This is a genomic window from Photorhabdus laumondii subsp. laumondii, assembly GCF_003343245.1.
Classification (GTDB): Bacteria; Pseudomonadota; Gammaproteobacteria; order Enterobacterales; family Enterobacteriaceae; genus Photorhabdus; species Photorhabdus laumondii.
Map to the genome: position 1 here is coordinate 4,151,655 of NZ_CP024901.1, position 115,343 is coordinate 4,266,997.

A 115,343-nucleotide genomic window follows, 5' to 3' on the forward strand; every position below is an offset into this window, starting at 1 on the left:
CAGATCCGTTGTTGAGCATAAGATTGCGGTAATAAATTGGTCTTGCGTTCAATAATAGGAATTGTCTGATAACGCTTATCCCATGCCGCATAAGGCACTCTCTCTGCAAGTAAAGCTACTGTTGCAGCTTCAAAGATATCTCTTACCTGTAAACGGCATTCAAACTGCTCATTAATCTTTGTGATTACCTTAGTCGCAATTAATGAGTGGCCACCAACCATAAAAAAGTTGTCATCCCGGCCTATTCGCTCAATATCTAGCATTTCGCACCAAATAGCTGCCAGTGCTGCTTCTGTCTCACCGATAGGTGGCGTACTGGCTTTAACAGCAATATCGCTGTCTTGCGGTGTTGGAAGCGCTTTGCGATCAATCTTGTTATTTAGTGTAAGTGGCAATGTTTCGAGCTGAATAATTGCCCGAGGCAACATATAGGCTGGTAACTTCTGTTCAAGGTGTTGACGTAGCGCATCAATATCAATTTGCTGCTCGGCGACCACATAACCCGCTAGATACTGTTGTGTTTGCTGATCGTTTAGCGCAACCACCACAGAACGGGTTATTTGTGGAAACAGGTTAATAACCTGTTCAATTTCACCAAGTTCAATTCGGTGGCCTCGTAATTTCACTTGGTAATCATTTCTGCCCAAATAGACCAGTGAACCCTCGGTAGTGTAACGGGCAAGATCGCCCGTTTTATAAACCTTAGCGGTTAAACCGTCAGAAAATGTCAGGTTAATCAATCGCTCAGTAGTCAGATCTTCTCGTTTAAAATAGCCTTCAGCAAGCCCATCACCGCCGATGTATAACTCTCCCACTGCCCCAAAAGGCACCGGTTTTAATTGTTCATCAAGTAAATAAATTGTGGTGTTGTTTAACGGTAACCCAATAGTAACAAGTTGCTGCTCAAGCAGTTGTACGTCCAGTTTCGCAATGGTTGACCAAACCGTGGTTTCCGTCGGTCCGTACATATTCCAGAGCGCGCTGCCTTTGCTCAATAATGCCGTTGCTGTCGCTAATGGCAACGCCTCGCCACCACTGATCATTTTTAACGACGAGCGCCCCTGCCAGCCGGATTCAAGCAACATATTCCAGGTCGTTGGCGTGGCTTGTAACAACGAAATACTATGTTGTTCGAGTAGTGCAACTAGCCTGGCAGGATCAGTCACGTCCTGCTGCGCCGCTACGACGCAGGTAGCACCAGACAGCCAAGGCAGATAGAGCTCTAACACTGCAATATCAAAGGAAATCGTCGTGATGGCTAAAATATTGTCCTGTGCCACACACTGCAAGTTATCTTGCATTGAGATCAAGAAGTTATTAACCGCCGAGTGGCTGACCATAACACCTTTGGGCTTGCCCGTAGAACCCGAAGTGTAAATCACGTAGGCCAGAGCAGATGCAGCTAAACCGATCGACTGTTTAGGAATATTTGTGGTGGGTGATTGGCTAAGGTCAATGTGATCCAGTAAGCAGGTTAATTCCGCAAAACCAACTGATCGTGATGCATATTCGCGGTTGCTTATAATACATTGTGGCTCTGCATCGTTCAGCATGTACTGCACTCTGTCGACAGGAAAGCTGGGATCAACCGGTACATACGCAGCTCCTGCTTTCATCACGGCCAATAGTGCGGTGATCATGTCGATGCTTCTTTGCAACAACACAGCAACTCGCCCACTCGTTGAAACTCCCTGAGCTCTTAATTGATGTGCTAACTGATTGGCTCTGGCATTAAGTTGCGCATAAGTCAGCTTTTGGTCACCAAAGACCAACGCAATAGCATCCGGCGTTTGTTCAGCAAACGCCTCTATCCACTCATGAATACATCGGCTACGGTCATACTCTACCGCTGTCTGGTTCAAATGGTGCAACAGGTAATCCTGCTCTTCCGGCGGCAACAGGGCCAAATCGCCAAGCTTTTCAGACGGAGAGGCCACTATGCCCATCAGCAAGGTTGTAAAACGCGCCGCCAGCCGCTTTATTGTCTCCTCTGCAAACAAATCCGTGTTGTACTCGAAACTAAAAATCAGACCTTCCTCTGTCTGCTGGGCCTCTAACGTCAATTCATACATCGCATTGCGGGTCTGTTCCGGCCGTGGCCGCAAACTTATCCCTTCCAGTTGCAACTCCACGCTGTCATTCGTATTCATAGAAAACATGATTTGGAATAACGGTGAATAACGGGTGCTGCGTTCCGGCTGCAACCGCTCCACCAACAACTCAAACGGGACATTTTGATGCCGCTGGGCAGCCAGATTTATCTCCCGAACCGAGCTCAAGTAATCAATAAACGATTGCTCCAGCCCACACTCGCTGCGCAACACCAGCGTATTCATGAAACAGCCTATCAACGGCGTTAATGATATCTGCAAACGGTTAGCTACCGGGGTTCCCACCACAATATCTCGTTGCCCGCTATGACGACTGAGTAACACCGTAAACGCCGCATGTAACACCATAAAAAGAGTACAGCCCTGCGTCAGTGCCAGTTGCTGCAACCTCTTACTAACCTCATTGTTCAGACTAAATTCATAACTGCGGCCATGACTGGTTTGGTTAGCTGGTCGCCCGTAATCCAGAGGCAAGCCGTGTACCGGGGGTAAATCCGACAACTGTTGCTGCCAATAGGCTAACCCTGCCGCTAGCTGAGCCTGTCTCTCTGGGCTACTCTGCCAGACCGCATAATCGGCATACTGAATCTCCAAAGCCGATAATGGGTTAGCCTGCCCCTGACGATAAGCCTGATACAAGCTTACAAATTCCTTAACCAATACCCCTATCGACCAACCATCCGAGGCGATATGATGCATGTTAAATAACAGCACCCCCTGCTCCGCCGAGATGCTGATGTAACGGCAACGCACCATCATATCTTTTGACAAATCAAACTGGCAGGCCATTTCATCCTGAATGGCCTGCTCAATCCACGCTTCCTGCTGGGCTTGCTCTATATCACTGATATCTGATTGGACTATCTCGAACGACCACTCCGGTTTGATAACCTGCCGGGTTCCATTTTCATCGCTGAGGTAAACTGTACGCAGCACTTCGTGTCGATCGATAATGGTTTGCAGAGCCAGATTCGCTGCCGCCAGTTCAAATTTGCCGCTTACCGTATAAGCTGACACCATGTTGTAGGCAGTGCTGTCACCACCAAACTGGTCGATAAACCAAATACGCTGCTGAGAGGAACTTAAAGGTAATGGTTGGGTTCTAGGCGCTGGTTTAATCGCGATTTTATTGCCAGAAGCATCCACCTTACCTTCATCGAGAAACGTAATCAGTGCCGCTTTATGTGCCTGAATCTTGGCTTTCAGTTCATCTGGGAAGTGAGTGCCCTTAAGTTTGAACCCTAACTTACCATCTTTACTAAACAGCAATACTCCCTGCTCGTAAGCATCTTGGACTAATTTCAGCATATCCATCATAACCACCCCTCTTCTCCTGCTGTGACTAACTCTCTTTTGATTTTTTCTTGTAATTGCTGGTTGCAGATTAATTCTGCAAGCTCACACAGGCTGGGTGTATGAAAAACCTGCATAACACTGAGTTCAATGACGAATACGCTATTGATTTCAGAGATTAATTTGATTGCCAATAATGAATGACCGCCTATTGCGAAAAAGTTATCGTTACGCGATACCTGGCTAATGTTCAGTACTTCCTGCCAAATTTCAGCTAATAAGGTTTCTGTTTCACCAATCGGTTCAACAAAATCATCATTCTTACCATGTTCAATATTAAGTTCAGACAATACCTTGCGATCGATCTTACCATTGGAGGGCAGAGACCATTCTTCAGCCATAACAATGACTGACGGCATCATGTAGTCCGGCAAAGATTTAGCCAGTGTGGATTTGATGTCCTGAATAAATTGGGTTTGAGCCCGCTGCTTTTCCGCATCATTCATTTCAGACATCAATTTTAATTTTCCCAACACCGGTTTGACATAGGCAACTAATTGCTTATCACCCGTTGATGTTGCCTCAGCCAATACCAGAGACGAACTCACCCCTGTTTGTCGGTTGAGTTGATACTCAATTTCACCCAGTTCTATCCTGAAACCACGAATTTTCACCTGAACATCAATACGGCCAATAAACTCCAGATTGCCGTCTGGCAGATAACGCACTAAATCGCCGGTTCTGAATAACCGCTCACTACTGTTGGGGGTGTTGGGATCATGAAATGGGTTTGTAACAAAGCGTTCCTTTGTCAATTCTATGCGATTGAAATAACCGCGAGCTAGACTAGCACCGCCGACATAAAGCTCCCCAATTGAACCATAAGGTACCAGTTGATGCTCTTTGTCCAGAATATAAGCCTGGCTATTATTAATTATTCGACCAATAGTCGGTGTAGCATTTATGGAGGAATCCAACTTCGCCCAAGTAGAATAAGTCGTATCCTCTGGTAGTCCATATAAGTTATAGACCACTACATCTTTATTTTTTTCATATATTTCATTGACCAGATTTGCAGATAAAGCTTCACCCACCAAATTAATTACCCGGGTGCTACTCGGTATCGCATTTTGATCAACCAGATAGCTCATTGTTGAAGGTACTGTATTTATTAAAGTGACTTCATGGTCAATTCCTTCATATAAAGCGATTATGTTCTCAACAATACATACACGTGTACCCGAAACTAAAGGTAAAAATAGTTCAAATACTGATAAATCAAAGTTAAGGGAGGTCGACGCGAGAACACAGGCTATGTCTTCTTTTGTGTATTGTGATTGAGCCCAACTGAGCATGGCAACTGTATTACCATGCTCAATCATTACCCCTTTAGGTCTACCCTTCGATCCCGCGGTGTAAATCACATAAGCCAAATGGTTGGCAGTCAATCCCAGTGAATGTCTATTCGGATTGGCAATAGGATAGTGGCTGTATACCGTGCTGGTTTGACCGTCTATATTGCTGAGATTATCCAATATGACCCGTTGACCGCTGAAATCTGGCAGTACTTGCTGCAAACATGACTGGAGTAGAACCACATTAAGCTGTGTATCCTCCAAAATGCAGACCAGACGTTCTTCAAGACATTCTGGAGACAACGGCACATAAGCACCACCAGCCTTAAGAATCGCCAGCATACCTATAACCATCTCCAAAGAACGTTCCACACATAGCCCCACGGGTGTATCAGGCTGGATAGCATGGTGCTCCAGCAAGTAATACGCCAACTGATTGGCTTTTTCATTGAGCTGCTGGTAGGTCAACTGGCTGTCGCCAAATTCTAACGCAATGTTATTGGGGTTTTCCTCGGCCTGCTGTTCAAACAATTCGTGGATACACTTGTTCTTAGGATAATTTGCATGAGTATCATTGAGGGTATGCAGCAAGTATTCGGTTTCTGTGTCTGACAATATGGGCAGATTAGCAAGTGAGATAGAGGTAAAATCATCCGTCTCCGCCACATTCTCCGCCACATTAACCAGTCCACTCAGTAAACGCGACAAATGGTCATTTAGCTGTTCAATATGTTCATGGCTAAATAAACTGGTGTCATAAGTCCAGTGCATAAGCAACCCTTGATCACTGATACTCAGCTCAAGATCGAGATCAAACTGAGCCAGGATATGGTTTGGTGCTATTGCACTCAGTTCTACTTCTGGCAGGTTAAAAGCTGTTGTACTAATGTCATGATTCAGACCATAGTCCGTATTCATCGTCAACATGATTTGGAACAATGGCGTATACGCCGTGCTTCTGGTTACCAACAACCGCTCAACCAACTGCTCAAATGGCACATCCTGATTATCCTGAGCATCCAGATGCACTTGCTTGACGTGGGTAAGATAATCACTCAATGCACTATGTCTGGTATCTACCCGTAGTATCAAGGTATTGACAAAGAAGCCAATAAGCGTCTCCAGCTCTGCCTGCAAACGGTTCGCTACCGGTGTACCTATCACAATATCATGGCTACTACTATGACGAGACAGCACTAATGCCAATGCGGCGTGAAATAGCATGAACGGCGTCATTTGGTGCCGTCTAGCCAAACTAACAAGCGCACGCGTAGTCTCTTCCGGCAATATGCTTGTTACCACGGCCCCTTGATACTGCCTGACCTTAGGTCTTGGCTTGTCCAGCGGTACACCATGTACCGGCGGGAGTTCACTCAATTGCTGTTTCCAATAGCAGATTTGGGACTCTAAATATTCACCTTGCAATCTGTTACGCTGCCAAATTGCAAAATCAGCATATTGAATATCAAGTTCTTCTATTTCGAAATGGTTCCCGTTGCGTATAGCCTCATAACGGGCAACAAACTCACGGATAAGAATATCCTCAGACCAGCCGTCAGACGCAATATGATGAGCATTAAACAGTAATACTCCGTTATTGACTTGACACTGAATAAAAGTAGCGCGGATCATTAAATCGCTACTTAAGTCAAAGATCCGGTTGACATCTTCTATCATTAATTCAGCAACATGCCGATCCTGTTGCTCTTTGGACATATAGATTAAGTCGATATAATTGAGTGTCAGTTTCCTGCCTGATAAAACTTTCTGGAATGGGTTGCCCTCTTTCTTAATGTAAACCGTACGTAATATTTCATGGCGTTCGATGATCTGATTCAATGCCCGTTCGGCTGCACTAACGTCAAATTTGCCCTTAACAGCAAATGCAATGGGCATATTGTATTCCGCACTACTTTGATCAATTTGGCTAAGGATCCACAAACGTTCTTGAGCAAATGACAAAGGCAGTAACTCATCGGTCCTGGGCTGTTTCTGAATTGAATCAACAACAGTTTTAGTCGTCTGTTGTTTAAGCATTGCTGCAAGTTCGATCAATGTTGGATGATCGAAAATCGCTTTAACAGCAATATCATGCCCAAGTTCTGCGCGTATTTTAGAAATAACCCGGATAACCAACAAAGAGTGGCCTCCGAGATGGAAAAAGTTGTCGTTACGATCGATTTGGTCAACATTGAGCACTGATTGCCAGATTTCAGCTAACGATTGTTCAAGCGCGTTAGCCGGCCCAATCCACTTAGAATGATGATTAACGAAACAAGGCTTAGGCAATTCATGGCGATTAATTTTATCCGCAGCATTCAATGGCATCCTGGTTAAAATTTCATAGTAGCCGGGGATCATATAATCGGGTAAATGATAACTTAACCCCTGTTTGATATCGTTAATGGATTGCTGTATCTGAACGACATTGGCAGCTAATACCAAATAAGCTACCAGACAATTTTCCCCCACTCTGTCTTTATGGACGAGAACCGCCGCTTCCATAACCTGAGGTAATTTCACCAAAGCCGATTCGACTTCTCCCAGCTCAACACGGAAACCCCGAATTTTTACTTGATTATCAATACGCCCGACGAGTTCCAGATTCCCATCCGCCCGCCAGTAGCCTAAATCCCCAGTACGATAAAGTCTGGTTCCATGCCCTCCCATTGTGTGAAAAGGATTATCTTTAAAACTTTCTGCCGTTTTTTCAGGATTATTCCAATAACCTTTTCCTACACCGATACCAGATACGCACAATTCACCAACAACATTGGTAGGCAGAATCTGCATACGTTGATCCAAAACATACATGGTTAAATTCGGCAATGGCTTACCTACAGGAATATTTTTAACCTGCTCTGTTAACGGCTCATCAATAATAAAATAGGTAATATCATCAGATGCCTCACTGGGCCCGTAGCCATTCATCACCGGAATTTGAGGATAATTTTGCAACCAGCGGTTAACCAAAGGCACCGGGCAAGGTTCAGCTATAATCATTAACCATTTCAGATCTGGTAATGGTATTGATATTCCGCCTTTATTAAGAAAGTGTTCCAATAATATTTTCAATACCGAAGGTGCGGTTTGAATCAGATGAATCTGTTCGTTTTGCAATACACGCACATATTCTGGCAAATCCATAGCATTAGGCAGAATGACTGTTTTCCCACCACTCATCAAAGGTGCTAGAAATTGCCATACAGAGACATCGGAAGAAGAGGCTGCACTTTGTAAAAAGTTACGTGGTAATAGCTGATTATCACTATCCATAAAACCAAGAACATCAAATTCAGCATCAATATGATTCAACGCCCCGGCATGGTGCACCAAAGCACCTTTAGGTTTGCCAGTAGAGCCGGAAGTATAAATCATATAGGCAAGGTCATTAGGATAACACTCAACCTCTGGGTTAGTGTTTGGATAATCCCCTAATGAGGACCAGTCCGTATCCAACAGAAAATACTTCTGACCATTGAAGGTTAATCCATTTAAATGGTGTTGAGTTAAAACCACATTAACCCCAGAGTCAGCCAACATATATGACAAACGTTCAAGTGGATTGGTGGGGTCCAAAGGAACATAAGCAGCACCGGCTTTCATAATGCCAAGTATGGCAACGACAAATTCAATGGAACGTTCGGCATAGATGGCAACAATATGATTTCGTGCCACACCTTGTTCTATCAAGTAGTGAGCGAGCTGATTAGCGCGCTGATTAAGTTCAGCATAAGTGATGTAATTTGTATTACATACAGCAGCAATGGCCGCAGGTGTTTTTACTACCTGATGTTCAAAACGTTGATGAATCGTCACGGTTTTATCATAAGCAGCGACAGGGCTGTTAAATTCGTTAATAATCCGCTGCTGTTCGCTAATAGGCGTTATGGATAATGTCAGCAAGGGTGTTTGCGGAGCCTGGTTAAACGCATTAATAATAGCCACCAATGCTGTTCTCATATATGTCAGAACATTAGCCGCTCCGACTTGCGGCTCAACATGAACTTGCATCATGAAATCATTATCAAGCTGATCAACTCCCATCTCTAACGGATAGTTGGTATATTCTCTAGCCTCTATGATTTCAAAATGATGACTTTGGTTGGCAATCGCCAATTTATTTTTATGGCGTAAATTCAACAGGCTGGTAAACAAAGGTGTACCGCCTGGTAAGGAGCTATAACGTAATGCCTCGGAAAGCGGAAAATGTTCGTAGTCGGCCAATTCAATGAGTTCATCACTAATCTGGGTTAATGCTTCGCTTACCGACAGATTTGTCAGATTTATGCGTATAGGCAGCAAATTAATCAACATACCCAAAATACGATCACTTCCATGAATAGCCTGCATTCGCCCTGACATCATGGAACCAAAAACAACATCGTCTTTACCACTGCATTTAGCAACAACCAATGCCCAAGCCAAATGAAAAATATTCGCAGTACTAATACGTTGCTGAGTTGCCAGACCAATAATCTGTTGCGCTAAATGCGGGCCAACTAATTCTCCGGCAGAGTTTACTTCCAACCCGTCATGGTAAACATTCAACAAGCCAAAAGGGGCCGTAGTTTCCACAACATCAGACAATTTAGCTTTAAAGTAATCAACACCTTTGTCAGATTGGTTAATCCTTAATGAATGAGCAACAAACTCACGGTATTGAACCGGTGTTGGCAATACCACATTTGGATCTTCAAGCAACGCTTGCATTTCTTCAATTTGCAATAAGACAGAAATATGATCACTTAGTAAGTGATGTTGCTTTAATAGTAGAAAACATTCACCACTCTCTGTCCCTTTCGCCACAATCGCCTGCATCATAGGAGCGCGATCCAGCTTCATATAATGGCGTTCAAAGGCCGCCTGTTGCACAGTTTCCAACGCCGAAAGACCTGGAATAACCGCTTGCCAATGAAGGGGAATAGAAGCTGTTCGATGGACCACTTGAACCGATGTGGTTAAATCCTGCCAATGAATAGAAGTACGGAAAACATCATGACGCTCTACGATCTTATCAAGCGCATGGAGAAAAGCTGTCAACTTTTGCTCATCAGAAAACTTTATCAGAATCGGAATAATATAAGGATCGTGCTCTCCATTCATTCGATGGTGAAAGAAAATGCCTTCCTGCAAAGGTGATAATGGATAAATATCTTGTATGTTACCGGCACCACCCTCAACTTGCTGGCAAATAACTGCGATCTCTTTTTCACTCAAAGTCACCATATCCAACATATCAGGCGTGATGTGTTCAACATGCTCTGCAAGCTTGTTAACAGCGACCTCTCGGTAAGTTAACGTATCCTCATCCTTACGGACACAAGATAAATGTAATGCCAGTTCTGCCAGCGTATTAGTTCGGTAAATCGCGCGCATAGGCAGCTCATAACCACGCTGAGCCAGCTCTGCGCGCAATGACATAATTAATAAAGAGTGACCACCCAGAGCAAAAAAATTGTCGTGGCGGCTAACTTTATTCAAGGCTAATAGCGACTGCCATAGTTGCGCTAATACCCGTTCGGCTTCGCCTTCAGGGGCAACAAATTCCTGCTGACTATAATCTTGTTTTTGTGGTAGTGGTAATTGCTTGAAATCTAACTTGCCGTTTTGTGTCAGTGGTAATTTCTCTAACTGCACAACGGCAACAGGCAACATGTAATCAGCCAGTTTGCTCTTCATCGCCAGATGAATAGCATTAATATTGATGGTTCCTTCAGCAACAATATAAGCAATTAATTGTAGTCGATCATCAGAGCCAAGTTGTCGGGGATAGACAACTGCTTCATGAATGCCGGGATAATCCATTAATTGATTGCTGATTTCTTCTGGCTCAACACGAAAACCGTTTATTTTTACTTGGTTATCATTACGCCCAATAAACTCTAAATTACCATTGGATAACTGACGTACAATATCTCCAGTGCGATAAAGTCGTCCCGGGCCAAAAGGATTAGCCACAAAATACTTCGCGCTATCTTGCTCACGATTAAGATAACCACGCGTTACACCTGTTCCACCAATATATAGCTCCCCTTGAAACCCTGCGGGAACACTTTTTAAATTCGTATCTAATATATAAAGTTGGGTACCATAATTGGCTTTACCGATGGGAATCATCGTCGTTACATCAGCCAAAGATGTCATGCAGTAAGCAGACGCGGTTACTGTTGTTTCGGTCGGACCATATGTGTTGATCAGTTCGATAGCCGGGCCACGTTCGAACCATTCACGAGCACTAACGGATTTAACCATTTCGCCACCTAAGATCACTAAACGTAGTGAAGACTCAATAGGTTGACGACTGTAATTCACCAGTTGATGCCAAAAAGCGGTAGGTAAACTAGTCACCGAAATTTCATGGTGTCGGCAAAATGCCCAAAATGCATCAAAATCGTAATGAATATCATCAGCTCGTAACACCAGAGTGCCGCCGTTACATAAGGAACCGAAACATTCTTCCACAGAAATATCGAAGCTGACCGAAGAAAATTGCAAAAACTTATCATGTTCGGTCAGTCTATAAGCCTTTGAAATATGGGCAACAAAATGACTCAACTGCTTATGTTCAACCATCACACCTTTGGGCTGCCCCGTTGTGCCGGAGGTATAAATCACATAAGCCAGATGTTCCAACTGTAAGCCAATATTGCTGGCAGATATGTTTGCCACAGAACGCAGAGCCAAATGTTCATTAAGCTGAGCATCATCAAGCAATAGTGTTGTAATCTCGCATGCTGCGAATCGATGTGCAATGGAAGACACTGTGATGCAAACAACAGGTTTGGCATCGGTCAGCATAAACTGCAAACGACCATCGGGATAATCAGGGTCCATCGGTACATAAGCAGCTCCGGCTTTCAGCGTCGCCAACATCGCCACGATCATCTCGCTCGAACGCGGCAAGCAAATCGCAACACGGCTATCAGGCCGAACCCCCTGCTCAATTAAATAGTTAGCTAACTGATTGGCTTTATTGCTCAATGTGGCGTAAGACATGTGTCGTTCGCCATCCACGATAGCAATGGCATCAGGATGCCGTTTTGCATATTGCTCAATTTGCTCATGCACTAATGTGATGGTCGGACAGACAGGTTTTTCTCCTGTCACAACAGATTGACTTAGATTCCATAACGCCTGTTCAACGTCTTTACCCACCAGATCAAGTGAAGTTAATAACGCTTCAGGCTGTGCAACCATTTGTTCAACCAAAGTCATAATGCTTTGCAATAAATGTTCAGCCTGATGTGACGAGAAATAATCATGACGATAATCGAGTTGGAGCTGAGTGCTTTGCTTATCACCGTAATCACATAATATAACGGTGAGCGGAATATCTTCACGCCCATGACTAAGGTAATGAGTCTCCGTATCCAAGCCACTAGCACTGAAATCAAAATCAATCTGTTGATAGTTAAAAACAATATCAAAAAGACGTTCACGACCTTGAGCACGTAAAGACAAATCTTTATATAAGGCACTCGAAGGATAAGAGCGATAACGATAGCCACTTTTTATAGTACGTGCTGTCATTGCCACTGATTCAGCCACCGACATCTGCTCATTTTGTACGCACATTACCGGTAGCATCGATATAAACGAACCAACCATATTGCGTTGAGCTGATGTAGTACGATTATGTAAAGGCGTCCCGATAAGAACCCCATCACTTTGGTTGATACGGTTGACTAAAGAAGCAATAGCTGTAATAAAAAGTGGCGATATGGGTAAATTGCATTGACTCGCCTTGGTTAAAAATGATTTATATCTATCAGGTTTGATAAAGTGTACAAGCCTGCTATTTTTCCTTGAGTCGGCAGTTCCAGGGCCTTCTTTCCGACATTGGAAAGGCACATCAGGCAAATGATGGAGCAACTCTTTCCAGTATTTAGCTGCCTTTGCGAATTGCTGACTATAATTCTCCGGTAACGGTTGCGCAGCAAGATCAAGAAACCGCACTCCCGTGTTTTCTTTAGGCGCATTTCCCAAACTCAATTGCTGGTAGGCGTCGAAAATACGTCGAAACCAGTTAGCATAACCGACACCATCAATGATGATGTGGTGAGAAATAAAGTATAACCAGAAACGATTTGTCGCCAATTGAATTAAGCCGACTCGATAAAGCACATCCTGTGCTAATCTAAATGGCTCAGAGAATATCCGTTGAACAATAGCCAAGGCTTTAGATTCCGCCTCTTCTTCACCCGAAAGATCTAAATGAGACAGTTCAAAGTGATGGTCTTGAACAATATGAGCAAACTCAACTGTATCTTTTAACGCATCCGAATCAATATGATGCGGCATTGAGTACTTATCTACTATTGAACATCGAAGCACAGCATGTTCTTGGATAGTGTGTTTTATGGCGCATTCGAGATTCTTTATATTAATAGATTGCTTAATCTCAACATAACCACCTATATTGAACGCTGCGGTATCCTCTCTATTTATATGATCAAGATAAATTTCCTTTTGCTGTTGATTTAGTGGAATAACAAGCGGTTCAACTTTATCTAGAAGCATACTACAATCCCTTTGAAAGATGTCATTTTTAGTTTTTATTATTTACAAGCTCATTAAAATCATCCCCTGACAATAATTTCAGCCAGCATTTCCTCATACTCTTCATAATAACCGACTTCTACAAAACCAAAACGTTGATAAAATGATTTATGGCGTTCACTAGTTTCGTCATAACAGACAGTAATCCTGTAACAATCAGGCTGCTGTTTCATTTCATCCAGTAATAACTGCATCGCCGAACTTCCAATACCTCTGTTTTGGTAAGATTTATCAATCATCATTCGATACAGATTATATTCGTTGGGTTTTCCTTCATTAACGCAACGCTCATACATTGCAAAACCAACTATTTCCTCGCCAAAACAGATCACTCTTGGCCTACAATATTCATTAAAATGTGATTCGACAATTGACTCTGAATTTGGCGCGACGAAACCTTCTTGTCCAGGTTCGACTTCAAGAGACATCACATCCTCATAGTTGTCTTTATCGACATCAATCAACGATACTTTCATAATTAACCTACTTACTTTTTAAGAAATATAATTAAGATACGGGCGGTACTTCTCGAAAAAACTTTCGCGCTTCATTAATCCCAAAAGCCCACATAAACTTAGCCAATTGTAATACAAATTTTCACGCGGCATTTTTTCTTTAATGCTCTTAAAACTTACAAGGGCTGAAGATCGAGTATGAAAATCGATATTAAAAGAAATGCTATCAGTCAACGTTCTTACATGATGAAGCATACCCGCCGGCATGATTAATATATCGCCTTGATGCACCTCAATCGTGGATTTGTTTATGTTAGCTATCTCACCAACATCCTGAATCTCTGGATTATACTCAAACCAGCGCCACCCTCGACGAGAACAGGCCGCTCTTTCTTCCCAAGGAATAAAAGAGAATCTTTTACTTCCTTTTATCTGAAAAAATAGATTGTTTGTTCTTAAAGTATCAAAATGCAGTGGCGTTATAGCGCCGGCTGGAGACATAAAAAATTGAACAAATTTCCACCATTCATTTCGATAAAGCTTTGGCAAAATAGTTAGCGGAAAATCACTAACGTCATTAAGTAACTGCTGAGCTTGTAAAAAGATAGGGATGTCATGACAATAGGGAATATTATTACCCATCTCTCCTTTTTTATATGCATGCAGAATTTCTAAATAACGATACATCTTGGCTTGCTCAAAACGCACACCATTTGCATCAAAAAATTTGATCACAACATCAATTTGAGGAAACTTATCTTGAAAGTATTCAGAATTCCATTGCCTTATCGCTGGCCAGTCTTGCAATAAACCTCGGTAAACAATTGCGTATCCCCGAGCAAGTGTGTGATGAAATTCAAGCTGATTAAACTTAGTAAGTTCTACTACACGGCTCATAATTCTACACTCCTAGCTAATAATTGCTGCTAGCCGATACCCTTTGAAATTCACTTTCGCAGTTATTACTATTTCTCGATTTTAAACTGGCGAGAGCCTGTTCTATAATCCTCAATCCTTTTACAAGTGTGTCTTCATCAATAGTCAAGGCAGGCATCAATTTCAACACTTCATCATTGGGGCCACACAACTCCACAATCAAACCATTTTCAAAGCAATGCTTCACCAAATATTGTGTTAATGAGGAATCAACCATTTCTATACCTTGCATGAATCCAATCCCCTTAACTCGCAGTACAAATTCATGGTACTCTTTAGCCAAAGAGTCCAAGTACGCTCGAATTAATTCAGCCTTATGCTCAATTATCTTCTGAAAAGAGCTATCGCCCCAATATTCATTTAACATCGCTTTTGAAGCAACAAATGCTAAGTTATTACCTCGAAATGTGCCGTTGTCTTCCGCCGGTTTCCACACATCGATATCGGGAGAAATAAGCAATAAAGACATAGGTAGCCCAATACCGCCAATAGATTTAGAAAGACAAACTAAGTCAGGTTTAATACTTGCACGCTCAAAACTAAAGAATGTCCCGGTACGACCACAGCCAGATTGAATATCATCAACGATTAATAGAATGTTGAATTCTTGGGTAAGTTTTCTCAACGCTCTCAACCATTCAACAGAAGCAACATTTAATCCGCCTTCTCCTTGTACAGTCTCAAGAATTACCGCAGCGGGAAGATCAACCCCTGAACTGGAATCAGTAAGTAGCTTTCTAAAATACCCTATATAATCAAATTCTCCGTCGATATAGCCATCAAATGGTAAGCGCGTAATTTGAGAATATAACCCAGGTTGGCGGTGATGTTGACTACCGGTTAAACTCAGCGACACTCCGGTCATACCGTGAAAGGCGTTGGTAAAACAAACAATATTTTCTCTTTTTGTATACTTTCTTGCTAATTTTACCGCAGATTCAATGACACTCGTGCCCGTAGGACTGGTAAATTGTAAACGATATTCAAGCTGTCTCGGTTTCAAAATCTTATCAACAAATGTCGATATAAACTCCATCTTTGCTTCCGAGTACAAATCAAGCCCCATAATAATACCATCATCTTGAATATACTTGAAAATCTGTTGTTTTATGATTGTATTATTATGTCCATAGTTCAACGCACCAGCGCCACATAAAAAATCAATGTAACTTTTACCATCTATATCGATTAAGGTAGAACCTATACCATTTCTAAATATTACGGGAAATCTACGGCAATATGAGCGAGCTTTAGACTCATAATTATTAAATATTTCATCTATTTCCATAATAACTCCACAGTAATCCAGATAAAAGCCAGATTGATTTATACCCGTCATCTTTCAAGTTGCTTCTTTGTTGGCTGCACTCGCTCACCCCGGTCACATAGTTATCTATGCTCCCGGGGATTCTCTCCCTTGCCGCCGCGATGCATCTTGAAATCCATAGGGTATATACCATACAACCCTAAAGCCTCTCCCGATACATACAGGTTTGAAGCACACTTCATCACATCACTATTTTATTCACTCATCTATTTTTCTAAAAAAATCTATTTCCACTACCTATAATTGTTATCCGTAATAATTACCTACAATTGTTACTAGTAATTATTACCTATAATTCGAAATTGTTACCGGTATTTTTTATTTCATAACAGGTCGCAAAGATTTGCATTAATATATATCCGTCATCTTTCAAGTTGCCTCTTTGTTGGCTGCACTCCCTCACCCCAGTCACATAGTTACCTATGCTCCCGGGGATTCGCTCCCTTGCCGTCGCGATGCATCTTGAAATCTATTGGGTATAATGTTTTTCTAATCACAGAGTTCTGTATATTCCTAATATCTATTTTTTTCAATAGTAATATAGCTAAATCTACTACAGTTATACACTTGATTAAATTACAGGCAATTAACGTCGTAATATTTAATTCTCTGCTTCAATATACTGCTGAAAAATAATAACTAGCCAACCCATGTGAAAGCAAAACATAGCTTATAACAATTTTTTATGTTTAGATAATAAAATGAACGTTAACATAAACTGAACATTAACACAGATAAAAGTCAAACACCAATCAAATAAATAGAAAAATTTAATATATTATAAAGAAACCTTACCTGCTTTCGATCTCAGGAACCTCTAAACAACAATCGCTTTTACCTGTCAACATCAATTGATAAAACTATTTCTGCTGGTACAGAACTTAAACCATATATAGAACAAGTTGGCTACCGTTATTTGCCCTCCAGAAATAAACAGCGAACTCATACAAGCATTGCTCTTATTTATCCTTGGGAGTTAATTAGCAGACGTTATATACCCTATGGGACGGGTATATACACGCCAACCACAACAGAGTCTATTATGCATTTAGCGACAGTAAGAGTTCGGATTTTCTTATCACCCCCTCATTAAACATAATAAATATTAATCAGTTAGCAAAAAACAGCTTCTCGAATGACGTCTAATGAGGCAGGATTTTCAATCAAGGAAAGATCGCCAGGTTCACGCCCTTCACATATTGCCTGCATGGTTCGACGTAGCATTTTTCCTGAACGCGTCTTGGGAAGCTGAGAGACAAAATAAATCCGTGCCGGGCGGCCCACACTACCAATCTGTTTATTGACCAACCCCATCAAAACCTTTTCCAAAGCAGCAAAATGCTCGGCATTCTGGATCTCCTTCCCATCCTTGAGGACAGCAAAAGCAACCGCGACTTGCCCCTTGATGGCATCCTTAATACCAATCACAGCCACTTCGGCAACATCTTCATGGCTGGCAATACACTCTTCTATCTCCCGCGTTCCCAGACGATGCCCGGCCACATTAATCACATCATCCGAACGCCCCAAAATAAAATAATAGCCGTCACTATCACGGATACCCCAATCGAATGTGGAATAAACAGCATGCTCAAAGTGTCGCCAATAGGTATTGATAAAACGGGTATCATCACCATAGATAGTTTGAATACAACCCGGTGGCAAAGGTCCTTCAATCACGAGCATACCTTTTTCGTTATCACCACACGCCTCTCCAGTCAGTTCATTGATGAGCTTGACATGAAAGCCATACATCGGGAAGCCGGTACTGCCAAATCGACTCGGCCGGTCATCCAGCGTACGGGCGATAGCCATAATTGGCCAACCGGTCTCAGTCTGCCAATAATTATCAATGACAGGGACGTTGATAGCCTCAGCAATCCAGCGGGCGGTATGTTCATCAAGCGGTTCTCCCGCCAAATACAATGTCTTAAGTGATGAAATATCGTATTTACCAATACATTCAATTGGATATTTTTTCAGTACACGAATAGCTGTAGGCGCTGAAAACATCCGCGTTACTTGATATTTCTCCACTATTTTCCACCAAATACCCGCATCTGGCCGTATCGGTAGCCCCTCATACATAATCGTCGCCATTCCTGCAATTAAAGGAGCATAGGCAATATAAGAATGCCCGACGATCCAGCCAATATCTGAGGTGCTAAAAAATACCTCACCCGCTTTACCACCAAAAATGATATCCATAGATGTTGCCAATGCGACAGCATAACCGCCAACATCACGCTGCACGCCCTTTGGCGTGCCCGTCGTACCGGAAGTATAGAGCACACAGGAGGTTTCATTTGATTCAAGCCAGGTTACGGGAATGTCAGCATCAAAGTACTTCTGCCGCAATGTCGCGAAATCGATATCTCTCCCCGGTACCCAAACCATTTCTGCCAATCCACGATTAACCATCAATACATGGCGGGGTTTGTGGTTCGCCAGTTCGATGGCTTCATCTAACAATGGCTTGTAAGGAATAATTTTTCCACCACGCGCTCCCCCATCAGCAGATACCACCAACACCGGTTCAGCATTATCCAACCGTGTGGCAAGGCTCTGAGAAGCAAAACCACCAAAGACAACAGAGTGAACGGCACCAATACGGGCACAAGCGAGCAAAACAAACAATGCTTCGGCAATCATCGGCATATAAACCAAAACTCTGTCGCCTTTTTTAACGCCCAGAGAGAGCATCATGGCAGCCGCTCGATTCACTTCCTGATGTAATTCTTTGAAAGTAAATACTTTCTCACTATTGGTTTCTGTTGAGATAGTGATGAGCGCCTTAGCATCAGGCTGGCTTTCCAGCCAGCGATCCAACGCGTTGTAGCATAGGTTGGTTTTTCCCCCGCAAAACCAACGAGCAAAAGGAGGATTGCTATAATCCAGCACTTGCTCAAAAGGATGTTGCCAGAAAATACGTTGCGCCTGCTCAGCCCAGAAAGCGTTGGGATCATCAATGGACTGCTGATAAAAAGCGTTGAATGACATAATCTCTCCTATGTTCTGCCGTAGATGATAGAGCGGCACTTTGGGAGAGCAGCCGCCGATAATATTGGAAATTCAGATAACGTATAAGTCGAGGTATTCGTTTACCGGCATGCTTTCTAACAACGAGCAGTCAAGGGAAACAGACAGGATTCTCCTCTGTTGCGTTTCAGGGAACTGACGTGCCAGGTTGGTTCTAAATTTTTTCAGCAATAATGGAATGCCTTCCTTACGGCGACGAGCATGGCCGATGGGGAATTCAACTTTGACTTCATCGAGCTGGCTGCCATCTGTAAACGTAACAGTTAATGCGTTAGCAATAGAACGTTTTTCCGGATCGTGATAATCACGGGTAAAATCCAGATCTTCAATACATACTATCTTTTCCCGCAGTGCATCAATGCGAGGATCTGCCGCAACGCTATCTTCATAATCCGCCGCAGTAAGACGACCAAAGATTAAAGGAATCGCCACCATGTACTGAATACAGTGGTCTCGGTCCGCAGGATTATTTAACGGGCTTTGTTTATCGATAATCCGTATACAAGCTTCATGGGTACGAATAGTGATTTTTGTAATGTCATTGATAGTCTTACCGGCGTCTTTCAATTGTTGATGCAGACTGATCGCCGCTTCCACCGCAGTTTGCGCATGAAATTCTGCCGGGAAAGCGATCTTGAACAGCACGTTTTCCATCACATAAGCGCCATAGGCACGCTGGAATTTAAAAGGCTGACCATTGAACAGGACATCATAGAATCCCCACGTTTTTGCAGTTAATACCGAGGGATATCCCATTTCACCCTTTTGCGCCATCAAAGCCAAGCGAACCGCGCGGGATGTTGCATCACCGGCAGCCCAAGATTTACGTGAGCCAGTATTGGGAGCATGACGGTAAGTTCGCAATGATTGACCATCAACCCAAGCTAGCGATACCGCGCTCAAGATCTCTTCCCGATTCAATCCCAACATTTCAGCAACAACAGCGGTCGAAGCCACTTTTACCAGCACGACATGATCTAAACCGACTTTATTGAATGCATTCTCCAGTGCAAGACATCCCTGAATTTCATGCGCTTTAACCATCCCCGTCAAAACATCTTTGATCGTAAGCGGCTTTTTCCCACCAGCAACGGCATTTCTTGATAGCCAGTCAGCCACTGCTAAGATGCCACCGAGGTTATCGGATGGATGCCCCCATTCAGCGGCAAGCCATGTGTCATTAAAATCTAGCCAGCGGATCATCGTACCAATGTTAAATGCCGCCTGTACCGGATCGAGTTGAAACTGGGTTCCCGGCACCCGCACGCCATTAGGGACCACTGTCCCCGGCACAATCGGCCCTAGTAATTTCTTGCAGGCCGGGTATTCCAGTGCCTCTAACCCACAACCCAACGTATCCAGAAAACAGTAATAAGCCGTTTCATAGGCGACGGATGATGTGATGGCGTATTCCATAACATAATCCACAATATCCGCAATAACCTGATCATATTCAGGATGATTGCTTGCAACAGAGGTAGACATAATAATTCCTTGTTAAAAAACACTCATGCAGGAATCTCTGCATCAAAAATAGCGTTACCCACGTTTACCTATTGGCGTAAATACTCGATTTTCTGGCCCGGTATAGTCGGCTGAAGGGCGAATAATTTTGTTATCAATACGCTGTTCAATGATGTGAGCAGCCCACCCCGCTGTGCGGGCAATCACAAACAACGGTGTAAACATCGCCGTTGGCACGCCCATCATGTGATAGGAAACCGCTGAGAACCAATCAAGATTCGGGAACATTTTTTTGTTGGCCCACATCACCGCTTCTAGTCGATCCGCAATATTAAACATTTTGGTGGTTCCTGCCTCTTTAGAAAGTTGCAGGGCCACATCTTTAATCACTTTGTGACGGGGATCAGAAATAGTGTAAACCGGATGACCAAAGCCAATAATGACCTCTTTTCTCGCCAAACGCGCCAGAATATCACGCTCTGCTTCATCAGGATTTTCATAGCGCTGTTGAATTTCAAAAGAGACTTCGTTTGCTCCACCGTGTTTTGGCCCTCTCAGTGCACCAATCGCCCCGATGATGGCGGAGTAGATATCCGTACCCGTTCCTGCAATAACCCGACTGGTAAATGTCGAGGCATTAAATTCGTGTTCCGCATAAAGGATTAGGGAGGTATGCATGGCCTTTTCCCACGATTCACAGGTTTTTTTACCATGCAGGAGGTGCAGAAAATGCCCGCCTATCGACACATCATCAGTTTCCACCTCAATGCGCCGCCCATTGTGGCTATAGTGATACCAATAGAGCAATATGGAGCTGAGAGAGGCTAGTAATCTGTCAGCAATATCACGCGCTCCCGCGAGGTTGTGATCGTCTTTCTCAGGCAATGTACAACCCAGAACGGAGACTCCAGTACGCATAACATCCATAGGATGGGCGGCGGCGGGTAATGTTTCCAGTGCTGCCTTTACGCTACCCGGCAGACCTCGCAGTGCGGTTAATTTCGCTTTATAGGCAGCCAATTCAGCACGAGAAGGCAATTTTTCGTGGACCAATAGGTATGCAACTTCTTCGAATTCACACTGGGTTGCAAGATCAAGAATATCGTAACCACGGTAGTGGAGATCATTACCGGTTTTTCCAACGGTACAAAGTGCCGTGTTACCCGCACTGACGCCAGAAAGGGCTACAGATTTTTTAGGCTTGAAAGTGGTTAACTCAGTCATCGTGTTCTGTTCGCTCATGGGTATCACCTCTACGGTTTTTATGCCATATAAAACGACGAAATTAGGTGGGGATGTCCGTCATTGAGATTTTTTCTGGGAGAAAAGCAGATCCAGTTTTTGTTCAAAATCGTAGTAGTTGATGCTTTCGTATAACTCGTTGCGAGTCTGCATCATGCTGATCACACTCTTCTGTGTCCCTTCGCGGCGAAGTGTGATGTAAACCTGCTCGGCGGCCTTATTCATCGCACGGAAAGCAGAAAGTGGGTAAAGCGCAATAGAGACATCCGCACTTTTCAACTCTTCAGTTGTGAAAAGTGGAGTCGCCCCAAATTCAGTTATATTGGCTAATACAGGAACCCCGGTTGTTGACGCAAATGCTTTATACATATGTAATTCGGTGATCGCCTCAGGAAACAGCATGTCTGCCCCAGCTTCGATATAGGCTTTTGCCCGATCAAGGGCCGCTGCAAATCCTTCAACAGCCAAAGCATCAGTACGAGCCATAATGATAAAATGCTTATCAGTACGGGCATCGACAGCGGCCTTGATGCGATCAACCATTTCCTCTTTGGATACAATCTCTTTATTCGGACGATGACCGCAGCGCTTCGCACCAACCTGATCTTCAATATGCAGCCCCGCCGCTCCCGCTTTAATCATGGAACGCACAGTGCGAGCCACATTAAAGGCAGAAGAACCAAAACCGATATCCGCATCCACCAACAATGGCAAATCGCATACGTCCGTAATACGATGAATATCTGTTAACACATCATCCAGCGTTGAAATTCCCAGATCAGGCATACCCAATGAACCCGCCGATACACCGCCACCAGAAAGATAGATAGCTTTATAGCCCGCCCGTTTTGCCAGCAACGCATGATTCGCATTAATGGTACCGACAACCTGTAACGGGGACTCAGCGTCTATAGCCCGACGAAATGCCAAACCGGCAGAGGAAAGAGTCATATAAGACCTCATTGTTATTATAATGAAACACATTTGTTACCTAGCAACATACGTACCAATAAAGTAAAAAATAGCTAATGACTTTAAAAAACAAACACCATAAAAATATATATGATTGTTTTTAAATTAAAAAATAGCACTAAAAATATTTATTAGCTTGTAGGAAAGTACCATTGATAGAAAAACTCATCTGTTCCATAATGAATCAATTACGTTTCATGAAACATGAATGAAACAATTGCGAAACATTGAATTATTGTGGTGGGAAAAGCGAATAAAGTTCAGCTAAGAAAAACGAAAACAGCGTACAAAGCGTACAGATAGGGAATAGCATGGCAGAAACACCATCAGCAGAACGTGATAACCGTGATAAACCGGTCATTTGGACAGTCTCTGTTTCCCGTCTTTTTGATCTCTTCCGTGATATCACACCAGAGTTCGATCATCAGGCCAATATCACACCTATCCAACTTGGGTTTGAAAATGCGGTTCAGCATATTCGTCAACGGTTAACAACTGAATGTTGTGATGCCGTGCTCTGTGCCGGTTCCAACGGAGCTTATCTTAAAAGTCGTTTGTCAGTGCCCGTTATTATTGCCAAAGCCAGTGGATTTGATTTTATGCAAGCATTGGCCCGTGCACGACAAATCAGCTCCCGTATTGGTGTTATCACCTATCAAAATACATTACCTGCGCTAGAAGAATTTCAACAACGGTTCAACCTGCGTATTGAACAACGCAGTTACGTAACGGAAGAAGATGCACGGGCCCAAGTCAATGCACTAAAAGCCATTGGCATTAAAGTGATTGTCGGTGCCGGGTTAATTACCGACCTCGCCTATGAGGCTGAATTGGTAGGTGTTTTTGTCTACTCTGCTGATTCTATTCGCCAGGCATTCCATGATGCACTGGATATCGCCAGAATGACCACGCTCAGCCAAGCTTCAATTTCTGCCTATCCAACCGAGAACAATTTACGTACCCGCCATACTCTCAATGATATCCGGGGAGATTCAGCAGTGATGGAACATGTGCGCAACACTATTATGCTATATGCCCGTTCGCCTGCCACAGTGCTGATACAGGGGGAAAGTGGCACAGGGAAGGAGCTAGTAGCACAAGCCATTCACCATGAATATGCCCTGCGGTATGGTCAGGTTGCGGGTAAACATCAACGTCCGTTTGTCGCCGTTAACTGCGGTGCCATTGCTGAATCCCTATTGGAAGCTGAATTGTTTGGTTATGAGGAAGGGGCTTTCACCGGTTCACGACGTGGAGGGCGTGCGGGTCTTTTTGAAGTTGCACATCGAGGCACGCTATTTTTGGATGAAATTGGTGAGATGCCACTGCCCCTTCAAACACGGCTATTGCGGGTATTGGAAGAAAAATCCGTTGTCAGAGTAGGAGGACACCGCCCCATTGCTGTTGATGTTCGGATAATTTGCGCCACACATTGCGATTTGGATACCTGGGTTCAAGACGGGCGTTTTCGAACAGACTTGTTCTATCGTCTGAGTGTATTGCGGATCAACATTCCAGCCCTCAGAGAAAGAGGTCACGATATTGGTATATTAGCGCTGGAATATCTGCGACGAGCATTTGCTGCATTAAATTTGCCGGTATCACAATCAAGAGTGCAAGAGCTTGCTACCTGTCAGGAGGCATTGCAAGCCTATCATTGGCCCGGCAATGTCCGGGAACTACGTAATCTTATGGAACGGCTCACGTTATACCTCAGTGCTCATCCAGAGCATATCTTAACACCAGAATTGATATTGGCGCTTTCACCGGAACGCCAATCTATACTCAAGCAGGCGGAACAAAGTATGAAGTCTTCCCCTTCTTCAATTCAACAATCTTCACTTGTTGTACCACTTTCAGTTCATGAAACCTTGAAACGGTTTTCTGGCAATCACCATGCAACCGCGGAATATCTGGGGATTAGCCGTACTACGTTATGGCGACGATTGAAGAAGGAGATAGCAAGAGAAAGAGAATAAAGAGAATAAATAGCTAAAATGTCGTCTTGAAGTGCTTACGGTAGTCCTGTGGAGTGCTACTGAACGCCCGGAAGAAACTACGGCGTAAAGTATCTTCACAGCCGAAACCGCAACGGGAGGCTATGCACTTGAGCGACAGAGTAGATTCAACCAAAAGATGACGCGCCGCTTCTAAGCGGAATCGCTCCACCGCTTTGGCTGGCGTAATCCCTGCATGTTGGCTGTAGTGACGTACAAAGCTACGCTCACTCATATTGGCACGAGTGGCCAAAGTTGCCACTGAAAGATCTCCCGCCAAATTGTTAGTCATCCAAGCGTGCAGATCTGCAAATTTACTCGTACTGCTTTGCAATGCCAGTGGAGCACTAAACTGTTCCTGTCCACCGGGACGTTTGAGAAACATAACGAGATCCCGCGCAACATCCAGCGCCAGTTTATGACCGAAATCTTCCTCCAGCAATGCTAGAGCCAAGTCGATTCCGGCGGTGACACCAGCAGAAGTCCACACCGGACCATCCTGAATAAAGATAGGATCACATTCTACCCGCAATTTACTGTAACGCCGGGCCAGTTCGGCACAGCTACTCCAGTGTGTAACGACTCTACGGCCATCAAGCAACCCGCAAGCAGCCAGAATGAATGCCCCACTGCATACAGACACAATACGCCTAGCCAGCGACGCATGTCCCTTTAACCAATTACGCAATGGCGGATGGTTCGCCGCTGACTCAACGCCAATGCCCCCTGCAACAATCAGAGTATCGGCGGGAGAATCCAACTTAGGTAGAGGTTCTGCCTGCACAGTTATTCCAGCCTGCGTCATTACCTGTCCGGGATCACAAGCCACAACTTTTATAGCGTAGGGCCGTCTGTGACCAAACTTCTCTGCTAGCTCATTAGCTGTGGTAAAGACCTGCAATGGCCCTGAAAGGTCCAGCAAATTGACATTGGGGAAGATCAGAAAATAGAGAGTTTTAATGTTCATAAGGCAATTATGGCACTTGGCGTAAATCGTCGCAATATTGGCATATACGCCAATTAGTTAACGGTTACAGTTATTCCATACCCTATGGATTTCAAGATGCATCGCGACGGCAAAGGAGTGAATCCCCGGGAGCATAGCAAACTATGTGATCGGGGTGAGCGAGTGCAGCCAACAAAGAGGCAACTTGAAAGATGACGGGTATATCAATTTACTACCGGGAATACAGATGTTCAGCGATCGCTAAAAATAGCAGCATATGAATTTCAGTTCACTTCTCAATCTCAATCTCAATAAGGAAAACTTCTCCATGAAAAACACATCTAAGGAACATCCTGCGGCATTATCTTCGTTAATAAATGCATCATCTGGAGAAAAACCCACTCTCGCTTTTGTCATTTTCCCAGGCATGACACCACTTGATATGATTGGTCCCGCGACAGTTCTTGGAGTGGGAGGATGGTTAAATATTGAATATGTCTGGCGCGATTTACTTCCGGTGCGTACTGAGCTGGCACATATATCATTTTCACCGAGCACTACATTTGAGCAATTAAATAAAGTGGATATTTTGTGTGTTCCCGGTACAGGAAATCCTTATGCTTTGCTTGCCGAATTAGACATGCTTGATTGGATACATAAAGTGGGAAGTAAAGCATCTTGGGTCACCAGCGTGTGTACAGGATCTATCCTGTTAGGGGCCGCAGGCTTGCTAAAAGGGTATCAAGCGGCGACTCATTGGTCGATGATAGACGATCTCAACAAATTCGATGCAATACCGGTTAATAAAAGAGTCGTTATCGATAGAAACCGGGTCACAGGAGGTGGAGTCACCGCAGGTATTGATTTCGGTTTAACATTGCTTGCTGAAATCAAAGGTGAAGAATATGCCCAAGCAGTCCAACTAGCGATGCAATATAGCCCAGAACCCCCGTTCAATAGCGGCATGCCAGAATTCGCCGACAAAGAAATAACTCATGCCACTCTTCAAGCTATATTTTCCAATGTGGAAAAACAGACGCCTGATTACAAAGAAATCTTAATTAAAAGCGCCAAAAGAATATCAGATATCTACTGAATCTATTTTCGTATGATGGCTTAATTAATCTGTTTTAGCTTTGCCAACAACTTAAACAGATTTATTTCAGCGATCGATCGTTTACCAATAACGGCAATACTTTCTGTTCCAAGAACGACTAATTCATAGGTGCATAAATCCAGATTTGTTTTTTTAGATTAAACGGTATAGGCAACCAATCCGGTTGCCGCTTCCAAGAGAAAATTTATCGGATTACGATGTTTCGAATATTCTATTTGAGGAATATTCTTTAATTATTCAAATACTATTTCAATTAAAAAGCTTAATACCCGACAGAAAAAGTATGATTTCAAACTTATCCAAATAATATACCGCTTCTATGTAAAGTTTTGCCCACTTATTTACACGAATTTTCATGCCAATAAAGTGTCAGCATAAGTTAATCGGCTATTTGTTCAATCTTATTCCGGCTCATCACAATGATTTTAATTATCGTTTCATGGTCTATACCATTGTCTATCATTGCATACACGATTTTCACAAGCGCCAGTTTTCTACCTATCTGTAATCCTTTTCTGTATCCTTCTCGATATGCTTCTCGATATGCTTTTCGGCATGCTTTTCGGCATGCTTCTTGATATCCTTCTTGGAACGCTTTCTGCTCCAGTTTTTGCGCTATTGTCACCAATTACCTCCTCATATTTCTAGGGGGCGGTCCCGTTACTCGCTGGACAAGCCCCTCTTCTAACACGAATCTTTAAATACCGATTACGGCTCTCAGCACGAATCAGTGATGTATTTGTTCAAGTTCGTTCTGGCTCAACCCTGTACTTTTCATTATCGTTTCACGATCGATACCATTATCCATCAATGCACGCGCGATTTTCAGACTCGCCCGTTTTTCACCTTTCTCTTCACCTTTCTTTTCACCTTTCTTTTCACCTTTTTTTTCACCTTTCTGTAATCCTTCTTGAAGCCCTTCTTCGCGTGCGTCTTGACATTTTTGAAGCCCTTCCTTAAGCCCTTCTTGATGTCCTTTATGTTGCAACTTCTGCGCTATTGTCATCAGTACCTCCTCATACTTCGGGAACTGTTCTGCCAGTTGCCGGATAAAACCTTCTGGATCGGCGGTATCTCCCACCAGTAATATGTAGTTTAGCATGCTTTTTAGCAGCTCATATGTATAATAATCATACGCAAACAACATGGTCAGCTCTTGCTGTAACTCCGCCATATCACGTTGCCGGATATGTTTTTGTACTATTTCCAGTAGTGCAACTCGTTTGTGCGTCAGGATTTCATCATCCGGGATTACCGTCACATCTACCAACGGAAACGCGCTGGAATAGATCTCTTCTGCCAGAGCCGAAGCATCGAAGCAATCGAACCAGTTGGTACTCCACGGATATGGCCGTATTTTTCCGTGATAAAACAACACTGGAATGACCAGCGGCAATTTTTTATGTCCCTGCTCCAAATGCCATTGCATGGCTGAAATACTGTAACGCATCAGCCGGAATGCCATCATCTTATCCGGGGAACTCTGATGTTCAATCACACAATACACATAACTCTCACCCTGCGTAGTTTTTAGTGAATACAAGATGTCGGAATAATGTACCCGCAGATTGTCCTCAATAAATGACCCCGATTCCAGTCGCAGTGTATCAAGATCACAAACTGCCCGTAATGTGGCAGGTAAGTGTATCTCTAGAAAATCCCTGGCAGTATCAATATGACTTAAAAACTTTTTAAAAATAGCATCATGTGGCGTCGGTGTATTTTTTCTTTTCATAAGAGGATAGTAGCATATTTTCTTTTATATTGAAGGAATATTAAATAAATACCGTTTGCGGCTTGAATGCCGAAACGGTATTTAAGCTAACAATTAATGAACTTCGGTTAAATAATTCAGCAATAGAACATTTTTAAAAAATACACTTAATTAATCGAATCAAGCCTAATTAATTATTTTACGGAATTAATTAACTGTTTCTCTTAATATGATCTTACAGCAGATTTTAATGCCCTAATATCCGAAGCACAGAGATAGGGTTTTAAAGCATTAAATTTCTCTTCTGACCAATCATATATTTTTAACGCAAGTAGCTCATTGATAATGTGCGGCGCAAAGCGATATTTAACTAATTTAGCAGGCGTTCCAGCAACAATACTATATGGCTCAACATCTTTAGTGACAACGCTATTAGCAGCAACGATAGCGCCTTCACCAATAGTAACGCCAGGCATAATCATTGAACGCATGCCAAGCCATACGCCATCATGAATATGCGTGTCACCTTTGCCTACGTATGCCTCTTCGATGTATTCCATGAATGGATATAAACAGAACCAATCCGCTCTGTGCGTATTATTTCCACCCATAAGAATGATAGTTTCAGCACCTATGCAAACATAATCGCCAATATACAATTTATCAATTGGCCACTTAGACTCCCATTGAAGACTGATTTTATCACCGTATAAATAGCGAACGACAGATTCTTCAAAACCGCCACTCCAGCAATCGCTATAATAGCTATGGGTTCCTTTGATGACAATACTCTGATTAGTTACAGCTTCATGTAGGAATTGAATTTTTGACCAATGTTTTTCTTTCATGGTAAATAGTCTGTCTCTATTAATTATTCATTTACCATAGAATGCTTTCTATGGTGATGTATCCGCATTCAAAAATACATCACGCCTAGCTGATTCGGGGTTGATTTAATAACGGGATTCTTTTCATATTAGACAATGAGTTAGTTATTAATTTATATCGATTATTATACGTAAATTCTTTTGATTTAATTTACATCATATCAAAAGGTATATTTTCAATGCGACAGCATTTTCTAGAAAGAATACAAAACTGGAGCGAGCGAAGGGAATCGAACCCTCGTATAGAGCTTGGGAAGCTCTCGTTCTGCCATTGAACTACGCTCGCTTAAGGATAACATAAATTATTATAGCGACTTCGTTAGCATCAGCAAGCCATTATCTGCTTAAGTTGTCTATATTTCAGGCAGTTGAAAATAAAAACTCCCCTGACAGCTATGCTATAGAGGAGTTTGAATTTGAAATTTAATTCAAACGGTTATTTCTGCGGGCGCATTGCCGGGAACAGAATAACATCACGGATGGTATGGCTATCTGTCAACAACATTATCATACGGTCAATACCAATGCCCAAACCGGCGGTTGGCGGCATACCGTGTTCCAAAGCCGTTACATAATCTTCATCGTAGAACATGGCTTCGTCATCACCTTCGTCTTTCTGACGAACCTGCTCAGCAAAACGTTCCGCCTGATCTTCGGCATCATTCAATTCCGAGAAGCCATTACCAATCTCACGTCCACCAATAAAGAATTCAAAACGGTCAGTGATAAACGGATTTGCATCATTACGACGCGCTAGCGGAGAAACTTCTGCCGGATATTCAGTGATAAATGTCGGTTGAATCAGGTGGCTTTCCGCCGTTTCTTCAAAAATTTCACACTGAACACGACCAAGGCCCCAACCTTTTTCCACTTCAATACCAAGAGATTCAGCGATAGCCACCACCTTATCCATATCATCCAAATCAGCTATGTTGGTTTCAGGACGATATTTGCAAATGGCCTCTTTCATGGTCATTTGGGCAAATGGTTTACCGAAATCGAATTCCTGCTCACCATATTTAACCAGAGTATTCCCCAAAATATTCTGCGTCAGTGTACGGAATAGCTCTTCTATCAGGACAATCAGATCTTTGTAATCCGCATAGGCCATGTAGAGTTCCATCATGGTGAACTCAGGGTTATGGCGCGGAGATACGCCTTCGTTACGGAAGTTGCGGTTAATTTCAAAGACACGTTCAAAACCACCAACAACCAGACGTTTCAGGTAAAGTTCCGGCGCAATACGCAGATACATATCAATATCCAGCGCATTATGGTGAGTAATAAATGGACGAGCCGCCGCACCACCAGGGATTACCTGCATCATGGGTGTTTCCACTTCCATAAAGCCTTTACTGACCATAAAGCTACGCAGGGCCAATAAGACTTGAGAGCGAATTTGGAAAGTTTTGCGCGATTCTTCGTTGGCGATCAGATCCAGATAACGCTGGCGATAGCGAGTTTCCTGATCAGCCAAGCCGTGGAATTTATCCGGCAATGGACGCAGCGCTTTTGTCAGCAGGCGCAGTTCAGTACAGTGAATGGAAAGTTCACCGGTTTTGGTTTTAAACAGTTTGCCACGAGCCCCCAGAATGTCTCCCAGATCCCATTTTTTAAACTGTTCGTTATAAATACCTTCCGGCAGATCGTCACGGGCAACATATAACTGAATACGACCGCCCATATCCTGTAGCGTTACGAAAGAAGCCTTACCCATAATGCGACGCGTCATCATACGACCGCCAACCGTCACGTCAATATTCAGTGCTTCCAGCTCTTCCTGAGTTTTGTCGTCGTATTTCGCGTGCAAATCTTCTGAAATATTTTCACGACGGAAATCATTCGGGAATGCAATTCCATTCTCCCGTAAAGCGGCAAGTTTTTCGCGGCGAGTTTGCAGCTCATTATTTAAATCGGGGGCCTGTTCCGCACCCTGTTGTTGTTGTGACATTTTAGTTCCTCATAAGCCAGCTTTCAGGCTTGCTTCAATGAATTTATCGAGATCACCATCCAGCACCGATTGTGTATTGCGAGTTTCAACGCCGGTGCGCAAGTCTTTGATGCGTGAGTCATCCAGAACATAAGAGCGAATTTGACTACCCCAACCAATATCGGATTTATTCTCTTCCATTTCCTGTTTATTGGCGTTCTTTTTCTGCATTTCCAGTTCATACAGCTTCGCTTTTAGCTGTTTCATCGCCTGGTCTTTGTTTTTATGCTGAGAACGATCATTCTGACACTGAGTCACAATGTTGGTTGGAATATGGGTAATACGCACCGCAGATTCTGTTTTGTTAACGTGCTGACCACCCGCACCAGACGCGCGATAAACATCAATACGTAAGTCTGCCGGATTAATTTCAATATCAATATCATCATCCACTTCGGGATAGATGAAAGCAGAACTGAATGAAGTATGGCGACGACCACCAGAATCAAATGGGCTTTTACGTACCAAGCGGTGAACACCGGTTTCAGTACGCAACCAACCATAAGCATAATCGCCCATGATCTTAATGGTCGCTGATTTCAAGCCAGCAACTTCACCATCTGATTCTTCAATGATTTCCGTTTTAAAGCCTTTGGATTCAGCCCAACGCAGATACATACGCATCAGCATACTTGCCCAATCTTGAGCCTCGGTGCCACCAGAGCCTGCCTGCAAATCAAGATAACAGTCAGCACTGTCGTACTCACCAGAAAACATACGGCGAAATTCTAACTGACCCAATTTTTCTTCAAGCTGCTCCAGCTCTACCACAGCTTCATTAAAAGTCTCTTCATCGTCAGCTTCTACTGCCAGTTCCAGTAAACCTTGTACATCTTCCAGTCCCTGCTCAAGCTGATCAATTGTTTCGACAATCTCTTCTAATGAGGAGCGTTCTTTACCCAAAGCCTGTGCCCGCTCCGGTTCATTCCAAACATCAGGCTGTTCTAATTCAGCATTAACTTCTTCTAAGCGCTCTTTTTTGACATCGTAGTCAAAGATACCCCCTCAGAACCGTTGTCCGCTCAGACAGGTCCTGAATGTGGTTTTTTACCGGATTAATTTCAAACATATTTTCGTGTCTTACGTTATGTAGTCGTAGATAAATGGATAATTTTCGAACCGCGTATTGTAACGGATTCGGCACAGGGTTTATAGCACTTCAACAGATTTGTCACGTATTCATACGAGAGTACGTGACAATGACTGACTACCTGCCGATCAAACGGTTAATAGGGCCAGAGATGTTGGATCAAAAGCTGTACATTACGGTTGCCACGAAATTCATTAACATCCAGTTTATAGGCAAGTTCTACTTCGCGGACACTGTTATCGGGCCAGCGGGTAGGATCGATATTGAACGCAATACCATCCAGCATCGGCCCACCGTTTAATGGCTCTACTATCACTTTTAAATGGCGCTCTCCAACAATGCGCTGTTGCAGTAGTTTGAATTTACCGTCAAAAATTGGTTCCGGGAATGCCTGACCCCAAGGACCGCCATCACGCAACATTTCTGCAATGTCCAATGACAGTTCATTAATTGCTAATTCACCATCACTCCAGATAACACCTTCAAGTTGCGAAATATCTAACCAATCCGCCATTAGCGTAGAAAAGTGATACTGAAATTGTTCGAATTTATCCTGTTCAAGTGACAAACCGGCCGCCATTGCATGACCACCAAATTTAAGTATCAAACCCGGATGCAAAGTATCAAGCCGCTCAAGCGCATCCCGCATATGCAATCCCTGCACTGAACGACCAGAACCTTTCAAAATACCGTCACCGGCCGGTGCAAATGCGATAACAGGCCGATGAAAACGCTCTTTAATCCGGGAAGCCAAAATTCCGACTACCCCTTGATGCCATTCTGGATGATAGAGCGCTAGCCCATAAGGCAGTTCAGTGCTGGTACGTTCAAGTTTGTCACAGATTTGCAGTGCTTCCTGCTGCATTCCCTGCTCTATTTCACGCCGAGTCTGGTTAAGACTGTCCAATTCACAAGCTATCTGACGCGCCTTTGCTATGTCGTCAGTGAGCAATAACGTGACGCCAATGGACATATCATCAAGGCGACCAGCGGCATTCAGTCTTGGTCCCAGAAAAAACCCCAAATCGCTGGCTGTCAGCTTATAAGCATCACGGCTGGAAACTTCCAATAATGCACGTATCCCCGCACAACAGCGTCCTGCACGAATTCGGTTCAAGCCCTGATAAACCAGAATCCGGTTATTGGTATCTAAAGGTACAACATCGGCAACAGTTCCTAACGCAACCAAATCCAACATTTCGGCCAGATTCGGCAGCGCTATTCCTTGCTTTTCAAACCATTGATCTTTTCTCAGTGCCGCCCTTAAGGCAGACATCAGATAAAATGTGACACCCACCCCGGCCAATGATTTCGACGGGAACGAACAATCGGCAAGATTAGGATTAATAATGGCATCAGCCGCCGGCAAAACGTCACCCGGCAAGTGATGATCCGTGACAATCACTTTCATACGGTGCTGATGGGCAGCCGCAACCCCTTCATGGGAAGAGATACCATTATCCACGGTAATAATCAGGTCAGCGCCTTTTTTAACGACCTCTTCTACCACCTGTGAGCTTAAACCATAACCATTGTCAAAACGATTTGGTACCAGATAATCCAGATGGCGATATCCCATCGAGCGTAATGATCGGATCGCCAATGCCGTGCTGGTGGCCCCATCAGCATCAAAATCACCGACAATAACGATACGCCAGTGTTCATGAAGTGCAGTCAACAAGAGTGCCACCGCCTGTTCCACACCACTTAGATGCTGATAATTCAATAATCCTTGAACACCACGCTCCAATTCATTAGCTTGCTGGATACCACGAATGGCATATAAGCGACGCAGTAGTGGATGAATCTGTTGTGGAAGGTGACTGTCATTCACCGCCAAGCGGCGGCGAAGTTGTGTTTCAATATTCACTAAACTGATTTACCACGTTGCGCCAGTGCCGCTGCCAAAGCCTCTGGTGGCATATATCCACCTAACAGGCTGCCATCCTTAAGGACAATTGCCGGCGTTCCCTGCACACCAAACTGGAGACCTAATTTGTACTGGTTAGCAATATCCACCTTACAGCTCTTAATTGGCGAAACATCTTCATTTTTAAACGCAGCATCTAATGATTTCTGCGGTGTTGCACTACACCAGATAGATTGCATATCTTTAGCAGATTGGTGCTGCATACCCTGACGAGGGAATGCCAAATAGCGCACAGTAATACCCAGTTTATTGTACTCTTTCATGTTTTCATGCAATTTATGGCAGTAACCACAGGTAATATCCGTGAAAACGGTAACGACATGCTTCTCTTCTGGCGCCTTGTAGATGATCATTTGATCTCTCATTGCTTCCAGCTTTTTCATCAATAATTGATTACTGACATTCACAGGAGCGCTACCACTAACATCATAAATTGGCCCTTGTAATAAATATTTCCCGTCATCAGATAGATAAATGATACCTTGCTCAGTCACTACCGTATTTAAACCAACGATAGGTGATGGCTGGATGCTTTCTGCTTTTATCCCTAGTTTTTGCATTATTCTATGGACAGCACCATCATCAGCAAGCGCATTTCCACTAAACCAGGCCAGCAAAAGAGGGAAACATAACACGCTTTTTTTCATTTTCAGTTCCTTTAAATCCGTGCTCACCCTCGCGGATGATGTTGTTGATGTAGCAATTTGAGCCGTTCTGTTGCTACATGAGTATATATTTGTGTTGTAGATAGATCACTATGCCCCAATAACATCTGCACAACTCGCAAATCAGCGCCATGATTTAGCAAATGCGTGGCAAATGCATGACGTAAAACATGAGGAGATAACCGTCCAGTATCGATTCCAGCCAACAGCGCATAATGTTTAATACGATACCAAAATGTCTGTCGGGTCATTTGTCGCCCTCGGTTGCTAGGAAAAAGGACATCCAACGTTGCACCATTTAACAGCCCAACTCTCCCATATTCCAGATAATTCTCTAGCCAATAAATTGCTTCTTCCCCTAAAGGCACTAGCCGTTCTTTATTCCCTTTACCAATCACTCTCACCACGCCTTGACGCAAACTGACATCGGAAAGTGTCAATCCCACTAACTCAGATACCCGCAAACCACAGGCATAAAGCACTTCAAGCATGGCTTTATCCCTTAATTCCACTGGCTGATCTGTACAGGGCGCATTGAGTAGATCTTCTACCTGCTTTTCACTTAAATCTTTGGGCAATCGCTTTGGTAATTTCGGTGCAGACAAAAGTGCTGTCGGATCATCTTCCCGCATTTTTTCCCGATAAAAATAGAGAAACAATTGGCGCATGGCACTGAGTAAACGCGCCGAACTACTGGCTTTATATCCTCCATCCACGCGTTCTGCCAGAAAAGAGTGCAAATCTATCGTCTGGACAGATAATAAATTATGACCATGATGTATCAACCAGTTATCCAATGCCTGCAAATCCAACCGATAAGAAGCAAGCGTATTTTCCGCAAGATCATGTTCTAACCAGATAGCATCAAGAAATTGTTCTATCAGTGGATTAGTCAACTGAGTTGGTTGTTTTGACATGAATTACTTTCCTTAAATCTGTACATCTCTGCCGGCTATTATGCCTGAAAAAGCAATTATTCTGTTACAATGCCAATCCAGATATTCAAAAACCATAATGATTAATGATGAAGATTGGTCTTTTTTACGGCTCAAGCACCTGCTACACCGAGATGGTAGCAGAGAAAATCCGCGATATCCTTGGCGAAGATTTAATTGATCTTCACAATATCAAAGAGACAGCACCTAAATTAATGGAAACGTATTCTGTCCTGATTCTCGGCATCCCAACATGGGATTTTGGCGAATTGCAGGAAGATTGGCTGGTTATTTGGGATCAAATCCCTTCCCTCAATTTACAAGGGAAAATTGTCGCCATGTATGGTATGGGGGATCAAATTGATTACAGCGATTGGTTCCTCGACGCTCTCGGTATGCTATATCACCATTTACGCCCTTCAGGCGTGCATTTTATTGGCTTCTGGCCAACTGAAAGCTATGAGTTTACCAGCCCGAAACCATTAACGGATAATGGCTCACAATTTGTCGGGCTGGCTTTAGATGACGTAAACCAGTATGAACAAACTGATGATCGTTTATCGCAATGGTGTATGCAAATCCTGCAAGAAATGGAGCCTCTACTTTAACTCAGGAAAATTCCAGCTCAATCAGATATCAGGATATTGCAACAACAGTTGATTAATATTCCTCCATTCATCCTGTGGCATACCATCGGATGCGACCCATAAACGGATTTTTTTCTGGTTATAAAAAGATTGAGCCGTAATTAATACGCCATAACGACACAACCACGGCCGCCGGATAATTTGCCACTCATGCTTCTTCCATTGCAACTTATTATCACTGAGAAGAACTAAAAGCCCTTGAGATTTACGGATATTTTTCTGGCTACGCCCCCAACTGGCAATAATCAACAGTACCAAAGGAAGCCAGAAAATCCAGAAAATAGCGTCATCCGCAGGCCACGGAGCAAATAGTACGATAAGCGCTATTGCACCATGAACACAGGTAGAAATTAGCTGGGTATGCCAAGATACCCTGAGATCACACTTCCACAGGACCACGATCTTTATTTCTATTCTGAATAAGTTTAATCATGCGAAATAACTCTTCATCTTCTGGACGCCCATGATTCATTAGCCAGTTGAATAGATCAGGATCAGCACATGCAAGTAAGCGAATAAAAAGTCGTTTATCATCATCACTGAGTGAGTCATATTCATACTTAAAAAACGGCATAATTGAAATATCCAGCTCACGCATTCCACGCCGACATGCCCAATGAATACGCGCTTTATTATCAATATCCATGTTCAAAAAATCCCCTTTTTAATTCTCATTGTTAGTTTTAACGCTATTAGCCATTTAAGTCGCCCGGCAAACTCATGCATCATGCCAGCTAATAGCAATAATAACTACTTGCATTGTGCTTCAGCTCTTTTACCATTATGCATCATTGGCTCAAATATCTGACTGGCAGGATGTGTCATGGCTTATAAAACTCCGTTCTCTTCACAATTTCCATTGTCTTCATCGACCCTTCCCCTGACATTAATATCACTAGATGACTGGGGCCTGGTAACCGCAACTGGACCGGATACAGAAAAATATCTACAAGGTCAGGTTACAGCAGATATTTCCGCACTTGCAACGAATCAGCATGTGCTTAGTGCGCATTGTGACGCAAAAGGCAAAATGTGGAGTAATCTGCGCCTCTTCCATCGTGGTGAAAGCTTTGCTTATATTGAACGTCGCAGTGTGCTGGAAAATCAGCTTACAGAATTAAAAAAATATGCCGTATTCTCCAAAATTGCTCTTGCTCAGGATGAGAACGCGCTACTGCTCGGTGTTGCAGGTAAAAACTGCCGGCAAGCATTAAGCAGCTTCTTCCCAACCTTGCCGGATGCGGATAACGCTGTCGTTGCACATGAAGCCACCACACTACTCCATTTTTCCTTGCCGTCTGAACGTTTCCTTCTGGTAACAAACACCGCAACCGCTGAACAGTTAACAGAAAAACTTCAAGCTCAGCTTAATAACAGTGAACAGTGGTTAGCTCTGGATATTGAAGCTGGCTTCCCAATCATTGATGCCGCAAATAGTACACAATTTATTCCCCAAGCAACTAACCTTCAGGCATTGGCGGGAGGGGTATGCTTTAAAAAAGGGTGTTATACCGGTCAGGAAATGGTAGCCCGTGCTAAATACCGCGGAGCAAATAAACGTGGCATGTACTGGCTGGCTGGCAGTGCCTCTAAAATTCCGATGGCCGGAGATGATTTAGAATGGCAATTAGGAGATAAGTGGCGGAGAACGGGTACCGTTTTGGCTGCCGTTAAGTTGAATAATGATAATGTCTGGATACAAGTCGTCATGAATAATGATATGGAAAGTCATAGTGTATTCCGCGTCCGTGACGATGAAGGGCATTCCCTCACTATTCAGCCTCTGCCTTATTCTCTCAACGAAGAAAAATAGATGAGGTTTGTATGTCGTTAGCAGTATCTGTCGTTGATTTTGGCCCCTTTACCAATATCGTCGGTTTTTTAATGGAGTTGGATAAGTTAAAGAAAGTTCAGCGGCGAATTAAGTTACTGGATAACCATCGTCAGGAAAATTCAGCCGAACATAGCTGGCATTTAGCTATCGCCGCAATGAGTTTTGCGCCATATGCACAAGAAGTAGATATCCAACGAGTTATCCAGATGGCATTAATTCACGATATCGTAGAAATTGATGCTGGTGATGTGATGGTTTACGATTTGACGGCTCGTGAAGCTATTCATGAACAAGAAGTTAAAGCCGCCAACCGTCTTTTTGGTTTACTCCCCGAACCACAGAAAAATCATTTTATGTCACTTTGGCAAGAGTATGAAGCAGGAGAAAGCCAAGACGCCCGTTTCGCCATTACACTGGATAGACTAATGCCGATTCTGATGAATCTGCATAATAAAGGACAGAGTTGGGTAGAAAATAATATTCGTTTTGAGCAGGTGATTAACCGCAATAAATTTATTGCCAATACCTATCCTGAATTGTGGCAATATCTGCTGCCACAATTGGAAACTGCACAGAAGAAAGGTTGGCTGAAATAATTTTTCTCGAAAATTTTACACTACAAATTCAGTGCACACATTAACCCTATGGTGCACTGAATTAACGACAGAACGACAGTCGTTTTGATGAAAAACCTTAGATTTCACCCCGATAATCTCACTATTCTTAATCTACTCGTTTCCAAATAGTTTGTGTTTAGGAAATGGAAATAGACTTTCTTTAATCACACTCTTGCAATTCGCCGTTAACATCTATCTGCCCTACATTTCCTGTTCGCTCTCCAGGGTTTCCTATCCCTCCATCTATACCCGTCATTTCTCATTTTTTCCATTAATTATGGAAAATATTTCTGTGATACGTCACTACCTTTTAATAGATACTAATTAAATTTCAATTTTATACTTATCTCATGAAGTATTATTATAAAATACAAATAAAAACAACAAGTATAATTGTATTTTCAAAAATAACCATAAGATATAAACCCATAGATATTATTGAATAATGAAATTATGAATATAATTTAAATTAAAAGTAGAAAATAACTCTCTTTACCAGAAGAGGATTTTTCCACGAATAAACTCAACCTTTAAATACGCTACATTCTTGACCATCACGAGTTATGTCGTGAAGACGTTCAAATTTGATTTTTTGTTCTGATATAATAAATATTTTCATGGCGAGAATAATGATCTCCATTTCGGGTAAAATCAAGCATCTTCAATGAGTACGGGTATATACCCTATGGATTTCAAGATGCATCGCGACGGCAAGGGAGTGAATCCCCGGGAGCATAGATAACGATGTGACCGGGGTGAGCGAGCGCAGCCAACAAAGAGGCAACTTGAAGGATAACGGGTATACAATTAAATATTGCTGGCACAGAAAAATAAGACCACCAATTATGCAAGCTGGATTCAACTAATAAGTGAATTTTTCAGGAGAGGCGGTCAGTTGCTATACTTCAGCTTATTTATAGTCTTCAAGCCAGTCTAAAGTCTGATTATCACTATGCTGCCGTGCATTACCGTTAACATATATCTTGCCAGAAGTCCCTGCATTGCCGGATTCTCCATCATTACCCGCTTCACCAGACACTCCAAGATAACTATTAGCATTTAATCCTCTACTACCAACACCACCTACTCCGCCTATTCCTCCCTTACCACCGCCCCCTCCATTACCGCCATCTCCTCTATATGACAGAGCATTAATTACTGGCTGACCCTGAGTGAAATTAATATATATGTTACCACTGTCCCCACCGTTACCCCCATTACCGCCATCTCCTCCATTACCGCCATCCCCTCCCCTTCCTCCATATCCAGCACTACATTTGTTTGTTGCAGCTCCTCCATTTCCACCATTCCCTCCATTCCCGCCATTACCGCCATATCCACCCTTTCCACCCTTACCACCTATCGATGCCGCATTGACTACTCCAGTAAAAATGTCAACATTAATAATTACGTCATTTGCACTGCCACCTCTTTTGCCATCCATCCCTGGTGCTCCCGAAGAACCGCCAGTTGCATCAGTACCTGGTGTGGATTTAACAGAGCAACCATGTTTATTCTCTGAACCAATATTACCATTGCTGCCATTAACCCCATTACTTCCCTGTTCACCCTCAAAACCATCGCCTCCATCAGAGCCTTTACTGATAATGCTCTGCTTTTTATCATTATTGCTGTTCCCTACAATAGTATTAGCTTCGATCTTACCATTAGTGCGGTAAATAATTTGACCTCCCGGTTCAATGATTATCTGGTCATATACCAAGACAACGGGTTCGCCATAATCATCTTTATCTTCAACAAGCAATGGTGCATCTGCGGTAACAGTGATTCTTTCGCCAATGTATAACGCAATCTTTATTGGGAAACGCTTAGCATTAAGCATTTCCTCATAATCTTTGACTAAAGCAGAATTACTATACATATAGGCCCTAAAAGCTTTACACAAATCAATATGATAACCCGTGACATTTGCCAGTCGTTCAGCAGAAAATGGTTCAGGTAACGGATGATGAGGTTCCATTTTGCCAGGGCCATACTCACTGTCAGGTATACCGCCGAGTGCCTTCAACTCTTGTATGGTTTGTACCGTAAAAAATGCAGGTGGCACAGTCGCTGTCTTCGGATCGTTAGAGAATATTACCTTACCGTCAAAATCCGAGGTCTTAAGTTGCTTTGGCTGCCGTTCTACACCAATCAGATGATGATTCTGATGTAATATTGCCAAAGTTTCAGCAACCGTTCTTATTTTATCCATAGATATTCTCCAGAATTTAAATTTATACCCGTCATCTTTCAGTTGGCTGCACTCTCTCACCCCGGTCACATCGTTATCTATGCTCCCGGGGATTCACTCCTTTGCCGTCGCGATGCATTTTGAAATCCATAGGGTATATACGCATTTCAACAACGGGTATGCCAGAAAAATAATTTCTATAAGAATCAATTAGGCAAGTATTTATCCACGTTACAGAAAGCGATTGAATGCGATATTTAAATGACACAATTTAAAATATTAATGTAATTTCCCACTTTTTTCATTAATTAAGGAGAATATTTCCGTGATACATCACAACCTTTTAATAAGTACTGACTAAATGCTTCAATTTTATATTTGTCTCATTAGGTATTATTAGAAAATACAAATAAAAGAATATAATCATGATTATATTCTTCAAAAATCACATTGAGCAACAGGCACTATTGCCATGCCGATAACAATCGCCATTAATTTACCCAGGAACCAATGCAAAATCGGATTCATACTCAGCACACTTGTAAAACCTGAGTGGCAAAAAACGAAGCCAACCAGCAAGGCCAGCCCCAATAAGTATTCAGTAATTCATAATGTAAACCACTTGAACATAAGCAAAACCAAGATCTGCCCCCATTTCCCCTTATTTATCGTCGTTCAGACCCGTCTGATTGCGGCACCACTAGCGATTAAGTTTCCGATCAGATTCCCGTTCATGACCGTTGACATATATCTTGCCGGTGTTACCGTCATCTCCAAATTCTCCTTTAAGACCATCTTTACCATAGTCCCCCTGCAAACCATGTACACCGAGTACTCTGGTACTATTTCCAGGTTCACCCCCTATTCCTCCCCAACCGGCCTTCCCACCTTCCCCACCAAGACCATTAATTGACACAACCTGAAGTACTGGACTACCGTCAGAGTAATTAATATATATGTTACCACTGTCCCCACCTTTACCCCCCCTGCCTCCATTGCCTCCATTTCCTCCAGTGCCCCCATTCCCTGCCGCCCCAGCAGGACACCACTTGATTGTTCCATTGCCCCAATTACCCCCATTCCCCCCATTACCCCCACGCCCCCCAAGACCGCCTCTTCCACCGTTACCACCGTTACCACCTATCGTTGCCGCATTTACTGTTCCAGTAAAAGATTGACTAGTAGTAACAGTCAGGTCATTCGCATTTCCAGCTGCTGCACCATCCCCCCCTAATCCTCCGACAGAACCGCTGGCTCCATCAGTACCTGATGTGGCGCTAATTAAGCAGCCATTTTTACTATCTTTACCATCTTTACCATCACTGCCATTAGCCCCTTGATTTCCTGGCGCACCATCAAGACCATCGACGCCATTACTGCCTCTATTGACAACATTCTCCTTTCCAGTATTTTCATTCCCTACAATAGTGTTAGCTTCGATTCGACCATTAGTGCGGTAAATAATTTGACCTCCCGGTTCAATGATTATCTGCTCATACACCAAGACAACCGGTTCACCATAATCATCTTTATCTTCAACAACCAATGGATTATCGGAGGAGATAGTCATTTTCTCGCCACTGTATAACGCAACCTTCATCGGGAAGCGCTTAGCATTAAGTATTTCTTCATAATCTTTGACTAAAGCAGAATCACTATAGATATAGGCCCTAAAAGCTTTGCACAGATCAATATGATTACCAGTGACATTTGCCAGTCGTTCAGCAGAAAACGGCTCCGGTAACGGATGATGGGGTTCCATTTTTCCAGGGCCATACTCACTGTCAGGTACACCGCCAAGCGCTTTCAACTCTTGTATGGTTTGTACCGTAAAAAATGCCGGTGGCACAGTCGCTGTTTCTGGATCGTTGGAGAATATTACCTTACCGTCAAAATCCGAGGTCTTTAGTTGCTTCGGCTGTCGTTCCAGACCAAACGGATAATGATACTGATATAATATTGCCAAAGTCTCAGCAACCGTTCTTATTTTATCCATGTGAATTCTCCTGAGTTTAAATTTATACATTTAGAATAACTTCATATATTAATTATCTATCTAACCAAGTTCCAAAGTTTCTACTATTATCACTACCGGTTATGTCACTAACTTGCTGATAGTCAAAGTTTTGCCTCTGGCTAATCACCAAATTAGCCATAACGAAAGCACCGATTTTTCTAGCAAAATATACAGCCACTTCAACAACAGGTAGGCCAGAAAAATAATTACGATGAGAGTTAATTAGGTAAGTATTTATTCACTTTACAGAGAGCAATTAGACGCAATATTGAAATTACACAATTTAAAATATTAATATAAATTCCCATTTTTTCCATTAATTATGGGGAATATTTCTGTGATACATCACTATCTTTCAATAGTAGCCAATTAAAAATTTCAATTCTATACCCGTCATCTTTCAAGTTGCCTCTTTGTTGGCTGCACTCACTCACCCCGGTCACATAGTTCTCTATGCTCCCGGGGATTCGCTCCCTTGCCGTCGCGATCCATCTTGAAATCCATAAGGTATAGAACAAAATCAATAATTATCATAATGCAGTGCAGCCATTTACAATGGCTGCACGTCAAACTATCAATACTCAAGCACTTGTTCTTTCTGCGGAGCTTTCAGCAAACGCCAAGCGAGCAATACCACTCCTGCGGTCAATACCACTGTCATCCAGCTCATCATATGAATAGCGCTGGTGAATGATTCCGCCGCTGCTGTCATCAGCTTCTGCCCCTCTGATTCAGCTAATGAATTCGCGACAACGTAAGCCCCCGCTAAAGTCTCTAAAGCTAATCCCGTCTGTTCCTGAGAGATCTCATTTGGTAATTGCAATGTCATACGATAGAAAGCAGTAACCAATCCCCCCAGAATAGTCGTACCAAGTACAACACCCACTTCATAAGCAGTTTCGCTTATTGATGATGCCGCCCCTGCTTTAGAGGAGGGTACTGACGAAAGCACCAAATCGTTAGACACCGAAGCAATTGCCCCCACACTAATATCTAATAATGCGAAAGCAACAATCAGAGTGACTAAATCACTGCCGATACTCGCGACCAGAAGAAATGCAATACCTGCAATACTCAGCAAAATTGGCACCAGATAATGAGCCGGAACCCGTTGAGCAATAGGCACTATCGCCATACCCATAACAATTGCCATTATTTGTCCAGGAACCAATGCCAGGCTAGCCAAAATCGGCTTCATACCGAGCACAATTTGCAAGACCTGTGTGGCAAAAAAGACAAAACCAACCAGCAATGCCAAACTCAGTAAGTTAACAATAATCGAACCCGTGAACATACCATTGCGGAACAGAGAAAGATCCATCAACGGCACAGGCAGACGCTGTTGTCGGCGAACAAATAGCACACCAGCAATAAGACCAACCGACAGTTCGAGTATTACACTTATTTCAAACCCATCACTAGCAAGGTGTTTAATCGCGTAAACAATACCAACCATAGCAACGATCGATAACAGAACACTATACACATCGATAATGCCCGTCTGTTTTTTATCGGACTCTGGCAATAACATCGGTCCGAAGATCAACAATGGCACTAATACCGGTACTGCCAATAGAAAAATTGAACTCCAATCGAAGAATTGTAATAGAACACCACCCACTACAGGACCTACGGCCGAACCGATAGTTAATGTTGTCGCCCAGATAGCAACAGCCAATCGACGCTGTTCACGATCCTCAAAAAGAACGCTGATCAAAGCCAAAGTTGAAGGCATCAGCATCGCACCAAAAAATCCAAGTACGGCTCGCCCTAAAATCAATTGTTCAGGTGAAGTTGACAGTGCTGTGAACACCGAAATAACCGTGAACCCCAAAGATCCAAATAACAGTAATGAACGATGACCCACACGATCGCCAATACTTCCCATTGATACCAGCAAACCAGCCAATGCCAATGAATAAGCATCAATTATCCATAATTGCTGGCTTGCACTGGGTCCCAGAGCTTCAGCTATTTTTGGTAAAGCAAAACTTAAGATCGTATTGTCCACAGTCACTAGCAATACTGGTAACATCAATATCAGTAATCCTAGCCAATTTCTGAGTCCTGCCCGCCCGTTAGCCTCAGCAACTCTATTTAACGACATCCCCTCAACTCCTATCCTATCTCATTCAAGCGTTGAAAAAATATGCTGGCAATCAGCAGCACTGATATCAAGCTGTTCCCCCAGTTGTTGCGCAATATCTCTGAGGTTATTGCCAAATTCAGTTTGATCGCCAGCCTGTACTATCGAATCTAACTGTTGTATGGCATGCAGCAACTCCTGACGCGGTTCGGCAGCCATCGGATTTTCATATTGAACGTCCCAGTACACTTCTATTGGATTGCGTAAGATCCTTGATAATAACGCCAGCATGGTACGCATGGGCGGTGGCGCAATAGCTGCCAAGGTACGAATATCTAACGGACTTTTCGCCAACACCAAGCCAAAAATCAGTATCGCGGCATGGGGCAAAGCCTGACAAAGCGCCATAACCTGATCGTGTTCCTCCGGCGTCATCCTACTGATACGCATATCAGCCTGCATCAATACCCGCTCAATCCAATGTTCACTAACATGACAGTTATCGAGAATGACTGCAACTGGCCTTTTTTGCTCCGGCAAAGATGGCGAGAACATCGGGTTAACACCAATGAAAGGCTGCCCGGGGGCGGCAGCTCTTAATGCAGAATAAAAAGGGGCCTGAACTGAACAGGTTGACACGATCTGTACATCATCACCAATAGCAGATAACACCCAAGGCAACGCTTGTATGGCGACGGCTTCCGGTAAGGCAAAGACGACCGCCTTTGCCCCACTCAAAACCGCTCCAACATCAGCAGCCGGGTTTAAGATATCAATCTGACAGTAATGAGAATGATAGTAATGAGAACGCACTCCCTGCGTTCGTTTGTCAACACTGTATACAATATGACCATATTGAGTAAAAAGGCGCTCTAATAAAGAACCAATAGCGCCTTGCCCACCAAGGATGACCACTTTATGGTTACTCACACACTTCCTCCGCCATATGACTAAAACTGAAATATGGCACACTCGCTTTGACCAATGTCTCTTCAAATTCGCCATAAGGATCAGAATGAGCAACAATTGCCCCCCCAATGCCGAATTCAGCACACTCTTGATGTAATACCGCGGTGCGTATCACAATGCTCAATTCCACTTCACCACTGAAAGATAACCATCCAAGCGCACCGGAGTAAACACCACGAGCCGATGACTCTAAAGCATCAATAATCTCCATCGTGCGCTTCTTCGGTGCGCCGGTCATTGATCCTCCTGGAAAACATGCCCGGATAGCCTCTATGGATGACGTTTCTTCACATAATTGACCGCGTATGGTCGAAACCAATTGATGTACAGAAGAGAAGCTCTCAACTTTAAATAATTCAGGTACATGCACACTACCTGGACGACATACCTGATTAAGATCATGGCGCACTAAGTCCACTATCATCAGATTTTCTGCCCTATCCTTAGTAGACTGACTCAATTCCATCTGCAAATGCTGATCATCGGCTGCCGTTTTTCCGCGTGGCCGGGTCCCCTTAATCGGTCTGGACTCAATATTTCTGGCGTCATCAATACGTAAAAACGTTTCTGGTGATGCACTGAGTACAGAAAAATCCCCACAGGCCAGATAAGCGCCATAAGGTACAGGACTGGCATGACGCATACGCCGATAAGCGTCCAATGGATGTCCTGAATAAGTCATCTTGGCCCTATTCGTCAGACAGATTTCATAGGACTCACCATCTGTGATGTATTGGAGTGATTTATGGATTCCATCCATATATTTCTCAGCGCCATATTCCAGACAAATCTTATTTTGATCAACAGCGCCAGGAATAAAGTCAGGTATCACTTCACCGGTATTTTTTGTATTGGTAACGAAAAGTTCCGGTGACCAATGATGTGGCTGCCCTATTGGTGTGATAAAACATTCATAAAGTTTACTCTGCTGATGATCGAAGACAAAAAAATGCGGAGTAAATATTAAGCTGGCATCAGGATGTTCTGAACGATATTTGTTGCTGCCAATTGTCAGCGCCTTTAATTCATATCCTAAATAACCAACAAACCCGCCTTTAAATACCAATGGCATCGATTTTGGTGTCGAAATTGCCACCACATCAAGCAACTGAGACATCAGCGAGAAAAAATCTCCCTGAACAATCCTCTCGCCATCAGGACCGATCAAACGCAAATTCTCAGTCTGTACACTGTATTCAAGTCTGACAGCACCTTGTTCATTACCGCTGCCCATCATTGAGAAGCGGGCATTGGGTCTATCAGAATTTTCACTATCAAGCCAGAAAGCATGCGTATCATTGCCATAACGTTGAATAAACAAGGATTCAGGATCGACTATCTCCTTACATTCACGATAATTCAGGTTGAGATCTTGTCTTCCACCTACTGCAAGATAAGCCTCATTGATATCAGTACATATATTCTGAGCGGTAACTTCCTGTTCATTATTCTCTTTATACGTCTCCGCTATCCGCACGAAATTACTGAGTAGCTCACGCCCATATTCAGAATCAATCGATTCAGGATGAAATTGAACCCCCCAGATCGGCCTTTCGGTGTGCTCAATTGCCATGATTAAGCCATCATCAGTCCAGGCAGTACATTTCAGATTGTCGGGCAACCGGGTACATACCAACGAGTGATATCTGACCACTTCAAACTGTTCAGGCAAACCGAGGAACAATCCTTCTCCAGTGTTCCTGATGCGACTGCGATAGCCATGTACCGGATTGGGGGCATGTTCTACAACGCCGCCAAATGCCAGGTTAATCCCCTGATGACCGAGACAAATACCCAACAGTGGCACTTTGGCATGTGCAATAACTTCAGCACAGACCCCAAAATCACTGCTTTCAGCCGGATGTCCTGGCCCCGGAGAAAGGACTACCGCATCATATTCGTCTATCGTTAACTCTTCATAAGTCAAAGAATTGGTGACTACGGACGGCACACTGCCCGTCACTTCATACAGATATTGAGCAATGTTTTGCGTAAAGGAATCATAATTATCAATGAGCAGTATTTTCATTATTCTTTACTTTCTCGTGTAACAACTGGTCAATCAGCTCTTCTTCTCGACGGCAAGTCTCTTCAATAACCAGTTGAAATATTGATTCAGTATATTCAGGCCGTAACCCAAAATCGGTTGATTTATCCCGCAACATATTCAATAACGAGGTAATACGTTGTGGCTGCATCATCGGAATATCCTGCCCCGCTTTTACCTCAGCGATTTTCATACAAACTTTCATACGTTCAGAAAGCAGTGCCAAAATCTGCATATTAATAACATCCAAAGATTCCCTGTAAGGTTGTAATATTTCCTGTTTATTTATTATTGCTTGAGTCATATGTTTGATCTTCGTCACTGATTCATTTCAATTATCTTCTTTATTGGTAAGCGGGTGTCATTTACACCTGTGGAACCACAGCCTGTGGCTCAACCCAATTCAGCCCTTTTTCCCTTATTTCAAATAAGGTATTTGCTAGCTGCTTGATTTCACCTGCCTGATGCTCACTAGAGAAAGCAAAGCGTAACATTGCATTGCCATCCGGGACCAGTGGATAAAATACCGGGAATAATAAGATGCCGTTATCACGCAGCAAACGAGCAGCTTCAAGCCCTTCCGCTTCATTTTCGAATAAAGCGCCGCGAACGGGAGATTGCACACCCGCATTCATCAAACTGTTCTCCATCAGAGAATCAAACAGATTGATGTTGTTCCATAACTGCTCTTGCCGGATGTCTATCTCAAGGCTGAGATGAAGTCTTGCTGAGGCAACGTTAGCGGCCAACATCGGCACCATGATCGAATGACCAAAAACCAGAGGATTCGCTAAGGTACTGATCACTTCGACATCATCGGCACCTGCAACCACCACAAAACCCCCGGCACCACCAAATGCTTTGGATAATGAACCTGCAAGTATGAGGTTGGATGGCAAAATATGGTCAAGTGCAGCAAAAGCATAACCCGCACCATGACGCCCCATAATGGAAATACCATGAGCATCATCTACATAGACATAGCCTCCAGCAGCAGCCAACTGTCGCGTTAATTCTGCAACCGGAATTAAACCATTCATTGAACCAATACCATCAATCAGCAGGATAGGTGTCCGCTGATTCTCCTTACAGTTCTGCAAAGCTTGCTGTACTGACTGCGCATCAGCACTATCAACCCGTGATACCGGTCCGAACTGCTCCAGAATACCGCGTAAAACCTGCATAGAGGCATGAGCAGTTTTATCCATCAACCAATGTACAGGCCGAGAAAGAGGATAGTTAGGTAGAGAGCCACTCCCCAATAACGGCAATACACCAAGATGAACATTACTGGTGGAAGTAAACACCGCAACGGCACCACCTTGATAAATCTCTTCCAGCAGTTTCTCCAATTGCCCCAAATATTGCGGGCGCATCGCTCCACGGGATGATGACAAATGTATCCCTGTTTTAGCCATTGCCTGATTTGCCGCTTCAATTAACGCAGGATGATGTTCTAATCCCAAATAAGAGCAGGAAACAAATTCAGTAAAGACTTTGCCTTCCTCCGTAGTAATTTGCTTACCTTGACGTTCAACCACAGTGAAACTGGTCAAACCTTCGTCGATAGCTTGCGCTAAGGCACCGGTTGTCCGTGACCGACGAATTGTCATCCAGTCCTGCTTATGTTTTACATCCATTATCTAGACTCCAACTGTCTAAGTTCAAATGCGCTTACAACCAACAGTGATTACCGAACTGCCCGTTGTGTCAGAAATATCTTCATCGATAATAGTTCGTACCGAGGAGAAGCCAACATCTGAAAATAATGCTCTGACACTCTCTCCCTGACTTTCACCATGTTCAATAACTAACCAACCTTCTGATTGCAGTAGCTGTTTAGCTTGTTTGATAATCAACCGTGCTAAGTCAAGCCCATCATCCCCCGAATACACCGATGCATAAGGATGATGTTCCTCCCATTCCGGTAATATTTCCTGCTGTTCTGGCACATAAGGTGGATTAGCTACAATCAACGCTACCGATCCGTTAAATTGAGAAAATGCTTGCCAATCCCGTAAATCTGCTTTTAATGCATCGGCTTTAATCGCCCAATTCGCCAACCGATAGATATTGCGCGTCAGGTATTGAAAAGCCACATCATCATATTCGACACAAGTGACCTTTAAATCTGGGCGACGTTTAGCAATAGCTAAACCGATGGCACCACTACCGGAGCATAAGTCCAGCACCACAGCCCCATGAGGCGCTTGATATTCATTCTCCAGCCATTTATGAATAACTTGACTATGAGGGCGCGGAATAAATACCCCGGTCCCCACCGTCAGAGGCAATCCATCAAAATCCACAGTACCGACAATATGCCCAAGTGGTATTCGGTTACAGCGTTCATGAACCGCAAGCATAAATTCATCACGGGCGCGGTCCTTACAACGTCTTTCCAGATAACGGTCAATCAGGCACGTGAGATCAGTTTCCACATCCCAAACGTCGGCCTCTGACAGTAATTTCCTGGCGTTATCAATGACAACTTGATCTTTCAGCGAAAAACTCATGACCAAGCCTCATAATAACTGCGTAACCGTTCACGCATGGATTGATAAATATGGGAGAAGGCAACCAACTCTGGCGGTGGCGTGAATTGAGGGTGAAGAGACTCAATTAAATTCTGATAATTGCGCATCATCCCTTCATTCAGCAGTGGCAGCCAGTAAGGTTTAATATCCCAACGATATTCGTAACCGGTAGCAAACATTTGTTGAGCAGTCTCTTTCGCCATCACGTCACGGGAGAAGCCGACCAACGGAGGACGAACTGGATTGAAATCATCAAGATTAATCAGTGTATTTTCTACTCCCGTCAAAGCATTAGCCACATAATCCGCTAATAACGGTGATTGATGTAAGCCATCACGGTAAGTCCCGGTCGCCAACCAAAGACCATTCACGCCGCATTCGCCGATCAACGGGAACCCATCAGCCGGGATTGGCCGGTTACCAACCTGAATTGAGAGGATCTCAGCATCATGTAAGTTAATATCTAACTGATCTAACGCACAATCCAACAAGAACTGCACATCAGAAATCAGTGCCTGACTGCGTGGTTTTTCAGACAGAATATTGGTCGCGCCAAGATACAGCACACCATCACCACGTGGCACACAATGCAGCCCACAGGCAAATGCCCGGTTAGGGGTACGGATGACCGAAGTCGGTAATTCTCTGCCTTTCGGCATCTTGACCAGAATGGATACCCCATAGCCGGCAAAGATTGGCGGAATTTGGCGAACAATAGAAGGTATATTTGATAACAGATCCAACGAGTGCGCACCGGCAGCCACGACGACCTTATCTGCCATTAAACGTTCGCCACTCAGCAATTCGACACCGGTAGCTAAACCCTCTTCAATCAACACACACTTAACATTCTCTTCTTTAAGACTTCCACCTTCAGCCACCAATGCCGCATCCAGCTTTTCCAGCAATAAATGCGAGTTCAGCGCATGCTCATCAGGGATGTACAAAGCACGCAGCGGGCGCACTAAATCGTTGGGCTTTAACCACTCAATTTCACGCGGATCAATGGTTTCATAAGGTGCCGCATAATCGTTTAGGGTTTGTTCGATAGCGTCATAATTGATACTGTCAATCTCTTCCATCCCGGCAGTGTTGAGTATCACGTGAGTGCCTTTAGCCGTGAACAGTGATCGGGTATCACCGGAAGAGTCAGCTAACCGTTGCGCCCAAGCCGGCCAAAGCTCTTTGGAAATACAATCCATATTCAATTTCAACTTACCGTGTTCACTCGCTAATAAACCACTGGTAATTTCGCCAAAACACCCATTCATTGCACCCGCCGCTTTCGAAGCAGCATTAGTTCGATCAGTCTCTCCAACCCTACAAACCGAAAGATTTCTGCTTGCCAGCTCATAGGCGATTGAACCTGCAATTGCCCCGGAACCAACGACAATAAAGTCGTATTTCACTTATTTACTCCTATATGGCCTGTGGCCAATTTATTTTAAATATGTTGTCAATAACGACGGACAAATAATTACCGCCCTCTTATAGTGAGGATATTTTTACTGCTTTACATCAATTGTAAAAAATAACCCTGTATTCATCAGTAATTAAAATGACGAATCACACTCAGATTTACACTAAATTTAAAAACAAATATGCAATGACAAATTATCACATTGGAAATAGTTTCAAGTTATCATCAATTAAATATAATAACCCATGTAAATTAATTTATGAAAATTAAAATTCACAATAAAAACAACAAATTGAACAATGTCATAAAATATCATTTATATTAAATGCATATAATAACCAAAGATATTATTATGTTTGAAATAACATTTGCGAATCAGGGAAGAACAATAATCATCAAATACAAAACTGTCAAATAAATTTAGTCTTATATTATAAATAAAAAAATCATATAAATATTTTCAGTATAAAATAAAAACAATTTATATTTAAATTGTTACGGGGAACAATATTCTAAATACCTTTTATTTTTCAATAAAAAAACAAAAATTCTCAAGAAAGGTGTTTTTTTAAATTTATATTTGCCATCAACTTTCACCAATATAGATAAATGTGAAACATAAGTTATTGTATTGTAATTTATTATTACATTGGTGATTATTTACAACCAACGTGCACATGGTGAACATTCATCTTTCAGATTATTGACTTTTAACGTCTCGACTATCACTGCTGAGTTTTCCTCAGTAATAAAACGAGAAAATTTGTACTGACGGTTTACATGGGAATGGCATTTTGCTACCACCAGAGGGATTTAACCCTGTTTTTAATGTCTTTAATCTTTCGGTGTCGCGTTTTCTATTGACTCCAACGATCCAATTTGTTCAGGTTAAGTTATATGGATTGCCATTTTTCATTCCATTTGAAAGCAAATAGTTATGCAGTTTTCACTCATTAAAATAATGATTAACCACATCTTTATCCCAAGGTGATAAAACAGGTATTAAGAAAATCCGTTTTTAGCTGTCAGTGTGGTTTTAAAATCAGGAAAAAAGAGCAAGCACATCATGTTTTTAACATTATTCACTTTCTCTTTTTACTTTCATTTGCCCTTTTTAGCGATCGTAAACACCTTTTTATCGGTAATGATTCAACTAAGGGTTAAAAAAATCAACATATTATTAATGCCCATTTTTAAAAGGTACAGCGTGATTTTAAAAAGCTTATTTATTGTCATATTTAATATATCTATCGGTGATATTATTCTTCGCTTGCTTCACATTTAATTAATCTACCATGATTATTTAAAAGTGATAATAAAGAGAAACTAAATTTTTTATATAAAAGGTAGATTTAATTAAATAAGTAAAATTTTTTAATAGAACAGTTAATTACATTTAATCGAAACCCTTCAATCATTAACAGAAAGTTAAAAAGAAATAAGCAAGTAAAAGAATATTACTCATACAGTTTAATATTCAAAATCTTTATTTCCATCATTTTACGCAGCAGACCATTAAAATAATGTCATAAAAAAATGGGTTAAACCGGTTAACTTGGCAGAATTTAAACCCTGAAAAAAGCGTGATTATTCGAAAGAGTCTCTTTACATCATCATGCTATTTACCGGCTGATTTATAAAGATAAAAAGCGAGTGTGATTAATGTTTTTTATACCTTATAGATTTCAAGATGCATCGCGACGGCAAAGGAGCGAATCCCCGGGAGCATAGAAAACTATGTGACCGGGGTGAGTGAGTGCAGCCAACAAAGAGGCAACTTGAAAGATGACGGGTATATACCCGTAATCATTGAAGATGCTTGATTTTATCCGAAATGGAGATCATTATCCTCGCTATGAAAATATTCATTACCGATGAACAAAAAGCCGAACTTGAACATCTCCATCACACCTGCCGTGATAAGAGGGAGTGTGATCGCATCAAAGCGGTCCTGCTGGCCTCTGAAGGCTGGAGTTCAGTGATGATCGCTCAGGCCCTGCGTCTTCATGAAATGACCGTTAACCGTCATATCAGCGATTACCTTAATCAAGGTAAACTTAAATCTGATAATGGGGGGTCTGATAGTTTGCTTTCTCAAGAACAAACTGATTTTTTAATCAATCACTTATCTCAACATCTTTTCCATCACACCCATGAAATCGTGGCCTATGTTGCTCAGCTCTGGAATATTACCTTTAGCATTCCCGGCATGAATAAATGGCTACACCGTCAGGGTTTTTCTTATAAAAAACCTTGTGGCGTCCCTCATAAATTCGACGCAGAAAAACAGCGACAATTTATTGAATATTATGAGAATCTTAAAGTCACAGCGAAAGACGAACCCATCCTTTTTCTTGATGCTGTTCACCCGACTCAAGGCACCAAACTCGGTTATGGCTGGATGCGAAAAGGCGAGAAAAAAACAGTCAAAACAACAGGAAGCCGGACTCGCCTGAATATATTGGGCGCGCTCAACCTGAATGCCATTGGTCGTACGGTGTTCCAGGAATATCAAACCATCAATGACTACAATATTTGCTGTTTTTTCAATGAAATAAGAAAGTCTTATCCTGACTATCATCAAAAAATTCATCTTATTGTGGATGGGGCGGGTTACAACAAAGCTCATCTTGTTAAGGAGTGGGCTTATGTTAGCAATATTGAGTTACATTACCTTCCTCCCTATAGCCCAAATTTAAACCCAATAGAGCGATTATGGAAGGTCATGAATGAACAGGTTCGAAATAACCGTTATTTTGCGGATAAACATGAATTTCGAGACAACGTCTTCAAATTTTTCACCACAACGCTACCGGATATAGCGGACTCGCTGATGTCTAGAATTAACGACCATTTTCAGGTGCTAAAAACTGCATCTTGAAGTTTCTTGGGTATAAACATAAAACACAATATGCCATGATGATTAAACTTAATAAAAAACAGGCGAAAAAAGGGTTTTACAGGTTTTACAGGTTTTACAGGTTTTACAGGTTTTACAGGTTTTACAGGTTTTACAGGTTTTACAGGTTTTACAGGTTTTACAGGTTTTACAGGTTTTACAGGTTTTACAGGTTTTACAGGTTTTACAGGTTTTACAGGTTTTACAGGTTTTACAGGTTTTACAGGTTTTACAGGTTTTACAGGTTTTACAGGTTTTACAGGTTTTACAGGTTTTACAGGTTTTACAGGTTTTACAGGTTTTACAGGTTTTACAGGTTTTACAGGTTTTACAGGTTTTACAGGTTTTACAGGTTTTACAGGTTTTACAGGTTTTACAGGTTTTACAGGTTTTACAGGTTTTACAGGTTTTACAGGTTTTACAGGTTTTACAGGTTTTACAGGTTTTACAGGTTTTACAGGTTTTACAGGTTAAAACTATCGTTAAAACTATCGTTAAAACTATCGTTAAAACTATCGTTAAAACTATCGTTAAAACTATCGTTAAAACTATCGTTAAAACTATCGTTAAAACTATCGTTAAAACTATCGTTAAAACTATCGTTAAAACTTTATACCGATTAACCCAAGAGTTAAGAAAATGATTTTTAATAACAGCCTAAAGCCTGCCTATTATAATGCCATCAGTGAAAAATTGAAAACAAAAATTGATTTTATTGATGCTTATATCTCCCAGGGAAAACGGATAAATAAAAACATGAATAAGTTAATCAGATAATTTTTTTCAAAAGGAATCGCCTTTAATAACACCTTAAACCAAAGAATAAACTTTTTCATAAACCAATTAAATCATCAATCATGAAAAATATGAATAACACCCCCATAAAATAAATGATTTAACGGCATATGGATTAAATTACTTTCAGCGTTATTATTTTACATTTATTATATAAAACCATGATAGCTTAAACCAGCTTTACACTGTTTTAGCCCATCTAATAACATCTCTCTTTTACTGTTTAATTTAAACCATTCTGCTTTTTATACCGTCAGTATGATTTAACGCTAAAATCAATTTAATATCATTATTTTTACGAGTTGTTTTCACTCGCCGTTAACGGTTAAACACCTGTTTAACCGTTATCACATTTCTGACTTATTAATCCTAAAAACTTTTAACCTTTGTTGATAGAATAAAGCGTTATTAAGCATTAAAGAAAAGCTAATTAACCAACAACACGTTATTAAAAATTTTCGATGACTTAAGAATATCCCTTATTTTAAAAATGGATTAACATAGGTATCAGGTTTAGCATTTTTTAACAGCGGTTTTGAGGTATGACTCAACCCTTCCGCCCTCCTTCTTTGGTGTTACCTAATACTTTTACCGTTCACCTGCCGCCACTGCGGTGACGGCAATCGCAGCATTCCGCTGCGCAATGACACACTCTTCGGCGACCTTAATAATCAACGCTGCCGATTGACCGTTAAAAAATCAGTGATGCAGACCAGTAAACCACCCAGTGAGCCGGTTTCAGGTGGTCAGGGTAAGTGAGTGGTTTGCCAACAGTTATCGCCTGATTGAATCGGCGGTTCGTTAGTGAGAAGCCAAGTGCGGTGCCAGTGACATTACCGCCATCAATTTGTCCTGCTTTTCCTCGTAACCATCCCGTATCCAACGCCCCGGTTAAGGTGAGTTCACCCAGTACAGGAAGCTCTGCCATTCGCCAGTTCAGCTCATTGCGCCAATATCCACCGCGGTTGCCGGTGAGAGATTGCTCTTTAAATCCCCTGACGGAATATTGTCCTCCCAGCGAGAGGCGTTCGCTGGCGTAAAGGTTGTCGGGTGTGGTCTGGCCGTAAAGGGATGAGAGGTAATAAATGGAATCCGTGACTGGCATAAAATAGCTGGCACTCAGGCTAAATTTACGGAATTGACTCCGTGGAGCATCCGGGAAATGGGGATCCTCTTTTGTCGCACTGAACACCGGTAAACCGTGGCTGATTGCCGGGTTAAACGTGATATAGCCACCTGCCAGTACTGAACTGTAGTTAATGCCAAGGTTGATAGAGCTTAACGTCGGGCTGCTGATGGATAATTTCTCTCCTGCCAGCAAATTGGTCGTTTGGCGGCGCGTCAATCCCAGATCCAGCGCCAGCTTCTGTTCGCCATCACGGTATAACGCCCGGTTTATTGCCAGCCGGTGCGTCTGGCTGTCGCCTTCGTAGCGATAGGCTTGCGAGTCAGCCGGAATATTCTGAAAAGAGTCATTCCACGCATACTGATAACTGAACAACCAGTAGCCATAAGGGATCGTTACATTAGAAGTGAGGCTTCGGTTTTGGTGGCTATGGCGAAAATCACTGTTATGGCTGGCAGACAATGACCACTGATCAGCGAGATGTAATGGATTATCCAGGTTCACACTGGCATTGATTTGCCCGGTGCCGGTACTTTTCTGGCCACTGTTATCCCCACCCAAGCTGGCACTGATCGGTAAACGTGTCGAGGTTCGTTTTAAGATAACCGCAGAATAACCGGGTTGTTTTCCTGGCTGAATATCAATGGCGACCTGTTGGGAGGGCAGGCGGTTCAGGCGCTCCATGCCTTGTTCAATATCTCGCAGATTGAGTGTTTTGCCAATCATGCCCGGAAAGGCCATTTTGAGTGAGTATGGTGTTTCATCATCAAGGCTGATTGACTCAATTTTGCCTTCATTCACGGTAATCATGAGGGTACCGGAGGATAAATCCTGCGCTTTGAGGTCGGCACGGGAAGTGACATAACCCCGTTTGATATAGGCATTCGATACTTTACGCACCAGCTCATTAATCTCTTGCAAAGTTAAACAATGAGATAAGTAAGGGTGAATCACGTTCTGTTTGACTGACTTTGACAAGCTTTCTGCACCCACAAATTCAATCTGTTGAATGGTGTGGCAAACAAATTCAGCTGCATCCGACGTTAAAACGGGGGATGGGGATACGGTGATATTGTTACGCAGCGCTTCCCGCTGTTGTTGGGCTTGCTGCAACAAGGCTTTTTGTTGTTGCGTGATAGTTTCTTGATCCGCCGAGCTGACAGGAATTGCCGCCTGTGCCAGTGCGGAGATTGTCAGCAGAATAAGCCCAGTCAGGCTGCGGTGATAAAACGGTAATTTTCCCATAGATGATAATTAAAAATTTGATAATGATATTATTAAACTATTCTAATGTGGTATTAATTTCCCGTCTGAGTGGGCAGTGTGAAATGTGATCAATGTCTGGATCTTTAATCCTGACAATGGGAAATCGGATATATTAAATGCTGTAAAGTGGTGATAAGAATGAAGGTAATTTTTTATACATCAATACCAATTCTTCAAGTTGCTTAATGGTATTGCGTCCCAAATCCAGCAGGCGTGCGATATCCTGCTGACTATTCTCCAGCGCATTTGTTGACCGGTAAGCGAGTAACGGTGTCAGTTTTCAAGCGTGATTTGATTGTTTAGCGGTGTTTTTAAATAGACTGGTTGACTAAAAGTTTGAAAAATTTTACGCGCTTTTAATGATTCAAGGCACAGATTTAAATAAAAAGTGTTTAAATTTTAAAAAAGAGATTTATTTTATATTTAGGATATCTTTTTTTACGCTTTTTATCCTGGTTTCATTAAAATAGGTTCGTCATGTGATTTTATATTTTCATTTAACTCCATTCACTCATATTTATTTAAATGATGTTTAGATAAATCGGTAAATTAATTTAATAACGTCTTATTATATTAACAATAGTGAAAATTCTGTCGGATTAACCATCCAAAAAGGTTGTAATGACTAAGTGGGTATTTAAGCGTTTAATCACATTAAAGGTGTAAAAAGAGGAATAACTTAAATAAAATGATAGAAAAGCAATGCTATTGGACAGGGTAAAATAGTGTAAAACGAGTTTAAACGGATGTATTTAATGTATCGCAGTGTCGCATAATAAATTCAACATAACAACGATGTCAGTAATCCAGTTCGTATTCTGTTGCGTCGTTTATTTTCAGGTTTTGTTATTCCTGTTTTTGATGAATAATTATTTAACTGGTTGATGAAAAATTTATCTACAGTTGAAAGTGTTATTAAAGTCGGTTACTTTTTTAAAATATACTGTCTGATTAAACCTATTATATACTCTTGTTTGTCATTTTTTACGGGTATATATTAATAAATTCATTATTTTTTCTCACTTTTCACTGATGGTTTTATGATGGGCTGGTTTTAAGATGTTATTAAAATCCATTTTTTAACCTCTGGTTTTATTAAGTTTAATCAACGTTAACCATGCTCGATTTTTATCTTTTCTGACGCTGTTTTACTGGTGATTCTGAGCAGATTTTATAAATTTTTTATCTTCATAAATAAACATATAAATAGTTTTACGATATAAACATACCTTATGTTTTTTCGGATATTCAACATTTTTTTAAGAGTTTAAATCCTGTCAGATTAACCGCTTTATCCCTTTATTATAAAGAAACGACTAAAAATCACATTCATATCAGGTTTTTAAGATAATATTCTTTTCCTCGATGATTTATTTTCAACTCGCTGCTAATGGTGATAGTTAATGGACTTCGATTAAACTTAATTAACATCCTTTTTAAAATTTCACTTATAGTTAAAGCTGTCTTTTATATAAAATCTTTAATATCTCTGTTTTCATTCTTTTAAATAGCCATGGCAGGGCAGTTAAATGTAAAATAACTGGAGGATAACATTGTCGGTGAATACATTAAACATAACAGGGAATACGCCGTTTTTAGTGATTCTGTACCTTTTCAAAATCTGGTATTAATGGATACCTGTTTTTTTATCCTCAGATAACTCATCACCGAAAAGAAAACAGCTTGCCAATCGTCCAAAAAGGGAAAAAAATCCCAGCTTTTTTTATAACTGGGATCTTGATTTAACTGGTACAACGACTAAGCGCGAGCTTCAGCCCCGCACCGATCTCAGCAATCGAATCTTCTTTTTCCATCAAACAAGTTACGGCATGGGTATCAGATTTAGCATTGCTTAACAGCGGGTTTGAGGTATGACTCAATCCTTCTGCCAGATTCTTAGCACCTTCTTTGGTGTTACCTAATACTTTTACCGTTCACCTGCCGCTACTGCGGTGACGGCAATCGCCGCATCCTGCCGCGCAATGACGCGCGCTTCCGCAGCTTTATCCCCTTTTCCTGCCGCTAAGATGTCTTTTTGATTCTCTACCGATAACTGGTACAACATGTGCTCAGTCATGTTATTACGATAGACAAGCTCCGCGCTGTTCGCCGCACTGTAAGCGTCTTCCGGGGTATGGCTAATCAGGGCACCTGACAATGCCCCGATAAATTTAGCCGTCTGAGCCTTAGCTTCATTACCCGTCAGCGCTTCCTGAATTTTATGGATTTGTCACTCTGTTTCATTCTTATATGCCGGTTCAACTTCGGGCCTTGTTTTACTTATCAGGATCAAAATATATATCAAAGGAACATTCTAGATCTAAGTCAGATATAGATCTCATTTGTTCCGGCCATAGTACCGGCCCACTATGCCCAAATTTAGAACGCCACACACAACTCAATGTTATACTAATACCCTCAGTACGTTGCAGTTGCTTTAATCCTATTTCAGATTGATTTAATTTCCTTAACAGCCAATCTATATGATCCCTTAGATCCTTCGACTCTACATATGATTTTGAAGATAAAAACCAACTGGACAACTTAATTTCTCGGGTTTTTCCTCGACTATTAGTTACTGTTGTTCCAACAATATTCTTCTGTGTAGGTTCAAGTTTCAGTAGCCTGCTCACATTATCAGGGTGCATCATTCCTGGATAAATCAATAATTGTGCATAACACTCAGAACAAGTCGGATAATCACTCGATACTGGGGTAACCCTAGATTTAATAGTACTCATGGTAAATAATCTCCAATATTCCCAATAACCTTCCCGGCATCATCTATATAGTTCCCATTATCTAAAATTCGACCGTGGAAATCATTCCTCAATCCATTTTCTTTTTTCAAAGCCTCAAGAGCCCGACCCCATTCACGACTTGTCAGATTCTCACCAAGTTGATTATTTAGTGTATTAGCTGTGCTCTTATTTAAAGTATTACCACCTGTTTGTAATACAGTTGGTACTCTACCAGCAGCTCCGACGCTTGGAGGTACTGGTAGGGGTAATCCATTTGCATCAAGCCATTTGCCATCAACAAGCTGATTAGTTGCCCCTTGTGTGCCATTCTTTGCCATACCTACAGCAACAGCTTCCGTCGCTGTTGACGAGTTGCGCTCTATATACAACTTCTCATTTTCGATCAAACTAGCTACGGCATGGGTATCAGATTTAGCATTGCTTAACAGCGGGTTTGAGGTATGACTCAATCCTTCTGCCAGATTCTTAGCACCTTCTTTGGTGCTACCTAATACTTTTACCGTTCCCGCCGCCAAAACACCCGTTCCAACCGCCGCTTCTGGCGCAACCGCATCAGCGACAAAAATACCTACGTTATTCAGGCACAGCGCCGGATTGGTTTTACAGCCTTCAAGCGCAACACGCCCTGCCGTTGCCATTTCAGCCGAGGCGGCAATCAGTATCTGACCGCCATAAACCAGCGCGTAACCGCCTGCCGCCACCGCGGTGACGGCAATCGCCGCATCCTGCCGTGCAATGACGCGCGCTTCCGCAGCTTTATCCCCTTTTCCTGCCGCTAAGATGTCTTTTTGATTTTCTACCGATAACTGATACAACATGTGCTCAGTCATGTTATTTCGATAGACAAGCTCCGCGCTGTAAGCGCCTTCCGGGGTATGGCTAATCAGTGCGCCTGATAATGCCCCGATAAATTTAGCCGTCTGAGCCTTAACTTCATTACCCGTCAGCGCTTCCTGTAGCTTATGGATTTGTCGCTCGGTTTCATTTTTATACGCCGGTTCAAATAGCCGGCTTTCCATTGTGATTGCCGCTAATTCAGCCGCCAGCGCACCCACAGCCGCCCCTTTGGCATCCCCACCGGCGATTTCAGCGCTAATGCCTGCCACAACCGCGTGGCTCAATATCTTGCCTGAGTGGCCTAAAATCTCCCCGTTATCACCAATCAGTTTGGCACCTTCCGCATTAATCTGATTACCGATATTGCTCAACAGCGCGGTTTGCAGGTTATCTGTAAAACTGCCGCCGTTAATCGCGATACCTACATTAACCTCTAATATTCTCTTCTTATGTATATAAAACCACTTAAGCTATCAAGATCTCTAAATGGATTTGTAGAGAAAACTACCTCATCGTTTACACCTCTAATATCGTTATTAGATGATGTGTGAGCTAAAATATTCGCTATGACTATATCTAAACTTTCGTAATCTTCCTCTGTCGGTTCACGATCAAGATAATATCTTAATGTTAGGAGCTTTTTTTCATTATTGAATCCAACGGCTATTGCTCTGATAGCCGGATAAATTTCTCCAAGAAGAGCTTTTGACACCCATATAAACAACTCGTCTGGTATAGTTTTTAACATCATAAAAAAACCTCAATGCTGAATAGGGTTAGCTGGAACAATATGCGCCCCGTTTTTTCCATAATGAATAATGCCATAATTTGTTGGCTGTCCTTCATATTTCCCTATTGGTTTACCAAAATTAACAATAGGTTGATTACGTGGAGTCATCCGTATGATGGGATATTCACCTGAGTGAACACCATTAAGTAATTTTTGAGGATCTACACCTTCCGCTAATGGAGAACGTCCAGGAATATAGTTGTTATGCCCTGTAATGTGTTTTCCTTGTTGCCCTAGATGAATTTCTTTTGATAACCCCTGAGGGCTTGGCAAACCTGTAGATACATTCTTCAATGTATTCATACCCGCATTGTGCAATTCTCCTGCCAGATTCTTAGCACCTTCTTTGGTGCTACCTAATACTTTTACCGTTCCCGCAGCCAAAACACCGGTCCCAACTGCCGCTTCTGGCGCAACCGCATCAGCGACAAAAATACCCACGTTATTCAGGCACAGCGCCGGATTGGTTTTACAGCCTTCAAGCGCAACACGCCCTGCCGTTGCCATTTCAGCCGAGGCGGCAATCAGTATCTGACCGCCATAAACCAGCGCGTAACCGCCTGCCGCCACCGCGGTGACGGCAATCGCCGCATCCTGCCGCGCAATGACGCGCGCTTCCGCAGCTTTATCCCCTTTATTTTCAACTAAGGCTCCCGTAACACCTGTCGCCCTTAGCTATACCTTTAGTAATATTAGCCTTATAAGGTCATATCGCAGTCTAGTGTTTTGCTTAACCAAAATCCCCCAAGTCTGAGCCAGTTGCTGCTCCTAGAACATTATTTTCAGCAACAACATTCTCTATCATGAAATCTGACCATAAACATGCTTTTTCCTTAATACACTCAGTTAGTTATATCTGGTCTGGACCTAAACAAAGTTAGCCGCCGATGAAACTGCCCAAAAATTAAGGTTCAGTTCACAAAGCAAGAGCGAGTTCAATTGTTCAATAAATGTTCTTTGGCTTTTGATAAAGCATATTGAAGCCAATCAAGATCAATTATTCTGGTGCTAGGAGAAAATTCTACCTTAATATTTTCAACCCCCTCTTCTTGTTGCAAAAGAGCAAAAAACTCTCCATTACAATAAATTTCAGCTACCAAACATTCGTAATCTATATCGCTTGCTATGACAATTTTCAGTTGATACCTATTATTCATTATGGCTCCAAAAATCCACGAAAGTTACCTTGAGGATCAAATCTCGCCCCACGACCATCCGGTGCTACTATATCAAAACCACCAAAACGATTACCTTGTTGAACCTTAGCTCTTGGTGTTTTAATTATCTCCTCCAAGATTTTTTGTCCTTGCTGATTAACCTGTTCTGGATTTCCTTTAGCAGCAGGGAATGCGCTGCCCTCACGGCTTCCATGCTTCTGCAAAGCTCTACCAGCAACAGTGAAATTTCCAGCTTTAGCTGCCGGATCAATTTTAGTTCCTGTTTCAGCAAGTTCGGCTAACCCTAATTTGCCAAATTTCCCTGCATCTATTTTTTGAGCAACAGACTTATTAAGCAGATTTTTAGCTGCAATAACCGCTACAGCTTCTGTTTGTACCGCTTCCGCCGCAGTTTTACCCGCACCGATTATACCCGCAGCACCCACACCACCCGGTGTTAATGCCTCAGCGACCTGCATACCCGCATGACTCAATCCTTCTGCCAAATCCTTGGCACCTTCTTTGGTGCTACCTAATACTTTTACCGTTCCCGCAGCCAAAACGCCCGTCCCAACCGCCGCTTCTGGCGCAATCGCATCAGCGACAAAAATACCTACGTTATTCAGGCACAGCGCCGGATTGGTTTTACAGCCCTCAAGCGCAACACGCCCTGCCGTTGCCATTTCAGCCGAGGCGGCAATCAGTATCTGGCCGCCATAAACCAGCGCATAACCGCCTGCCGCCACCGCGGTAACGGCAATCGCCGCATCCTGCCGCGCAATGACGCGCGCTTCCGCAGCTTTATCCCCTTTTCCTGCCGCTAAGATGTCTTTTTGATTTTCTACCGATAACTGATACAACATGTGCTCAGTCATGTTATTACGATAGACAAGCTCCGCGCTGTTCGCCGCACTGTAAGCGCCTTCCGGGGTATGGCTAATCAGGGCACCTGATAATGCCCCGATAAATTTAGCCGTCTGAGCCTTAACTTCATTACCCGTCAGCGCTTCCTGTAGCTTATGGATTTGTCGCTCAGTTTCATTCTTATACGCCGGTTCAAATAGCCGGCTTTCCATTGTGATTGCCGCTAATTCAGCCGCCAGCGCACCCACAGCCGCCCCTTTGGCATCCCCGCCGGCAATTTCAGCGCTAATGCCTGCCACAACCGTATGGCTCAATATCTTGCCTGAATGGCCTAAAATCTCCCCATTATCACCAATCAGTTTGGCACCTTCCGCATTAATCTGGTTACCTATATTGCTCAACAACGCGGTTTGCAGGTTATCCGTAAAACTGCCGCCGTTAATCGCCGTCCCTATTGTTGAACTCACGATGGATTGTGCCGCAACACGCTGGGCCACCTGACTCCAATTCTGATTACTCAATAAGGGAAGCTGCGCTTTTAGCGGATCGACAACGCCTTTTCCCTCCACTAATTTTCCCCAGCCCATCGTGTGGTCTAAGCCCCCTAATGCGCCACCCACGGCGATTTGGGTCACGAGGGATTTGACGGCTTCGCGCTTCGCTAAGGCAGCCAGTGTCTTGGTGAGATCCCCTTTATTTTCAACTAAGGCCACCGCCGCCTGCGAGGTCAACCCGATCATTCCGCCATAAGCCGCCCCATAAACCGCGCTCGCCGTGGCTCCCGTAGCGCCTGTCGCCCCCACGGCACCACTTCCCGCCCAGGCCGCCAGGCCCGAACCCGCCGTGACCGCCGCGACCGCAATCGCAATCACCGCACCCACTACAGGGTTTAAGCTTTCGCTTTTTTTGTCCCAGCTACTGTAAGCGTCCTTAACCTGATTCCACTGGACATCATTGCGGCCTTGAAGATTTTTCAGCCATTCCGTACCGGGAGTGTGACTCAGTACCCCTAACGCGTCTTCCAGTAACTGCCCCTCTTTCACTTTCACATCCGCATTGATGCCTGTCGCCGCCTCCACCGTCAGCGTACCGCCAACATGCACTGAGGGGATTATCCAAGTCTCCTCACGGTGACCTTTATCGCGCTGTGTAATAAAAAAGCCTTTTGATGTCGTGATGCTCTGCTCAAAATCAATATTGGGCATCGCCTTGAAGTTCACTTTCCCTGTCTGGCTGGTGATTTTCGCGTTTTTACCGGTTTCTATCCGACTCGCTTCCAATGTCACCTCATCTTTTGCCATCAGGTTAATATCACCCCCGGCCGTAAATTCCGTGACTTTGTTGGTCTTCTTGATTTGTATTCTATGTTCGGTTTTAGACCCAAACACTTTACACGACTTTATGGGCCCCAAACCTTTACAGCTTTTCTCTGTTTCTTCCCGCCTGTAGACTTCTTCCATCGCTTGCGCATAGAGAAAGCCACCTGTTGCCGCAATATCCATCACCCCTTTGGCGATTAACGCCGTCGCCTGGAATAAAATACTGCCCTGAGAGCGAATAGTTAATGCGCCACCACTATTCAGCCGACTGGCGTGTTGCGTAAAGCGCTCAATATTCCCCTCGCGGATAAATTCTTGTCGCGATTCAAAGCGAACATTGCCACCCGCGGACAGCAGCATATCACTGCCGGATGTCAAGCTGGCCCCGGAGGTCAGCAGGTTGCCTGCTGCAACTAGTGTGAGATTCTTGGCAGCATTGATGGCGCTGGTGGCATAAAGGTATTGTTTATAACAACCCATTCCATTGCGAAGTTGACCGCCAAACACCGATTTTCCCAATGCCCTCAGCCAGTTACCACCCGTTTTTTCCAATGGGCGTTCACCGCCGGCCCCAAAACCCCCTGACGCGCTTTTCGCCTCCAAAGGCCGGTTTTTCCCGCCGTGCCATTGTCAGTGTAGCGCCTTTTTCGGCAACGGGCGAACGTCGCCCAACTCGCTTGGGCGGCGGATGCCCGTTCTGCGGGCGCGGGCGGCATAGAGCCCGCAAGCGGCGCCCCTGCGACGCTCGGGGGCACCGGGGTTTCGGGTTGCGCATGACCTTGCATGACCACGCGATTTTGTTCAGGGAAGCCCCCGGGGGCTGCACCTGTCTTTCCTACACAAATATTTTAACCCGCCCCCGCGTTATTGAACTTTTCCCTCATAGATTGATCTCAATAAAAAACACGACTTGAGGTAATCTTTATGTTTTCAACCAGCGCCGAACAATGGGCAAATGACACGTTTCAACATGCGGAATTAGGTGATAAACGCCGTACCAACCGCCTGGTGAAAGTGGCCTGTTCGTTGGCTAACCATATAGGACAATCGCTCGTGCAATCTCTTGACTCTCCTGCCGATGTTGAAGCGGCCTACCGACTGACCCGAAATTCCGCCATTGCGCCTCAGGCCATCGCCGAAGCCGGATTTACCGCCACCGTCGCTCACGCTCAACGTTATCATTGCCTGTTAGCGCTGGAAGACACGACAACCCTGTCATTTTCCCATGCGTCGGTCGCCGATGAACTCGGCTATACCACCTCAAAGGAAAAATCCCGGGGCATGCAGGCACACTCGGTGTTGTTATTTGCGCCTGAAGAACAACAGGTCGTGGGGTTGATAGAGCAACAGCGCTGGTGTCGAGATGTCAGTGATTATGGCAAAAGCCGACAACGCGATACACGCCCTTATGAAGGGAAAGAGAGTTATAAGTGGGAACGGGCCTCACAAGCCGTCGACAGCCGGTTAGGGGAGCAGATGGCCAACGTGATTTCTGTCTGTGACCGTGAAGCCGATATCATCGAATATCTGCGTTATAAAACGAGCCAAAAACAACGTTTCGTCATCCGTTCGATGCAAAACCGGCGTATAGAGGAAAGTCAGGATAAACTTTATGACTTTATTAGCCGGTTACAGAGTGCTGGAGAACGATTAGTTCAGGTCAGACAGAAAGGCGGGCGTCAGGCGCGTGTCGCGCATTGTGATATCAGTTATGCCGAAGTGACGTTGAAAATCCCCGAAGGAAAAAGCGGTGAGGCGGTGCGGATATTTTATGTCGGTTGCTACGAAAAAGGTCCGGAGGATGGGCTTTGCTGGCATCTTCTGACCTCCGAACCCGTCAACAGTCAGGAAGACGCCCATAAAATATTCAGTTATTACGAGCGCCGCTGGCTGATAGAAGAATTTCACAAAGCGTGGAAAACGGGCGGCACGCAGGTAGAAGCGCTGCGTATGCAAAGCAAAGATAATCTGGAGCGCATGATAGTGCTGCTGGCCTTTATTGCGGTACGAATACACCAGCTGCGTTTTATGGGTCTGAACAAAGAAGAGGCAGAGAAAGAGAGCTGTGAGACAGTATTAAGCCCCCTGGCGTGGAAATTACTGTGGTCAAAACAAGAAAAACGCCGTGTGCCGAAAAAAGCCCCGAGTTTGCATTGGGCCTTCATCAATCTGGGAAAACTGGCCGGCTGGTACGATTCCAAACGCACGGGTCGAGTCGGATGGGAACGACTTTGGGAAGGCTGGTTTCGGCTGCAAACCCTGATAGACGGCTATTTGCTGGCTAAATCAGTTGATTTGGAGATCTGATCAAGAGACAGGGCTGCACGGGGCGGCGATGGCGAGCACGGGAATGAGCAAGGAGCCTGCGACTGCGAACCGGGCGCAGCCAGTGCAGCGGGGTTGGGGCGGGGGGAAGTCAATGAGCGGAGGCCGCAGGCCGACCTGCCTTTAGGGGGGTTGGCCCAACGGTTGCAGGGCAGCTAAAGAAGAACTCAGAGTTGCCGATGTCCGGCTCAGTCGGTTAGAGCATAAGGCGCAGCCTTGTGCGCCACTCCCCGCAATGCCGACCCGCGGGGGCGCAAGACATAATGCCAATTATACGCATTAAGCCGCTCATCAATGCTCAGGCGGTTGCCCGGGCTCACCGGCGCAGTGCGTATAATTCCCCCCGCATTATGTTCAATAGGCGTTGGGCGGCCTGGACCGGCTTAACGGGGACGCTCGTGGTTGAGCCGCCTGACGACTATTTACCCCCGCGTGCGCCGGGGCTAACGGGCAGTCCGGCCACGGTCTGCCCCCACACCGAACCCGCCCAACTCAACGGGGGCGTACGGACGCTCAGCGGCTATCGGGGGTTGAGGTCGGCTCTGAACTGTCCGGCGGCGTGTCCGTGTCGGCGTTATCGTCGGCGTACAGGTCGGCCAGTAAACCCACCTCATCGGCGTCGCTGACTTTTTCATCGGCCATTTGCTCCGCCGGATGGGTGCTGGCGTGCACCGCCTGCAAGGCCCGGATAGAGACCTGCGTATACACCTGGGTGGATTCCACGCTGGCATGGCCTAACATGGCCTGTATCCAGCGCAGGTCCGCCCCGTTCTCCAGCATCTGCGTCGCCATCGCATGCCGGAACAGGTGGCAGGCACCTTTTTTCTCGATACCCACCGCGTTGATATAAGCTGTCACCAAATTGCTGATACCGTTAGCCTGTAAGCCGTCCAGCCCATCCATTGCGACGAATAATGCCTTGACGTCTGGATTGACGATAAGTTGTGGCCGCACCTGTTGCTGATAGCGCTGTAGCCAGCTTAAGGCCCGTTCACCGAGGGGCAACACCCGGTCTTTATTCCCCTTGCCCTGCCGGATGGTCACCGTTTTGCGTTTTCCGTCAACGCTGTACACATCCAGCCGGGTTAATTCGCCCCGACGCATCCCGGTTGACCAGAGCAACTCCATCAACGCCCGGTCACGTACCCCCTGCAACGTCGTCAGGTCAGGCTGCGCCAGTATCTGTTCGGTTTCATCGATGGTCAGGATATAGCGCGGCAGGTGCTTTTCCAGTCTGGGGAGTTCAATGTCCGCCGCCGGGTTCGCCAGTATCAGATTCTGTTTCGTCAGCCATTTGAACCAGACCTTCAAGGGTTCCAGTTGGGTACGTTGCGTCCGGGTGCTTAACGGTTCACCGTTGGTCTTGCGGTACTGGTACAGATAACGCTGGTAACGCTCCAGTATCGGCCGCGTGATATCCGCTGCGTAGTATAAGCCGCGCTCGGTTGCCCACAGGATAAAGTGGTAAGTATGGTGCGTCTGTACTTTCAGCGTGCTTTCTGACCAATTCCGTTCCTGTCGCCACACCACAAAGCGCAGCAACAACGCATACAGGCTCTTCGGGTCGTGCGCCGGACCGACAGGTTTGCGGTACACTTCATCTACTGTCAGCAGGCTTCCTCTGCGGGGTTTACGGTTTGCCATGATTGACCTCCGGTTGAGATTGAGGGGTGGGCGCAGACAAGGGGCGCGTTTTCTTTTTTCCTTTTATCACGGTGTCTTCCGTTACCCCGACTTGCGGTACGCTGAACCCGTGCTCTGCCTGCTCGGATGGGGATTTTTTCACCCCAGACTTAGCCCGGACCTGACCCAGACTTGAGGCAGACTTGCGTTTATTTAAGTCAGACTTGCTCTCCTGACCTGTCGGGACGGCTTCCGGTGTTTTATCCCTGTCGGGCACGGGCAATGCGTCTCTGTGATTATTTTCCCTAATAACCGCGTTTTCATCTGCCCGGACTTGTGCCCCCGCCGGCCCTTGTGCTATCGGGGATGACGCGGGTTTTTCTTCCCCAGACTCAGGCCAGACTTGCCCCGGACTTGGGGAAGACTTGCGACCTTTCGGGTCAGACTTGCGTTCACTGCCGGCGGTTTCGGAGTCCGGTTCTCCGACATCCAGCAGGCCGCACAGGTGGGCTGCGCCGTTGTCTTCCCCGTCCCACAGCAGTTCATAATGCAGCAGGTGCCCCCGGCTGCCGCCATGCAACAGCAGGTATTCCATTTCCGTCAGCCGTTGACAGTGGTTTTTGAGCTGGCTGTCGCTCCAGTGGGTAAAGGCACGGATATCTCGCCGGGTAAAGCGGACTTCATTTGGCTGGCAGTGCTGGATTTGCGCCTGTTCGTTCACCATCTCTTGTATCAGCAGTAACAGCTTGCGCGTCTGCGGCGGCATTTCATCCAGCGTGCGCCCCAGCACCTCATGCGCCAGCCGGTTGGCGAGGGCAATATCGTCTTGGGTGACTTCGATATATTCGATGACCTGCCCGCGGTGGGTCGTTTTCTTCACTTCACGTTGATACTGGTGCAGCAGGGCAATGGCCTGTATCAGCGTCAGGTATTTCATGTGGTCGCGCCGCATCCGGGTTTTGTCTGACAGGAACGTCAGTTGGTGGGCGTAAGGATTGACCACTTTCAGCGGCCTTAACAAGCGCTGGGCGTTCTGGTGTAACTGTGTCAGATAACCTTTCTCCGAGTCAGCCAGCAACCCGGCCAGCGTCTGGCGGTGCCGCTGCATGGCGTGGATGGCCTGCGTCTGCTCGCGCGATTCGTTGACCGTCAGCACCAGACAGCGGTTCAGCAGCTCTTCATCCACATCAATGGCCGTCGTCGTTAACATCAGCATCACCGGTCCCTGCACCTTGTATTCCCGCGTCACCAGTTCGCCGCTCTGTTCGTTTTTGCCGGTACTGGCGATTTTTAGCTCGCCGTCGGACTGTAACAGTTTCAGGGCATAGGCCGCCTGCCGCACGCCTTCCTCTTCGGCTATCGCCAGTATTTTGTGTTGCAGGCTGGTTTCGCCGAGGTAATACAGGCTCTGTCCGGTCATCGCCGAGTACTGGATACGCTCCTCTTCCGGCATCAGGTTCAGCACGGCATCCATCAGGCTGCTCTTGCCTGCCGCGCTGCTGCTCTGGATTAACACGGCCAGCGGTTTATCGAGTTTGCGCGAGACTGCCGCCAGATACCCGGTCAGCAGATTGGTGGATTCGCCGACCACGCCACAGGCGGCCATGTCGTTGATAATCTGTTCTGTTAAGTTTGGCGATGTCAGCAACGCCAGCGCGGCGGCTTCGTCTTCCGCGCTGACCGTGACTGCCGTTGTCCCTGAGGCTTCGGCGTCGGCCTGCTGTTGCGCGTCCTGTTGCTGCTCCAGCATCAGCAAGACCCGCCCGGCTTCACGTTTAATCACAGACGGCTCGCATTCCAGCTCTTGCGCCGCCGTGCTGATGTAGTTCTGACGATGCCGCGCATGGTACATGTCCAGCGTATCCACATGGAACAGGCCGGACGTTTCATCCCGCACCTGCACGTTCACCTTCATCACATCCGGCACCGGGGATTTTTTCATCCCCCGTACCCGCCAGACCCGGGGGCCGCTTTTCATCAACAGTTCACCGCAGGCCGTGCGCTCACAGGGCACGGGGGCAACAGTCAGCGCCGACGGGGCGGCTAAAGCAGCCGGTTTAGCCACCCCGGCACTTTGGGGCTTTTCCGTCACTGTCGGCGAGACGGGCCGCTCATGGCTGAACACCGCGCCCGGCGCTGTTCCCTGTCCCAGCCAGACCGCCTGTTGCAACGCCAGCCCCAGCGCATGTTCGGCGTTGCCGCTTTTCAGCGCATAGTCATTGGCATCCATGCCCGGCGGGAACTGCACCCGCCATGCCTCGATACCGGCTTCCAGTAAATCAGCGGCCACACTGGTCGCGCCACGGTCTCCGGCCTCGTCCCGGTCAAAGGCAATCAGCACCCGTTTCACGCCGTGATACTGTAAGGCTTCGAGGTGCTCACGGTTAAACCCGTTCACCCCGAACGCGGCAATCACGTTACGGAACCCGGCACACCAGAACGTCATGGCATCGATCAGCGCTTCGCACAGGATAATTTCATTTGATGCCTGCATCGCCGATTCATTCCAGACCCCGGCTAGCGGTGACGGCAGATACAGATGCTTCGGGCTGTCTTTCAGCACTTTGTAATCCGGCTGGGTCCGGCGACCATACAGTTGCAACACCCGCCCGCGGCTGGTCACATTGACCGATTCTGTCCAGCCGATCACCGGCACCACGACGCAGCCCCGGAAGTGGTCCTGCCGGGTAGTGGTACGCAACACGCCCAGACCTGATAGTTTGTCGCGCAGTTGCTGGCCTTCCTGACTGCTCTTGGACGGTAATAAGCCCGCTGAACCGCCGATCCCGTGATGGCCCGCGTACCCCAGCTTAAAGTGACTGACCAGTTCAGGATGATTCAGCCCGCGTCGTTCCAGCCAGGCTTTGGCTTCCGGTGACGCCAGTAAGTGCTGATGATAAAAATCAATCACCTGATGCAGCAGCGCCTGCCCGTCATCGTCCAGGTCGGCCAGTTTCGGACGCGGCAGGGGGGCCGCCTGTAATTCCGGCTGGGCGGCTAACGAAGAAGCGGCCACAACCGCATTGTCCATGTCCGGCAGCCCGGCCAGCTCCCGCAGCCGGCGGATACCGATTTTCAACGTCACGCCTTCCGTTTGTATCACCCAGTCGAGCACCGACCCCGCTGCGCCACAGCCAAAGCAGTGATACAGGTTCTTAGCCGGCGATATCACCATTGAGGGGGTTTTCTCGTTATGGAACGGACAGCGCAGCACATAATCCTCACCGCGTTTTTTCATCGTACGGCCTTGCTTACGCGCCAGCCCCAGCAACGAGACGGTTTGCTTTAAGTGGGCTAAATCGGTATCGGGAATGCGGGCCATGGATTACCTCCTGTAAAAACCTGTCAATAGACATTGTAGTAGCATTAATATGAGACTATAATATAGCCATTGAGTCAAGCAGTTTAAAAGGAGGGCTTACAATGCACATCTCATTACCACACTGGATTTGTGAGGAAGATATGCAACTGTTTGCTACACGGCTAAAGGAAGCCAGAGAAGCCCGCAAGATGACACAAGCAAGATTAGCTGAACTGCTCAACGTTGATCGCCGGGTTTATAACCGTTGGGAACGCGGCGCTTCCGTTCCTCAACTGGATGCCGTGGTCAGGATCGCTCAGGTATTACAAAGTAGTCTGGATTCACTTGTCGGACTGGAACCCATGACACCGCCACAGATACATAATCCGCGTTTACAGGCGCTTGTGATGCAGATGGATTCATTATCAGATGAAGATCAGCAGGCGCTGATTGTGTTGATGGACAGTTTGCTTAAACGTTCGAAGATGACGCAGTTACTGACATCGTAGAAAGAATTTGCTACAGGAAAGACGATTTTTATTTAGTGCAGCATTACCAGACGGCCATCCGGTAACGCTGCTAACCGTAGGCAACTAACAGGAGTAGTTACCATGGCTAACCGCGATTGTAATGCAGATTTAGCGATTTCAAAAGCCCGGCGCAGCTATAAGGTGGGGTATGCCCGCACCCGCCACGAAGACCGCAGCACCGGCATGACCCGCTATTACAGCCAGCACCCCAGTTTGCATCTTAAAGGCAACTGGCTGGAAGAAGCGGGCTTTGCCACCGGTCAGCCGGTGCAGGTCAGTGTTGAGCACGGACAGTTGATTATCCGGCTCGTCGAGAACGGCTAACCGCTAAAGGGGAGATCCCAGCGCTTGGGCTGGGATCTGGGGTTAGCAAAAATCTTGTTCTATTCTGCCTTCCGATTTCAATGTTTCTAAAAAACATTGATAAGCAACTGGATCTGCTTCTAACAGGTCATCTAATATATTTTTTTCAATGAGTGGCTTGTAAAATATGCCATTTTCAAAGAAAACAAAATCACCAGATAACGATGACTCTATAATTTCTACTTCCTCTGCGTTATAACTAAGCAGCCCGTCATAACCTTTAGCAAAACCGTAAAAGTATGTTTTTTCTCCGAACCAATATATGGCAAAAACTTCAATAATTTTTTCTGATTTGAACTTTTTTATTTTCATCATTTTTTATCCGTGATTGAAGGCTTAGGTTGGATTTCAGGCCGTTTAGGAGTTGTAATCTTCATATCATAAGCCTTACCAGTAGTTGAGTTATATTGATAATGGATGGTGATATTTGAACCGTCTGGTAACTCATGTGTAACTTGCATTTTCTGGAATCCTGCATCAGTAGGGAAACGAGGATCTTTATTCATTCCTCTAAGTGGATCACCTGAAGATGGGTTAGCTTTAACTTGGTTCCATAAAATCTGCTCATTCAGATCCCTTGGCGCTGCAACTTGTTGCCCCGGTTTCGCGGTAGATATCTTTTCAGCATTTTTGATAAGCTGTTGATGATAAATAGTATTAGCCGATTTATCACCCAGATTCGTTGTGCCTTGACTGTTTTTCCCAATCTTTTCCAGCGCCGCTTTCTCTGTATTAACAACCGCGCCTGTGCTTCCTTTTGTTGTTGGCGATGATTTCGGCCCTTTGCTGCCCTCAACAATAACAGGCAACGTCATCGCCATCGCAGCGGCAGTCTCCTGACTCATGCCCATTGCTTCAAAGCGTTTTGTCCAGCCGAGTTCGCCTACCTTGCCGGTTGCCGCCTGACCTAACGTATTCACCGCCGACAGGTAATTTCTGAACTCAACTGGCAATGTGCCATCCCGGTCCATATTTTTGAGGGTCCGCTCAAACACCGGCCACTGATCAACCAGATAACCATACTTCTGTGCGCACTGGGTCGGGTTGCTGTTACAGAAATCCATCATTTCCTGCTGATTGCGGATATTAGTGTCTACCATATCCTTGATCACTTGTTTGCAGCTTTCGCCTTCACAGGTGCGGGCTTGATGCGCAAAACTGTCCAGCTCATTCACGCTCAGATAGTTATTCTCAACAACAACCCATTCCATTGCGACGTTGACCGCCAAACACCGATTTTCCCAATGCCCTCAGCCAGTTACCACCCGTTTTTTCCAATGGGCGTTCACCGCCGGCCCCAAAACCCCCTGACGCGCTTTTCGCCTCCAAAGGCCGGTTTTTCCCGCCGTGCCATTGTCAGTGTAGCGCCTTTTTCGGCAACGGGCGAACGTCGCCCAACTCGCTTGGGCGGCGGATGCCCGTTCTGCGGGCGCGGGCGGCATAGAGCCCGCAAGCGGCGCCCCTGCGACGCTCGGGGGCACCGGGGTTTCGGGTTGCGCATGACCTTGCATGACCACGCGATTTTGTTCAGGGAAGCCCCCGGGGGCTGCACCTGTCTTTCCTACACAAATATTTTAACCCGCCCCCGCGTTATTGAACTTTTCCCTCATAGATTGATCTCAATAAAAAACACGACTTGAGGTAATCTTTATGTTTTCAACCAGCGCCGAACAATGGGCAAATGACACGTTTCAACATGCGGAATTAGGTGATAAACGCCGTACCAACCGCCTGGTGAAAGTGGCCTGTTCGTTGGCTAACCATATAGGACAATCGCTCGTGCAATCTCTTGACTCTCCTGCCGATGTTGAAGCGGCCTACCGACTGACCCGAAATTCCGCCATTGCGCCTCAGGCCATCGCCGAAGCCGGATTTACCGCCACCGTCGCTCACGCTCAACGTTATCATTGCCTGTTAGCGCTGGAAGACACGACAACCCTGTCATTTTCCCATGCGTCGGTCGCCGATGAACTCGGCTATACCACCTCAAAGGAAAAATCCCGGGGCATGCAGGCACACTCGGTGTTGTTATTTGCGCCTGAAGAACAACAGGTCGTGGGGTTGATAGAGCAACAGCGCTGGTGTCGAGATGTCAGTGATTATGGCAAAAGCCGACAACGCGATACACGCCCTTATGAAGGGAAAGAGAGTTATAAGTGGGAACGGGCCTCACAAGCCGTCGACAGCCGGTTAGGGGAGCAGATGGCCAACGTGATTTCTGTCTGTGACCGTGAAGCCGATATCATCGAATATCTGCGTTATAAAACGAGCCAAAAACAACGTTTCGTCATCCGTTCGATGCAAAACCGGCGTATAGAGGAAAGTCAGGATAAACTTTATGACTTTATTAGCCGGTTACAGAGTGCTGGAGAACGATTAGTTCAGGTCAGACAGAAAGGCGGGCGTCAGGCGCGTGTCGCGCATTGTGATATCAGTTATGCCGAAGTGACGTTGAAAATCCCCGAAGGAAAAAGCGGTGAGGCGGTGCGGATATTTTATGTCGGTTGCTACGAAAAAGGTCCGGAGGATGGGCTTTGCTGGCATCTTCTGACCTCCGAACCCGTCAACAGTCAGGAAGACGCCCATAAAATATTCAGTTATTACGAGCGCCGCTGGCTGATAGAAGAATTTCACAAAGCGTGGAAAACGGGCGGCACGCAGGTAGAAGCGCTGCGTATGCAAAGCAAAGATAATCTGGAGCGCATGATAGTGCTGCTGGCCTTTATTGCGGTACGAATACACCAGCTGCGTTTTATGGGTCTGAACAAAGAAGAGGCAGAGAAAGAGAGCTGTGAGACAGTATTAAGCCCCCTGGCGTGGAAATTACTGTGGTCAAAACAAGAAAAACGCCGTGTGCCGAAAAAAGCCCCGAGTTTGCATTGGGCCTTCATCAATCTGGGAAAACTGGCCGGCTGGTACGATTCCAAACGCACGGGTCGAGTCGGATGGGAACGACTTTGGGAAGGCTGGTTTCGGCTGCAAACCCTGATAGACGGCTATTTGCTGGCTAAATCAGTTGATTTGGAGATCTGATCAAGAGACAGGGCTGCACGGGGCGGCGATGGCGAGCACGGGAATGAGCAAGGAGCCTGCGACTGCGAACCGGGCGCAGCCAGTGCAGCGGGGTTGGGGCGGGGGGAAGTCAATGAGCGGAGGCCGCAGGCCGACCTGCCTTTAGGGGGGTTGGCCCAACGGTTGCAGGGCAGCTAAAGAAGAACTCAGAGTTGCCGATGTCCGGCTCAGTCGGTTAGAGCATAAGGCGCAGCCTTGTGCGCCACTCCCCGCAATGCCGACCCGCGGGGGCGCAAGACATAATGCCAATTATACGCATTAAGCCGCTCATCAATGCTCAGGCGGTTGCCCGGGCTCACCGGCGCAGTGCGTATAATTCCCCCCGCATTATGTTCAATAGGCGTTGGGCGGCCTGGACCGGCTTAACGGGGACGCTCGTGGTTGAGCCGCCTGACGACTATTTACCCCCGCGTGCGCCGGGGCTAACGGGCAGTCCGGCCACGGTCTGCCCCCACACCGAACCCGCCCAACTCAACGGGGGCGTACGGACGCTCAGCGGCTATCGGGGGTTGAGGTCGGCTCTGAACTGTCCGGCGGCGTGTCCGTGTCGGCGTTATCGTCGGCGTACAGGTCGGCCAGTAAACCCACCTCATCGGCGTCGCTGACTTTTTCATCGGCCATTTGCTCCGCCGGATGGGTGCTGGCGTGCACCGCCTGCAAGGCCCGGATAGAGACCTGCGTATACACCTGGGTGGATTCCACGCTGGCATGGCCTAACATGGCCTGTATCCAGCGCAGGTCCGCCCCGTTCTCCAGCATCTGCGTCGCCATCGCATGCCGGAACAGGTGGCAGGCACCTTTTTTCTCGATACCCACCGCGTTGATATAAGCTGTCACCAAATTGCTGATACCGTTAGCCTGTAAGCCGTCCAGCCCATCCATTGCGACGAATAATGCCTTGACGTCTGGATTGACGATAAGTTGTGGCCGCACCTGTTGCTGATAGCGCTGTAGCCAGCTTAAGGCCCGTTCACCGAGGGGCAACACCCGGTCTTTATTCCCCTTGCCCTGCCGGATGGTCACCGTTTTGCGTTTTCCGTCAACGCTGTACACATCCAGCCGGGTTAATTCGCCCCGACGCATCCCGGTTGACCAGAGCAACTCCATCAACGCCCGGTCACGTACCCCCTGCAACGTCGTCAGGTCAGGCTGCGCCAGTATCTGTTCGGTTTCATCGATGGTCAGGATATAGCGCGGCAGGTGCTTTTCCAGTCTGGGGAGTTCAATGTCCGCCGCCGGGTTCGCCAGTATCAGATTCTGTTTCGTCAGCCATTTGAACCAGACCTTCAAGGGTTCCAGTTGGGTACGTTGCGTCCGGGTGCTTAACGGTTCACCGTTGGTCTTGCGGTACTGGTACAGATAACGCTGGTAACGCTCCAGTATCGGCCGCGTGATATCCGCTGCGTAGTATAAGCCGCGCTCGGTTGCCCACAGGATAAAGTGGTAAGTATGGTGCGTCTGTACTTTCAGCGTGCTTTCTGACCAATTCCGTTCCTGTCGCCACACCACAAAGCGCAGCAACAACGCATACAGGCTCTTCGGGTCGTGCGCCGGACCGACAGGTTTGCGGTACACTTCATCTACTGTCAGCAGGCTTCCTCTGCGGGGTTTACGGTTTGCCATGATTGACCTCCGGTTGAGATTGAGGGGTGGGCGCAGACAAGGGGCGCGTTTTCTTTTTTCCTTTTATCACGGTGTCTTCCGTTACCCCGACTTGCGGTACGCTGAACCCGTGCTCTGCCTGCTCGGATGGGGATTTTTTCACCCCAGACTTAGCCCGGACCTGACCCAGACTTGAGGCAGACTTGCGTTTATTTAAGTCAGACTTGCTCTCCTGACCTGTCGGGACGGCTTCCGGTGTTTTATCCCTGTCGGGCACGGGCAATGCGTCTCTGTGATTATTTTCCCTAATAACCGCGTTTTCATCTGCCCGGACTTGTGCCCCCGCCGGCCCTTGTGCTATCGGGGATGACGCGGGTTTTTCTTCCCCAGACTCAGGCCAGACTTGCCCCGGACTTGGGGAAGACTTGCGACCTTTCGGGTCAGACTTGCGTTCACTGCCGGCGGTTTCGGAGTCCGGTTCTCCGACATCCAGCAGGCCGCACAGGTGGGCTGCGCCGTTGTCTTCCCCGTCCCACAGCAGTTCATAATGCAGCAGGTGCCCCCGGCTGCCGCCATGCAACAGCAGGTATTCCATTTCCGTCAGCCGTTGACAGTGGTTTTTGAGCTGGCTGTCGCTCCAGTGGGTAAAGGCACGGATATCTCGCCGGGTAAAGCGGACTTCATTTGGCTGGCAGTGCTGGATTTGCGCCTGTTCGTTCACCATCTCTTGTATCAGCAGTAACAGCTTGCGCGTCTGCGGCGGCATTTCATCCAGCGTGCGCCCCAGCACCTCATGCGCCAGCCGGTTGGCGAGGGCAATATCGTCTTGGGTGACTTCGATATATTCGATGACCTGCCCGCGGTGGGTCGTTTTCTTCACTTCACGTTGATACTGGTGCAGCAGGGCAATGGCCTGTATCAGCGTCAGGTATTTCATGTGGTCGCGCCGCATCCGGGTTTTGTCTGACAGGAACGTCAGTTGGTGGGCGTAAGGATTGACCACTTTCAGCGGCCTTAACAAGCGCTGGGCGTTCTGGTGTAACTGTGTCAGATAACCTTTCTCCGAGTCAGCCAGCAACCCGGCCAGCGTCTGGCGGTGCCGCTGCATGGCGTGGATGGCCTGCGTCTGCTCGCGCGATTCGTTGACCGTCAGCACCAGACAGCGGTTCAGCAGCTCTTCATCCACATCAATGGCCGTCGTCGTTAACATCAGCATCACCGGTCCCTGCACCTTGTATTCCCGCGTCACCAGTTCGCCGCTCTGTTCGTTTTTGCCGGTACTGGCGATTTTTAGCTCGCCGTCGGACTGTAACAGTTTCAGGGCATAGGCCGCCTGCCGCACGCCTTCCTCTTCGGCTATCGCCAGTATTTTGTGTTGCAGGCTGGTTTCGCCGAGGTAATACAGGCTCTGTCCGGTCATCGCCGAGTACTGGATACGCTCCTCTTCCGGCATCAGGTTCAGCACGGCATCCATCAGGCTGCTCTTGCCTGCCGCGCTGCTGCTCTGGATTAACACGGCCAGCGGTTTATCGAGTTTGCGCGAGACTGCCGCCAGATACCCGGTCAGCAGATTGGTGGATTCGCCGACCACGCCACAGGCGGCCATGTCGTTGATAATCTGTTCTGTTAAGTTTGGCGATGTCAGCAACGCCAGCGCGGCGGCTTCGTCTTCCGCGCTGACCGTGACTGCCGTTGTCCCTGAGGCTTCGGCGTCGGCCTGCTGTTGCGCGTCCTGTTGCTGCTCCAGCATCAGCAAGACCCGCCCGGCTTCACGTTTAATCACAGACGGCTCGCATTCCAGCTCTTGCGCCGCCGTGCTGATGTAGTTCTGACGATGCCGCGCATGGTACATGTCCAGCGTATCCACATGGAACAGGCCGGACGTTTCATCCCGCACCTGCACGTTCACCTTCATCACATCCGGCACCGGGGATTTTTTCATCCCCCGTACCCGCCAGACCCGGGGGCCGCTTTTCATCAACAGTTCACCGCAGGCCGTGCGCTCACAGGGCACGGGGGCAACAGTCAGCGCCGACGGGGCGGCTAAAGCAGCCGGTTTAGCCACCCCGGCACTTTGGGGCTTTTCCGTCACTGTCGGCGAGACGGGCCGCTCATGGCTGAACACCGCGCCCGGCGCTGTTCCCTGTCCCAGCCAGACCGCCTGTTGCAACGCCAGCCCCAGCGCATGTTCGGCGTTGCCGCTTTTCAGCGCATAGTCATTGGCATCCATGCCCGGCGGGAACTGCACCCGCCATGCCTCGATACCGGCTTCCAGTAAATCAGCGGCCACACTGGTCGCGCCACGGTCTCCGGCCTCGTCCCGGTCAAAGGCAATCAGCACCCGTTTCACGCCGTGATACTGTAAGGCTTCGAGGTGCTCACGGTTAAACCCGTTCACCCCGAACGCGGCAATCACGTTACGGAACCCGGCACACCAGAACGTCATGGCATCGATCAGCGCTTCGCACAGGATAATTTCATTTGATGCCTGCATCGCCGATTCATTCCAGACCCCGGCTAGCGGTGACGGCAGATACAGATGCTTCGGGCTGTCTTTCAGCACTTTGTAATCCGGCTGGGTCCGGCGACCATACAGTTGCAACACCCGCCCGCGGCTGGTCACATTGACCGATTCTGTCCAGCCGATCACCGGCACCACGACGCAGCCCCGGAAGTGGTCCTGCCGGGTAGTGGTACGCAACACGCCCAGACCTGATAGTTTGTCGCGCAGTTGCTGGCCTTCCTGACTGCTCTTGGACGGTAATAAGCCCGCTGAACCGCCGATCCCGTGATGGCCCGCGTACCCCAGCTTAAAGTGACTGACCAGTTCAGGATGATTCAGCCCGCGTCGTTCCAGCCAGGCTTTGGCTTCCGGTGACGCCAGTAAGTGCTGATGATAAAAATCAATCACCTGATGCAGCAGCGCCTGCCCGTCATCGTCCAGGTCGGCCAGTTTCGGACGCGGCAGGGGGGCCGCCTGTAATTCCGGCTGGGCGGCTAACGAAGAAGCGGCCACAACCGCATTGTCCATGTCCGGCAGCCCGGCCAGCTCCCGCAGCCGGCGGATACCGATTTTCAACGTCACGCCTTCCGTTTGTATCACCCAGTCGAGCACCGACCCCGCTGCGCCACAGCCAAAGCAGTGATACAGGTTCTTAGCCGGCGATATCACCATTGAGGGGGTTTTCTCGTTATGGAACGGACAGCGCAGCACATAATCCTCACCGCGTTTTTTCATCGTACGGCCTTGCTTACGCGCCAGCCCCAGCAACGAGACGGTTTGCTTTAAGTGGGCTAAATCGGTATCGGGAATGCGGGCCATGGATTACCTCCTGTAAAAACCTGTCAATAGACATTGTAGTAGCATTAATATGAGACTATAATATAGCCATTGAGTCAAGCAGTTTAAAAGGAGGGCTTACAATGCACATCTCATTACCACACTGGATTTGTGAGGAAGATATGCAACTGTTTGCTACACGGCTAAAGGAAGCCAGAGAAGCCCGCAAGATGACACAAGCAAGATTAGCTGAACTGCTCAACGTTGATCGCCGGGTTTATAACCGTTGGGAACGCGGCGCTTCCGTTCCTCAACTGGATGCCGTGGTCAGGATCGCTCAGGTATTACAAAGTAGTCTGGATTCACTTGTCGGACTGGAACCCATGACACCGCCACAGATACATAATCCGCGTTTACAGGCGCTTGTGATGCAGATGGATTCATTATCAGATGAAGATCAGCAGGCGCTGATTGTGTTGATGGACAGTTTGCTTAAACGTTCGAAGATGACGCAGTTACTGACATCGTAGAAAGAATTTGCTACAGGAAAGACGATTTTTATTTAGTGCAGCATTACCAGACGGCCATCCGGTAACGCTGCTAACCGTAGGCAACTAACAGGAGTAGTTACCATGGCTAACCGCGATTGTAATGCAGATTTAGCGATTTCAAAAGCCCGGCGCAGCTATAAGGTGGGGTATGCCCGCACCCGCCACGAAGACCGCAGCACCGGCATGACCCGCTATTACAGCCAGCACCCCAGTTTGCATCTTAAAGGCAACTGGCTGGAAGAAGCGGGCTTTGCCACCGGTCAGCCGGTGCAGGTCAGTGTTGAGCACGGACAGTTGATTATCCGGCTCGTCGAGAACGGCTAACCGCTAAAGGGGAGATCCCAGCGCTTGGGCTGGGATCTGGGGTTAGCAAAAATCTTGTTCTATTCTGCCTTCCGATTTCAATGTTTCTAAAAAACATTGATAAGCAACTGGATCTGCTTCTAACAGGTCATCTAATATATTTTTTTCAATGAGTGGCTTGTAAAATATGCCATTTTCAAAGAAAACAAAATCACCAGATAACGATGACTCTATAATTTCTACTTCCTCTGCGTTATAACTAAGCAGCCCGTCATAACCTTTAGCAAAACCGTAAAAGTATGTTTTTTCTCCGAACCAATATATGGCAAAAACTTCAATAATTTTTTCTGATTTGAACTTTTTTATTTTCATCATTTTTTATCCGTGATTGAAGGCTTAGGTTGGATTTCAGGCCGTTTAGGAGTTGTAATCTTCATATCATAAGCCTTACCAGTAGTTGAGTTATATTGATAATGGATGGTGATATTTGAACCGTCTGGTAACTCATGTGTAACTTGCATTTTCTGGAATCCTGCATCAGTAGGGAAACGAGGATCTTTATTCATTCCTCTAAGTGGATCACCTGAAGATGGGTTAGCTTTAACTTGGTTCCATAAAATCTGCTCATTCAGATCCCTTGGCGCTGCAACTTGTTGCCCCGGTTTCGCGGTAGATATCTTTTCAGCATTTTTGATAAGCTGTTGATGATAAATAGTATTAGCCGATTTATCACCCAGATTCGTTGTGCCTTGACTGTTTTTCCCAATCTTTTCCAGCGCCGCTTTCTCTGTATTAACAACCGCGCCTGTGCTTCCTTTTGTTGTTGGCGATGATTTCGGCCCTTTGCTGCCCTCAACAATAACAGGCAACGTCATCGCCATCGCAGCGGCAGTCTCCTGACTCATGCCCATTGCTTCAAAGCGTTTTGTCCAGCCGAGTTCGCCTACCTTGCCGGTTGCCGCCTGACCTAACGTATTCACCGCCGACAGGTAATTTCTGAACTCAACTGGCAATGTGCCATCCCGGTCCATATTTTTGAGGGTCCGCTCAAACACCGGCCACTGATCAACCAGATAACCATACTTCTGTGCGCACTGGGTCGGGTTGCTGTTACAGAAATCCATCATTTCCTGCTGATTGCGGATATTAGTGTCTACCATATCCTTGATCACTTGTTTGCAGCTTTCGCCTTCACAGGTGCGGGCTTGATGCGCAAAACTGTCCAGCTCATTCACGCTCAGATAGTTATTCTCAACAACAACCCATTCCATTGCGACGTTGACCGCCAAACACCGATTTTCCCAATGCCCTCAGCCAGTTACCACCCGTTTTTTCCAATGGGCGTTCACCGCCGGCCCCAAAACCCCCTGACGCGCTTTTCGCCTCCAAAGGCCGGTTTTTCCCGCCGTGCCATTGTCAGTGTAGCGCCTTTTTCGGCAACGGGCGAACGTCGCCCAACTCGCTTGGGCGGCGGATGCCCGTTCTGCGGGCGCGGGCGGCATAGAGCCCGCAAGCGGCGCCCCTGCGACGCTCGGGGGCACCGGGGTTTCGGGTTGCGCATGACCTTGCATGACCACGCGATTTTGTTCAGGGAAGCCCCCGGGGGCTGCACCTGTCTTTCCTACACAAATATTTTAACCCGCCCCCGCGTTATTGAACTTTTCCCTCATAGATTGATCTCAATAAAAAACACGACTTGAGGTAATCTTTATGTTTTCAACCAGCGCCGAACAATGGGCAAATGACACGTTTCAACATGCGGAATTAGGTGATAAACGCCGTACCAACCGCCTGGTGAAAGTGGCCTGTTCGTTGGCTAACCATATAGGACAATCGCTCGTGCAATCTCTTGACTCTCCTGCCGATGTTGAAGCGGCCTACCGACTGACCCGAAATTCCGCCATTGCGCCTCAGGCCATCGCCGAAGCCGGATTTACCGCCACCGTCGCTCACGCTCAACGTTATCATTGCCTGTTAGCGCTGGAAGACACGACAACCCTGTCATTTTCCCATGCGTCGGTCGCCGATGAACTCGGCTATACCACCTCAAAGGAAAAATCCCGGGGCATGCAGGCACACTCGGTGTTGTTATTTGCGCCTGAAGAACAACAGGTCGTGGGGTTGATAGAGCAACAGCGCTGGTGTCGAGATGTCAGTGATTATGGCAAAAGCCGACAACGCGATACACGCCCTTATGAAGGGAAAGAGAGTTATAAGTGGGAACGGGCCTCACAAGCCGTCGACAGCCGGTTAGGGGAGCAGATGGCCAACGTGATTTCTGTCTGTGACCGTGAAGCCGATATCATCGAATATCTGCGTTATAAAACGAGCCAAAAACAACGTTTCGTCATCCGTTCGATGCAAAACCGGCGTATAGAGGAAAGTCAGGATAAACTTTATGACTTTATTAGCCGGTTACAGAGTGCTGGAGAACGATTAGTTCAGGTCAGACAGAAAGGCGGGCGTCAGGCGCGTGTCGCGCATTGTGATATCAGTTATGCCGAAGTGACGTTGAAAATCCCCGAAGGAAAAAGCGGTGAGGCGGTGCGGATATTTTATGTCGGTTGCTACGAAAAAGGTCCGGAGGATGGGCTTTGCTGGCATCTTCTGACCTCCGAACCCGTCAACAGTCAGGAAGACGCCCATAAAATATTCAGTTATTACGAGCGCCGCTGGCTGATAGAAGAATTTCACAAAGCGTGGAAAACGGGCGGCACGCAGGTAGAAGCGCTGCGTATGCAAAGCAAAGATAATCTGGAGCGCATGATAGTGCTGCTGGCCTTTATTGCGGTACGAATACACCAGCTGCGTTTTATGGGTCTGAACAAAGAAGAGGCAGAGAAAGAGAGCTGTGAGACAGTATTAAGCCCCCTGGCGTGGAAATTACTGTGGTCAAAACAAGAAAAACGCCGTGTGCCGAAAAAAGCCCCGAGTTTGCATTGGGCCTTCATCAATCTGGGAAAACTGGCCGGCTGGTACGATTCCAAACGCACGGGTCGAGTCGGATGGGAACGACTTTGGGAAGGCTGGTTTCGGCTGCAAACCCTGATAGACGGCTATTTGCTGGCTAAATCAGTTGATTTGGAGATCTGATCAAGAGACAGGGCTGCACGGGGCGGCGATGGCGAGCACGGGAATGAGCAAGGAGCCTGCGACTGCGAACCGGGCGCAGCCAGTGCAGCGGGGTTGGGGCGGGGGGAAGTCAATGAGCGGAGGCCGCAGGCCGACCTGCCTTTAGGGGGGTTGGCCCAACGGTTGCAGGGCAGCTAAAGAAGAACTCAGAGTTGCCGATGTCCGGCTCAGTCGGTTAGAGCATAAGGCGCAGCCTTGTGCGCCACTCCCCGCAATGCCGACCCGCGGGGGCGCAAGACATAATGCCAATTATACGCATTAAGCCGCTCATCAATGCTCAGGCGGTTGCCCGGGCTCACCGGCGCAGTGCGTATAATTCCCCCCGCATTATGTTCAATAGGCGTTGGGCGGCCTGGACCGGCTTAACGGGGACGCTCGTGGTTGAGCCGCCTGACGACTATTTACCCCCGCGTGCGCCGGGGCTAACGGGCAGTCCGGCCACGGTCTGCCCCCACACCGAACCCGCCCAACTCAACGGGGGCGTACGGACGCTCAGCGGCTATCGGGGGTTGAGGTCGGCTCTGAACTGTCCGGCGGCGTGTCCGTGTCGGCGTTATCGTCGGCGTACAGGTCGGCCAGTAAACCCACCTCATCGGCGTCGCTGACTTTTTCATCGGCCATTTGCTCCGCCGGATGGGTGCTGGCGTGCACCGCCTGCAAGGCCCGGATAGAGACCTGCGTATACACCTGGGTGGATTCCACGCTGGCATGGCCTAACATGGCCTGTATCCAGCGCAGGTCCGCCCCGTTCTCCAGCATCTGCGTCGCCATCGCATGCCGGAACAGGTGGCAGGCACCTTTTTTCTCGATACCCACCGCGTTGATATAAGCTGTCACCAAATTGCTGATACCGTTAGCCTGTAAGCCGTCCAGCCCATCCATTGCGACGAATAATGCCTTGACGTCTGGATTGACGATAAGTTGTGGCCGCACCTGTTGCTGATAGCGCTGTAGCCAGCTTAAGGCCCGTTCACCGAGGGGCAACACCCGGTCTTTATTCCCCTTGCCCTGCCGGATGGTCACCGTTTTGCGTTTTCCGTCAACGCTGTACACATCCAGCCGGGTTAATTCGCCCCGACGCATCCCGGTTGACCAGAGCAACTCCATCAACGCCCGGTCACGTACCCCCTGCAACGTCGTCAGGTCAGGCTGCGCCAGTATCTGTTCGGTTTCATCGATGGTCAGGATATAGCGCGGCAGGTGCTTTTCCAGTCTGGGGAGTTCAATGTCCGCCGCCGGGTTCGCCAGTATCAGATTCTGTTTCGTCAGCCATTTGAACCAGACCTTCAAGGGTTCCAGTTGGGTACGTTGCGTCCGGGTGCTTAACGGTTCACCGTTGGTCTTGCGGTACTGGTACAGATAACGCTGGTAACGCTCCAGTATCGGCCGCGTGATATCCGCTGCGTAGTATAAGCCGCGCTCGGTTGCCCACAGGATAAAGTGGTAAGTATGGTGCGTCTGTACTTTCAGCGTGCTTTCTGACCAATTCCGTTCCTGTCGCCACACCACAAAGCGCAGCAACAACGCATACAGGCTCTTCGGGTCGTGCGCCGGACCGACAGGTTTGCGGTACACTTCATCTACTGTCAGCAGGCTTCCTCTGCGGGGTTTACGGTTTGCCATGATTGACCTCCGGTTGAGATTGAGGGGTGGGCGCAGACAAGGGGCGCGTTTTCTTTTTTCCTTTTATCACGGTGTCTTCCGTTACCCCGACTTGCGGTACGCTGAACCCGTGCTCTGCCTGCTCGGATGGGGATTTTTTCACCCCAGACTTAGCCCGGACCTGACCCAGACTTGAGGCAGACTTGCGTTTATTTAAGTCAGACTTGCTCTCCTGACCTGTCGGGACGGCTTCCGGTGTTTTATCCCTGTCGGGCACGGGCAATGCGTCTCTGTGATTATTTTCCCTAATAACCGCGTTTTCATCTGCCCGGACTTGTGCCCCGCCGGCCCTTGTGCTATCGGGGATGACGCGGGTTTTTCTTCCCCAGACTCAGGCCAGACTTGCCCCGGACTTGGGGAAGACTTGCGACCTTTCGGGTCAGACTTGCGTTCACTGCCGGCGGTTTCGGAGTCCGGTTCTCCGACATCCAGCAGGCCGCACAGGTGGGCTGCGCCGTTGTCTTCCCCGTCCCACAGCAGTTCATAATGCAGCAGGTGCCCCCGGCTGCCGCCATGCAACAGCAGGTATTCCATTTCCGTCAGCCGTTGACAGTGGTTTTTGAGCTGGCTGTCGCTCCAGTGGGTAAAGGCACGGATATCTCGCCGGGTAAAGCGGACTTCATTTGGCTGGCAGTGCTGGATTTGCGCCTGTTCGTTCACCATCTCTTGTATCAGCAGTAACAGCTTGCGCGTCTGCGGCGGCATTTCATCCAGCGTGCGCCCCAGCACCTCATGCGCCAGCCGGTTGGCGAGGGCAATATCGTCTTGGGTGACTTCGATATATTCGATGACCTGCCCGCGGTGGGTCGTTTTCTTCACTTCACGTTGATACTGGTGCAGCAGGGCAATGGCCTGTATCAGCGTCAGGTATTTCATGTGGTCGCGCCGCATCCGGGTTTTGTCTGACAGGAACGTCAGTTGGTGGGCGTAAGGATTGACCACTTTCAGCGGCCTTAACAAGCGCTGGGCGTTCTGGTGTAACTGTGTCAGATAACCTTTCTCCGAGTCAGCCAGCAACCCGGCCAGCGTCTGGCGGTGCCGCTGCATGGCGTGGATGGCCTGCGTCTGCTCGCGCGATTCGTTGACCGTCAGCACCAGACAGCGGTTCAGCAGCTCTTCATCCACATCAATGGCCGTCGTCGTTAACATCAGCATCACCGGTCCCTGCACCTTGTATTCCCGCGTCACCAGTTCGCCGCTCTGTTCGTTTTTGCCGGTACTGGCGATTTTTAGCTCGCCGTCGGACTGTAACAGTTTCAGGGCATAGGCCGCCTGCCGCACGCCTTCCTCTTCGGCTATCGCCAGTATTTTGTGTTGCAGGCTGGTTTCGCCGAGGTAATACAGGCTCTGTCCGGTCATCGCCGAGTACTGGATACGCTCCTCTTCCGGCATCAGGTTCAGCACGGCATCCATCAGGCTGCTCTTGCCTGCCGCGCTGCTGCTCTGGATTAACACGGCCAGCGGGTTTATCGAGTTTGCGCGAGACTGCCGCCAGATACCCGGTCAGCAGATTGGTGGATTCGCCGACCACGCCACAGGCGGCCATGTCGTTGATAATCTGTTCTGTTAAGTTTGGCGATGTCAGCAACGCCAGCGCGGCGGCTTCGTCTTCCGCGCTGACCGTGACTGCCGTTGTCCCTGAGGCTTCGGCGTCGGCCTGCTGTTGCGCGTCCTGTTGCTGCTCCAGCATCAGCAAGACCCGCCCGGCTTCACGTTTAATCACAGACGGCTCGCATTCCAGCTCTTGCGCCGCCGTGCTGATGTAGTTCTGACGATGCCGCGCATGGTACATGTCCAGCGTATCCACATGGAACAGGCCGGACGTTTCATCCCGCACCTGCACGTTCACCTTCATCACATCCGGCACCGGGGATTTTTTCATCCCCCGTACCCGCCAGACCCGGGGGCCGCTTTTCATCAACAGTTCACCGCAGGCCGTGCGCTCACAGGGCACGGGGGCAACAGTCAGCGCCGACGGGGCGGCTAAAGCAGCCGGTTTAGCCACCCCGGCACTTTGGGGCTTTTCCGTCACTGTCGGCGAGACGGGCCGCTCATGGCTGAACACCGCGCCCGGCGCTGTTCCCTGTCCCAGCCAGACCGCCTGTTGCAACGCCAGCCCCAGCGCATGTTCGGCGTTGCCGCTTTTCAGCGCATAGTCATTGGCATCCATGCCCGGCGGGGAACTGCACCCGCCATGCCTCGATACCGGCTTCCAGTAAATCAGCGGCCACACTGGTCGCGCCACGGTCTCCGGCCTCGTCCCGGTCAAAGGCAATCAGCACCCGTTTCACGCCGTGATACTGTAAGGCTTCGAGGTGCTCACGGTTAAACCCGTTCACCCCGAACGCGGCAATCACGTTACGGAACCCGGCACACCAGAACGTCATGGCATCGATCAGCGCTTCGCACAGGATAATTTCATTTGATGCCTGCATCGCCGATTCATTCCAGACCCCGGCTAGCGGTGACGGCAGATACAGATGCTTCGGGCTGTCTTTCAGCACTTTGTAATCCGGCTGGGTCCGGCGACCATACAGTTGCAACACCCGCCCGCGGCTGGTCACATTGACCGATTCTGTCCAGCCGATCACCGGCACCACGACGCAGCCCCGGAAGTGGTCCTGCCGGGTAGTGGTACGCAACACGCCCAGACCTGATAGTTTGTCGCGCAGTTGCTGGCCTTCCTGACTGCTCTTGGACGGTAATAAGCCCGCTGAACCGCCGATCCCGTGATGGCCCGCGTACCCCAGCTTAAAGTGACTGACCAGTTCAGGATGATTCAGCCCGCGTCGTTCCAGCCAGGCTTTGGCTTCCGGTGACGCCAGTAAGTGCTGATGATAAAAATCAATCACCTGATGCAGCAGCGCCTGCCCGTCATCGTCCAGGTCGGCCAGTTTCGGACGCGGCAGGGGGGCCGCCTGTAATTCCGGCTGGGCGGCTAACGAAGAAGCGGCCACAACCGCATTGTCCATGTCCGGCAGCCCGGCCAGCTCCCGCAGCCGGCGGATACCGATTTTCAACGTCACGCCTTCCGTTTGTATCACCCAGTCGAGCACCGACCCCGCTGCGCCACAGCCAAAGCAGTGATACAGGTTCTTAGCCGGCGATATCACCATTGAGGGGGTTTTCTCGTTATGGAACGGACAGCGCAGCACATAATCCTCACCGCGTTTTTTCATCGTACGGCCTTGCTTACGCGCCAGCCCCAGCAACGAGACGGTTTGCTTTAAGTGGGCTAAATCGGTATCGGGAATGCGGGCCATGGATTACCTCCTGTAAAAACCTGTCAATAGACATTGTAGTAGCATTAATATGAGACTATAATATAGCCATTGAGTCAAGCAGTTTAAAAGGAGGGCTTACAATGCACATCTCATTACCACACTGGATTTGTGAGGAAGATATGCAACTGTTTGCTACACGGCTAAAGGAAGCCAGAGAAGCCCGCAAGATGACACAAGCAAGATTAGCTGAACTGCTCAACGTTGATCGCCGGGTTTATAACCGTTGGGAACGCGGCGCTTCCGTTCCTCAACTGGATGCCGTGGTCAGGATCGCTCAGGTATTACAAAGTAGTCTGGATTCACTTGTCGGACTGGAACCCATGACACCGCCACAGATACATAATCCGCGTTTACAGGCGCTTGTGATGCAGATGGATTCATTATCAGATGAAGATCAGCAGGCGCTGATTGTGTTGATGGACAGTTTGCTTAAACGTTCGAAGATGACGCAGTTACTGACATCGTAGAAAGAATTTGCTACAGGAAAGACGATTTTTATTTAGTGCAGCATTACCAGACGGCCATCCGGTAACGCTGCTAACCGTAGGCAACTAACAGGAGTAGTTACCATGGCTAACCGCGATTGTAATGCAGATTTAGCGATTTCAAAAGCCCGGCGCAGCTATAAGGTGGGGTATGCCCGCACCCGCCACGAAGACCGCAGCACCGGCATGACCCGCTATTACAGCCAGCACCCCAGTTTGCATCTTAAAGGCAACTGGCTGGAAGAAGCGGGCTTTGCCACCGGTCAGCCGGTGCAGGTCAGTGTTGAGCACGGACAGTTGATTATCCGGCTCGTCGAGAACGGCTAACCGCTAAAGGGGAGATCCCAGCGCTTGGGCTGGGATCTGGGGTTAGCAAAAATCTTGTTCTATTCTGCCTTCCGATTTCAATGTTTCTAAAAAACATTGATAAGCAACTGGATCTGCTTCTAACAGGTCATCTAATATATTTTTTTCAATGAGTGGCTTGTAAAATATGCCATTTTCAAAGAAAACAAAATCACCAGATAACGATGACTCTATAATTTCTACTTCCTCTGCGTTATAACTAAGCAGCCCGTCATAACCTTTAGCAAAACCGTAAAAGTATGTTTTTTCTCCGAACCAATATATGGCAAAAACTTCAATAATTTTTTCTGATTTGAACTTTTTTATTTTCATCATTTTTTATCCGTGATTGAAGGCTTAGGTTGGATTTCAGGCCGTTTAGGAGTTGTAATCTTCATATCATAAGCCTTACCAGTAGTTGAGTTATATTGATAATGGATGGTGATATTTGAACCGTCTGGTAACTCATGTGTAACTTGCATTTTCTGGAATCCTGCATCAGTAGGGAAACGAGGATCTTTATTCATTCCTCTAAGTGGATCACCTGAAGATGGGTTAGCTTTAACTTGGTTCCATAAAATCTGCTCATTCAGATCCCTTGGCGCTGCAACTTGTTGCCCCGGTTTCGCGGTAGATATCTTTTCAGCATTTTTGATAAGCTGTTGATGATAAATAGTATTAGCCGATTTATCACCCAGATTCGTTGTGCCTTGACTGTTTTTCCCAATCTTTTCCAGCGCCGCTTTCTCTGTATTAACAACCGCGCCTGTGCTTCCTTTTGTTGTTGGCGATGATTTCGGCCCTTTGCTGCCCTCAACAATAACAGGCAACGTCATCGCCATCGCAGCGGCAGTCTCCTGACTCATGCCCATTGCTTCAAAGCGTTTTGTCCAGCCGAGTTCGCCTACCTTGCCGGTTGCCGCCTGACCTAACGTATTCACCGCCGACAGGTAATTTCTGAACTCAACTGGCAATGTGCCATCCCGGTCCATATTTTTGAGGGTCCGCTCAAACACCGGCCACTGATCAACCAGATAACCATACTTCTGTGCGCACTGGGTCGGGTTGCTGTTACAGAAATCCATCATTTCCTGCTGATTGCGGATATTAGTGTCTACCATATCCTTGATCACTTGTTTGCAGCTTTCGCCTTCACAGGTGCGGGCTTGATGCGCAAAACTGTCCAGCTCATTCACGCTCAGATAGTTATTCTCAATCGCCATCATTAATCGGCGAATATTTCCGGGCAGAGAACAGTAAATCCCGACCAGCGTTAACCGAGACATTTCCTTTAGTCGATATTAATCTCGCGATACCCGCAATATCGCCCCCTGCACTGAGTTGCAGGTGATCACCCGCGGTAATTTGCGTACCTAATTCAGAGAATTTGTCTAATCCATCTAATTCGGATAAATAAAACAGGCTCTCTGGCGTATTGGGCCGAGAGATATCAATATCGCGACCCGCACTGAGCATGACTTGTTGTCCCGCCCGGATACCCGCTTGCCGCAACATTAAATCATTTCCCGCAAACAGATTAATATTGCCCGCCGCCTTCAATTGGCTTCGACTGGCATTCAGGTTACGACCCGCACTTAATGTCAGATTGTGTGATTTATCTAACTGAGTACCGGAAAGGTCCAGATCGTTGCCCGCGGAAATCCGCAAATGATTATCGGCCGAAATTGAGGCTAATAACTCATGAGGCCGATTCCGTCCCATTTGGATGTCGCCTTCACGCACCAGAAGCTCAACATTTTCCCCTTTTAACTCTGCCTGACGAGCGGTGATATCCTTGCCCGCAATTAAGGTCAGATTTTTATTTGCCGCTAATTTAACCCGGTCGGCATTAATTTCATGACCCGCATTTAACGTTATATTGTTGGCTTTATCGAACAAAAGACCCTGGAGATCCAGTTTGTTGCTCGCGAACATCTGCACATTATTGCTGGCCGAAATACGCGAATCATGCCCGCCCATTTGAATGTTGCCTTCACGCGCGAGAAGCTCAATATTTTCCCCTTTCAGCCCGGTTTCACGGGCAGTGATACCTTTGCCCGCAATCAGTGTCAGATTTTTCTGCACGGCCAATTTAACCCGGCTGGTATCAATTTCATGACCCGCGTTTAACGTTATCGTGTTTGATTTATCGAACAAAAGACCATAGAGATCCAGTTTGTGATCCGCGAATATCCGCAAATTGTTGTCGGCCGAAATACGCGAACCGTCCCCCCACATCTGGATGTCGCCTTCACGCGTAAGCAGTTCAATATTTTCTCCCTTCAACCCGACTTGAAAAGCCTCAATATCTTTACCTGCAATCAAGGTCAGATTTCTTTTTGCCTCCAGTGTACTCTGGCCGGCATACATTCGACGCTCGGCGATGACGGACAGATCATTGCCCGCGTTGAGGTGCCCTATGTTAATAATTTCACCGGCATGCAGCAGAATATTTTTCGCCGAGATGAATGCCGTTCCGCGGAGTTGATGAATAAAATCAGCCACCACATTCAGATCGGCGGAGAGTTTACCGTCCATCCCGCGGTTAAAATCGTGACCGGTTAAGATGAGATTTTTCTTCGCATGAAACTGACTTTCATCATTATCCAGCTTCGTTGCATGGATATAAGCGTTCATTCCCGCCGCGACGCTGGCATCCCAGGCATTATTTAACGCTTTTGCGCGAATAATAATATCGCCGTTATGGGTTTTCAGTGTCGCTGAAGTGTTGTTAATTTCAGTGCTTAAATTACCGCTCGCGTCTTTTTGCAGCCAGAGATGATTATTTGCCTGAATCAGCCCCTTATACTGATTGTATAAATGGTCGATAAATAACCGCATGTCACCTTCTGCGATAATCTTACCGGTGTTGTTCAGCGTGTTCGCGGCAAGCGTGATCTCTTTCCCTGCCTGCACATGACTCTGTTCCGCCGTTTTAATGCTTTTACTGCTAACGGTGATATCCGTTTTGGCCTGTATATTGCCCAGAGTCACCTTACCATCCGCCGTCAGACTAATGTCGCCTTGCGTTGCCGTCAGGTTGGTCAGGTTAACTCCCTTACCCGCCTCAGTACTCACCAGACGGATTTTATTGGCATACATTCCCCCCAATGACCCGGTATCAATCGCTTTCCAAGAGGTATCACCCTCGCCTGCAATAGGGATAAGAGTCCCGCGTTTGAAATCAATCCGGTTGGCCCCTTGTGTCAATGTCAGGTTTTTCGCCTGCACTTTGCCGTTAAGTATCGTCGCACGGCTGATAATGTCGACAGCATCCTGCGCCGTTGCGTCCAGCCCCTTTTCATCAAAGGTTATGACACCTTTTTTCATCTCTAAAGCCGCTAACGCGCCCTCTTTATCAAATACCGGTTTCCCGGTCGATAAGGTGACAGCCGGGGTATTGATAAAACCACAACCATGACAGGTTATGCCGTTCGGGTTAGCGATGAAGACCGGGGCTTTTTGCCCCACCACTTCCAACAGACCCTGTAGATTTGAGGCTAAAGTCCCCACCACTTCATTAATAATCAACTCAGCCGATTGACCGTTGAAGTGAGGGTTCGCCCCAATTTGTCCCGCCAGTACGGATTGGGTAGCTTCGGTAGCATTATTGAGCACCAGCCCGGAAGCCCCAACATTAAACTCCCGATAACGGTTATGTGAAACACCCCGGGAATTCGGTGCCGCAATATGGATAATAGGCAGGTTATTTCTCACAGCAATCCGCGCTCGCTTATCCGCCAGTTGAATCCCGGGTATTCCACCAGCTATTTCTGGGATATTGATGGTCAGTTGGGGGGCATTATCTAATGCGAGGTCAATCAACGCCGAAGTCACCGGAGTATATCTCCCGTCGGCTAAGTGCAACGCGGTACTATATTGGGCGACTGCGGCCGTCCCTTCTGCCGATAATGCTGTCTCTGTTATATTGCTGTCGGCAATCAGCGCTAAATTGTTGCCAGCGGTGACCTTGCCAATATTAATCGAGCCACCACTGGTCAGGGTAATATCTTTCCCGGCGGTCAGGGAAATCCCATCCAACTTTATCCCCCCTCCAGCGTGAAGATCAATATTCTCATCCGCCGCCAAATGCTGATTAATACCAATCCACCCATTACTCGCCATAAAGATATTTTTCGCCCGGTTAATTAGCGTATCTGAAAGCGATATTCCCTGTTCAGACAGAATACGCAGCGTATTAACCGCAGAAATAATAGGTAATACTTGTGTGCTTTCCGACGTGTCACTAGGTGAAACAGAAGTATTATAACTATTGGCAATCAAGGTAATGTCATGACCTGAAATATCCGTGCCACGCACCGTAAAACTGTTCTTTCCCTGTAGCAGAACCTGGTTCCCGGCGGTGATATTTCCCCCATCTAAAGACAAGGTTTTCGCTTTAATAGTGACATCACCGTCGGCACGAATTCGTCCCCAACTCTGCAATGTATCGGTTGTCAATATCAGATGTTGACCGGCTTGCATATGACTTTTTTTCACCATGTCAATGTCTTTACCGTTAACGGTGATATCCGTTTTGGCCTGTACATCCCCCAGAGTCACCTTGCCATCCGCCGTCAGACTGATGTCGCCTTGGGTTGCCGTCAGGTTGGTCAGATTGACAACCTTACCCGGCTCGGTACTCACCAGACGGATTTTATTGGCATACATTCCCCCTAATAACCCGGTATCAATCGCTTCCCAAGGGCCATAATCTTCCCCTGTCATGGGAACAAGGGTTCCGCGTTTGAAATCAATCTGGTTGGGGCCTTGTGTCAATGTCAGGCTTTTCGCCTGGAGTTTACCGTTAAGCTTAGTGGTCCGGCTGATGATAGCGATCGAATCTTGCGCTGTTGCATCCAGTCCCTTTTCACCCAAGGTGATAGCGCCTTTTTTCACTTCCAAGGCCGCTAATGCGCCATCTTTATCAAATACCGGTTTACCGGTCGATAAGGTGACAGCCGGAGTATTAACAAAGCGACAACCATTACAGGTCATACCGTTCGGGTTAACAATGAAGACATTAGCTTTCTGCCCTGCAACTTCCAACAGCCCTTGCAGATTTGAGGCTAAGGTACCCACCACTTCATTAATAATCAGTTCAGCCGATTGACCGTTGAAGTGAGGGTTCGCCCCAATTTGTCCCGCCAGTACGGATTGGGTAGCTTCGGTAGCATTATTGAGCACCAGCCCGGAAGCCCCAACATTAAACTCCTGATAACGGTTATGTGAAACACCACGGGCGTTAGGTGCCGCAATATGAATAATAGGGTGATTGTTTTTCGAGGTGATCCGAGTTTGCTTATCCGCCAGTTTAATCCCTGGGACTTCTCCTTCTACTTCTGAGGCGTTTATGGTCAGTTGAGGAGCATGGCTTAACGCACATGCAATCAGCGCAGAAGTGACTGGCGTATATTTCCCTTCAACTGAGTTATACCTCCCTGACGGTGAATGTAACTCTGCGTTGTTTTTGACAATGGCAGTCACCCCTTTTGCCGACAAAGTTGCCTCAGTATCAATAATGTCACCACCAGCATTAAGGGTTAAATTATTGCCGGCAGTGATGATACTGCTCGCTATGGGTAATTGAAATTGTGGGTAAGATTGTTCGTCTTCCTCGTCATCAGCATTTTCATATTCATAATGCTTTTCATAACCCGTTCCGTGTTCATCTTCATATTCATAGGGGTCCTCTGCTGTGATTTTACTCACATCAAGCGTGCCGCCACTGGTCAGCGTGATATCTTTCCCCGCCGTCAAGGAAATGCTTCTCAGATCGACAATCTTTCCTGCATGGATCTCAATATTTTCATCCGCTTGCAATTGGCTGAGCTGGCGCAGACGCTGATTAATGAATGCTTGTTTAGCGCCGTCATTGAGTGAACTCTGCTCATCAATTAAATCACCAGAGGCATAAATCTCAAGCTTATCATTGGTTGCCAAAAAGATATTTTTCGCCCGGTTAATCAGAGTATCGGCGATATTAATAGGACCCTCGGCGATAATGCGTAATATGTTATCAGCAGAAAGCGTGGTTAATACCCTTATTCCCTCAGGGGTATAGTCATCTCCAGAGACAACAGACAGCAGCCCCCGGCTGGCAAGCAAGGTCACATCCCGACCGGAGATATCATAACCATTCACATCAAGATGTGATTTTCCATCCAGCATGACATGGTTCCCGGCTTTTAAATTCCCCTGGCCTAAATAGATTGTTTCTGCGTCAACGGCTAAGTTTTGTTCTGCCCTCATTGACGCACGATTTGCTAAATCTCGGGCAGTGAGAGAAATGTTTTTCCCGGTGATTAACGCCAGATCCGTAGGTTTCTTTCCCGCTTTAAAATGTTCTTTATTAAAATCAAAACTAAATCCCTCTTTAAAGACAGCCGTCAAATCCCCACCGGCACTCAGTTTACCAATGATATTCTGCTGATTGTCTTTTATCGCTTTGGTTGAAAAATTTTTGCCTGTCAGGGTGAGATTTTGTCCCGCGCTTAACTCACCAACATTATTTATCTCGTTCGCGGTAATGCTGTTGTTTTTACCCGCGGTAATAATCGGGTGGCTTTGCTTAGTCGGGTTTACGTTATCAAGTTGAGTCGCTTTAATCGTGACATCACCATCCGCCCGGATTTGGCCTTGATTCCTCAGTGTTTCGGTGGTCAATTTCAGATGTTGACCCGCCTGCACATGGCTTTGTGCCGCCGTTTCAATGGCTTTACTGTTGATGTTGATATCGGTCTTAGCTTGTACCTCCCCCAAGATAATTTTACCCTCAGCGGTTAAACTGATAGCGTCTTGGGTTGTGGTCAGGTTGGTGAGATTAACCCCAACCCCGTCTTCAGTGGCAACCAGTCGGATTTTATTGGCATACATGCCGCCTAAGGCTTTAGTATCAACCGCTAATTGCGGTTTTGCCCCTTCTCCGGCGATAGGTTTAACCGTGCCGTCTTTCAAGCTGACACGGTTGGCCCCCTGAGTCAGCGACAGAGTGTTAGCCTGAATTTTTCCATTCAACTCCGCCGCCCGGCTGATGATATCGACATAATCCGTCGTCTTGCCGTCCAGCCCTTTGCCGCCAATGGTAATCTGGCCTTTTTTCACTTCCAGTGCTTCCAACGCACCCTGTTTATCAAATTGGGGTTTACCGGTGGTCAGGGTTGCGCTGGCGGTATTAATAAAACCACAACCATCGCAGGTAATGCCGTTAGGGTTGGCAATCATCACGTTGGCTTTATTGCCAACAATTTCCAACTGGCCTTGCAGGTCAGAGCGGCCACTGCCGGTGACTTCGTTAATAATCAGTTCCGCTGCTTTGCCTTTCAGGTTAGGGTTCGCGTTAAGTTGCCCTGCCAGTTGTGATTGAGCCGCCTGTGTCGCGTTATTAAGTACGGCCCCCTGAGTGGCAACATTGAACTCTTGATAGGTGTTGTGGGATATCCCTGCATCATTCGGCGTGGCGATATTCACCACCGGTACATTGCCCTGATTTTGTACCTGTGTGCGGTTGTTATCCGGTGTTATGCCGATAGCCATAGCCGGGTGCAATGGCTGGATTGCCGTCAGGTAAATTAAAAGATAACTTGTGACCCTAGCCATCGAGTTGTGGCGTTTATCCATCGTACTGTCCCTTTTCCTAATTTAAGTGTGACAAAGTCAGTCATGCTGACTAATAAATTACCCAATGAGGTATTAGCGGTTTTTCGTACCCGTGCGTTGATATCCTGCAAAGTTAAACCCGCGGATAAATAAGAATGCATCGAGTGTTCTTGGTCTGACCGGGACAAACTTTCTGCCCCTGCAAATTCAATCCGGTGCATAATGTGACAAATAGATCCCAATGCACCCGATGTTGAAACATATGTCCATTCGGATGTTGCCCGCAGGATAAGTACTGCCAAGCTGCGGCGATAAAGCGATAATCTTTCCATAGAAAATATTGATAATTTGATAGTGGCATAATAAAACTATTCTAATGTTTAATTATTTGCTTGTCTAAATCATCAGTACGAAATGTGATCAGCGTCTGGGTTTTTAATCCTGCTAATGGCGAATCTGATATATTAAATGCCAGAAAATCGCGATAAGGCTGGAGATATTAAATGGTGACGGAGTAGAAGGAAAAGACTAAGGATTGTGAATATCATACAATAATAATAAATTATTATATTAATAATAGTTTCAATTTTATATTAATGAAATATCATTACCCATAAAAACTTATTTAAATAAAATATCAATAAAAACATTTTATTAAATAAAAATAACAATAATGAAAGATGCTGTTAGATTAGAAATAGCATGTAAAGCTTGGGAGAAAAAGGTATTAAATATATAAATTAATTTTATACCCGTCATCTTTCAAGTTGCCTCTTTGTTGGCTGCACTCGCTCACCCCGGTCACATCGTTATCTATGCTCCCGGGGATTCTCTCCCTTGCCGTCGCGATCCATCTTGAAATCCAGAGGGTATATATTTAAATCGACTTCGCCAATAAATATAAATAATAGCAACGCCAGTTATTATGCTGGCGTTGGCTATTTTATGAGTGATTATTGATAATCACTGACAGGTGCACAAGAGCAATGCAGATTACGATCACCGTAAACATCATCAAGGCGTTTAACCGCAGGCCAATATTTATTGGCTTTGGTTTCCAAGGTTGGGAAAACCGCAGTTTCACGGCTGTAACTATGGCTCCAGTCAGAAACCAGTTCAGCTTGTACGTGAGGCGCGTTAACCAATGGGTTATCTTCTAATGACCACTCACCTTTTGCCACTTTGCCAATTTCAGCACGGATCGCCAGCATGGCATCCACAAAGCGATCAATTTCCACTTTGCTTTCTGATTCCGTGGGTTCCACCATCAGCGTGCCGGCAACCGGGAATGACATGGTTGGCGCATGGAAGCCATAGTCAATCAAGCGCTTGGCAATATCCATCTCACTGATACCAAACTCTTCTTTCAACGGTCGAATATCCAGAATACATTCATGTGCCACATAACCGTTATGACCCGTATACAACACGTCATAATCATTCTTTAAGCGAGCAGCAATATAGTTAGCATTCAAAATCGCCGTCTGGCTTGCCTGCTTCAACCCTTGCGAGCCCATCATACGGATATACATCCAGCTAATCGGCAAAATAGAAGCACTACCAAATGGTGCCGCTGAGACAGCTCTCTGTTCAGTAAGGCCATCCATTTGAACTACCGAGTGTCCCGGTAAGAACGGGGCCAAATGGGCTTTTACGCCAATCGGCCCCATACCTGGGCCACCACCGCCGTGTGGGATACAGAATGTTTTATGCAGGTTGAGGTGCGAAACATCAGCTCCGATAAAACCGGGCGCGGTGATACCAACCTGCGCATTCATATTCGCACCATCAAGGTAAACCTGACCACCATACTGGTGAATGATTTCACACACCTGACGAATAGTTTCTTCATATACGCCGTGGGTCGATGGGTAAGTCACCATGATGCAGGAAAGCTCATTACCTGATTCTTCCGCTTTTTCACGCAGGTCAACTAGATCAATGTTGCCCTCTTTATCGCAACTCACCACCACAACGGTCATGCCTGCCATATGAGCAGATGCCGGGTTGGTACCATGAGCAGAACTGGGGATCAAACAGATATGACGATGCCCTTCTCCACGACTTTCATGGTAACGGCGAATAGCAAGCAGACCCGCATATTCACCCTGTGCACCGGAGTTTGGTTGCATACAAACGACATCGTAACCTGTCAGTTGCACCAGCCAGTGAGATAATTGGCTGATCATTTGCTGATAACCCTGCGCTTGCTCTGGCGGACAAAATGGGTGTAGTTCATTAAATTCAGGCCAAGAGATCGGCAACATTTCTGCCGCGGCATTAAGTTTCATGGTGCAAGAACCCAATGGGATCATGGCCTGATTCAGTGCCAAATCTCGGCGCTCAAGACGATGCATATAACGCATCATATCCGTTTCGCTGTGATAACGGTTGAAATTTGGATGCAGCAGGATTTCATCACTACGCAACATTGAGGCAGGAATGGAGTGACTTTCCGTCATCAGCTCTTTATCCAGTGCTTCAACATCTAGCTTGTCATCCGTGCCTGTCAGCACAGAGAACAATTTGATCACATCATCACGGCGGGTAGCTTCACTCAATGTGATCCCCACCGCGCCGTAAGTATCGGTACGCAAATTGATTTCAGCTTTCTCTGCCCGGGCTAATACCGCCGCTTTATCAGCAACTTCAACCGTCAGCGTATCAAACCAAGTTTTGTAACGTAGAGTAAACCCAGCTTTCTGTAACCCAACCGCCAGAATGTCAGTCAGACGATGAATACGACCTGCAATGCGTTTCAGCCCCTTCGAACCATGATATACCGCATACATCGCCGCGATATTTGCCAGCAACACCTGAGCCGTACAGATGTTGGAATTCGCTTTCTCACGACGGATATGCTGCTCACGGGTCTGCATTGCCATGCGCAGTGCCGTATTACCTGCCGCATCTCGGGAAACACCGATAATACGTCCCGGCATAGAACGTTTGAATTCATCACGGCTGGCAAAAAATGCGGCGTGGGGACCGCCATATCCCATTGGTACCCCAAAACGCTGAGCTGAACCAAACACCATGTCAGCGCCTTGTTTACCCGGTGCAGTCAGCAGCAGCAACGCCATCAAATCAGCGGCAACACTGACAATGATTTTGCGCTGTTTCAGTTGTGCGATCAGATCCGCATAATCATGAACTTCACCTGTCGTGCCAACCTGTTGTAACAACACACCAAATACACCGTCCAGCTCCAAGACTTTTTCTGCTTTATCCACAATCACATCAAAGCCAAAGGTTTCCGCGCGGGTACGAACAACATCTAATGTTTGAGGATGGATATCATCAGCAACAAAGAAACGGTCAGCATTTTTCAGTTTGCTGATACGTTTTGCCATTGCCATTGCTTCAGCCGCCGCGGTGGCTTCATCCAGCAAAGAAGCAGAAGCAATATCCAACCCCGTCAAATCGATCGTCACTTGTTGGAAATTTAACAGTGATTCAAGGCGACCTTGAGAAACTTCGGGTTGATAAGGTGTATAAGCGGTATACCAGCCAGGATTTTCTAATAAATTACGCAAAATAACTGGCGGAAGCACCGCAGGCGCATACCCCATGCCAATATAGGATTGGTAACGTTTATTTTGGCTGGCAATCGCTTTCAATTCAGCTAGTGCTTGCTGTTCAGTTGCACCGCCACCAACATCGGGCGGCTCTGGCAACGCGATATCACGAGGAACAATTTTCTGTGTTAAATCATTAAGGGAACTTGCCCCCACTGTCGCCAACATCTCTTTTTGCTGTTCGGCGGAAGAGCCAATATGACGGCGGATAAACTCGCCCTGATTTTCGAGTTGGCTTAATGTCTGGGTCATTTGTGACTAATTCCTGAAGCTGGCCAGAAATGGCATACAAATAAAAACGCCCTGCTCACAATGTGAAACAGGGCGACGGTAAGTATATTATTCTTCTTCGTCCAGAAGTGCCTGATATCCTTCGGCATTCAGCAAACTCGAAAGTTCACTTTTATCAGAGGCTTTAATACGGAACAGCCAGCCTTCATGATAAGGCTCACTGTTAACCAGTTCAGGCGCGTCATTTAGCGCGTCATTAACGGCAATAATTTTACCACTCAGTGGTGCATAGATATCAGAAGCCGCTTTTACTGATTCAACAACCGCACAATCATCACCAAGATTGATTTGATCACCTACTTCCGGCAAATCAACAAAAACCATATCACCGAGCAGCTCCTGTGCATGCTCGGTAATACCTACCGTGTATTCATCATTACCTTCTGCACGAACCCACTCATGTGATTCAACATATTTTAACTCTGCGGGTACATTACTCATTACCATCATCTCCTTCAATCCTAGAATCTACCCCTATTAGGCTATTTTGTGCTCCTGCACCAATTATGCTTACCGGGATAAATGACTATTTACTCATCAAGTTATTATTCGATAAAAATGACTATACGAGAGGTTTGCCCGCCCGTACAAAGCTGGGTTTGACTACCTGAACCGGCATTTCACGATTGCGGATTTGGACAACCGCCTGTTCACCAATTCCTTGCGGCACACGGGCAAGGGCAATACTGAATCCTAATGTTGGAGAGAACGTACCACTGGTAATAACGCCAGAATGTAAGGTGCCCATCTCATCAGTAAAACTAACCGCTAAACCACCGCGTAACACACCCTTTTCTCTCATCACCAAACCAACCAACTGTTCAGTGCCCTCTTCACGCTGTTTTTCTAGCGCTTCACGGCCGATAAACTGGCGATCTTCGGGTTTCCAAGCGATTGTCCAACCCATGTTAGCCACAAGGGGAGAAATGGTTTCATCCATTTCCTGTCCATAGAGGTTCATACCGGCTTCAAGTCGCAGCGTATCACGCGCACCTAATCCCGCAGGCTTAACGCCGACACTCAGCAATTTTTGCCAGAAATCGGCTGCTTGCTCTTTTGGTAATGCCACTTCATAACCCGCCTCACCGGTATAACCCGTTGTTGCGATAAACAGATCCCCCGCCTGAACACCAAAGAAAGGTTTCATTCCGGCAATAGTCTGTTTTTGTTCATCATTCAATAGAGACTCTACTTTTGCCTGAGCGTCAGGCCCCTGAACCGCAATCAATGCCAGATCATCACGAACCTGAATATCAACCGGGTAATTGGCGACATGTTCATTAATCCAAGCCAGATCTTTCTCACGAGTCGCAGAATTGACCACCAACCGATAAAAATCATTGCTAAGGTAATAAACAATCAGGTCATCAATTACACCACCAGAAGCATTAAGCATCCCGGTGTATAAGGCTTTACCCTTTTCTGTCAGTTTAGCAATGTCATTTGCCAACAAATAACGCAGGAAATCACGGCAACCAGTACCATGCAGATCCACAATCGTCATGTGGGAAACATCAAACATACCAGCATGAGTGCGGACAATGTGATGTTCATCCATTTGTGAACCATAATGCAAAGGCATCATCCAGCCATGAAAATCTACCATACGTGCACCACAAGCCAGATGCTGGTCATACAATGGGGTTTGTTTTGCCATTATTTCCCTCTTTTCATTTCCTACATGAAAACATACCGCGTATTAACCGACAGATACTGTGAATCATGAACAAAAAGCGGCTAAAAAACGCGACGCAAACGATATCTTAAAATGAAAGTTATCACTGAAAACCAAAATGAACCATAAGTAAAAATAGGGTTCAATCCAGTGACCATCAAAAAACGTGTTGTGAGTATGCAGAATTTTCAACTATTAAAATGAGTCATAATACTCAAAATTAACAATTAACTTTAGAAAACACCCATTTTCTGTTACAAGCTAACTGAAATATGAATAAAATCACCTATTCATATTTCAGCAAGGTATGAGAAAAAGTTATCGATAAGCAGAGGCTAAATTAGATTTTTTCAGCCGAACAGAGCCAATTCGGCAAGTCATTCAATCCCATTGCCTGACGAAGTAATTTAGGTTTAATTCCCGGTAAATTATCTGCCAGAGACAACCCGACATCCCGCAAAAGTTTTTTCGCCGGATTATTGCCATCAAATAATTGACGAAAACCTTGCATCCCGGCCAGCATCACAGCAGCACCATGTTTACGTCGGCGCTCATAACGACGTAAATAAAAGTGCTGACCAATATCTTTTCCCTGACCATGCAAACGACGCAATTCACCTATCAGCTCAGCGACATCCATAAAGCCCAAATTCACACCTTGGCCTGCCAATGGGTGAATAGTATGGGCGGCATCTCCCAACAAGGCCAGACGATGAGCCGCAAAATTACGGGCATAACGACCCGTCAGTGGAATCGTCAGACGCTCACTCATCAGTTCACATTGACCAAGGCGCAGATCAAAGTCTACCGCCAATTGCTGGTTGAAACGCCTATGATCAAGCTGTTTGTACTGTTCTGCGACTTCACCCGGTAGTGACCAGACGATAGAACATAAATGGGGATCGGCAAGCGGCAAAAACGCCAAAATACCCTCACCATAAAAGACCTGACGAGCAACCCAGCCGTGCGGCTCTTCGGTGCGAATAGTGGCTACCAATGCATGATGTTCATAATCCCAGAATGTGAGAGGGATATCAGCATGTTGACGCAACCATGAATGAGCACCATCAGCACCAACAACTAAACGAGCAGTTAACATGCGACCATCGGATAAAGTCATAAAAGTTTCATTTTCACCCCAAGCTACCTGTTTCAAAGCCGCGGGTGCCAAAATGGTCACGTCAGATAAGCTATCTACTTTTTTCCATAATGTTTCACGGATAACTCGGTTTTCAATGATATGACCAAGATATTCCAGCCCATATTCAGCCGCACTGAACCGAATACGGCCAAAGCTATCCCGCTCCCAAACCTCAATTTCCTGATAAGGACTGGTGCGCATATCCAAAATATCTTGCCACACACCAAGATGCTGCAATAAGCGCTCACTAGCTGCATTAATCGCAGAAACCCGCAAAGTGTACTCTTCTCCAGCAACAACGGATTGAGTCGGCGGATAGCTCTCCACCACAGCCACTCGCAAGCCACTGCCTTGTAAGCCACAGGCAAGCGCTAAACCAACCATACCGCCACCAGCGATAACCACATCAAATGATTGCATAATATAACGTCCTCTTATTTTGTCTGCTTTATCTGCGGTTATCTTTGGGCGACCCAACCTAGAGTCTGACGGGCCAGTATATCCCGCATAGGAGGGCATTTTTCCATCATCATCAGGCCAAAGTTACGCCCGATTTGTAATGGAAAATAACGATTGGCAAATACCCGTATCAATCCATCGGTAATATCAATGGTGTTTTCCCGATCTAAAACCCGTTGCTGTTGATAGTTAGCCAGGACCTGGTAAGCACCAATATCCTGACCAGCAGCAAAAGCCTCAGAAACAATCTGAGCCAGTGTCATAACATCTCGCATACCAAGATTAAAGCCCTGACCCGCAATCGGATGTAATGTTTGTGCAGCATTTCCCACCAGCGCCAATCGGTGGCTAATTTGTTGATTTGCAGTAGATAGTGTCAATGGATAGCGATAACGCTGGCCGGTTTCCAATATTTTCCCCAGTCTCCAGCCAAATGCTTGCTGTAACTGCCTAAGAAATTGCTCATTATTCCAACCCGCTATCTCCTTTCTCCGCGCCAACTGATGGCACCATACCAGCGAGCTCCGCCCCTCAGACATTGGCAGCAAAGCAAGTGGGCCATATTCGGTGAAACGTTCAAATGCCCTACCTCGCGGATGCTCTGAAGTCAGTACATTAGTAATCACGGCAACCTGCTCATAAGCATGCCGCTGCCACTGAATATTACAAGCGTGACCAATGGCAGAATGACTGCCATCTGCTGCTACCAGCAATTCACCTTGCAATCGTTCGCCACTGTCCAAAATGACAGCAACCGATGACAAAGTTCTTTCAACAGCCATAACCTTGGATGGACAATATAGCGTTACACCAGGCGCATTTTTCAGCAATCCGAACAAACCCTGCCCTGCATCATACAATTCAATAACATTACCTAGCGCTGGAATGTTATATTCTTTTGCATAAAGATTCACAAACCCTGCATGACCACGATCACTAACATGAACGTGAGTTATTGGTATCACATAATCTTCCAGAGCAGACCAAACACCAATCTGTTGTAAACGCTGACAAGTACCGTAAGCCAGCGCTATCGCTCTGGCATCAAAGCCGGGATGTTTCTGCTCCGGCTCTGCTGCTTCAATCAGGGACACATGGATCTGCCCCTTACTCAGGGAAGATATCGCCAGCGCAAGCGTCGCGCCGGTCATGCCTCCACCAACGATAATCACGTTCATTCTTAACTTAACCCTGTTTTGCTTCCGCCATCAGAGCTTCAATCTCATCAGCTTCTTTAGTGACACTGGCTGTCAGGTTTTCATTACCTGTTTCAGTGATCAAAATGTCATCTTCAATACGGATACCGATACCCCGATATTCCATCGGTACATCGGCATCTGGTGCAATATACAGCCCCGGTTCAACCGTCAATACCATTCCTGGTTGCAAAATACGGTCGCGCTCTACGCCATAGTCACCGACATCGTGCACATCCAATCCTAACCAATGACCGAGGCCATGCATAAAGAATTGGCGATAGGCTTTGGTTTCGATTAAATGCTCAACTTCACCGTGCATAATGCCCAGTTTCACCAACTCTTCCACCATAATCCGCACCACATGTTCTGTGACCTTGTTGATGCTGGTACCTGGCTTATACAATTCCAACGAAACATTTAACGTTTTCAGTACGATATCGTAAATTTCACGCTGAGCACGAGTAAACTTGCCATTGACAGGGAAAGTACGGGTGATATCTCCGGCATACCCCAGATATTCACAACCTGCGTCAACCAACACCAAGTCACCCTCTTTCATCCTGCTTTCATTCTCGGTGTAGTGCAGAATACAGCTATTTTCACCGCTCCCAACAATCGTGTTGTAAGCAGGATAGCGAGCCCCTTGATGTGTAAATTCGTGATGAATTTCAGCTTCCAGTTGATACTCAAACATTCCTGGGCGGCAAACTTTCATCGCGCGCCTATGGGCCTGAGCACTGATTTTACCTGCCCGGCGCATAGCCTCAATTTCTGCCTTAGATTTGAACAACCGCATTTCATGTACCCAAGGGCGCCAATCAGTTATCGATAAAGGCGCTGAAAGATTACGGCGACCGCCTTTTCTTAATATATCCAACGCATGAAAGACAATTTCATCTGCGTAGGCAAATTCACCTTGCGCGTGATAAACCACATTCAAACCATTCAGCAACAGGTAAAGCTCTTCTTTGATATCATCAAAAGGCAAAGCGCGATCAATACCCAGTTTTTCCGGTGCCGCTTCTTGCCCAAGACGACGACCAAACCAAATTTCCGCAGTCAAGTCACTCGCTCGATTAAAAAGCACACTATGATTATGCGTATCATCACTCTTAATTAATATCAGCACCGCTTCCGGTTCATTAAACCCAGTCAAATAAAGGAAATCGCTATGCTGACGATAGGGATATTCATTATCTGAATTTCGTGGCGCAGGCGGAGAAGAAAAAATAATCGCTGCGCTGGCCGGAGCCATTTTTGCCAGTAAAGCCTGACGGCGGGATAAATATTCTTGTTTGATCATACCCTCTCCTGCGACTTATAATTATTTTGCGTTCAATAAACACCAATTAATGCAATGTTGGTTTATCATTTTTGGCGATTAAAACGGTTTTAGGTTCAGTAAAGGCGATATAGCAAAGCTGTGCGGCCACTTGCACATATTCAAGGACCTCTTCCAGTGCTTGGGACAACTCTTCTTGATCATCACCTTCTTCATAACCAAGCAGACCGATATTGCGCAAATCACCAATAATCTCACTAATCTCTTTTCTATCCGCGAACTTCGGTTGAGCAACCCCTAATCCCAGCAAAAAATGGTTAACCCATCCAGCTAATGCATCTGCTCGTTCAAATACATTATCTTCCTCATCTGGCAGCAATAAACCGAATGCAAAATTACTGTCATCCAATGATTCGAATGTGATTTCACGTAATTCACGCAATTTTTGGGCTAATGGATGAGAAAAAGCTAACCCATCATTCGCTAAGTCATGAACTAAGACCTGCCAACTACTGTCGCGATTACCGCCGCACAGCAGGCCGCTAATCAACCCATGCATCTCCGCTGCCGTCAGTGCCACTGACTGTTGATGCAATGTTTCGTCAAAAGATTGATAATCTGGTAATGAATTCTGTATAGACATGTGTATTGGTCATCGTTGACGGTGTAAGTTCATGCTATGCTACCACCAAGGGGAGTCGCTATACCAGACAACAACCTTAGGTAATCGTGAGTTGTCTGTCGGTATGGCGTTATAATGATTGGCGCCGGTTTCAATTCTTCTATAATTCAGAATTAAAACCGGGACGCAGCAATAAGTCAGGAAGGGGTCATGTCTGCACAACCAGTAGATATCCACATTTTTGGGCGGTCACTACGTGTCAATTGTCCATCAGAGCAAAAAGAAGCATTGCTGGCTGCGGCTGTGGAACTTGAGCAACGTTTAGACGATTTAAAAGAGCGCACCAGAGTAACCAATACTGAACAACTGATTTTTATTGTAGCACTGAATATCTGTCACGAATTGGCACAAGAAAAAGTGAAAACCCGTGACTATGCCTATAATATGGAACAGAAAATAAAGATGCTTCAACAGACTATAGAACAAGCATTAGTGGAACAAGGTCGCATCACTGAGAGTACTATTTCATCAAATGAATGAATTCTATTGATAAATCATGCATTAGTGAGTGAATCATTCGAGAATTAGTTGCTTTCTGTGTTTAGTTTCATACAATAGGTGTCATAAAGTTGCTTACAAGCGCTGAATAAATTTCTCTGAGATGTTCGTTAACGGGGAAAGTCCCCTGAGCCGATATTTCATACATTATAGAATGTGGTGCTCCGTAGTCTGGTGTGCATGCTCGGTCCAGCCGAGAAGCCTTAAAGCTGCGACGCTGCGTTCACCTTGAACCGAGGGTTCAAGGGTTACTACCTGTAACGGCATCTTGGAGAATCTCAACCTTAATCGCTGCTGCTATCCACTGGCAAGTTCTATGCAATCAGAGCACCTATTATCACTCAGACAAAGCATTAGAAAGAAAATACGCCAACAACGCCGTGAACTCACTTCTGAACAACAATCTCTTTTTGCAAGACAGGCTGCTGAGCGAGCAATCAACCACCCCAAAATTCACCAAGCCAACAAAATCGCGCTATTCCTTTCGTTTGATGGTGAACTCGATACCCGTCCACTGATTAACCAACTCTGGCAACAAAATAAACAGATCTATCTGCCGGTATTGCACCCTTTCCGTCATCACCATCTGCTATTTTTAAACTATCAACCCAATAGTCGGCTTGTCAGAAATCGCTTCAATATAGAAGAGCCACCGCTGAATGTTGAGCAGGTTTTACCGTTATCAGAGCTGGATATCATGATGATCCCGCTGGTTGCTTTTGACCGCACAGGACAACGGCTTGGCATGGGTGGTGGCTTTTACGATCGTACATTGAGGCAATGGCAACAAAAAAATTTCTACCCGATAGGTCTGGCGCATAACTGTCAGTTAGTCGATACACTGCCCATAGCCGAATGGGATATCCCATTACCCGAAATCATCACACCTGAAAAAATCTGGCAATGGCAGTAAAAAATGGGTGCCTTACACAAAGCACCCATTTTTGACATATCAAAATACTCAGTAAAGCAGACGAGAACGGATAGTACCCGGCAATGCTTTCAGTTTCTGAAATACCATTTCAGCTTGAGCCGGATTTTCAGTCACAATATCAATCACCACATAACCCATGTCCCCACTGGTACGCAGATACTGAGCGGCAATATTGATATCCTGTTCAGCAAACACCTGGTTAATACTGTTCAATATACCCGGGCGATTTTCATGAATATGTAGAAACCGGTTGGTATCATCAGCATGAACAGGAAGAGACACTTCTGGGAAGTTTACTGCTGATAAGGTAGAACCATTATCAGAGTATTTCGCTAACTTTCCTGCGACTTCATAACCAATGTTTTCCTGCGCTTCTTGGGTAGAACCACCAATATGTGGGGTCAGCAACACGTTATCAAATTTACGTAACGGTGACTCAAATGGATCATTATTGGTTGCCGGTTCAACAGGGAACACATCCACAGCCGCCCCTGACAGATGTTCACTTTCCAATGCATCACATAATGCCGGGATATCCACCACCGTTCCGCGTGAAGCATTAATCAGGATAGAACCCGGTTTCATCAGGGTCAGTTCAGTTGCACCAATCATATTTTTAGTTGATGGCGTTTCTGGTACATGCAAACTAACCACATCACTCATATTCAGTAATTCTGACAAGTGACGTACCTGATGAGCGTTACCTAACGGCAATTTGTTTTCAATATCGTAAAAGTAGACATCCATACCAATATTTTCAGCCAGAATACCAAGCTGAGTGCCAATATGACCGTAACCGATAATGCCCAGTTTTTTACCACGAACTTCATAGCAGCCTTTAGCCTGCTTATCCCACACGCCACGATGAGCTTTCGCATTCGCCAAAGGGATACGACGCAGCAATAACAACAGCTCACCAAGGACCATTTCAGCAACAGAACGGGTATTAGAAAATGGCGCATTAAAGACAGGGATACCACGTTTTGCAGCCGCTTTCAGATCAACCTGATTGGTACCAATGCAAAAACAGCCTACAGCAACCAATTTTTCGGCCGCCTGAAAAATGTCTTCGGTCAGTTGTGTGCGGGAACGGATACCAACAAAATGGGTATCACGAATTGCCTCTTTTAACTCTTTGGGATCTAATGCTCCCTTATGATATTCGATATTGCTATAACCGGCTGCTCGTAGATTTTCTACCGTGCTCTGATGTACACCTTCTAATAGCAAAAATTTAATCTTATCTTTTTCCAGAGATACCTTAACCATTTATCCTGCCTATTGTTACGCTTCGTTACATTTAAGATTCATTCTCTCAACATAACAAAAAAAACGAACACAGCAATATAAACGATTGCTATTCCCATCACATAAGTCTTAATAAAGTAGTTATTATGAGGAATAAAATGATCTGAAAAAGAACAAAATTAGGATTTAGATCAAATAACAATCAGAGATATGAAATATATCACTAAATTCTCCACCTATTCTAAAAGTGAAAAAATTTTTAAGGGCGAAAAATTCCGCCCCTGTAAATAATATTATTGAGTGATGGTTTCCACTCCATCAAGTGTTCCCATCAATACAATATCCGCACCACGGTTAGCAAATAGGCCCACAGTCACCACACCTGAGATACGATTAATTTTATTCTCTAACTCAGCAGGATCGAGTATGGCTAGATTATGCACATCAAGAATCACATTGCCGTTATCAGTCACAACATTCTGACGATATTTTGGTACTCCCCCCAATTTAACCAACTCACGAGCAACATAAGCCCGAGCCATTGGAATCACCTCAACCGGCAGAGGGAATTTACCCAATACCTCAACTTTTTTAGAAGCATCAACAATACAAACGAATTTTTTTGCTATTGCAGCAATGATTTTTTCACGCGTCAATGCAGCACCACCGCCTTTAATCATCTGCATATTGCCATTGATTTCATCCGCGCCATCAACGTAGATATCAAGGGAATCGACTTCATTACAATCGAATACAGGAATCCCCAAACTTTTTAACTTCTCAGTAGAAGCCTCAGAGCTGGATACTGCCCCTTCAATCTGATCTTTAATGGAACCGAGGGCATCAATAAAGTGTGAAGCCGTTGAGCCTGTCCCCACACCCACAACTGTTCCTGGTGTAACAAATTCGAGTGCTGCCCAACCTACTGCTTTTTTTAGTTCGTCCTGAGTCATATCAATTCATTGCCTATTATCAGTTACAAGGAAAGCCTGTCGACTAGTATAAACCTTGATAGCAACAAAGAAACCGCAATTATACCCGTTATCTTTCAAGTTGCCTCTTTGTTGGCTGCACTCACTCACCCCGGTCACATAGTTTTCTATGCTCCCGGGGATTCGCTCCCTTGCCGTCGCGATGCGTCTTGAAATCCATTAGGTATAAGTTGAGTGAGATGAATCATGGAAAATTAAGACTAAATAATGTGAAAAACCCGCCATACTAGCGGGCTACAAAAAGAGTGATGTCTATGCAGCCTCTTTGTTACGACGACGACCTTGCTTTTCTTGACTTGGTGCCTGTGCATGATCTTCTAAAACCGGACCTACTTTCATAAGAAAATCTAAGGTCTCTCCAGCTTTTTTATAAGTTTGAATAGTATCGAACATCGGTTCTTTTTGTGTTCTCATAGCAACACCTCTAAAACAACTTCACATTACTGAACTGATTTAGTCATACAGGACAAAAAATTCCCGACAAAATCTCTCTGTTATGGCCATGCAACAAATTTAGTAAGATTTCACCTTCAACAAATCTAAATGAACAAAATAATTATCCCACCTGGTCTACCAAGATACTATACCCGTTATCTTTCAAGTTGCCTCTTTGTTGGCTGCACTCGCTCACCCCGGTCATCGTTACCTATGCTCCCGGGGATTCACTCCCTTGCCGTCGCGATCCATCTTGAAATCCATAAGGTATATAACACGCATATAAATGCAGAGATGTCAAAGAACTAACGCCTTAGACCTACTCTTCAACTTTGCCGTTAATGTCTTAATATCACATGACATGACATACCCACAACGCTCTAGCTCAAAACCAAACGAGCGATAGTAAGCTATTTTATCCTTAACGGGTTCATGAATCCTGACGTCTTCACCATCAGCCACATTCATGAAAATCAAAGTTGCATACAGAGTATACAAAAGCATCTTTCTATGCAACGGATGATTTTCCATATCCTTCACAAAATTTTCCAATACATGGATGTTAAAACTTTTATCGTTCAAATCATATGTCGATAAAGCGACTCCAGCCGGAGCAGATTCAATTTGGAGATTTTCCCTTGATACGACAAATTTTATGCATAAGCTGAAGCAGTCATGTCGATTACCGACTTCTGTAATATAATATTCCCAGTTAAGCTCACCATACGCTTTTGTTAGCATGTTTGCATCGCTGTCAGAGATAGGACCAACCGCCAAATCTATTCCTCTCTGATCCATATATAACTGCAAAGTATTATACGTTAATTGTGCAACATGTTTCAGTGACAGCATAAAAAGCAACCTTACTTATATTGTTATTAAATAGCCAAAAATAACGATTTTTTAACAACTTTATTGAAAGACTACACTTAAGCGAAACATGCAAACCACCTTTAGCTCGATCAAAAATTCATCATTAAGCTATCAAAAACAGCTTCACCCAGTGCTTTCTCCTGAGCATATCGCCTATTCAACCACGTCAACAAACTCAACCTTCAAAAATGGAACCCCCTTCCCAAAGGCGACCAACCAACAAAAATTTATCCAAATTGGGTATAACATGCTTGATTTCTGAAAAGTAGGATTTTACGGCCCACCAGATAAATTGCCTCATACATCAGAAAAATATGGCATAGTGATATTCAGAAAAATAAATGGAGAATCTTTCTATAATGAAACGCCCTGACTACCGAACACTACAA

General features: G+C 46.0%; 82 protein-coding genes, 1 tRNA gene, 1 other RNA gene and 1 pseudogene (2 of these 85 cut by a window edge). 19 read left to right on the top strand and 66 right to left on the bottom strand.

The window, feature by feature from the left end:
* The 9 genes from PluTT01m_RS18185 to prpB form a co-directional block, all read right to left on the bottom strand.
* On the bottom strand, positions 1-3,428 hold the 5' end (the start) of the coding sequence (locus PluTT01m_RS18185; protein ID WP_109791742.1) for a non-ribosomal peptide synthetase. The gene continues 6,388 nt to the left of window position 1, outside the view; 3,428 of the gene's 9,816 nt are visible here — the first part of the coding sequence; the start codon lies at positions 3,426-3,428; the stop codon falls past the left edge of the window.
* Complete coding sequence (locus tag PluTT01m_RS18190) at positions 3,425-13,282, bottom strand: non-ribosomal peptide synthetase (RefSeq protein ID WP_011147715.1); 9,858 nt, start codon at positions 13,280-13,282, stop codon at positions 3,425-3,427. Before PluTT01m_RS18190 ends, PluTT01m_RS18185 begins: the two co-directional genes overlap by 4 nt.
* A 59-nt stretch (positions 13,283-13,341) precedes the next feature.
* Entirely contained in the window at positions 13,342-13,797 is a 456-nt protein-coding gene (locus PluTT01m_RS18195) for a GNAT family N-acetyltransferase (protein ID WP_011147716.1), read from the bottom strand.
* Positions 13,798-13,815: 18 nt separating this feature from the next.
* Positions 13,816-14,673 carry a cupin-like domain-containing protein gene (locus tag PluTT01m_RS18200; RefSeq protein WP_011147717.1) on the bottom strand — a complete coding sequence of 286 codons (858 nt, stop codon included), beginning with the start codon at positions 14,671-14,673 and terminating at the stop codon, positions 13,816-13,818.
* 16 nt (positions 14,674-14,689) lie between these two features.
* A complete protein-coding gene (gene ectB / locus PluTT01m_RS18205) occupies positions 14,690-16,000 on the bottom strand; it encodes a diaminobutyrate--2-oxoglutarate transaminase (protein ID WP_011147718.1) in 1,311 nt (436 codons plus the stop codon).
* Between the two features lie 1,152 nt (positions 16,001-17,152).
* Positions 17,153-19,039, bottom strand: coding sequence for a propionate--CoA ligase (locus tag PluTT01m_RS18210; RefSeq protein WP_011147719.1), 1,887 nt, complete (start codon positions 19,037-19,039; stop codon positions 17,153-17,155).
* A gap of 72 nt (positions 19,040-19,111) precedes the next feature.
* Complete coding sequence (locus PluTT01m_RS18215) at positions 19,112-20,563, bottom strand: bifunctional 2-methylcitrate dehydratase/aconitate hydratase (protein WP_011147720.1); 1,452 nt, start codon at positions 20,561-20,563, stop codon at positions 19,112-19,114.
* 54 nt (positions 20,564-20,617) lie between these two features.
* Complete coding sequence (prpC, locus tag PluTT01m_RS18220) at positions 20,618-21,784, bottom strand: bifunctional 2-methylcitrate synthase/citrate synthase (RefSeq protein WP_011147721.1); 1,167 nt, start codon at positions 21,782-21,784, stop codon at positions 20,618-20,620.
* Between the two features lie 60 nt (positions 21,785-21,844).
* Positions 21,845-22,735 (bottom strand): methylisocitrate lyase, encoded by an 891-nt coding sequence (gene prpB / locus PluTT01m_RS18225; protein WP_011147722.1) that lies wholly within the window; start codon positions 22,733-22,735, stop codon positions 21,845-21,847.
* A 332-nt stretch (positions 22,736-23,067) separates the two neighbouring features.
* On the opposite strand from prpB, the gene prpR reads away from it, so the two are divergent.
* Positions 23,068-24,735: a propionate catabolism operon regulatory protein PrpR gene (prpR, locus tag PluTT01m_RS18230; RefSeq protein WP_011147723.1), complete on the top strand. Its 1,668-nt coding sequence runs from the start codon at positions 23,068-23,070 to the stop codon at positions 24,733-24,735.
* Positions 24,736-24,748: 13 nt separating this feature from the next.
* Here the strand turns inward: prpR and PluTT01m_RS18235 are convergent, their stop codons facing one another.
* Positions 24,749-25,720 carry a GlxA family transcriptional regulator gene (locus PluTT01m_RS18235; RefSeq protein ID WP_011147724.1) on the bottom strand — a complete coding sequence of 324 codons (972 nt, stop codon included), beginning with the start codon at positions 25,718-25,720 and terminating at the stop codon, positions 24,749-24,751.
* A gap of 307 nt (positions 25,721-26,027) precedes the next feature.
* On the opposite strand from PluTT01m_RS18235, the gene PluTT01m_RS18240 reads away from it, so the two are divergent.
* A complete protein-coding gene (locus PluTT01m_RS18240) occupies positions 26,028-26,795 on the top strand; it encodes a DJ-1/PfpI family protein (protein ID WP_011147725.1) in 768 nt (255 codons plus the stop codon).
* 400 nt (positions 26,796-27,195) lie between these two features.
* On the opposite strand, the gene PluTT01m_RS18245 is transcribed toward PluTT01m_RS18240, so the two are convergent.
* The 9 genes from PluTT01m_RS18245 to xerD form a co-directional block, all read right to left on the bottom strand.
* Positions 27,196-27,441 (bottom strand): RpnC/YadD family protein, encoded by a 246-nt coding sequence (locus tag PluTT01m_RS18245; RefSeq protein ID WP_041380271.1) that lies wholly within the window; start codon positions 27,439-27,441, stop codon positions 27,196-27,198.
* Between the two features lie 102 nt (positions 27,442-27,543).
* Positions 27,544-28,551, bottom strand: a complete 1,008-nt coding sequence (locus tag PluTT01m_RS18250) for an ISNCY-like element ISPlu15 family transposase (protein WP_011147726.1) — start codon at positions 28,549-28,551, stop codon at positions 27,544-27,546.
* 203 nt (positions 28,552-28,754) lie between these two features.
* A complete protein-coding gene (locus tag PluTT01m_RS18255; protein ID WP_011147727.1) occupies positions 28,755-29,378 on the bottom strand; it encodes a CatB-related O-acetyltransferase in 624 nt (207 codons plus the stop codon).
* Between the two features lie 251 nt (positions 29,379-29,629).
* A tRNA-Gly gene (locus PluTT01m_RS18260) sits at positions 29,630-29,703 on the bottom strand.
* A 150-nt stretch (positions 29,704-29,853) separates the two neighbouring features.
* Positions 29,854-31,368 carry a lysine--tRNA ligase gene (lysS, locus tag PluTT01m_RS18265; RefSeq protein WP_011147728.1) on the bottom strand — a complete coding sequence of 505 codons (1,515 nt, stop codon included), beginning with the start codon at positions 31,366-31,368 and terminating at the stop codon, positions 29,854-29,856.
* A gap of 9 nt (positions 31,369-31,377) precedes the next feature.
* Positions 31,378-32,476, bottom strand: a protein-coding gene (prfB, locus tag PluTT01m_RS18270; protein WP_109791750.1) for a peptide chain release factor 2 whose coding sequence is annotated in 2 segments (ribosomal slippage) — positions 31,378-32,400 and positions 32,402-32,476 — 1,098 coding nt in all. Because the reading frame shifts where the segments join, the coding sequence is not laid out codon by codon here.
* A gap of 157 nt (positions 32,477-32,633) precedes the next feature.
* On the bottom strand, positions 32,634-34,367 hold the full coding sequence (gene recJ, locus PluTT01m_RS18275; protein WP_011147730.1) for a single-stranded-DNA-specific exonuclease RecJ: 1,734 nt from the start codon (positions 34,365-34,367) through the stop codon (positions 32,634-32,636).
* Positions 34,367-35,074 (bottom strand): bifunctional protein-disulfide isomerase/oxidoreductase DsbC, encoded by a 708-nt coding sequence (dsbC, locus tag PluTT01m_RS18280; RefSeq protein WP_011147731.1) that lies wholly within the window; start codon positions 35,072-35,074, stop codon positions 34,367-34,369. Before dsbC ends, recJ begins: the two co-directional genes overlap by 1 nt.
* A 23-nt stretch (positions 35,075-35,097) precedes the next feature.
* Entirely contained in the window at positions 35,098-36,009 is a 912-nt protein-coding gene (gene xerD, locus PluTT01m_RS18285; RefSeq protein WP_011147732.1) for a site-specific tyrosine recombinase XerD, read from the bottom strand.
* A 107-nt stretch (positions 36,010-36,116) separates the two neighbouring features.
* Between xerD and fldB the strand changes: the two genes are divergently transcribed.
* Positions 36,117-36,635 (top strand): flavodoxin FldB, encoded by a 519-nt coding sequence (gene fldB / locus PluTT01m_RS18290; protein ID WP_041380273.1) that lies wholly within the window; start codon positions 36,117-36,119, stop codon positions 36,633-36,635.
* A gap of 21 nt (positions 36,636-36,656) precedes the next feature.
* Here fldB and PluTT01m_RS18295 read toward each other — a convergent pair whose 3' ends face one another.
* Together PluTT01m_RS18295 and sdhE are read right to left on the bottom strand one after the other, a co-directional pair.
* Complete coding sequence (locus tag PluTT01m_RS18295; RefSeq protein ID WP_011147734.1) at positions 36,657-37,073, bottom strand: protein YgfX; 417 nt, start codon at positions 37,071-37,073, stop codon at positions 36,657-36,659.
* Positions 37,054-37,320: an FAD assembly factor SdhE gene (gene sdhE / locus PluTT01m_RS18300; RefSeq protein WP_011147735.1), complete on the bottom strand. Its 267-nt coding sequence runs from the start codon at positions 37,318-37,320 to the stop codon at positions 37,054-37,056. Before sdhE ends, PluTT01m_RS18295 begins: the two co-directional genes overlap by 20 nt.
* 177 nt (positions 37,321-37,497) lie before the next feature.
* Here sdhE and ygfZ point away from each other — a divergent pair, with 177 nt between their 5' ends.
* Both ygfZ and PluTT01m_RS18310 read left to right on the top strand, forming a co-directional pair.
* The gene (ygfZ, locus tag PluTT01m_RS18305; RefSeq protein WP_011147736.1) at positions 37,498-38,487 is read left to right on the top strand and encodes a tRNA-modifying protein YgfZ; all 990 of its coding nucleotides are present in this window, start codon (positions 37,498-37,500) and stop codon (positions 38,485-38,487) included.
* 11 nt (positions 38,488-38,498) lie between these two features.
* A complete protein-coding gene (locus PluTT01m_RS18310) occupies positions 38,499-39,104 on the top strand; it encodes an HD domain-containing protein (RefSeq protein ID WP_011147737.1) in 606 nt (201 codons plus the stop codon).
* A gap of 931 nt (positions 39,105-40,035) precedes the next feature.
* On the opposite strand, the gene PluTT01m_RS18315 is transcribed toward PluTT01m_RS18310, so the two are convergent.
* The 9 genes from PluTT01m_RS18315 to PluTT01m_RS18355 form a co-directional block, all read right to left on the bottom strand.
* Positions 40,036-41,340: a hypothetical protein gene (locus PluTT01m_RS18315; protein WP_011147738.1), complete on the bottom strand. Its 1,305-nt coding sequence runs from the start codon at positions 41,338-41,340 to the stop codon at positions 40,036-40,038.
* 679 nt (positions 41,341-42,019) lie between these two features.
* Complete coding sequence (locus PluTT01m_RS18320) at positions 42,020-43,315, bottom strand: hypothetical protein (protein WP_011147739.1); 1,296 nt, start codon at positions 43,313-43,315, stop codon at positions 42,020-42,022.
* Between the two features lie 595 nt (positions 43,316-43,910).
* Entirely contained in the window at positions 43,911-45,443 is a 1,533-nt protein-coding gene (locus PluTT01m_RS18325; protein ID WP_011147740.1) for an MFS transporter, read from the bottom strand.
* 21 nt (positions 45,444-45,464) lie between these two features.
* Positions 45,465-46,352 (bottom strand): prephenate dehydrogenase dimerization domain-containing protein, encoded by an 888-nt coding sequence (locus PluTT01m_RS18330; protein WP_011147741.1) that lies wholly within the window; start codon positions 46,350-46,352, stop codon positions 45,465-45,467.
* Positions 46,345-48,420 carry an aminodeoxychorismate synthase component I gene (gene pabB, locus PluTT01m_RS18335; protein WP_011147742.1) on the bottom strand — a complete coding sequence of 692 codons (2,076 nt, stop codon included), beginning with the start codon at positions 48,418-48,420 and terminating at the stop codon, positions 46,345-46,347. Before pabB ends, PluTT01m_RS18330 begins: the two co-directional genes overlap by 8 nt.
* A complete protein-coding gene (locus PluTT01m_RS18340) occupies positions 48,401-48,760 on the bottom strand; it encodes a chorismate mutase (RefSeq protein WP_011147743.1) in 360 nt (119 codons plus the stop codon). The genes pabB and PluTT01m_RS18340 overlap by 20 nt, the downstream gene beginning before the upstream one ends.
* Before the next feature lie 43 nt (positions 48,761-48,803).
* On the bottom strand, positions 48,804-50,078 hold the full coding sequence (locus tag PluTT01m_RS18345; RefSeq protein WP_011147744.1) for an 8-amino-7-oxononanoate synthase family protein: 1,275 nt from the start codon (positions 50,076-50,078) through the stop codon (positions 48,804-48,806).
* Positions 50,079-50,102: 24 nt separating this feature from the next.
* Positions 50,103-50,954, bottom strand: coding sequence for a HemK/PrmC family methyltransferase (locus tag PluTT01m_RS18350; protein ID WP_011147745.1), 852 nt, complete (start codon positions 50,952-50,954; stop codon positions 50,103-50,105).
* Complete coding sequence (locus tag PluTT01m_RS18355) at positions 50,951-52,384, bottom strand: NAD(P)/FAD-dependent oxidoreductase (protein ID WP_011147746.1); 1,434 nt, start codon at positions 52,382-52,384, stop codon at positions 50,951-50,953. Before PluTT01m_RS18355 ends, PluTT01m_RS18350 begins: the two co-directional genes overlap by 4 nt.
* Before the next feature lie 1,866 nt (positions 52,385-54,250).
* On the opposite strand from PluTT01m_RS18355, the gene PluTT01m_RS18360 reads away from it, so the two are divergent.
* Positions 54,251-55,276, top strand: coding sequence for an IS630-like element ISPlu19 family transposase (locus tag PluTT01m_RS18360; protein WP_011144720.1), 1,026 nt, complete (start codon positions 54,251-54,253; stop codon positions 55,274-55,276).
* Positions 55,277-56,780: 1,504 nt separating this feature from the next.
* Here the strand turns inward: PluTT01m_RS18360 and PluTT01m_RS18370 are convergent.
* From PluTT01m_RS18370 to PluTT01m_RS18410, 9 genes are all read right to left on the bottom strand, one after another.
* The gene (locus tag PluTT01m_RS18370) at positions 56,781-58,460 is read right to left on the bottom strand and encodes a ShlB/FhaC/HecB family hemolysin secretion/activation protein (protein WP_011147747.1); all 1,680 of its coding nucleotides are present in this window, start codon (positions 58,458-58,460) and stop codon (positions 56,781-56,783) included.
* 1,763 nt (positions 58,461-60,223) lie between these two features.
* Entirely contained in the window at positions 60,224-60,361 is a 138-nt protein-coding gene (locus PluTT01m_RS26985) for a hypothetical protein (RefSeq protein WP_157852089.1), read from the bottom strand.
* Positions 60,362-60,408: 47 nt separating this feature from the next.
* On the bottom strand, positions 60,409-60,639 hold the full coding sequence (locus PluTT01m_RS18375) for a hypothetical protein (protein WP_049789793.1): 231 nt from the start codon (positions 60,637-60,639) through the stop codon (positions 60,409-60,411).
* 118 nt (positions 60,640-60,757) lie between these two features.
* Positions 60,758-61,222 carry a DUF4279 domain-containing protein gene (locus PluTT01m_RS18380; protein ID WP_109791756.1) on the bottom strand — a complete coding sequence of 155 codons (465 nt, stop codon included), beginning with the start codon at positions 61,220-61,222 and terminating at the stop codon, positions 60,758-60,760.
* A complete protein-coding gene (locus PluTT01m_RS27945; RefSeq protein WP_324251505.1) occupies positions 61,219-62,535 on the bottom strand; it encodes a DUF637 domain-containing protein in 1,317 nt (438 codons plus the stop codon). Before PluTT01m_RS27945 ends, PluTT01m_RS18380 begins: the two co-directional genes overlap by 4 nt.
* On the bottom strand, positions 62,514-62,831 hold the full coding sequence (locus tag PluTT01m_RS18395) for a MafI2 family immunity protein (RefSeq protein WP_011147750.1): 318 nt from the start codon (positions 62,829-62,831) through the stop codon (positions 62,514-62,516). The genes PluTT01m_RS27945 and PluTT01m_RS18395 overlap by 22 nt, the downstream gene beginning before the upstream one ends.
* Before the next feature lie 9 nt (positions 62,832-62,840).
* Positions 62,841-63,440, bottom strand: a complete 600-nt coding sequence (locus PluTT01m_RS27950; protein WP_049789794.1) for a polymorphic toxin type 50 domain-containing protein — start codon at positions 63,438-63,440, stop codon at positions 62,841-62,843.
* A 365-nt stretch (positions 63,441-63,805) separates the two neighbouring features.
* Entirely contained in the window at positions 63,806-64,027 is a 222-nt protein-coding gene (locus PluTT01m_RS18405) for a hypothetical protein (RefSeq protein WP_011147751.1), read from the bottom strand.
* On the bottom strand, positions 64,027-66,813 hold the full coding sequence (locus PluTT01m_RS18410) for a DUF637 domain-containing protein (RefSeq protein ID WP_011147752.1): 2,787 nt from the start codon (positions 66,811-66,813) through the stop codon (positions 64,027-64,029). The genes PluTT01m_RS18405 and PluTT01m_RS18410 overlap by 1 nt, the downstream gene beginning before the upstream one ends.
* A 321-nt stretch (positions 66,814-67,134) precedes the next feature.
* Between PluTT01m_RS18410 and PluTT01m_RS18420 the strand changes: the two genes are divergently transcribed.
* Positions 67,135-68,517: an IS4-like element ISPlu9 family transposase gene (locus PluTT01m_RS18420; RefSeq protein ID WP_011144727.1), complete on the top strand. Its 1,383-nt coding sequence runs from the start codon at positions 67,135-67,137 to the stop codon at positions 68,515-68,517.
* 531 nt (positions 68,518-69,048) lie between these two features.
* Here the strand turns inward: PluTT01m_RS18420 and xerC (PluTT01m_RS18425) are convergent.
* A complete protein-coding gene (xerC, locus tag PluTT01m_RS18425) occupies positions 69,049-70,179 on the bottom strand; it encodes a site-specific tyrosine recombinase XerC (protein WP_011147753.1) in 1,131 nt (376 codons plus the stop codon).
* A complete protein-coding gene (locus PluTT01m_RS18430) occupies positions 70,166-73,480 on the bottom strand; it encodes a CHC2 zinc finger domain-containing protein (RefSeq protein ID WP_011147754.1) in 3,315 nt (1,104 codons plus the stop codon). The genes xerC (PluTT01m_RS18425) and PluTT01m_RS18430 overlap by 14 nt, the downstream gene beginning before the upstream one ends.
* 101 nt (positions 73,481-73,581) lie before the next feature.
* On the opposite strand from PluTT01m_RS18430, the gene PluTT01m_RS18435 reads away from it, so the two are divergent.
* Positions 73,582-73,968, top strand: a complete 387-nt coding sequence (locus PluTT01m_RS18435) for a helix-turn-helix transcriptional regulator (protein ID WP_011147755.1) — start codon at positions 73,582-73,584, stop codon at positions 73,966-73,968.
* A gap of 102 nt (positions 73,969-74,070) precedes the next feature.
* Positions 74,071-74,313, top strand: coding sequence for a SymE family type I addiction module toxin (locus tag PluTT01m_RS18440; RefSeq protein ID WP_011147756.1), 243 nt, complete (start codon positions 74,071-74,073; stop codon positions 74,311-74,313).
* Positions 74,314-74,355: 42 nt separating this feature from the next.
* On the opposite strand, the gene PluTT01m_RS18445 is transcribed toward PluTT01m_RS18440, so the two are convergent.
* The 3 genes from PluTT01m_RS18445 to PluTT01m_RS26990 are packed head-to-tail and all read right to left on the bottom strand — an operon-like array spanning position 74,356 to position 75,681.
* Positions 74,356-74,667 carry a hypothetical protein gene (locus PluTT01m_RS18445; protein WP_011147757.1) on the bottom strand — a complete coding sequence of 104 codons (312 nt, stop codon included), beginning with the start codon at positions 74,665-74,667 and terminating at the stop codon, positions 74,356-74,358.
* A complete protein-coding gene (locus tag PluTT01m_RS18450) occupies positions 74,664-75,581 on the bottom strand; it encodes a hypothetical protein (RefSeq protein ID WP_244213447.1) in 918 nt (305 codons plus the stop codon). Before PluTT01m_RS18450 ends, PluTT01m_RS18445 begins: the two co-directional genes overlap by 4 nt.
* Entirely contained in the window at positions 75,544-75,681 is a 138-nt protein-coding gene (locus tag PluTT01m_RS26990) for a hypothetical protein (RefSeq protein ID WP_161556189.1), read from the bottom strand. The genes PluTT01m_RS18450 and PluTT01m_RS26990 overlap by 38 nt, the downstream gene beginning before the upstream one ends.
* Positions 75,682-76,002: 321 nt before the next feature.
* Between PluTT01m_RS26990 and PluTT01m_RS18460 the strand changes: the two genes are divergently transcribed.
* Positions 76,003-77,385 (top strand): IS4-like element ISPlu9 family transposase, encoded by a 1,383-nt coding sequence (locus PluTT01m_RS18460; protein ID WP_011144727.1) that lies wholly within the window; start codon positions 76,003-76,005, stop codon positions 77,383-77,385.
* Between the two features lie 531 nt (positions 77,386-77,916).
* Here the strand turns inward: PluTT01m_RS18460 and xerC (PluTT01m_RS18465) are convergent.
* On the bottom strand, positions 77,917-79,047 hold the full coding sequence (gene xerC, locus PluTT01m_RS18465) for a site-specific tyrosine recombinase XerC (RefSeq protein ID WP_011147753.1): 1,131 nt from the start codon (positions 79,045-79,047) through the stop codon (positions 77,917-77,919).
* Positions 79,034-82,348 carry a CHC2 zinc finger domain-containing protein gene (locus PluTT01m_RS18470; protein WP_011147754.1) on the bottom strand — a complete coding sequence of 1,105 codons (3,315 nt, stop codon included), beginning with the start codon at positions 82,346-82,348 and terminating at the stop codon, positions 79,034-79,036. Before PluTT01m_RS18470 ends, xerC (PluTT01m_RS18465) begins: the two co-directional genes overlap by 14 nt.
* Positions 82,349-82,449: 101 nt before the next feature.
* Between PluTT01m_RS18470 and PluTT01m_RS18475 the strand changes: the two genes are divergently transcribed.
* Together PluTT01m_RS18475 and PluTT01m_RS18480 are read left to right on the top strand one after the other, a co-directional pair.
* On the top strand, positions 82,450-82,836 hold the full coding sequence (locus PluTT01m_RS18475) for a helix-turn-helix transcriptional regulator (RefSeq protein ID WP_011147755.1): 387 nt from the start codon (positions 82,450-82,452) through the stop codon (positions 82,834-82,836).
* 102 nt (positions 82,837-82,938) lie between these two features.
* Positions 82,939-83,181: a SymE family type I addiction module toxin gene (locus tag PluTT01m_RS18480; RefSeq protein WP_011147756.1), complete on the top strand. Its 243-nt coding sequence runs from the start codon at positions 82,939-82,941 to the stop codon at positions 83,179-83,181.
* A 42-nt stretch (positions 83,182-83,223) separates the two neighbouring features.
* On the opposite strand, the gene PluTT01m_RS18485 is transcribed toward PluTT01m_RS18480, so the two are convergent.
* Genes PluTT01m_RS18485 through PluTT01m_RS26995 form a run of 3 tightly spaced genes read right to left on the bottom strand, consistent with a single transcriptional unit; the run spans position 83,224 to position 84,549 of the window.
* On the bottom strand, positions 83,224-83,535 hold the full coding sequence (locus PluTT01m_RS18485; RefSeq protein ID WP_011147757.1) for a hypothetical protein: 312 nt from the start codon (positions 83,533-83,535) through the stop codon (positions 83,224-83,226).
* On the bottom strand, positions 83,532-84,449 hold the full coding sequence (locus PluTT01m_RS18490; protein ID WP_244213447.1) for a hypothetical protein: 918 nt from the start codon (positions 84,447-84,449) through the stop codon (positions 83,532-83,534). Before PluTT01m_RS18490 ends, PluTT01m_RS18485 begins: the two co-directional genes overlap by 4 nt.
* A complete protein-coding gene (locus tag PluTT01m_RS26995) occupies positions 84,412-84,549 on the bottom strand; it encodes a hypothetical protein (RefSeq protein ID WP_161556189.1) in 138 nt (45 codons plus the stop codon). Before PluTT01m_RS26995 ends, PluTT01m_RS18490 begins: the two co-directional genes overlap by 38 nt.
* Before the next feature lie 321 nt (positions 84,550-84,870).
* On the opposite strand from PluTT01m_RS26995, the gene PluTT01m_RS18500 reads away from it, so the two are divergent.
* Positions 84,871-86,253, top strand: a complete 1,383-nt coding sequence (locus tag PluTT01m_RS18500) for an IS4-like element ISPlu9 family transposase (protein ID WP_011144727.1) — start codon at positions 84,871-84,873, stop codon at positions 86,251-86,253.
* A gap of 531 nt (positions 86,254-86,784) precedes the next feature.
* Here the strand turns inward: PluTT01m_RS18500 and xerC (PluTT01m_RS18505) are convergent.
* Entirely contained in the window at positions 86,785-87,915 is a 1,131-nt protein-coding gene (xerC, locus tag PluTT01m_RS18505; protein WP_011147753.1) for a site-specific tyrosine recombinase XerC, read from the bottom strand.
* Positions 87,902-91,217 (bottom strand): annotated as a pseudogene (locus tag PluTT01m_RS18510) (CHC2 zinc finger domain-containing protein). The gene xerC (PluTT01m_RS18505) and the pseudogene PluTT01m_RS18510 overlap by 14 nt, the downstream one beginning before the upstream one ends.
* A 101-nt stretch (positions 91,218-91,318) precedes the next feature.
* On the opposite strand from PluTT01m_RS18510, the gene PluTT01m_RS18515 reads away from it, so the two are divergent.
* Positions 91,319-91,705 carry a helix-turn-helix transcriptional regulator gene (locus tag PluTT01m_RS18515; RefSeq protein ID WP_011147755.1) on the top strand — a complete coding sequence of 129 codons (387 nt, stop codon included), beginning with the start codon at positions 91,319-91,321 and terminating at the stop codon, positions 91,703-91,705.
* A gap of 102 nt (positions 91,706-91,807) precedes the next feature.
* Positions 91,808-92,050 carry a SymE family type I addiction module toxin gene (locus tag PluTT01m_RS18520; RefSeq protein WP_011147756.1) on the top strand — a complete coding sequence of 81 codons (243 nt, stop codon included), beginning with the start codon at positions 91,808-91,810 and terminating at the stop codon, positions 92,048-92,050.
* A 42-nt stretch (positions 92,051-92,092) separates the two neighbouring features.
* On the opposite strand, the gene PluTT01m_RS18525 is transcribed toward PluTT01m_RS18520, so the two are convergent.
* The 11 genes from PluTT01m_RS18525 to PluTT01m_RS18570 form a co-directional block, all read right to left on the bottom strand.
* Positions 92,093-92,404, bottom strand: a complete 312-nt coding sequence (locus PluTT01m_RS18525; RefSeq protein ID WP_011147757.1) for a hypothetical protein — start codon at positions 92,402-92,404, stop codon at positions 92,093-92,095.
* Positions 92,401-93,354: a hypothetical protein gene (locus PluTT01m_RS18530; protein ID WP_232507879.1), complete on the bottom strand. Its 954-nt coding sequence runs from the start codon at positions 93,352-93,354 to the stop codon at positions 92,401-92,403. The genes PluTT01m_RS18525 and PluTT01m_RS18530 overlap by 4 nt, the downstream gene beginning before the upstream one ends.
* Complete coding sequence (locus tag PluTT01m_RS18535) at positions 93,281-99,688, bottom strand: two-partner secretion domain-containing protein (RefSeq protein WP_011147762.1); 6,408 nt, start codon at positions 99,686-99,688, stop codon at positions 93,281-93,283. The genes PluTT01m_RS18530 and PluTT01m_RS18535 overlap by 74 nt, the downstream gene beginning before the upstream one ends.
* On the bottom strand, positions 99,640-99,999 hold the full coding sequence (locus tag PluTT01m_RS26245; RefSeq protein WP_125043785.1) for a hypothetical protein: 360 nt from the start codon (positions 99,997-99,999) through the stop codon (positions 99,640-99,642). The genes PluTT01m_RS18535 and PluTT01m_RS26245 overlap by 49 nt, the downstream gene beginning before the upstream one ends.
* A gap of 621 nt (positions 100,000-100,620) precedes the next feature.
* Positions 100,621-103,497 carry an aminomethyl-transferring glycine dehydrogenase gene (gcvP, locus tag PluTT01m_RS18540; RefSeq protein WP_011147763.1) on the bottom strand — a complete coding sequence of 959 codons (2,877 nt, stop codon included), beginning with the start codon at positions 103,495-103,497 and terminating at the stop codon, positions 100,621-100,623.
* A gap of 87 nt (positions 103,498-103,584) precedes the next feature.
* Positions 103,585-103,977 carry a glycine cleavage system protein GcvH gene (gcvH, locus tag PluTT01m_RS18545; RefSeq protein WP_011147764.1) on the bottom strand — a complete coding sequence of 131 codons (393 nt, stop codon included), beginning with the start codon at positions 103,975-103,977 and terminating at the stop codon, positions 103,585-103,587.
* Between the two features lie 121 nt (positions 103,978-104,098).
* A complete protein-coding gene (gene gcvT / locus PluTT01m_RS18550; RefSeq protein WP_011147765.1) occupies positions 104,099-105,193 on the bottom strand; it encodes a glycine cleavage system aminomethyltransferase GcvT in 1,095 nt (364 codons plus the stop codon).
* 358 nt (positions 105,194-105,551) lie between these two features.
* On the bottom strand, positions 105,552-106,772 hold the full coding sequence (ubiI, locus tag PluTT01m_RS18555) for an FAD-dependent 2-octaprenylphenol hydroxylase (RefSeq protein ID WP_011147766.1): 1,221 nt from the start codon (positions 106,770-106,772) through the stop codon (positions 105,552-105,554).
* 38 nt (positions 106,773-106,810) lie between these two features.
* Positions 106,811-107,989, bottom strand: a complete 1,179-nt coding sequence (gene ubiH / locus PluTT01m_RS18560; protein WP_011147767.1) for a 2-octaprenyl-6-methoxyphenyl hydroxylase — start codon at positions 107,987-107,989, stop codon at positions 106,811-106,813.
* A gap of 7 nt (positions 107,990-107,996) precedes the next feature.
* Positions 107,997-109,313, bottom strand: a complete 1,317-nt coding sequence (gene pepP, locus PluTT01m_RS18565) for a Xaa-Pro aminopeptidase (protein ID WP_011147768.1) — start codon at positions 109,311-109,313, stop codon at positions 107,997-107,999.
* Between the two features lie 46 nt (positions 109,314-109,359).
* On the bottom strand, positions 109,360-109,935 hold the full coding sequence (locus tag PluTT01m_RS18570) for a YecA/YgfB family protein (protein ID WP_011147769.1): 576 nt from the start codon (positions 109,933-109,935) through the stop codon (positions 109,360-109,362).
* A gap of 189 nt (positions 109,936-110,124) precedes the next feature.
* Here PluTT01m_RS18570 and zapA point away from each other — a divergent pair, with 189 nt between their 5' ends.
* The 3 genes from zapA (at position 110,125) to PluTT01m_RS18585 (ending at position 111,385) form a co-directional block, all read left to right on the top strand.
* Positions 110,125-110,454 carry a cell division protein ZapA gene (gene zapA / locus PluTT01m_RS18575; protein ID WP_011147770.1) on the top strand — a complete coding sequence of 110 codons (330 nt, stop codon included), beginning with the start codon at positions 110,125-110,127 and terminating at the stop codon, positions 110,452-110,454.
* A gap of 110 nt (positions 110,455-110,564) precedes the next feature.
* Positions 110,565-110,751: non-coding RNA, 6S RNA (gene ssrS / locus PluTT01m_RS18580), on the top strand.
* A gap of 37 nt (positions 110,752-110,788) precedes the next feature.
* Positions 110,789-111,385 carry a 5-formyltetrahydrofolate cyclo-ligase gene (locus PluTT01m_RS18585; protein ID WP_011147771.1) on the top strand — a complete coding sequence of 199 codons (597 nt, stop codon included), beginning with the start codon at positions 110,789-110,791 and terminating at the stop codon, positions 111,383-111,385.
* Positions 111,386-111,433: 48 nt separating this feature from the next.
* On the opposite strand, the gene serA is transcribed toward PluTT01m_RS18585, so the two are convergent.
* From serA to PluTT01m_RS18605, 4 genes are all read right to left on the bottom strand, one after another.
* The gene (serA, locus tag PluTT01m_RS18590; protein WP_011147772.1) at positions 111,434-112,675 is read right to left on the bottom strand and encodes a phosphoglycerate dehydrogenase; all 1,242 of its coding nucleotides are present in this window, start codon (positions 112,673-112,675) and stop codon (positions 111,434-111,436) included.
* Between the two features lie 272 nt (positions 112,676-112,947).
* Positions 112,948-113,607 (bottom strand): ribose-5-phosphate isomerase RpiA, encoded by a 660-nt coding sequence (gene rpiA, locus PluTT01m_RS18595; RefSeq protein ID WP_011147773.1) that lies wholly within the window; start codon positions 113,605-113,607, stop codon positions 112,948-112,950.
* Between the two features lie 291 nt (positions 113,608-113,898).
* A complete protein-coding gene (locus PluTT01m_RS27165; RefSeq protein WP_011147774.1) occupies positions 113,899-114,060 on the bottom strand; it encodes a hypothetical protein in 162 nt (53 codons plus the stop codon).
* Positions 114,061-114,378: 318 nt separating this feature from the next.
* On the bottom strand, positions 114,379-114,933 hold the full coding sequence (locus PluTT01m_RS18605) for a hypothetical protein (protein WP_011147775.1): 555 nt from the start codon (positions 114,931-114,933) through the stop codon (positions 114,379-114,381).
* A 380-nt stretch (positions 114,934-115,313) separates the two neighbouring features.
* Here PluTT01m_RS18605 and PluTT01m_RS18610 point away from each other — a divergent pair, with 380 nt between their 5' ends.
* Positions 115,314-115,343, top strand: partial view of a LysR family transcriptional regulator ArgP gene (locus PluTT01m_RS18610; RefSeq protein WP_011147777.1) — the beginning only. It continues 873 nt past the right edge of the window; only the first 30 of its 903 coding nucleotides appear in the window; its start codon is at positions 115,314-115,316; its stop codon lies beyond the right edge, outside the window.

What these genes read in the sequence shown, in the direction of transcription:
- xerD (WP_011147732.1), bottom strand. Translation starts at nt 36,009, where the DNA reads ATGTCAAAACAACCAACTCAGTTGACTAATCCACTGATAGAACAATTT.
- sdhE (WP_011147735.1), bottom strand. Translation starts at nt 37,320, where the DNA reads ATGGATATTGATAATAAAGCGCGTATTCATTGGGCATGTCGGCGTGGA.
- PluTT01m_RS18460 (WP_011144727.1), top strand. Translation starts at nt 76,003, where the DNA reads ATGTTTTCAACCAGCGCCGAACAATGGGCAAATGACACGTTTCAACAT.
- dsbC (WP_011147731.1), bottom strand. Translation starts at nt 35,074, where the DNA reads ATGAAAAAAAGCGTGTTATGTTTCCCTCTTTTGCTGGCCTGGTTTAGT.
- PluTT01m_RS18240 (WP_011147725.1), top strand. Translation starts at nt 26,028, where the DNA reads ATGAAAAACACATCTAAGGAACATCCTGCGGCATTATCTTCGTTAATA.
- PluTT01m_RS18350 (WP_011147745.1), bottom strand. Translation starts at nt 50,954, where the DNA reads ATGAGTTTTTCGCTGAAAGATCAAGTTGTCATTGATAACGCCAGGAAA.
- pepP (WP_011147768.1), bottom strand. Translation starts at nt 109,313, where the DNA reads ATGATCAAACAAGAATATTTATCCCGCCGTCAGGCTTTACTGGCAAAA.
- PluTT01m_RS18525 (WP_011147757.1), bottom strand. Translation starts at nt 92,404, where the DNA reads ATGATGAAAATAAAAAAGTTCAAATCAGAAAAAATTATTGAAGTTTTT.
- PluTT01m_RS26245 (WP_125043785.1), bottom strand. Translation starts at nt 99,999, where the DNA reads ATGGAAAGATTATCGCTTTATCGCCGCAGCTTGGCAGTACTTATCCTG.
- PluTT01m_RS18480 (WP_011147756.1), top strand. Translation starts at nt 82,939, where the DNA reads ATGGCTAACCGCGATTGTAATGCAGATTTAGCGATTTCAAAAGCCCGG.
- ubiH (WP_011147767.1), bottom strand. Translation starts at nt 107,989, where the DNA reads ATGAACGTGATTATCGTTGGTGGAGGCATGACCGGCGCGACGCTTGCG.
- PluTT01m_RS18535 (WP_011147762.1), bottom strand. Translation starts at nt 99,688, where the DNA reads ATGGATAAACGCCACAACTCGATGGCTAGGGTCACAAGTTATCTTTTA.
- PluTT01m_RS18515 (WP_011147755.1), top strand. Translation starts at nt 91,319, where the DNA reads ATGCACATCTCATTACCACACTGGATTTGTGAGGAAGATATGCAACTG.
- PluTT01m_RS18475 (WP_011147755.1), top strand. Translation starts at nt 82,450, where the DNA reads ATGCACATCTCATTACCACACTGGATTTGTGAGGAAGATATGCAACTG.
- PluTT01m_RS18530 (WP_232507879.1), bottom strand. Translation starts at nt 93,354, where the DNA reads ATGTCTCGGTTAACGCTGGTCGGGATTTACTGTTCTCTGCCCGGAAAT.
- PluTT01m_RS18320 (WP_011147739.1), bottom strand. Translation starts at nt 43,315, where the DNA reads ATGGATAAAATAAGAACGGTTGCTGAGACTTTGGCAATATTATATCAG.
- PluTT01m_RS18325 (WP_011147740.1), bottom strand. Translation starts at nt 45,443, where the DNA reads ATGTCGTTAAATAGAGTTGCTGAGGCTAACGGGCGGGCAGGACTCAGA.
- PluTT01m_RS18200 (WP_011147717.1), bottom strand. Translation starts at nt 14,673, where the DNA reads ATGAGCCGTGTAGTAGAACTTACTAAGTTTAATCAGCTTGAATTTCAT.
- xerC (WP_011147753.1), bottom strand. Translation starts at nt 79,047, where the DNA reads ATGGCAAACCGTAAACCCCGCAGAGGAAGCCTGCTGACAGTAGATGAA.
- ectB (WP_011147718.1), bottom strand. Translation starts at nt 16,000, where the DNA reads ATGGAAATAGATGAAATATTTAATAATTATGAGTCTAAAGCTCGCTCA.
- PluTT01m_RS18470 (WP_011147754.1), bottom strand. Translation starts at nt 82,348, where the DNA reads ATGGCCCGCATTCCCGATACCGATTTAGCCCACTTAAAGCAAACCGTC.
- gcvH (WP_011147764.1), bottom strand. Translation starts at nt 103,977, where the DNA reads ATGAGTAATGTACCCGCAGAGTTAAAATATGTTGAATCACATGAGTGG.
- PluTT01m_RS18360 (WP_011144720.1), top strand. Translation starts at nt 54,251, where the DNA reads ATGAAAATATTCATTACCGATGAACAAAAAGCCGAACTTGAACATCTC.
- PluTT01m_RS18310 (WP_011147737.1), top strand. Translation starts at nt 38,499, where the DNA reads ATGTCGTTAGCAGTATCTGTCGTTGATTTTGGCCCCTTTACCAATATC.
- PluTT01m_RS18570 (WP_011147769.1), bottom strand. Translation starts at nt 109,935, where the DNA reads ATGTCTATACAGAATTCATTACCAGATTATCAATCTTTTGACGAAACA.
- PluTT01m_RS18440 (WP_011147756.1), top strand. Translation starts at nt 74,071, where the DNA reads ATGGCTAACCGCGATTGTAATGCAGATTTAGCGATTTCAAAAGCCCGG.
- PluTT01m_RS18445 (WP_011147757.1), bottom strand. Translation starts at nt 74,667, where the DNA reads ATGATGAAAATAAAAAAGTTCAAATCAGAAAAAATTATTGAAGTTTTT.
- PluTT01m_RS18370 (WP_011147747.1), bottom strand. Translation starts at nt 58,460, where the DNA reads ATGGGAAAATTACCGTTTTATCACCGCAGCCTGACTGGGCTTATTCTG.
- PluTT01m_RS18235 (WP_011147724.1), bottom strand. Translation starts at nt 25,720, where the DNA reads ATGAACATTAAAACTCTCTATTTTCTGATCTTCCCCAATGTCAATTTG.
- PluTT01m_RS18250 (WP_011147726.1), bottom strand. Translation starts at nt 28,551, where the DNA reads ATGAAAAGAAAAAATACACCGACGCCACATGATGCTATTTTTAAAAAG.
- PluTT01m_RS18380 (WP_109791756.1), bottom strand. Translation starts at nt 61,222, where the DNA reads ATGAGTACTATTAAATCTAGGGTTACCCCAGTATCGAGTGATTATCCG.
- ubiI (WP_011147766.1), bottom strand. Translation starts at nt 106,772, where the DNA reads ATGCAATCATTTGATGTGGTTATCGCTGGTGGCGGTATGGTTGGTTTA.
- xerC (WP_011147753.1), bottom strand. Translation starts at nt 87,915, where the DNA reads ATGGCAAACCGTAAACCCCGCAGAGGAAGCCTGCTGACAGTAGATGAA.
- PluTT01m_RS18210 (WP_011147719.1), bottom strand. Translation starts at nt 19,039, where the DNA reads ATGTCATTCAACGCTTTTTATCAGCAGTCCATTGATGATCCCAACGCT.
- PluTT01m_RS18605 (WP_011147775.1), bottom strand. Translation starts at nt 114,933, where the DNA reads ATGCTGTCACTGAAACATGTTGCACAATTAACGTATAATACTTTGCAG.
- PluTT01m_RS18485 (WP_011147757.1), bottom strand. Translation starts at nt 83,535, where the DNA reads ATGATGAAAATAAAAAAGTTCAAATCAGAAAAAATTATTGAAGTTTTT.
- rpiA (WP_011147773.1), bottom strand. Translation starts at nt 113,607, where the DNA reads ATGACTCAGGACGAACTAAAAAAAGCAGTAGGTTGGGCAGCACTCGAA.
- PluTT01m_RS18255 (WP_011147727.1), bottom strand. Translation starts at nt 29,378, where the DNA reads ATGAAAGAAAAACATTGGTCAAAAATTCAATTCCTACATGAAGCTGTA.
- PluTT01m_RS18405 (WP_011147751.1), bottom strand. Translation starts at nt 64,027, where the DNA reads ATGAATAATAGGTATCAACTGAAAATTGTCATAGCAAGCGATATAGAT.
- PluTT01m_RS18585 (WP_011147771.1), top strand. Translation starts at nt 110,789, where the DNA reads ATGCAATCAGAGCACCTATTATCACTCAGACAAAGCATTAGAAAGAAA.
- PluTT01m_RS18195 (WP_011147716.1), bottom strand. Translation starts at nt 13,797, where the DNA reads ATGAAAGTATCGTTGATTGATGTCGATAAAGACAACTATGAGGATGTG.
- serA (WP_011147772.1), bottom strand. Translation starts at nt 112,675, where the DNA reads ATGGTTAAGGTATCTCTGGAAAAAGATAAGATTAAATTTTTGCTATTA.
- PluTT01m_RS18315 (WP_011147738.1), bottom strand. Translation starts at nt 41,340, where the DNA reads ATGGATAAAATAAGAACGGTTGCTGAAACTTTGGCAATATTACATCAG.
- pabB (WP_011147742.1), bottom strand. Translation starts at nt 48,420, where the DNA reads ATGAAAATACTGCTCATTGATAATTATGATTCCTTTACGCAAAACATT.
- lysS (WP_011147728.1), bottom strand. Translation starts at nt 31,368, where the DNA reads ATGTCACAACAACAACAGGGTGCGGAACAGGCCCCCGATTTAAATAAT.
- gcvT (WP_011147765.1), bottom strand. Translation starts at nt 105,193, where the DNA reads ATGGCAAAACAAACCCCATTGTATGACCAGCATCTGGCTTGTGGTGCA.
- ygfZ (WP_011147736.1), top strand. Translation starts at nt 37,498, where the DNA reads ATGGCTTATAAAACTCCGTTCTCTTCACAATTTCCATTGTCTTCATCG.
- zapA (WP_011147770.1), top strand. Translation starts at nt 110,125, where the DNA reads ATGTCTGCACAACCAGTAGATATCCACATTTTTGGGCGGTCACTACGT.
- PluTT01m_RS18435 (WP_011147755.1), top strand. Translation starts at nt 73,582, where the DNA reads ATGCACATCTCATTACCACACTGGATTTGTGAGGAAGATATGCAACTG.
- PluTT01m_RS27165 (WP_011147774.1), bottom strand. Translation starts at nt 114,060, where the DNA reads ATGAGAACACAAAAAGAACCGATGTTCGATACTATTCAAACTTATAAA.
- PluTT01m_RS18190 (WP_011147715.1), bottom strand. Translation starts at nt 13,282, where the DNA reads ATGCTTCTAGATAAAGTTGAACCGCTTGTTATTCCACTAAATCAACAG.
- prpC (WP_011147721.1), bottom strand. Translation starts at nt 21,784, where the DNA reads ATGAGCGAACAGAACACGATGACTGAGTTAACCACTTTCAAGCCTAAA.
- xerC (WP_011147753.1), bottom strand. Translation starts at nt 70,179, where the DNA reads ATGGCAAACCGTAAACCCCGCAGAGGAAGCCTGCTGACAGTAGATGAA.
- gcvP (WP_011147763.1), bottom strand. Translation starts at nt 103,497, where the DNA reads ATGACCCAGACATTAAGCCAACTCGAAAATCAGGGCGAGTTTATCCGC.
- fldB (WP_041380273.1), top strand. Translation starts at nt 36,117, where the DNA reads ATGAAGATTGGTCTTTTTTACGGCTCAAGCACCTGCTACACCGAGATG.
- PluTT01m_RS18500 (WP_011144727.1), top strand. Translation starts at nt 84,871, where the DNA reads ATGTTTTCAACCAGCGCCGAACAATGGGCAAATGACACGTTTCAACAT.
- PluTT01m_RS18395 (WP_011147750.1), bottom strand. Translation starts at nt 62,831, where the DNA reads ATGATGTTAAAAACTATACCAGACGAGTTGTTTATATGGGTGTCAAAA.
- prpB (WP_011147722.1), bottom strand. Translation starts at nt 22,735, where the DNA reads ATGACTCTTTCCTCTGCCGGTTTGGCATTTCGTCGGGCTATAGACGCT.
- PluTT01m_RS18520 (WP_011147756.1), top strand. Translation starts at nt 91,808, where the DNA reads ATGGCTAACCGCGATTGTAATGCAGATTTAGCGATTTCAAAAGCCCGG.
- prpR (WP_011147723.1), top strand. Translation starts at nt 23,068, where the DNA reads ATGGCAGAAACACCATCAGCAGAACGTGATAACCGTGATAAACCGGTC.
- PluTT01m_RS18215 (WP_011147720.1), bottom strand. Translation starts at nt 20,563, where the DNA reads ATGTCTACCTCTGTTGCAAGCAATCATCCTGAATATGATCAGGTTATT.
- PluTT01m_RS18345 (WP_011147744.1), bottom strand. Translation starts at nt 50,078, where the DNA reads ATGGATGTAAAACATAAGCAGGACTGGATGACAATTCGTCGGTCACGG.
- PluTT01m_RS18430 (WP_011147754.1), bottom strand. Translation starts at nt 73,480, where the DNA reads ATGGCCCGCATTCCCGATACCGATTTAGCCCACTTAAAGCAAACCGTC.
- PluTT01m_RS18420 (WP_011144727.1), top strand. Translation starts at nt 67,135, where the DNA reads ATGTTTTCAACCAGCGCCGAACAATGGGCAAATGACACGTTTCAACAT.